Genomic DNA, 111928 nt, shown 5'->3' with positions numbered 1-111928 from the left:
ATGTGATCAACAATACCTTTGCCAAAAAGGCGATTGAAAAAGGGGCCGATGGGCTGATCGCGGTTGCCGCTGGTGCCGGGGGCCATGCGGGCGAGCAATCTCCCTTTGCCTTGATCCGCGAAATTCGCAGTTGGTTTGACGGGCCGCTGGCGCTCTCAGGGGCGATTGCTAGCGGTGAGGCGCTTTTGGCGGCGCGCGCACTTGGGGCGGATTTTGGCTATGCCGGCTCCCCCTTTATTGCCACCCACGAGGCAAACGCACAGGCCGGTTACAAACAGATGATCGTTGATAGCGGCGCCGAGGATATTGTATACTCATCATTGTTTACAGGTGTTTGGGGTAACTACCTGAAGAAATCCGTCACTCAGGCGGGGCTGGACCCTGATAATCTGCCGCAAGCGGATTCCTCCTCAATGAATTTTGGCAGCGGATCGTCAAAACCCAAAGCCTGGAAGGAAATCTGGGGATCAGGCCAGGGTATTGGTGACGTCAAATCCATCTGCTCTGCACAAGAGCTGATCGACCGTATCGCAGATGAATACCAGCGCGCAGGCCGCGCCTTAGCGCAAGAATTTGGCGCCTGAAGATGGCTGAACTGCTGATTGTGCGTCATGGTCAGGCCTCTTTTGGGGCCGACAATTATGACCGGCTGAGCGATCTGGGTCGGCAGCAGGCGCGTGCTCTGGGGCAAACGCTGCGCGCGCTGAACTGGGTGCCGGATCGCATGATCTGCGGCAGCCTAGAGCGGCAAAAGCAGACTCTCACTGATCTTGGATTTGACCAAGGATTTGAACAGCATACCGGCTGGAACGAATATGATTTCCACGATCTGCTGCACAGCCGGTTTGGCGGAGAGGCCCCGCGAGATGTGATCACCGATCGCAAAACCCACTTTCGCGCCCTGCGTGAAACCCTTGCAGAGTGGCAGGACGGCGGTATTTCCCAGGCGCAAGAGAGCTGGAGCCATTTTTGCCAGCGCGTCGAACAGGCGCGCCAGCATGCAGTGCAGACCCAGGCTAAGCGGGTGCTTGTGGTCAGTTCCGGCGGGGTGATTGCCAGGTTGGTTGCTGCCAGCCTGCAGCTGCCCAATGATCAGATGATTGCGCTAAACCTGCAGATCAAGAACAGTTCAACCAGTCGTTTCGTGTTCTCGAAAGAGAAATTTTTCCTACATGAATTCAATTCTGTGCCGCACTTTCATAACACGGAACGTGCCGCACTTATGACCTACAGCTGACAGGAGCAGAGGATGAGCACAAATACCCAGACCCTCGACCAAGAGGCGGTTGGCACCTATCTGCGCGACCATTTGCCGGGCTTTGACAGCGATTTTGAGGTCCAGAAGTTTGAAACCGGGCAATCTAATCCAACCTTCCTGCTGAAGACGACGGCGGGCAACTATGTGCTGCGGCGCAAACCTCCGGGGATGCTGCTGAAATCAGCACATGCGGTGGACCGTGAATTTCGGGTGCAAAAGGCCCTTTCCGAGACCGAGGTTCCCGTCGCTAAAATGCACCTGCTCTGCGAAGATGACACGGTGATCGGATCCTCTTTTTATGTGATGGATCATGTCGTTGGACGCAATATCACCAATCCGGTCATGCCGGATCTCGACCCTGCGGCCCGCCGGGATGTGATACAGGAGATGAACCGGGTACTGGCCTGTCTGCATCAGGTTGATATCGACGCTGTCGGCCTGTCGGATTTTGGCCCTCCAGGCAATTACTTTGAACGTCAGCTGGGCCGCTGGACGAAGCAATACCGCGCCTCGGAAATCGAAGTGATTCCCGAAATGAACGAGCTGATCGCAGCGTTAGAAAGCGCTATGCCTGCGGATGATGGTCAACGTGGATTGGTGCATGGCGACTATCGGATCGACAATATGATCTTTGCCGCAGATGGGCCTGACTGCCGGGCGGTCCTGGATTGGGAGCTTTCGACAATTGGCCATCCCTATGCCGATCTGGCCGGGGTGATCATGCAGTGGCAAATGCCGCCAGGCGACGAGGGCAGGGGCCTTGCGGGGATTGATCGTGCTGCGCTTGGCCTGCCCTCGGATCACGCCTTTGTTGACAGCTATTGTCAACGGCGCGGGCTAGATGGCATTGATGGTTTTGGCTTCTATCTCTCTTTCAGCTTTTTCCGCATGGGGGCAATTTTGCAAGGCGTGCTGAAACGTGCCATGGATGGCAATGCCTCCAACCCGGAACGCGCGATAAAGCTGGGCGGGTTTGTCTCTCGCTTTGCCCGTAGCGGATTGGATGCGCTCAACAAAAACCTCTGAGGCTGAGAAGCGCTACCCGGCTCCTTGGGTGCGATTTTCTTTACACTCTTTGACTAAACCCTACGTGCCGCGCAAATTTATGCGTGGTTCTACGTAGCTCTTTGCCCTCGACCGATTGGGCCTGGGCTGTGCAATATGTCCCCCAAAGGCCTTTGCCAAGCGCGGGCCTTTATCCAACGAAGGAGGCCCGGAATGGCAGAAGAGGACACCCTTAGTATCCGTGAACATGGTGACGGGATTGTTGAGCTGCAGTTGGGGCGCAGCCCGGTCAATGCGCTGAGCGCTGAATTTCTAATGGAATTTGGCACATTGATCACCCGGCTTGGCACCGACGATGCGGTGCGCGCAATCATTATATCCAGCCCTTTCAAGGTGTTTTCTGCAGGCCTTGACCTGAAGGAGGCACAGGATTTCGATCTTGATCAGCAACACGCCATTGTGCGTGGCCTGAACGAGGGCTTTCTGGCCCTTTACGCCTGTCCCAAACCGGTGGTCGCTTGCGTCGGCGGCGCTGCGATTGCAGGAGGATTGTTCTTTGTGCTGGCCAGTGATCGCAGGGTCGCCATGACAAAGTCCTCATTTGGCCTGGCAGAGGTTCGCGTCGGTGCCGATTTTCCGGTTGGCCCGCTTGAAATCGCCAAGGCAACGCTGGATGCCGATACGCTGCGCCGCTTGATGCTAACGGGCCAGCCCATTGGCCCAATCGCCGCGCGCAATTTTGGCTTTATCGACATTGTCGCAGAAGATCGCGAAGACCTGATGGGCTATTCCCTCGCCGAGGCACGCAAACTCGCCGAACTTCCTTCGATTGCCTATGCCTCCATCAAGCAACAGCTAAGAGGTGACACAATCGCGCGGATCAGAGCGGCGATAGAGGCTGGCGGCAATGCGCCCGAGGGCGGCTGGTTCAACAGCCAGACCAAAGCTGCGATGCAGAGCATGATAGATCGCGGGTAACAGCGCGGCGCGGACAAACGCGCCCGGTTGAAAATAGAAAGGTGTAGGCAATGGATCAGACCCGGCTGGAAAACATTAGGCTTTGGCAGCAGCGCTATGTAGATGAAAGAAAATATGCCGGTAGTGCCCTGTTGATAAAACAGGCGGGCGCCGAATGCTACTTCCATGCGGCCGGGCGGCGCAATGTCGAAGAGAACCTCGACTTCACTCGCGATACGCTGGCGCGGATCTATTCGATGACCAAGCCAGTGACCTCTGTTGCGCTGATGATCCTGGCAGAAAAGGGGCTGTTTCATCTGGATGCGCCTGTGTCGGACTTCATCCCGGAATTTGCCGAGATGCAGGCGCTTATCCCTGGCGCCACCTCGATTGACCAGACAGAGCCAGCCCGTACACCAACCCTGCATGAATTGCTCACCCATACCTCTGGCCTTAGCTATCCCTTCAATCCCGGTGTTCTTTCGCAGGCGATGGATCGCGAACAGCTGATGTTCAAGCCAAACCAAGGCGATCTGGGCAAGATGGTTGCGCATCTGGCCAGCTACCCCTTGGCGTTTCAACCCGGCACGCGATGGGAATATTCCGTTTCCATTGATGTGCTTGGACGGGTGATTGAGGTGGTTTCAGGCCAGAGCCTGGGCGATTTTTTCGCCGCAGAAATTTTCGCCCCCTTAGGCATGGGAGAGACCACTTTCAGGGTGCCACGCACAGCGGGGAACCGGTTTGCCTCTCTCTATACGCCGCTGTCTGGCGATGCCATGGCGCTGAATGCTGCCGAGCCCGGCGGCGAGCGGCTACGGCTTACCGATCTACACGGGGGCTCTCCGTTTGAAACGGCTGACATGATGTCCGGTGGCGGCGGTTTGGTTGGCACAATTGACGATTACATGCGCTTTACAGAGATGCTACGCGAAAAAGGACGGGCAAAGGACGGCTATATCCTGTCGCCAAAAACCATTGAATTCATGATGAAAAACCACCTTCCAGGTGATATTGCCTCGATGGGACCGCAAAGCTTTGCTGAACAGCCGATGGATGGCATGGGCTTTGGTCTGGGCGGGGCTGTGGTGCTTGACCCGGCGCGGGCGCGCTGCCCCGGATCTGTTGGGGATTTCAGCTGGGGTGGCATGGCCTCGACCTTCTTTTGGGTCGACCCCAAGCAGGACCTCTCAGTTGTTTTCTTTACCCAGCTTGCGCCCTCCAGCTCTTATCCGGCGCGGGCGGAACTGAAAGCGCTGGTTCACGGCACGCTGACCGATTAACCTGTGGCAGTAACGCCAATATCCGCTTTAGAAAGATGCGCCAAATGACTGATGCCGGGACTGTTCTTCTCAACCTGCTTGATCTGGAAGAGCTGGATACAAATCTCTATCGGGGCATTGGATCTGGTGGCGAAACCCCAATGCGGATCTATGGCGGACAGGTTATCGCCCAGGCCCTGGCAGCGGCCTATGCGAGCGTGCCAGAACGGCTGTGCCATTCACTGCACGGCTATTTCATCCGTCCGGGCGACCCCAGCAAGCCGGTGATCTATGACGTGGATCCCTCCAGGGATGGCGGCAGTTTTACCACACGCCGCGTGACGGCCATTCAGAATGGTCGTCAGATTCTTAACCTCGCGGCCTCTTTCCATCGCGTCGAAGAGGGCTGGGCACATCAGCATGAAATGCCAGATATCCCGCCACCGGAGGGGCTGTTGTCGCGGGATGAATTGCACCAGAAAAATGCCCATCGCATTGACAAAGAAAACCGCGCCGACTTTATCCGCCAGCGGCCGTTTGAAATTCGCGACATCGAACCCCGAGATCCGCTTAATCCTGGTATTAGCAGTGATATCAACCATATGTGGATCAGAATGGAGGCCGCCAAAGGGGCAGGGCCGCAGTTGCAACATGTGCTGATGGCCTATGCGTCCGATTTTGGTTTACTGGGATCAGCGCTGCGGCCGCATGGGCTGACCTGGCATAAACCCGAAGCCATGACGGCCAGTCTGGATCACGCCATGTGGTTTCACGCGCCGGTGCAGTTCGATGAATGGCATCTCTATACCATGGATTCGCCATTTGCCGGTGGCGGCCGCGGCTTTAACCGCGGCTCTATCTACACTCGGGATGGAAAATTGGTGGCCAGTGTTGCCCAGGAAGGCCTGATGCGACCCATCACCAGTTGATACCTTATCGGCCGGAAAACCGGTCGCGCAGCTTTTGCATGCCGGTGATCCAGCGGCCATAGTTCGCTGTTTTTGCCTGCATGTAATCTTTGACCTGTGGATGCGGAAGCACCAGGAACTCATTGTTTTCAATCGCGTTAACACAAAAATCAGCAACGATTTCAGGTTCTAGCATACCGTCGACACTGGCAACGCTTCCTTCAAATCCCTTGGTCATCTGCGAGCGCACCGCCTGCGGGCACAGAACCGAAACTCCCAGGCCCTGGTCGCCATAGGTGATGGCCAGCCATTCCGCAAAGCCAACCGCAGCGTGTTTTGTTACGCCATAGGGCGCAGCGCCAATCTGGTTTAGCAAACCCGCCGCCGAGGCAGTGTTCAACATATGGCCACCACCGCGTATCATCATCCGGGGTACCAGGTGACGCGCGGCCCAGACATGGGACATCACATTGATATCCCATATCTTTTGCCATTCCTCATTGGCAACTTCAAAGCCACCCATGGTCAGAATGCCCGCGTTGGAACAGAATAGATCAATCGGCGCAATGGTGTCTTCGACCGTTTCTATCAGGTCCTTGATGCTGGATTCATCACGCACATCCACCGCAAAGGCGGTACCTCCGGTCTGCGCTGCAACATCCTGGGCACCTTCGCGGTCGATATCAGCGCAGATGACATGCGAAGCACCAAGAGTGGCAAACCTCTGCACCAGCGCCTTGCCAATGCCCTGAGCGGCACCGGTCACAACAATACAACTGCCCTTGATATCCATTTCGATCGCCTTGTCCCTGGTTTTATGCAAGAAAGGCTATCGCGCAAAATACACTCTGCCAATCCTGTGTGACGGAACGGAATGTGATAATTTACCATAATACTGATTATGCGACTATTCGATATGGACAAGTTTGCGATTTCGTTACGGTTGTGGTGAACCCTGTTTAGCGCGTTCGCAAATGACGGGTCAAGCCCCTTAGCTCTTTTTGCGCGAAACCCAATCAGCAACGCCCGGCATCGTCTTGCGAGCAAAGGCAAAACTTACCGATGCAAGAACGCTCCACTTGTACCAATCCGGCACACCCTGAAGCGCCGCAAAACCGTCTGCCACGGCATCGCCAGCGCCAAGGAATGCCAGCACCAGAGGCACAGTCAAAACGGCTGTCCAGTATTCATCAAGCCAACTGTTGCGAGCGTTCTCAGCCGCCATGGCCTCCCATGCGCCATCTTGTTGCGCCCGCGACTGCGTGGCGGTAGTCTGGGCCTCAATTTTCGCCACCTTTAAGCGGCTGCGCGCTTCTACAATTTTGCTCCCAATCCCAAGCAGTTCTGCAATCCATTTCATCTGAAAACCTCCCGTTCCATATTGGATATTTTGACGCCATGGCGTCCAATTTCTTCGCCGTGCTCAACTACCTTGTTGGCCACCTTGTCCAAGGTCGCGATCAGCCTGCGCGTAAAGAACCAAATGACAGCGCCAGCACCGCCGCCCATGATCCAATTTGATAAATACATATGATCCAATGGTTTAACGCCCAATCATGCGAAACAGACCGTACCCGGCCATGAGTACCAAGCCAATTTGCAGCGGCTTGGTGAAGCGAAACCCGCCGCCGTCGTAATCAAACAGCGTCCCATGACCGGGCAATTGACCGGCCACCATACCCGCAACCCAGCTGCCGCCCTCATCGCGGGCGGTGGCCGCAGGTTCTGGGGCGTCCGAGCCAAGGCCCAGAGTTTCTTTTGCGCTTTCCCAATAGCTCATTTCTTTGACGCCATCTGATAGGCTGCATAGACCACCAGCGCCCCGACACCGACCGGCACTGCAATGCGCAAACCGTCTTCAAGTCCTTCGCTAATGTTGCGGGCCGCAACAAAGCTCCCAGCCCCTGCGCCTGCGCCCATCACAGCGACACCGACACCGGCCCCGCCTGCAAACCATGCCCAAACCGGAATTGCGGCCAATGGTAGTACCATTTTATTATCTCCTAGGTGATTGTTTCTGATCTTGTTCTAAGGGTATTCCATCGCCTTAAAACCTTGCTGTAATAGCCATCATTTTCGGCATTTTTTCCGCCGCCCATGAATTTATCGGCGCCACCCGGTCCACCGTTATAGGCCCGAATGTACCACTCCCAAGAGCGCCCGTTTCGGATCGTGTGCAGATATTCCATGTAGGCAGTGCCGAAATAAATTGACCCCTCGGCAGTCATGAGGTTGGCCATTGTCGGTTGGATCCGGCCATAGCCTAAGCGGTCATGCAAATCTCTGCCGGTGGACGGCATAACCTGCATGAGACCCCGCGCCCCGGCGCTGCTAATTGCGCGCACCTTCCCGCGGCTTTCCTGCCACATGATCGCGGCCGCCAATTCAGGCTCTGTTGCCGCATAGCTAGAAACCCACGTCCAATTCTCGCGCAGTAAATTTTCTTCCAGCGTACCCGGTGTTGAAACCGAAAAACCCACAGGCTGAACGGTGGGGCCAGAGCCGCCCTGCCCCATGACAGCCCCGTAGGCGTATTCTGGCGGCAAATACTGATCCAAGTACCCAGATTGCCAAGCATACCACCCAGCGCCGCCCAGTGCCGCCAGAATGGCCAGCCTAGACATCTTCGGCGCTCACGTAAGGCAGGTCAAACGCTTCAAAATTGACTTGCAGACTCCCGCCGTGGAGGCGCGCGACAAGGATGGGCCGCCCTGGCTCCAATGTGACGGTGGTCATTCGGTCTTGATAAGCCAGAAGCTTGCCAGCATCTTCCAGCGCGGCAAAGTCCGGCAGGCTGATAATGCGCAGTTCGCCACCGATTGAAAAATGCTCGATCCCGTCAACAAAACTTGGCTTGATGTTGCGTATCAGCTCGCTTGCTGAAAATGCCCCAAGGTCCGCCTCATCAAGGGAAATAACCTTGCAAGCCACCGACATTTCCAAGTCAATCGAAGTTGGAACTGTTTCAGTGAAAAACAGCGTCGCGCGGTAAAATTCAGTTAGGCCAAGGCTAGAACCGTCGACACTTTCAACCCCTGCCAACGAACGGATTGTGGGAAAGTAGCGGCGGGATGCAATGCTATGATTTCCCGTAAAGTTTACGGGCGCGTCTTGTACGATCGTTGCGCTGCCAGTCCGAGAAAAAGGGTTTTTGAGTTCAATATATTCACCCTCACAGGCAACGCATTGACCCTCCCGCAAATAGATATCCTCTCCATTCATACGGACAAAAACGCCGGGGAACTGCCCCCCGAGGTATCCAATTGTTTCAGATTTCGCGAGCCGCTTTGTCTCAAACGATGTAAGCACCATATTGCGGGGCGTTTTCATTGTTTATTCCTTGTGATGAGGTAGAGGGCACCAAGCCCAAAAATGACCATAAAAGCCGAAATTGCCTGCACCATGTCAGTAGTAGTTGAAGCTTTAACATCCCCAACGATTTCAAGCGCTTGCTCAACGGCGCTGCTGCTGTCGTTGGTCAACTGCTCGGCCAAATCAAAGGTTCTATTTGTGGACATATCCACAAAGTCGATCACGTATTTCCCCGCGTCCATTTGCTCCTTAAGCATCCGAACCCCGGTGTCCAGCATGTGATAATTTGCGCCTTCAAGCCGGATCTGTTGATTGTCTGCCAAGGTCATGATTTCAGAGCCAAGCGTAAGCAATTCAGACAGTTGGACGCTGCTGTTTGTCATCATGACCTCAAAGGCCGCTTTATGGCCTTCAATGGTTTTCATCATCACCTGATCGGACGGATCAACAATAATGCTATCCAGAATTTGGGTTCCTGAACCGTTGGTGGCGCTTAGGTCCATCGCGTAGTTGTTTGTCTCGGTCGAAGTTGCAGAACTGGCCTTGCTACCCATGAAACACACCCATGGGAACACCGTCAGCGTCGATGGCTGAAAGTGCATTCTCTGCCCCTAAAATTCGGGCATAGGTGCGGATCTGGTCAGCATGAACGCGCAATGGGCTGCTGATGCATTGAGCCGCGCCAAAAAGGCCACGAATTGCCATTGCGCCAAGGCCAGTCAGCCACGACCGCGCCACGTAGATAACCACCATTCCATCATCGTCGGGGCCGATCACGGCATAGGCTGCTAGTTCTCCAGTGTCGCGGTTTTCAATGCTAATGGTTGCCGTATCCGGGCGGGCCCCGACTTCAAGAGCTAGGGCAAGTTCAGCAGCATCTGCAATCTGGCCATGAAAGCGCTCTGGCAGTGGTGCAAGCGATGTTGAGAAGCGGGAATTTGTCAACGCCTTCATTTGAAAACCTTCTCAAAAGCCCATTTCGCCAGCACTGCCACCAGAACACCTTGGATGACTTGCCCGCCAAGATTTGCGATTGGGTTAGAGTTGGCCGCCGCGCCACCGTCTCCGGTGATTTTATCGCCAAAATCCACTGTAAAATCTCCTGCATCAATAAGGTTGTCACCGGTGTCTGCCGCCGATGAGGGGCTGAGCGTTAAGCTAAGAGGGGGTGCAGCCATGACTATTTCCCGGCGATGATAAGAACGGCGACAAGGGCCGCAGCCCCAAGCGCCCAGTATTTCGTCAACTCGACATTATCGCCGCGCTGCCAAGCTGATTTTGCGAGCATATCGGCTGTTTCTGCGTCCCGTTCGTCGCGGCGCAATTCAAACCAGCCGCGCTTGGCGTCAACAATGTGATCCGAGGTGTCGGAAAGATCCTCAGTGACCCCTTCCACACGGTCAGCCACACCGGCCAGCCCGTCAAAGAAGCCCCAGACCTTTTTCCAGCCGTCACCCGCATAGTTCGTGTCGTCAGGATGCCCGACGTCTCCGGTTGCCTCTGTCGCCATGTCTCACCTTGAATTCAGTTTTGCCCCGCGCAGTCGCTGCGCAGGGCTAGGGGATTTAGCCTTGGGTGGCGTAAGCGCCCACTTGATCAACAATCACATTCAGCTCGTTGGCCGCGTCCATATCCACGACAATGCGAATATCGGCGTTGCGCTTGCGCTGGTCGCTCCGTTCCAGCGACTTCAAAGCTTTGGTGATCTCATTGGACCGCATGAAGTCAAAAACGATCCCATTGCCCAGGGCGGTTGTGTCTGCGCCGTAAAGCAGGTTGAAAGCTTCGATTTGGTAGTTGCGAGCGTCGAAAATCTCGACGTCATCAACCACGAATTTGGCGCTCTTGATGCCCTCGCCCAAGACGTAGATTGCGCCGATATCAGAGTGGATCGGCAGGCCGGAAATGGTATATTCACCAGCCGACGCAGGGGAATGCCGATTTGATTTAATCGTGCGCAGGTGGGTCACATGGCGGCGTGTTGAGGTGTATTCGGCCATACCCGCAAGCTGCATGTTGCCATCGTTCCAATCAGAAGTCAGATCGACAAGAATGCGGACGGAGCGCAGATTGCTGGTTCCCAGAGCGTAGACGTCTTCCACCCGCTTATCGTCAAACTGATGTGGCCCGCCGAAGTGCATCCACCACACGCCGTCCGCGACGTTGTAGCCATCCTTGGCGTTGAACTTGATCCAGTCTGCCATGCTCAAATTTTGTTCAACCACGCCGTCAATCTCTAGGCGGACACGCGTGATATATTTGGACAGATTGGCGGTGTTAACGATGTGCCGGCCATCGCGCTGAAACGTCTCCCCGGCAATCGCAACCGAAGACCAGATCGAAAACTGAAGCACCTGATAGGTATAGGCGCCAGTCTTTAGGTCCATGGTTGCGGTGCCGTCCGCGTAGGCGGGCGAGGTGGTGAAGACGTTGCGCACTTTGGCGATTGCCGTTGTGGTCTGCGCCTTCTGCGCCAGCTCCTTGCCGACACCTGCTGTTTTGATACGACGCATGAGCTTAGCCCACCAGCGCGTTGTATGTGGGGTTGCGGCGCAGCACGTTGTCCAGTGCGAGGCCTGCTGCAACGCCAAGTGCCATTGTCAGGAACAGTTTTGTGTTTGCCTTCATGTCATTTTCCTTAAATTTCAGGGTCTGCAATCCGATTTTTCGGCTTTGCCTATCGCGCTCCCTTTAAACACGAAATAACTCATCCAAGTAATTGAATTTATGCGCATATTAGCGCGCATATGCGCTCATAAATATTGAGCATATGCGCGTATTTTGCTACATTTCACCCGCGTCTAATGTAAGGAAAAGCAAAATGTTACCATCCTTTGAACAAGCGTATTTCGTGAATGGGCCGCGCCTGAAGACCGTGGAAACAATAATTCAAGTATCACGCGCCCACTTCAATCGGTGGTCACGAGGGGCGACCCGGTGCCCCCTGCATCGCCGCCAATCAGTTGATCGCTTTTTTGGTCAATCCGTTGATTGGGAACAGTACGACCGCGAATGCAACGCGATATCTCGCCTTAAACCACACCAGAGCGCCAAAGAGGCCGCACAGATGCCCACTACAGCCCGCCCGCTGCCCACCCCTGCCGAAACCGCAAAGGAGCGCCCCACCCCTCCCTTGCCGTCCGAGGAGCTAAACGCCTTTGAAGAAGTATATGGAAAATTCTAATGTATGATGTCGCCTTGGAAGCGCTGGAAGCCGCCACGCTGAACACCCCGCCGTCACAGGTCGCAAACCTTCCCGCGCCGATTGCAGAACGGCCCACCGATGCAGCTCCCCAAGAACTTTCAGAGGTGACGGACCCGCCCCGCGACCTCATGACGCCAACTGAGTTTGGCGCGATGTGGAAAATGGCGCACCACATGGGGGGAGCGCTCATTTCCAAGCGCATCAACGCGCGCGTCGAACTGGCAGAAGCTGCATCAAATGAAATTGGCGACGAGGCTTGTGCGGCTTGTTACGAACTGGCCGAACAATACGCCCCTTGGATGCTGGATAAAGCCAAAGGCACCATCGGCAAAATCATGGCCGTTGGAATGCATGGCTATATGTGCTTGCAGATGGTCCGCGAGGCACAATCCGCCCCGCCTGCCCAGCAAACCGAATTCAACACCCAGAGGGCAGAAGCATGATCAAACCAGCTTATGAGTTCCCCGCAGACGTCCCAACAAAGCCGTTTTTTGAAGAAGTGACTGCCGTTTATGGCGGGCGCGGATCTGGGAAGACGACCAAAGCCAAGGGCCTGATCGTTGAACAGAAACCCCCGCAGGTGATTTGGATCGACCCGACGTTACCGGCTGCAACCACATATGCCAGCCTGCGGGCCGATATTGAGGGCGGAACGCGGCTGATCCAAGTTGGCGCACCCGATCCCGAGATTGCCATTAAGACGCTACATATCGCGTTTGGTCTAAGCTCAAAGGAACGTCCGCTTTACGTCGTTTGTGACGAGGCCGCGACCTACCTTCGCTCGCAAAATGAAATGATGATGCGGATTTTCAATATGGGCCGCCATGCGGGGATGGGCATCATGCTTTTGACCCAGCGCCCAAGCGGCGTTCATCCGAACTATCGCGAACAATCCGCAAAGACTTTCTGGGGCCGCCTCAGTGGCTCAAACGATATTTCGCTGGCCGCCTCCCTGATCGGTCAAAAAAAGGCGCAGACGCGCCGCAACGCGCCCGTTGGCGACTTCTTAGAGGACTAATGCCATGAACTCACACCTGCAGAAATTTGATCATTACAGCCTGTTCCCCCTGGACGAATGGCGCTGGCCGAACTTCTCCCCGCTTGAAATGGCCTGTCGTGGTAGCGGGGCGCTTATGGTCGATTTTGACGCCATGGACTGCCTGCAAGCCTTGCGTGACGACCTCGGCAAGCCGATCTATCTCAACAGCGCCTATCGCTCGCCGGAACACAATAGGCGCGTTGGCGGGGCGGAACAGTCCCAGCACCTGCGCGCCCGTGCCTACGATATCAACTTGCGGAACCATGACCCTCGCCAACTTGAGGCCGCCGCGCAAAAAGCCGGATTCAGCAGTTTCGGCACCTATCCCAAGCAAAACTTTCTCCATATCGACACGCGGGAACAACCGGCGCGATGGGGTGAACCATTCCCGGCAGCGCCACCACAAGAAGCGCAAGCGACCCGCCAGCCCAAAGCCAGCCGCCCCAGTCTGCCGCGCTCTCGCCGTGATCGCTGGGGGCGTATCCGCAGCCGGTAATTCCACAACCTCCGAAAGCCTCCCCCTCCCCCATGTCATTGTGCGGGAGGGGTTTTTGTAACGTTCCTCCCCCGTTCTACCCCCCTCAAGCGACAATAAAGCCCCCGTAAAACAACCGTTTCACGAGGGCGCATTGTGTGGATAAAATCAGAGGTTTAGCGGAGGTGTCCCCAGCAAGGGGGAGAGGGCCTTACATCAACCCACCAACCCCCAGCAATACCGCCAGCCAGCGCGCCCGCCCAGCTATCCACCAAGCACCACCCAAGGCAATCAGGAACCAGCGCCAGCCAAGCAGGCTTTGCAACAGCACAGCCCCCGCCATCAGTACCAAATGCGTTTCCGTCAAAATTTCAAACCTTCCTAATTTCTAAGCTGGCCCGAAGGGCCTCTATCCCACCACATAGCCAAGTTGGGCTAGGTCTGCGGTTTTCATCCCTGCGGTGATTTGGCTAACGGTCGCGCTGACCCCATTGCGTGACAGGACCGAAATCGCGTCAAACTTCCCTATAGGGGTCAGGGTGTCCGTTCTGGCGCGTGGCCTGCGCTCTGGCACTTTATCCCCTTCACGCCGACTAGGCGTGTCCTCATCCCCTTCTGTTCTATCTGTTCTTTCTGTTGGGGCCGCATAACTTGCGGGGGTTTGTGACATAACTTGCGGGGGTTTAGTGCAAGACTTGCGGGGGTTTTGGTTTTTCGCTTGGTCTGTTTCCCCCGCATGTGTTGCGGGGGTTTCTTTGCGCAGCTGCCCGCTCCACGCTGGCAGGCAAAACCCGTAAACAGTTGTGCGACCTCTCCCGCCCGAGAGGTAGGCTAAGGGCAAAATCATTTGGCGGTCTCGCAGGGCCTTCAAGTGCTTATCTAACGTCCTCTCAGACTGGATACCGGTCTTTTCCATTATATGCGCCCGACCGGGCCGAGATTGCCCGCTGTCGCCGTTGCAGCAGTCTAGCAGCGCGCCAAGGACGTTTAGCTCATATCCCTTTACGCCTTGAGAAACCGCATAGGCTTTCATCTCGCGCTGATACATTGGGCCGAAGGCTTTTTTATTGCTTGTCATTGCCCGCCCCCTGCCCCTCGCATTCAATCAGGCCTTGGGCGCGCATGGCGTCAATCTGGCCCTGAATGCCAGCCAAGGAGCGATTCAAAGCTTTCGCAATGAAACGGCGCGAATGGCCTTTGGACAGGAGGACGAGAATAGCAATTCTCTCATTTTCGGTGATTTTTTTGCCGCGCATAGTTGAGCCTTTAAGTCCGGCAAACCTTACCTTGAAATAAGAACGCTTAACCTATAGCTTACACACAAGCCGAGAGGGTTGCCCTCTGAGCCTTGTATCGGTTGTGGTAAATTGCTGCAAAGGTAGGGCAACGCCTCTCGGTCATTTTCACCTTTATTATCAGCAACTTAATATCCCCAGACCATACTACTGATTATGAGTTTTATGTTGTGTAGCGAGGCACATTCTATACTGGGTTGCGAAATTTCCCCTATCTTGCTGGAAAGCAAGGAGAATGAAAGATGGCGCATAGAGAGCTAAACCTGCGTGAACGGCGTGCGATTGAGGATATGTTGAATGCCGCGATCCCTGTGCGAGAGATCGCGGCGGAGATCGGCAGGCATGTCTCGACGATCTACCGAGACATCAAACGCAACGGCCACATCATTCGCGCAGGCCCCGCGGCCTGGTGTTCCCGCCAGATCGGTCCATCCATGAACGGCCTGACTACGTTGATACCCGCGAGACGTTTGGCGAATGGGAGGGTGATCTGATGATCTTTGAGCGCGCTCAGGGCAAGATGAATGTCGCCTCACTGGTCGAGCGAAAAACCCGCTTTGCCGTTCTGTTCCGCAACAACGACCGCAGCACAACGCACCTGATGAATCGGTTGATGGGCGTGATGGAACCCCTGCCCCAGCCAGCCCGTAAATCGATCACCTTTGATCGCGGGATTGAGTTTAGGAACTGGCGCAGGCTCAAACCTGGGATCGGAACGGAGGCGTGGTTCTGTGATCCGCAAGCACCGTGGCAAAAGGGATCCATCGAGAACCTGAACAAGCGCGCACGCCGATATCTGCCCCGAGACACCCAGCTCGCGGCGCTCTCAAATCGCAATATGAAGGCGATTTGCGACCGCCTGAACGGAACGCCCAGAAAGTGTCTCGGTTGGAGAACCCCGACCGAGGCGTTCAGAGAAGAGATGTTGAAACTGAGATAGCGGAAACCGTCGCAACGACCCTTGAGCCATCAAACACTACTACTCAGCAGCGACCACCTGCACAGAAATGCCTAGTCTTGCAACGTCTCGCGCAACTTCTGATACGCGCAGTTTTGCGACAAGAACACTTCTCCGGTCAGGTCCTGCAGAAAGTGACTGCGCTGCAACCGGTCCATCACCGGCCCCTTGACCTCTGACAGGTGCAAGCTCACCCCCATATCCGCCAGCTGATGGTTGATCGCCTCTAGCGACTCCAGCGCGCTGAGATCGATTTCATTCACCGCTGAACACATCAGGACCAGATGTTTGACCGCGCCATCACCGCGATGAACCCGATCCAGGATCAGGTCTTCCATCCGCCGCGCATTGGCAAAGTACAGGCTTTCATCAATCCGGAGCGTGACGATTTTAGGATCCGTGACAACGCTGTGACGTTCAATATTGCGAAAATGTTCACTGCCCGGCACCTGTCCGACCTCGGCCACATGTGGCCGGGATGTTTTCCACAAAAACAGGCAGATCGAGGTGATCACCCCGGCACCGACGCCAATTTCCACCCCAGCCAGTAGCGTCAGCAGTATGGTGGCAAAGACAGCTGCAAAATCGGCGCGCGAATAGCGCCAGGCGGTGTTCAGGATCGACAAATCCACCAGCGACAGAACTGCCACGATAATTGTTGCAGAAAGCGTGGCCTTTGGCAGAAAATACATAAATGGCGTCAGGTAGATAGCGGCAAAAGTCAATCCAACTGCTGTCAAGGCACCCGCCGCCGGCGTGCGCGCCCCGGCATCAAAGTTTACCACCGAGCGGGCAAATCCCCCGGTCACCGCATAGCCCCCCGACAGGCCCGAGGCAATATTCGCAGCCCCCAGCGCGTTGAGTTCTTGATTTGGGTCGATCCGCTGGCGACGCTTGGCCGCCAGGGTCTGCGCCACCGACACGCTTTCAACATAGCCAATAATGGTGATCAAAATAGCTGGTGTAATCAGCGCCTTAACCAGTTCGGCATCCATGGCTGGCACGCCAATGGGCGGCAAGCCGGTTGGCACCTGACCGACAACTGCAACGCCCTGATCCGCAAGGCCCAGCCCCCAGGACAGCAAGATTGTGCCCACCACAGCAAAGACCGGCCCAATACGCACGATGGTGCCCGAAAGCTGCTGTGACAGGCCAAACTGGTTCTGCAGCAGCGCCGGAACCCCGCGCCGCAACCAGAACAAAAACCCCAGAACCGCCAATCCCAACACGGCGGTAACGGGATTGATCTGCCCAATCCCCTGCCCCAATGACAGCAGGATTTCCGGCAGGTTGTGACCGCTGGCAGGAATACCAAGAATATGCTTGGCCTGACTGATCGCAATCAGAATACCAGAGGCGCTGATAAAGCCTGCGATCACCGGATGCGACAGCAGGTTGGCGATAAAGCCAAGCTTCAGCCCGCCCATCAGCAATAGCAATGCCCCCGACATCAAGGCCAGCACCGCCGAGGCTGCCACATAGTCCGCGACCTGCGTCAGGCCAAGCGGCGCCAGCGCCGAGGCCGACATCAGGGACACCACCGCAACCGGCCCCACCGCCAGTACCCGCGATGTCCCCCAAAGCGCATAGGCCACCAGCGGCAATATCGAAGCATATAACCCAACCTCGGCGGGCAACCCCGCAAGCAAGGCATAGGCCAGCGATTGCGGGATCAGCATGATGGTCACGATCACCGCCGCTGTCAGATCGCCGCCAAGATCCTGTCGACTGTATGTCCGCCCCCAGCTCAGAACCGGAAAGATCTTTTCCATCAGGGGTTTTGACGGTTGGGTTTTCATTGTCGCGATCTTTCTTGATTTCCGTGGAACAGATCTGGGAGCGATACTACATTTACACATTCATTTATCTATATGTATTATTCCTGCTGTAAACCCCTTGCCTGCGTCTTGTGGAAAATAGGTCTTTTCTTTCGGATCTGGCCCGGTTAAGATATTGTAAATGCGCATAAATGCGCAGGCTGACGTCCAAATTTGACAGTTTCCTTTGCGTGTTTACACGCGCATTTTCGCAAAATGGTCCGTGCAGAAATGCAGCCCGCTATCGCGAGCGCTTGGATTACCCTTGCCCCCATTGCAAGAATGCAAGCCGAACCACGTTCTGTGATGAAAAATTGCGCCTTGCGTAATCTCATAGCTACCACCGAAAAATCCGTTCCGCGCTAGTCCTGCTGCAATGGCCCTCTCTGCGGGTTAACCTTTCCCATGCGGGCATCGGCGCAGACAGGTACGGCCAGCCCCTGCATGCATCGCAAAAACGCTGCTGCCGTGCCGCAGTTCTTGCCCCGCGACGTTTATAGTTTTGGATCCGATTCTTGGTGGGATTGCTTCACCCGCAACCTGCTGCGCTTTGTAAGACTGCGTGTATCGGCGCGAAGAAACGTCAAATTGCAATAACGCAAAATGGTCTTGCATAAACGCATGTAAAGCTGTTGAAATGGCGAGGGAAGGCATCCCTCCCTCGCCAAAATCTTATACTGCAAAAGGCACTGCGATGTCGGTCTCAGGCCAATATTTTGCCTAGAAAAACGCCTGCAGACCGGTCTGTGCCCGCCCCAGGATCAACGCATGTACGTCGTGGGTGCCCTCATAGGTGTTAACGGTTTCAAGGTTCACCATGTGACGAATGACGTTGAATTCCAGGCTAATTCCGTTGCCGCCATGCATGTCACGGGCATGGCGGGCAATCTCCAGCGCCTTGCCGCAGTTGTTGCGCTTGACGATTGAAATCATCTCTGGGGCTGCGTTCGCCTCATCCATCAGGCGACCAACCCGCAACGAGGCCTGCAACCCAAGGGTGATTTCCGTCTGCATATTGGCAAGTTTCAGCTGGAAAAGCTGAGTGTTGGCCAGCGGGCGGTCAAACTGCTTCCGGTCCAGCCCATATTGCCGCGCCGCGTGCCAGCAGGCCTCGGCGGCGCCCATGGCCCCCCAGCTGATGCCATAACGGGCCCGGTTCAAACAGCCAAACGGCCCTTTCAACCCCTGCACATGTGGCAATAGGGCCTCATCGCCGACTTCAACGCCATCCATGACGATTTCACCGGTGATCGAGGCGCGCAGGCTGGCCTTGTTCTGAATTTTTGGCGCCGAAAGACCCTTCATGCCTTTTTCCAGCACAAAGCCGCGGATCTTGCCGCCATGTTCTTCGGATTTGGCCCAGACAACAAAGACATCGGCAATCGGCGCGTTGGAAATCCACATCTTGGAGCCGGTCAGCTTATAGCCGGTTGCGGTCTTTTCCGCCCGTGTTTTCATGCCAGCCGGATCAGACCCGGCATCAGGTTCTGTCAGACCAAAACAGCCAATCCATTCGCCCGAGGCCAGCTTTGGTAGGTATTTCTGCCGCTGCTCTTCGCTGCCGTAGGCATAGATCGGATACATCACAAGTGAGCTTTGGACGGACATCATTGAACGATATCCGCTGTCTACCCGCTCTACCTCGCGTGCGACCAGCCCATAGGACACATAGCCGCCGCCCAAGCCGCCGTATTCTTCGGGGATGGTGGTGCCAAGCAGGCCCATATCACCCATTTCACGAAAGATTGCCGGATCGGTCTCTTCGTTTTCATAGGCAGCTGTCACCCGTGGCTGCAGCTTTTCCTGTGCATAGGCCCGCGCCGAGGCCATTATCATGCGTTCATCTTCGCTCAGCTGATCATCCATCCGCAGCGGATCTTCCCAGGTGAAACGCCCCAGATCGGGGGCATCCTTGGCGCGCAGCTGTGGTTTATCGGTCATGAGGTGGCCCTTTGCAAAATCTGTGAGTATTGCGCAAACATTAACAGGCGGGAGCGCTGAAAAACAGCGAGACTTTGGCAATCAAACATGACAAAAGCGCATACATGCAATTGCCCAGACGATTCCTGCCCTCTATCGCCGCCCTGCGCGCACTGGAAGCCCTGGACAGGCTTGGCAGCGCCTCGGCAGCGGCTGAAGAACTCTGCCTGACACAAGGGGCAGTAAGTCGGCAATTACAATCACTTGAGGCCCAGTTGGGTGTCACTTTGGTGCAGCGGGATCGCAAGAAACTGCAGTTGACCGCCGAGGCTGCGACCTACGCACAAGAGGTGCGCCAGGCGCTGCATCAGATCACCCAATCAACCCTGCGGGTGCAGATGGCACCGATGGCCGGCAGCTTGAACCTGGCGATTTTGCCGGCCTTCGGTATGCGGTGGTTGATGCCACGCCTGCCAGAATTTGCCCGCCGACATCCCGATGTCACCATCAATATGACCACCCGGCTAGAGAGCTTTAGCTTTGCTAGTGAACCATTTGACGCAGCTATACATTTTGGCGATGCCAAATGGCCCGGAACGTCGTCTCTCTTGCTAAAGCATGAACATCTGATCCCGGTCTGCAGCCCTGAACTGGTCGAGATCGGCCGCTACCTTCCGGCGAAACAGATCATCGAAATGCCGCTGCTGCATATTCAGACCCGGCCCAATGCCTGGCGCGATTGGTGCGAAATGCAGGGGGTATCGACCCTGCCCGAGGATCTGGGTGGGACGATCTATGATCAATTCTCAACGATCACTCAGGCGGCGCTGCATGGGCTAGGGGTGGCCCTGATGCCCGATTACCTGGTCGAACAGGAAATCGCGACCGGGCGTTTGACCGCGCTACAACCGCAGCCAAGCGAGGCAAATGGTGCCTATTACCTGGTTTGGCCACAAAGCAAATCGCGCGACCCCGCCTTGCAGAGCTTTCGCACCTGGCTTGAGGGGCAAGCCCAGCCCGAAGACCCCCTGCCCCGATAGTGAAAAACTAACAAAAACGGGCCCTTAGAAAGAGCCCGTTCCATAGACCTACCGCTGGGATACGCCCTGCGGTCTAGCCCAGAGCATAGCCGGCACCGCGTACTGTGCGCACCGGATCACTACCGCCATGCTGGGTCAGCGCTTTGCGCAGGCGGCCGATATGCACGTCAACCGTGCGGGTATCAACGTAGATGTCGCGGCCCCAGACACGATCCAGCAACTGTTCGCGGCTCCAGACCCGGCCCGGCTTTTCCATAAAGGTGGAAAGCAGGCGAAACTCGGTTGGCCCCAGCTTTAGCGCGTTTTCAGACCGGCTGACCTTGTGCGTTTCGGCATCCAGCACGATGTCGTCGAATTCCAGGCGCATCCCCACGGTTGACGGGCGGACCCGGCGCAGCTGTGTACGCACCCGTGCCATCAGTTCGATGACAGAATAGGGTTTTACCACATAATCATCGGCGCCGGTTTCCAACCCGCGTACCTTGTCGACCTCTTCTGATCGGGCCGACAGCATGATGATAGGAATATTGCGGGTCTCGGGGCGGGTTTTCAGCCGTCTGCAGACCTCAATCCCGCTGAGATTTGGCATCATCCAATCCAGCACGATGATGTCGGGCATGTCTTCTTCGACGAGCAGTAGCCCCTCTTCGCCGTTTTCGGCACGGCTGACGCGAAAGCCATCGGCCTCCAGATTATAGGCAAGCACCTCGCGCTGCGCCAGTTCATCTTCGATGATCAGAACGGTAGGCTGATCGGCAGTCATCTCTTAAAACTCCTGCGGCGCGGTAGAGGTGGTATCCGCCTTGGGCCGATCCTCCTCGGGGCGGTTGCCGGTAACCAGATAGATCAGCTCTTCCGCGATAGAGGTCACATGATCGCCCATGCGTTCGATATTTTTGGCAATGAAATGCAGGTGCATACAAGAGGTGATATTGCGCGGATCTTCCATCATATGGGTCAGGAATTCCCGAAACAGCGCATTATACATCTGGTCGACCTCGCGGTCACGGGTGATCACATCAGCCGCGAGTTCGATATCGCGCTGGATATAGGCATCGAGCGCGTCTTTCAGCATCAGCTCAACCTCGCGCGCCATTCGCCGCAGCGCTGCGGCATTGTCCGAAATATCCTGCCCCTGGATCAAAACACCAGTCCGTTTGGAGATGTTTTTCGCATAATCGCCAATACGTTCCAGGTTGCCGGCGATTTTCATCACCGACAGAACCACCCGCAGATCCACTGCCGCCGGGGCGCGGATGGCGATCACACGGGCGGCATTTTCATTGATCAGCTCTTCCAGCCCATCAATCGCCTTGTCGCTGTTGCGTACCTGCTGCGCCAACTCCTCGTCGCGGGTTTCCAGCGCGCGGGCGCAGTCAACGATGGCGACCTCGACAAGGCCGCCCATCTTCATGATCTGTGCCTGAATGGCTTCGAGGTCCCGATCAAAGGCGGAGGCAATATGTTGTTCTACCATGATAATTTCCTTTGTGGGCGCTAGCCGATACGGCCAGTGATATAGCTTTCGGTACGCGGATCTTCCGGGTTGGTAAAGATCTGGCCAGTGGGGCCAAACTCGACCAGATTCCCCAGATGGAAAAACGCGGTCTTCTGGCTGACCCGTGCAGCCTGCTGCATCGAATGGGTCACGATAACAACAGAGTAATTGGCCCGCAGCTCGTCGATCAGCTCTTCTACCTGGGCCGTCGCAATGGGATCGAGGGCAGAGCATGGCTCATCCATCAGCAGCACTTCGGGTTCGGTAGCGATGGCGCGGGCAATGCACAGTCGCTGTTGCTGGCCCCCAGAAAGTCCGGTACCCGGTGCATCCAGCCGATCTTTCACCTCTTCCCAGATGGCCGCACGGCGCAGGGATTTTTCAACGATTTCATCCATTTCGGCCTTATTACGCGACAGCCCATGGATCCGCGGTCCATAAGAGACATTATCGTAGATCGATTTCGGGAACGGGTTAGGTTTTTGAAACACCATCCCAACCTTCGCGCGCAATTGCACTGGATCGACACGTTTGTCGTAGATGTCCTCGCCATCCAGCAGAATGTCGCCGCGCACGCGGCAAACATCGATTGTATCGTTCATCCGGTTGATACACCGCAGGAAAGTCGACTTACCGCACCCCGATGGCCCGATAAAGGCCGTGACAGTATTGGCGTCAATTTCGACATTCACATCTTTGATCGCATGGCTGTCGCCATAATAGACATTGACGTCCCGCGCGGTGATCTTGGTGGTCGTTGTGTCCAAGTTTTTATCCAACATATTCATGGTGTTCATAGCCTCACCTCCGGTTACCAGCGGCGTTCAAAGCGGCGACGCAACACAACGGCCACCGTGTTCATGGTTACAAGAAAGAGCAATAGGATAATGATGCCGCCCCAGGCACGTTCATAAAAGGCGGGATCCGCCCGTTTAGCCCATTCATAGATCTGGGCCGGCATGGCGGAATTTGGCGATAGCAGCCCTTCACCCAGGGTTTCCGGCGCGTTGGAGGCGATAAAGCCAACCATACCGATCAGCAGCAGCGGCGCGGTTTCCCCCAACGCCTGGGCCAGGCCAATGATGGTACCGGTCAGGATGCCCGGTGCGGCCAGCGGCAGCACATGGTGAAACACTGACTGCATCTTCGAGGCACCAACCCCCAGCGCTGCGTCGCGGATCGACGGAGGCACCGCCTTCAGGGCCGCGCGGGTCGAAATGATGATGGTTGGCAGCGTCATCAGCGTCAGCACCAGCCCCCCCACCAGCGGAGCCGACATCGGCAGGTGCATATAGTTAATAAAGACTGCCAGACCAAGGATCCCGTAGACGATTGAGGGCACCGCCGCCAGATTGGCGATATTGACCTCAATAATGTCGGTAATCCAATTCTTTGGCGCGAACTCTTCAAGATAGATCGAGGCGGCGACGCCAATCGGCAGCGCCAGGGCCAATACGACCAGCATCATAAAGAACGATCCCAGCATAGAGACCCCCATGCCAGCGGCTTCGGGGCGCTGGTCAGAGGCATCGCCCCCCAGAATGAAGTCCAGATTGAAGGATTTTTCAATCACCCCGGCCGCTACCAGAGCATCCACTACATCAAGCTGCGCTACTGAAATATTCTTATCGTTTTCAATGCTGTCGCGGCTAACACGCCCCTTCAGATAGCCATCAACCCGGCTCTGCGCCAAAAAGCGGAACTCAACCGTTTCGCCGATCTGTTGCGGGTTGGCCAAGACATAGGCACGCAGCTGCGCCACCGCGCTTTTCGACAAGAGCCCGGCCAGCTGTTTCGACTTGAGCGAGGTAGAAACGCCGTGTTCTTCGATGGCCGCGCTCATTGCGCCCTTCACCAGTGGCGCATAGCCAAAGGTGCTGACCCGTTTGATATCTTCGATATTGCGCGCGCCGGTTTTGTCCAGCTTGCTTTCCAGTAGCGCGACGTCCAGTGTCACGAAAGTCTGTTGAAAGGCACCGGTGCCGCGCCCAAAGATTGTTACCACCAGAACCAGCAGCATCAGCAGTCCCACCGAGATGGCGGCGATGCCGTAGGCCTTGAAACGCCGCTCGTTCGCGTTACGCTTTTTGGTGCGATCCGAAAGGGTTAGCAGCGATGTTTGAACCGAGGCTGGCGGTGTTGAAGAGGGGCTAAAATCGGTCATTAGTCATACTGCTCCCGATATTTGCGCACAATATAGAGCGCCAGAACATTGAGGCCCAGGGTAAGGACAAAGAGAGAAAGCCCGAGGGCAAAGGCCACCAGCGTTTCCGGGCTGGCGAAATCGGTATCGCCAGTCAACTGGCTGACCACGCGGGTGGTGATTGTTGTCATGGAGTCAAACGGATTAGCCGAAAACTTGGCAATCGCCCCGGCCCCCATCACCACGATCATCGTTTCGCCAATGGCGCGTGACGCCGCCAGCAGGATGGCCCCCACAATGCCCGGCAGGGCAGCCGGCAGAACCACCTGGCGTATGGTTTCCGATTTGGTTGCCCCCAGCCCCAAAGAGCCATCCCGCAGCGTTTGTGGCACCGCGTTGATGATATCGTCCGACAGCGAAGAGACAAAGGGGATCAACATGATGCCCATCACCAAACCGGCGGTCAGCACCGAGGTGGCGCCGCTCATCCAGGTAAGCCCCAGCAGCCCCTCTTCGCCTTGGCCAAAGAGTTTGAGCAGCAGAGGTCCAACCGTCAGCAGGGCAAACAGACCATAAACAATTGTCGGGATCCCTGCGAGAATTTCCAGCAGGGGTTTGGCAAAGGACCGCACCGCAGACCCCGCATATTCCGACAGGTAGATCGCCGCGAACAACCCCACAGGCACCGCCACCAAAAGAGCAATCGCCGAGATATACAGCGTGCCCCAAAGCAGTGGCAGCATCGACAATTCGCTATCACCGCGGAAATTCGGTGCCCAGGTCTTGCCAAAGAAAAAGTCGCGCCAGGTGTGCAGGCCAAAGAAATTGATGGTTTCAAACAGCATCGAAAAGACGATGCCCACCGTTGTCAGGATCGCAAGAGAGGCCGCCAGTACCAGCAGGGCCAGAATGCCGCGCTCAACCACGTTTCGCGCGCGAAACGTCTTGTTGGTATTGCGCAGCGACAGGGCCAGTCCGCCAAGCGCCAGCATCAGGCAGACCAGCGTCATGGCCCGCTTGCCGGTGCTGGACAACTGACGATACTGCTGCGCAGCAGCCAGCACTTCGGGGCGCACATCCGAGCCAAGCGCGACACCGACCGTGCCTAGGGCTGCACGGACATCAGTGGCTTCAGTATTCAAAGCAAATGATTGTTTTTCTTCAAAAATACCCTGTACCACGGCCTCATCCAGGCCATCAGAAAGTCGGCGCACATCGCCCATAACAAGGCCGATGCTAGTATTTTCAGCGATCACCTCAGATGGCAGACTGGCGGAAACGCGGGTCTCAATCACCATGGGCTGGACCAGCAGCCAGATCGCCAGGGTCATGAGCGCCGGAATGGCAATGCTCATGGCGACATTGGCGCCATAGTAGACGGGCAATGAGTGCAAATCGCGCGGGTTGCCATTGGCAGAGGCCAGGGCACGACGGCGCCCCCCAAAAAAGCCGCAGGCGGTAAGCGCGAGCAGAATAACGATAAGCCAGAATGTTGGCATCAAAAACTCCGGGGTGACAGCAGCAGGTTTTGGCGGTTGGTCTGGTTTAAACAGGCTCTGGGACGGAAAGAGCCGCCCCAGAGTATAACAAGATGTGCGGCGATCAGGAATTGCCGCCCATGGTGGCTTCGTCAGCAACCGCTTCCTGAGTCTGGCTCAGCTCTGGGTCAGCAACCAGGCCATATTCGGACAGCGGACCATCGGGGCCGGCCACCTCGTCTGCGACGAAGAATTCAGCATATTCCTTCAGGCCTGGGATCACGCCGATGTGGGCCTTCTTGACGTAGAAGAACAAGGGGCGCGAGACGGGGTATTCGCCGGTTGCGATGCTCTCGGTCGTGGGAACGACGCCGGACATTGTGGCAACCTGCAGCTTGTCAGTGTTGTTTTCATAGAAAGCCAGACCAAAGACACCAATGCCATTGGCGTTGCTCTCGATGCGGGCCAGGGTTTCAGTGTAGTCGCCATCGATGTCGACAGACACGCCATCTGTGCGCAGCGAGATACAGGCCTTCTCGGCGGCTTTTTTCTGTGCCTTGGCGCTGTCACCTGTTGCACCGGCCAGGATGTGTTCAAAAGCGCCGGTGGCTTCACAGCCGGCCAGGATTACTTTGTCTTCAAACACTTCGCGGGTGCCGTGCTTGGTGCCGGGGATGAAGGCCTGGATCGGTTGCGCCGGGAAGGCAGGGTTCACGTCAGCCCAGGTCTTGTTTGGGTTGGCAACCATCTTGCCGTCCACCATGATTTCGTCGGACAGGGCCAGAAACCAATCAGTAGGGGTGAATTCAAAGGCGTTGCCGTTGATGTCGCTGGCAAAAACGATGCCGTCATAGCCGATGCGCACTTCGATGATATCGGTGACACCAGCTTCGGCGCAGGCCTTGATCTCTTTTTCCTTGATGCGACGCGATGCGTTGGCAATGTCGATGGTGTTTTCGCCAACACCTTCGCAGAAGCGTTTGAGCCCTGCGGAAGAGCCACCCGATTCCACAACAGGTGTCGGGAAGTCAAAGTTTTCGCCAAAGGCTTCGGCAACGATAGAGGCATAGGGCAGAACGGTCGAAGAGCCGGCAACCTGGACCTGGTCACGCGCAGTGGCTGCGGTGGCCGTAGCGGCAGCGATGGTCAGGGCGGAAGCGGTCAGTTTCACAAAGGACATGCGTGTCTCCATGAGAGAGATTAAGATGTGTGACCATCTTCGTGATGATCATGCGCCCCTCCTAAAAGGTCGGCATGTGGCTTTTGTGACACCCGTGTAACAGGCATATGACAAGATCGAAAATAGGCCGGAAATTGTCACAAAAGCCGCCATCACGTTAATCTTTTATCGCCTTCGCCAGAAGATGGCCGCGATTTCACCTCCCGCCGCTGGGCGTCGCGCGCCCAAATGAGCCACCATATTGTGACAGTGGCTGTTTTGACCGTGGCTATTCCGACAGTGGCAAGGTCACGGAAAAGCAGCTACCGGTCCCCGGCTCGCTTTCCACCCGAAGCCGCCCCCGGTGGCGATTGACGATATGTTTGACGATGGCAAGGCCAAGGCCCGTTCCGCCCAGCTCGCGCGAGCGGTGATTGTCAGCCCGGTAAAACCGTTCAGTCAGGCGCGGCAGATGAATGGGGTCGATCCCGGCGCCATTGTCCATCACCCGCACCCGCACTGCAGCACAGCGCAGCGAGGGATCGCGCTCTAGCAATTCCAGAGTAACCTCGACCCGATCACCGCCGTATTTGATGGCATTCTCAATCAGGTTGATAAAGACCTGCAACAACTGGTCCGCATCTCCCGTGACCATTACCGGGTCACTGGGCGGGGCAAAAAGCAGGCGGGTCTCGCCGGCATCAGCCAGCGGCTGCACCGTTTTCAGGGTTGATGTCAGATGCCCCACAAGATCCAGCTGTTCTTTGGGGCGAATGCGCTCTTTGCTTTCGACCCGGTTCAACGACAACAGATCCCCCACCAACCGGTTCATCCGGCTGGCCTCTCCTTCCATGATCGACAGAAACCTATCCCGGGCGCCGGGATCGTCGCGGGCGGCCCCGCGCAGGGTTTCGATAAAGCCCATCAGCGCGGTCAGCGGCGTGCGCAGTTCATGGCTGACATTGGCGACAAAGTCGCGCCGCATCTGGCCGGCCTGCTCGCGTTCGCTCACATCGGTAAAGGTGATCAGCACTGCCCCGCCCTCGACCGCGCCGATGCCACCGACATAGCGCAGGGTCACATCAAAACTGGTGTCCTGCGCGCCGTCGTTTGACAGATGCTTGGCGCAGCGGCTGGCGCGATCCTCCAGGCATCTTTCGATGGCCCCGGTAACGCTGGGCTGGCGCAGGATGGTGGCAAAATGACGCCCTAGGATCTGTTGCCCCAACAAATCAAGGGCCAGCTGGTTGGCCGCGATAAAACGCTCCGTCTGATCCACCAACACAGAAGGCAGCGGGAATGCGTCCAGAAAACCTGCGATCACCTCTTGTTTCATTGCGCTCTCCAATTGGGTGGGCATGGGCTATCAGGCAAATGTAACGAAGAGGTGGCGGCCCACTCGCCCGGTGGGGGACAAAGGACAACATCCGCTAACACCGCCCAGCCCTCTCCTGCCCACCCAAATTTTCGATCCGGGCTTAAATCGCGCGCAGCTCGTTGCGAAAACGGCGCATGTTGTCCTGGTAATGCAGCGCACTCTGCGTCAATGTCTGGGCCTGCGCTTCAGACAGCTCACGCACCACCTTGCCAGGTGCCCCCATCACGAGGGAGTTGTCAGGAATGACCTTGTTTTCAGTGATCAAGGCCCCGGCCCCGATCAGGCAGTTTTTGCCAATCTTGGCACCATTCAAAATGGTGGCCCCCATGCCGATCAGACTGTTTTCACCGATGGTACAGCCGTGCAGCATGACCTTGTGACCAATGGTGCAGTTCTTGCCCACAGTCAGCGGAAAACCGGCATCGACGTGCATCACCACGTTTTCCTGCACATTGGCCCCTCCGCAGATGCGAATTTCTTCGTGGTCGGCGCGAATGGTGGCGCCAAACCAGACAGAAGCCGCGGCTTCCAGCACCACCTGGCCAATCAGATTGGCATCCGGTGCCACCCAGGTATCCGCATGCAGCTGCGGCTGATGCATACCCAAAGCATAAAGTGTCATGACATCTCCTCAAATTCTGTTTGCAGCGTCCGCACGTGATCCACCAGCAGTGGCTGTTGAATGCGGCGCAGTCGGGTGGCTGAAATGATGGTCTTCAGCGCCTCTTCGGTAGCATCTAGGTCATCGTTGACCAGCACATGATCATAGCTGCCCCAATGGCTGATCTCGTCCCAGCTCTTTTCCATCCGTCGCTTGATGGTGTCCAGATCATCCTGTCCACGGCTTTCCAACCGGCGGCGCAATTCGGTGATCGAAGGCGGCAGCAGAAAGATCGACAGCGTATGCTGGCCAAGTTCAGAATTGCGGATCTGCTGCGCCCCCTGCCAGTCGATGTCGAACAGCACATCCTGGCCATCGTCGATCGCCGCGCGCACCGGACCCTTGGGCGAGCCGTAGAAATTGCCAAAGACATGCGCATGCTCCAGCATTTCGCCCTCGGTGACAGCGGATTTGAAATCATCCACCGAAACGAAGTGATAGTCCTGCCCGTCCACCTCTCCCGCGCGCGGGTCGCGGGTGGTTGCAGAGACGGAAAAGCGAATGCTGTCATCCCAGCTGCGCAGCCGCTTGGCGAGAGTGGATTTGCCCGCGCCGGATGGCGAGGACAGGATGATCAATAGGCCACGGCGGTTTGCCATCTCGTCTGTTCCTTCGGAGTTATTCAATATTTTGCACCTGCTCGCGCATCTGGTCGATCACTGCTTTCAACTCTAGACCAACCGAGGTCAAGTCACTGTTCAGCGCTTTTGAACACAGGGTATTGGCCTCACGATTGAATTCCTGCATCAGGAAATCAAGCTTGCGCCCCACCGCACCGCCTGTGGTCAACAGGGCCTCGGTGGCCAGAATATGCGCGCCAAGCCGGTCGATTTCTTCGGTGATATCGGATTTCACCGCAAGCATCGCCAGTTCCAGCGCCACCCGGTTGGCATCTACCCCCTCGGCATTCTCCAGCACCTTGGCCAGATTGGTCTTGAGATTTTGGGCCACCAGTGGCCTGCGCGCCGCTGCCAGCTCGGCGGCCAAGTCCGTCAGGCGTCGCAGTTCTGCCAGCTGATCCTGCAAAACCTGCGCCAAGGCTGCCCCTTCTGCTTCACGCATTTGAACGAATTGCGCCAAAATGCTTTCGAATTCATTACGCATCGCGGCGACCAGCGGCGCGGGGTCATCTTCGCGCAGGTTGGTTTCCAGCACGCCGCGAATAGACAGCAGATCCGCACCAGAGGTCACCGACAGATCCACCCCTGCCGCCTGCGCGGTTTCCTCGGCTTCGGCCAGGGCGGCAAGGACGGATTGCAACAGCGGCTTGTTCAGCACCAGGCTGGTGGCCCCCGCTTCTGAGCGGTTGATCCGCAGGCCCAGCGTCACGTTGCCCCGCGCCAGTTCTGCGCTACAGCGCTTGCGCAAATGCGCCTCTAGCCCGATCAGCCAGTCAGGCACCCGCAGACGCAGGTCCAAGCCTTTCGCGTTGACCGAACGGATTTCCCAACTCCAACTATGGGTGTCAAGCGCGCCCTGCCCCGAGGCAAACCCCGTCATGCTGCGAATAGTCATCTATATGGCCCTTTCTGGCGTGTCTTCTGGCAAAAAGCATCAGTTCCAACAGTGCGTCTGGGGTAGCGTTTGACGCATAAGGATAGGCCTGTCACCGAAAGGCGTTAACCATTGCTTTAAATTTTAGTCCAAATTTGAATAATATTGTGGCATGTTAACTGCAAGGTAACCATCCTGACGCTACAAATAAGGCAGTCGAGAGACTCGTGCAGCGTGTTTGATGGCGGATGGACCGAACAACGTAAGGAAAGCACATGTTTTTTGGCGGTAGCAAAAATTCAGAGCAGGATAAGGGGCACGACAAGGTGGTTCCTATGAAAAATTTCCGTAACAGCGTTTCGGTCTCTCCGATGCGGCAGGCCGAGGCCTACTGGACAGCACTGCAGCGTGGCGATGACATTCCAAACCGGTCGCAGATTGATCCGCGCGGGCTGGAAAACATTCTGTCGCAGACCTTTATTCTTGAACGGGTTGCACCGGGCGTTGCCCGTTTTCGTCTGGCTGGACAAAAGGTCAACGAGATGGCCGGCATGGAGGTGCGTGGCATGCCGATCACCGCCTTTTTCACCCCGGATGCACGTAAACAGATGAGCGCCGCTCTGGAGCATATGTTCGAAGCCCCCGCGATCGTCGAAATCGAGATGCAGACCGAAGGATCGCGCCTGCGCGGCCGTCGCGAAGCCCGCATGTTGCTTCTGCCACTGCGTAGTGATCTGGGCGATGTCAGTCGGGCGCTTGGGGTCTTTGTTTCCGAGGGTAATCCATCCAAGACTTCGCAGCGTTTCAGCATCTCTTCGATCGAGATGCGCGCCGTCGCCAAAAAGTCGAGTGATGCTGAGTTCAAATCCAAACCCCGCGATGCCGCAGATGCAAACAGCGCCAATCCCGATTTTGCAGAGCTGCAGTCGCGAATGCAGCCAGAGACCTCTATCTTGCAGGAAGCCCGTGATCTGGCCGACCGCAAACCCCTGAAGCCGGTGCGCGACACCGCCCGTGCTGATGCAAAAAGTAAATCCAAAGCGCCGCATCTACGCCTGGTTTCCAGCCGAAATGAGCCGGCCGTTTAGTAAAATTTTAGTCTATTTCTAGTCTATTTGGTCGTAGTCTAGTTACCAGCGCCCCGCGGAAGAATTCCCGGGGCGTTTCCCATTTTCCGGGGACCGATCCTTTGCTCGTGCCCGCCACAAATAGGCCCGCCCCAATTGGGACGGGCCTATTTTTATCTCGTTGCCACAGCCAGGCTGGGGATACGCTCTTGCGGCCAGGCCTAGCTGGCCTCGGCTTTGCGAGCCTGCTGGCTGCGCAGCTCTGACAGTTCTTTGGCAACCAAAAAGGCCAGTTCCAGAGATTGGCTGGCGTTTAGGCGCGGATCACAGGCGGTATGATATCGATCGCTCAGATTCTCGTCGGTCACAGCCCGCACGCCGCCGGTGCATTCCGTGACATCCTGCCCGGTCATTTCAAAGTGAACGCCCCCCGGAATGGTGCCTTCGGAACTGTGGACAGCGAAGAAATCCTGAACTTCGCGCAGCACGCTTTCAAAGGGCCGGGTTTTATACCCGGTAGAGGATTTGATGGTATTGCCATGCATCGGATCACAGACCCAGGTGACATTGGCCCCTTCTTCCTGCACTGCTTTGACCAGACGCGGCAGGTGCTCTGCCACCTTACCGGCGCCAAAGCGGGCGATCAGCGTCAGGCGACCTTCCTCATTTTCCGGGTTCAGCTTGGCCATCAACACCTTGAGATCCTCGGCCGTGGTGGTCGGGCCGCATTTCAGGCCAATGGGATTCAACACGCCACGACAGAATTCCACATGGGCGCCATCAGGCTGGCGGGTGCGATCACCGATCCACAGCATGTGGCCAGACCCAGCGAGCCATTTGCCAGAGGTCGAATCCAGACGGGTCAGCGCCTCTTCGTATTCCAGCAGCAGGCCTTCGTGGCTGGTGTAGAATTCAACCGACTGCAACGCATGCGAGGCATCGTTGTTGACCCCGGCGGCGCGCATGAAATCGAGCGTATCAGTGATCCGGTTGGCCATTTCACGATAGCTTTGCGCTTTCTCCCCCTCGGTAAAGCCCAGGGTCCAGGCGTGCACCTGATTAACATCCGCGTAGCCGCCGGTCGAAAAGGCGCGCAGCAGGTTCAGGGTTGCGGCGGCCTGGGTATAGGCCTGCAGCATCCGCTTGGGGTCTGGAATACGCGAGCCTTCGGTGAAGGCAAGATCATTGATGATGTCGCCGCGGTAGCTGGGCAGTTCGACCCCATCCAAAGTTTCAGTTGGCGCACTGCGCGGCTTGGCAAATTGCCCCGCCATACGGCCCACTTTCACCACTGGCACCTTGGCACCATAGGTCAGAACCATGGCCATCTGCAGCATCACCTTAAAGGTGTCGCGGATGGCGTCCGCGCTGAACTGCTCAAAGCTCTCGGCGCAGTCGCCGCCCTGCAACAAAAACGCCTCGCCACGCCCGGCAGCCGCCAGGTGTTGTTTCAAACGGCGCGCTTCGCCGGCAAAGACCAGGGGCGGATAGTTGGAAAGCTGCGCCTCTACGGCCCCGAGGGCCGCGGCATCGGTATAGTCGGGCATCTGCACGCGTGCTTTGTTGCGCCAGGCCGCTTTTTGCCACTCACTCATAGCTTTTCTCCGCATAAGACGTCATATTGATAGGACGGAAGCCACCTATACAAAAACCAACCCACTCTGACCAGTTTAGATTTGCGCCTCTTGACCCCGACGCAAAGCTGTGAGCACGGTTTTCTGGTCTCACGCGGGGCCGACTTTCTATAGTCTCTCCCGGTGCATTCACTTTTTGCCAAGGATGTGCCCAATGCAAGCCAACAAAAAAAAGACAGAGATCCCCAAGGCTATAGCCCCTAAACGTCACTACGTATTTGTTTTACTTGATAGATTTTCAATGCTCTCTTTTGCGTCGGCATTGGAATGTCTACGCATTGCCAACCGTATGGTCGGCTATGACGCCTATAGCTGGACCCTGATGAGTGAAGGTGGCGGAGACGTGACCTGCTCTGCCGGAACGACCTTCACGTCAGAGGGAGATTTGGACGAGTTGCAGCGCGACGACACGATTATGGTCTGTGGCGGCGTGAATGTTCAGGCAGCGACCTCCAAGAAGCTGCTGGCCTGGCTGCGCCGCGAGGCCCGCAAAGGGGTCAGGGTTGGCGGATTGTGCACCGCGTCCTATGTGATGGCCAAGGCCGGTCTGTTGGATGGCAAGCGGGCGACGATTCACTGGGAAAACATCGACAGCTTTGCCGAAGAGTTTGAGGAAGTCACCCTGACGAAATCTGTTTTTGTCATTGATAACAATAGAATGTCTACTGCTGGGGGCACATCCTCTATTGATTTGATGTTGAAGATCCTTGCCAATGACCTAAGTGAAGAACTGGCCAATGCGGTGGCGGATCAGCTGATCTATTCCTCGATCCGCACCGATCAGGATACCCAGCGCCTGTCGATCCCAACGCGTATCGGGGTGCGCCATCCGAAACTCTCGCTGGTGATCCAAAAGATGGAAGCCAATATTGAAGACCCCATCAGCCCTTCGGTCCTGGCACAGGATGTAGGCATGTCGACACGGCAACTTGAACGTCTGTTTCGCCGCTACCTGAACCGCAGCCCCAAACGCTATTATATGGAACTGCGGCTGCAGAAGGCGCGCAATCTTCTGATGCAAACGGATATGAGCGTGATCAATGTGGCCCTGGCCTGCGGCTTTGCTTCGCCCTCGCATTTTTCCAAGTGTTACCGTTCACATTATGAAACCACCCCCTACCGCGAACGCGGCAGCAAATCAGGCAAGCCTTGATTCTGTTGCCTTGCACGGCCCTGACTGGGCGTAGATGCCGTTAGATAGAGCGTGATATTGCTGTGAATTTGGGCCGCTGTATCAGCAGGCCCAAATTTTTTGTCCACTTTTTTCCGCCCCATCATCGGGCGCTGAAACGGGCCGATCTGGCCACGCCTGCATAGAAAATCACCGCCGCCGCGTCGCCGGGCCTGCAAAAACACTCTAAGCTTCAAGTAGTTGATCCGATCACATGGCGCACAAACTACACCGGGAATGTCCACCGCTTTTCACAGCCTGCGCCCCAGGATGCGCCCGCCGCGCTGCCACGCCAAGGGCCGAAGCGAGATTGAGTTCTTTCCCTCTTGGCATGAAGCCTGTAAAGCATCCGCCGCATCAGGCCTACCATCGTGGTTGGCCCAGGAAGACGCACAGGTGGCCCTGGGGAGGGGCACCCTGGTTAAGGGGACTTTTCTTTTCAAATCGCCTTGCCTAGGGTTTGGTATGAACACATGTGTTCCAATAAACGGGAGATTTCAGATGAAAAAACTATTGATGGCTACGACGGCCCTCGCGCTGACTGCTGGCACCGCTTTCGCGGGGAGCCACGGCAAGGAAGTCAAGCTCGGCGTTTTGCTTGGCTTTACTGGCCCCATTGAATCGCTGGCCCCAGCCATGGCCGCAGGCGCTGAACTGGCGATGGAAGAAGTGACCAAATCCGGCAAGCTGCTGGACAGTGCCACCGTCACCTCCGTGCGCGCCGACACCGGCTGCATCGATAATGGCCTGGCCGTGGCAAATGGCGAAAAGCTGATCGCCGAAGGCGTCATGGGTATTGTTGGCGGTGACTGCTCTGGGGTGACCGGCGCGATCCTGCAAAACGTCGCCATTCCAAACGGCATGGTCATGGTCTCTCCCTCTGCGACCTCGCCCGGCCTGTCCGCTATGGAAGACAATGGCCTGTTTTTCCGCACCTCTCCGTCTGATTCCCGTGAAGGCCAGATCATGGCTGACATCCTGCAAGAGCGCGATGTGAAGTCCATTGCTTTGACCTATACCAACAACGACTTTGGTAAGGGCCTGGCAGATGCAATCCAGACCTCGTTTGAAAAAATCGGTGGCGAAGTGACCATCGTTGCAGCCCATGAAGACGGCAAAGGCGACTATTCTGCTGAAGTTGCTTCGCTGGCCTCGGCTGGCGGCGATATTCTGGTTGTCGCCGGGTATCTGGACCAGGGTGGACTTGGCATCATTCAGTCTTCGCTGGATTCCGGTGCCTTTGACACCTTTGGCCTGCCTGGCGGCATGATCGGCGATAGCCTGCCCAAGAACGTCGGCCCCGATCTGGACGGCTCTTTTGGTCAGATTGCTGGCTCTGACAGCGAAGGCGCCGGCATCTTTGCCGAGATGTCAAAAGCTGCTGGCTTTGATGGCACCTCCGCCTATGCCTCTGAATCCTATGATGCGGCGGCGCTGATCCTGCTGGCGATGCAGGCGGCAAATTCCACCGATCCGGCTGCATATGGCGCCAAGATCATGGATGTTGCCAATGCACCGGGTGAAGAGATCAACCCAGGTGATCTGGGCAAGGCACTGGAACTGATTGCTGCTGGCAAAGACGTTAATTTCCAGGGTGCCACCGGCGTTGAGCTGATCGGCCCCGGTGAGAGCGCTGGTTCTTACCGCGAAATCCTTGTCAAGGACGGCCAGAACACCACTGTGAAGTTCCGCTAAGCTTAGCTGGCAGATCAACACGCAACGAACAGCCCGGGTTTTGCCCGGGCTGTTCCAAATTCAGTACCCGCAAACAAACTGCGGCAGGGGATAAATGATATGATCGTCGTCGAGGATTTGCACAAGCACTTCGGCGGATTCCATGCGGTTGACGGCGCTTCGCTCGAAATCGCCAAGGGCTCCATCACCGGTTTAATCGGGCCAAACGGCGCGGGAAAGACCACTCTTTTCAATGTAATCGCTGGGGTTCTTGAACCCACCTCCGGGCGCGTCACCATGGATGGCGAGGATATCACCGGCCTGCCGCCGCATGAGCTATTTCACAAGGGGCTGCTGCGCACCTTTCAGATCGCGCATGAGTTTTCCTCTATGACTTGCCGCGAAAATCTGATGATGGTGCCCGGCGCACAATCGGGTGAAAGCCTCTGGAACACCTGGTTTGGCCGCAAACGCATCGCCGAAGAGGAACGCGCCCTTCGCGCCAAGGCTGATGAGGTGCTCGAGTTTCTGACCATCAGCCATATCGCCGACCTGCGAGCTGGTGAGGTTTCTGGCGGTCAGAAGAAACTGCTGGAACTGGGCCGCACCATGATGGTGGACGCCAAGATCGTGTTTCTGGATGAGGTGGGCGCCGGGGTGAACCGAACGCTGCTTTATACCATTGCCGATGCCATCAAGCGGCTCAACGAAGAGCGCGGCTATACCTTTGTGGTGATCGAGCATGACATGGAGTTCATTGACCGGCTTTGTGATCCGGTGATCTGCATGGCCGCGGGACACAAGCTGGCCGAAGGGTCGCTGGCTGAGATCAAGGCAAATGAGCAAGTTATCGAGGCCTATCTGGGCACAGGCCTGAAAAACAAAGACAAACTGGAGAAGACCTGATGGGCGAGACGCTGGACCTGGGGAGGCGGCGCACCAGAGGGGGCGCTGCCCCCGCCGCTGTGCGGCCCCCCCGAGGTATTTTAGGTAAGATGAAGGCAGGAGGCGCGCATGTCTGAACCCTTTTTGATTGGTGATGGCATGACAGGTGGATACGGCAAAGGGCCAGATATCCTGCATGACTGCACCATCGCTGTGAACCCCGGCGAGATCGCGGTGATTGTGGGCCCCAATGGGGCTGGAAAATCCACTGCGATGAAAGCGGTTTTTGGCATGCTGTCACTCAACGCCGGGGCTGTGCGGCTGGGCGGTGAGGATATTACCCGCCTGAGCCCGCAAGACCGGGTTGTGAAGGGTATGGGGTTTGTGCCGCAGACCAGCAATATCTTCACCTCGATGACGGTAGAAGAGAACCTAGAGATGGGGGCCTTCATCCGCACCGATGATATCACCGAGACAATGGAGCAGGTTTACAACCTGTTCCCGATCCTGCGCGACAAGCGCAGCCAGCCTGCCGGTGAGCTATCCGGTGGCCAGCGACAGCAGGTTGCCGTAGGGCGGGCGCTGATGACCAAGCCCAAAGTTCTGATGCTGGATGAACCCACGGCAGGCGTGTCGCCCATCGTGATGGATGAGCTGTTTGACCGCATCATCGAGGTGGCCCGCACTGGTCTGCCGATCCTGATGGTAGAACAGAACGCCAAGCAAGCGCTTGAGATCGCAGACAAAGGCTATGTTCTGGTACAGGGCCGCAATGCCTTTTCCGGCACCGGGCAAGAGCTTTTGGCTGATCCCGAAGTCCGCAAATCTTTTTTGGGGGGCTGAGCCATGGATTTCCTCAATGCCATTGTGGCACTTACCAATTTTGTAATGATCCCGGCCGTGGCCTATGGCTCTCAACTGGCGCTGGGCGCGCTGGGTGTGACACTGATCTACAGCATCCTGCGGTTTTCCAACTTTGCCCATGGCGACACCATGGCCTTTGGCACCATGATTACCATTCTGGTGACTTGGGATTTCCAGTCCAGGGGCATTGGTTTTGGTCCGCTTCCCACCGCCCTGCTTGCCCTGCCTTTGGGGATCGTGGCGACTATGGCGCTGATGCTGATTACTGATCGCACGGTTTATCGGTTCTACCGCGCGCAAAAGGCGAAACCGGTTGTTTTTGTCATGGTCTCGCTTGGTGTGATGTTCATGATGAACGGGCTTGTGCGCTTAATCATTGGCACCGAAGATCAGCGGTTCACCGATGGTGAGCGTTTCATCATCAAGGCGCGGGTCTTCAAGGAAATGACGGGCCTGCGCGAAGGGCTGGCGATCAAGACCACCCAAGGCATCACCGTGGTGACGGCGATTGTGGTTGTCGCGCTGCTGTTCTGGTTCCTCAACAAGACCCGCACCGGGAAATCCATGCGCGCCTATTCGGATAACGAAGATCTCGCACTGCTATCGGGGATCAACCCTGAACGCGTCGTGATGTACACTTGGCTGATCGTGGCCACATTGGCGACCATCGCCGGGGTGCTTTATGGATTGGACAAAAGCTTCAAACCCTTCACCTATTTCCAGCTGCTGCTGCCGATCTTTGCCGCGGCGATTGTTGGCGGGCTGGGCAGCCCTCAGGGTGCTATTGCAGGCGGCTTTATTATCGCCTTTTCCGAGGTGACGATCACCTATGCTTGGAAAAAGGTGCTGGGCTATCTTATGCCTGAAAACATGGGGCCAGATGGCTTGGTGCAACTGCTTAGCACCGATTATAAATTTGCGGTCTCTTTTGCGATCCTGATCATCGTTCTACTGTTCAAGCCAACCGGGCTCTTCAAGGGGAAATCGGTATGACTGATACCATAAAACATAGCCTGATGTTTGCCGCTGTCGCGCTCTTGTTCCTACTTGAAGGCCTCACTGATTGGAGCTTCTTCTCAGGATCCTGGAACTCATCCCTGGTGATCCTCAACATGGGGCTGATTTCGGCCATCATGGCGCTGGGGGTAAACCTGCAGTGGGGCTTTGCCGGATTGTTCAACGTCGGCGTCATGGGCTTTACCGCGCTGGGCGGTCTGGCGGTGGTCCTGACTGCAACCCCGCCAACCCCTGGCGCCTGGAGCGCAGGCGGGCCGGGTATCATCATGGCCATGGTCATGGGCGCGCTGACCGTGGTTGCGGCGGTTGCAGCGACCCGTTTCCTGCCCCGCGGCGGGCTGCGAGCACTGCTGATCCTGTTGATCCTGGCTGTGGGTTTTGTCATATACCGCGCCCTATTTGACCCCTCGGTCGAAGCGATCGAGGCGATCAACCCAGCCTTGGAAGGCAATATTGGTGGCCTCGGCTGGCCAGTGATCCTGTCCTGGCCAGTGGGTGGCTTGCTGGCTGCCGGGGCGGCCTGGCTCATTGGCAAAACCGCGCTTGGGCTGCGCTCTGACTATCTGGCGATCGCCACCCTTGGCATTGCCGAGATCATCATTGCCGTCCTCAAGAACGAAGATTGGCTATCACGCGGGGTGAAAAACGTCGTGGGCCTGCCGCGTCCGGTTCCGTTTGAGGTCGATCTGCAAAATGACCCGGCCTATGTCGAATGGTTCGCGGGCTTTGGCCTTGATCCCGTGCTTGGCTCGACGCTCTATGTCAAGCTGGGCTACACGCTCCTCTTTACTCTCGTGCTTCTGGTGCTGCTGTGGATGTCGCAGATGGCCCTCAAAAGCCCCTGGGGCCGGATGATGCGCGCCATCCGCGACAATGAGGTCGCAGCCCGTGCCATGGGCAAGAATGTCACCAAACGGCATTTGCAGATCTTTGTGCTCGGCTCGGCAATCTGCGGCATTGCTGGCGCGATGATGACCACCCTGGATGGGCAGCTAACGCTAGGAACCTATAATCCCCTGCGCTTTACCTTCCTGATCTGGGTGATGGTGATCGTTGGCGGCTCCGGCAACAACTTTGGCGCAGTCCTGGGCGGCTTCTTGATCTGGTTCCTGTGGATCAAGGTAGAACCGATGAGCCTGGAATTGATCACCCTGCTGACCTCGGGCCTGGGCGAAGACAGTGGCCTACGCGCTCATCTGATGGAAAACGCAGCCCATATGCGGCTGCTTACCATGGGGTTGATCCTGCTCTTGGTCCTACGGTTCAGCCCGCGTGGATTGATACCGGAAAAATAACAAACAAGGGCCGCTGCCTCGGTGGCGGCCCTTGGACAGGTCCAGATTTCATTTGGCTAAAAATATCCCCGCCGAAGGCGGACCCCATAGAGGCCTGGCAACGCCAGGCCTCTATTTCCTTCTAGAACATGTTGCGCAAAACTGGCGACCCGTTTTGCGCATCTAAAACATTCGAAATCAAGCTTTAGCGGCCCTTAAACAACCCTCCCAGAATACCGCGCACCAGACGCCGCCCTGTTGTGCCTTTCAGCTCTTTGATCACCGCCTCTGACATGGCAGAGGCAAAGCTGTCTTTGGGGCGATAGCTGCGGGCGCTGGAACGCGGGATCCGGGTGCCAGAATAGCGCCGGGCGGCGCTGAATTCGCGGGCCATCGGCTCTGGTGACTCTTCTACGGCTTGCTCTGCAACTGCCGCTTGTTCCGCCGCCTTGGCACTGCGCTGCATCAGGATTTCATAGGCAGAATGCCGGTCAAGCGGCTTGTCGTATTTCCCCGCCATGTCAGACCCCTGCAGGAAAGCGGCGCGTTCTACCAGGTTGATCGGACCTAACTGACTGCTGGGCGGGCGGATCAGGGTGCGTTCAACGATCCCAGGCACACCCTTCTTTTGCAGCATAGAGGTCACGGCCTCGCCGACGCCGACCTCGCGAATGGCCTCCATCGTGGAAAATCGCGGGTTTTCGCGGTAGGTTTCCGCCGCCAGTTTCAGGTTCTTCCGGTCGCGCGCGGTAAAGGCGCGCAGTGCGTGCTGAATGCGATTGCCCAGCTGGCCAAGAATGTCCTCGGGCACATCGGCAGGATTCTGGGTGATGAAATAGATCCCAACCCCCTTGGAGCGGATCAGCCTGGCGACCTGCTCGACCTTGTCCACCAGTGCCTTTGGCGCGTCATCAAACAGCAGATGCGCCTCATCAAAAAAGAACACTAGGCGCGGTTTTTCCGGATCCCCCACCTCTGGCAATTCTTCGAACAGCTCGCTCAACAGCCAGAGCAGAAAGGTCGCATAAAGCTTGGGCGAAGCCATCAATTTATCGGCAGCGAGAATATTGACCATCCCGCGCCCGGTGCCGTCCTGTCGCATCAGGTCGCTTAGTTCCAGGGCAGGTTCGCCAAAGAGATCGGCGCCGCCCTGGTTTTCCAGTACCAGCAAGCGGCGCTGAATGGCCCCGATCGAGGCGGGCGAGACATTGCCATAGCGCAGCGACAGCTCCCCCCGGTGTTCTCCGACCCAAACCAAGAGCGCCTGCAGATCCTTCAGATCCAGCAGTGGCAACGCCTGTTCATCGGCCAGCCGAAAGGCGATGTTCAAAATGCCCTCCTGTGCCTCACTCAGCTCCAGCAGCTGCGCCAACAGCAGCGGCCCCATATCCGCCAAGGTGGTGCGCACCGGATGGCCCTGCTCGCCAAAAAGATCCCAAAAGGTAACCGGGCAGCTGTGATAGTGATAAGATTGCAAGCCAATCGTTTCAGCCCGCCCCACAAAGGCATCGTGCAATTTGTGGTCGGGCGTACCGGGTTTGGCCAGGCCGGACAGGTCACCTTTTACATCCGCCAGGATTACCGGCACCCCGGCATTGGAAAAGCTCTCTGCAAGGATCTGCAGGGTGACGGTTTTCCCGGTACCGGTGGCCCCGGCAATCAGCCCATGCCGGTTGGCATATTTAAAATGCATCTCTTGGGGCGCGCCATAGTCTTCACCGCCGCCGCCGATAAAAAGTTTGTCAGTCATATTCATCCTTTAGCTGCCTTGACATGGCTTTAGCCTCTTTTGCGGAATCTGTTGATTTCCGACGTAAAACAGGCATGTGTCCCAGGTAACCCCCTTGAACATCGATTATTAACTTTTACATGGGATATATGTCTTGCCCACCCTGTCTTTCGAGATAGCTGGGCATTTCCTCCCTGTCAGACTGGCCGTGCCATAGGCACGGCCCTTTTTTTTGCGCGCCTGCCCCTGCCTCATTATCGGGCAAGGCCCGTCCGACGGCCGCGAAATGTGCGCGTAAAACGCTCAAACCCAACTAAAGCGACCAAGCGGTGGATTTTTTTCTTATTGCATGTTGACCCAGCCACAGGCCTTTCGTAACGTCCTATCCAATAACTAAGTCGGCCAGTCCGACGGGGAGTAAGACCAAAAAAGGAGGCCGGAGAGCTTCCTTTTTTGCTGTTTGTTCAAGCCCTTCACTTGTTACTAAACTTACAGGTAATTCCCCGCTTATTCTGTGCGCGGGCAGGGATTGTGGCCTGACACCCCTGCTGCAACATGGTAAAGCCATTGCAAACGACCTGTGATAAATGAGGCATGCATGATCAAGTCCCTTACGCCGATGACCCTGGCCGCCCTAATGGCGGTGGCGAGCCCAGTTTTCGCCCAGGAAAGCAGTGAAACAACACCAGAAGCCCCAGCCACCGAATCGTCGGCGGATCAGGTCCTGGATCTTGGCCAGCCTGTTGATGATGGCACTCCCAAGCTTGGTGATCGCTACGCCAAGGAAACCCATGGCGATTGGGATCTGGCCTGCGTCAAAACCGAAGAAGAAACAGACCCCTGTTCCTTGCTGCAGATCCTGACCGATCCAAACGGAAACCCAATGGCCGAGGTGTCCCTGTTCCGCATCGACCAGCCAGGTGGCCAGGCCGTTGCCGGGGCCACCATCATCGTGCCGCTGGAAACCCTGTTGCCCGCCGCCCTGACCCTTTCGGTCGATGGCGCGCCCGGCAAGCGCTACAACTACTCTTTCTGTAATCCGCTGGGCTGCGTGGCGCAGATCGGCCTGACACAGGCAGATATCGACACTTTCAAACGCGGCAGCGAGGCAGTTTTGTCCCTGCGCCCTGCCCCAGCCCCCGATCAGCTGGTTGAAATGAAAATGTCGCTCAAGGGCTTTACCGCCGGATTTGATGTTGTTGACGTGGTCACGCAGTAACAGCCTGATCTAAAACAAACCCACCCTCGGCAGCACCCGCCCTATCTGGGGCTGCCGTGCAGAGAAAAAGCCACCATCGGGTTTCCCCTTTGGTGGCTTTCATTTTTCAAGGCAAGCTGGCAAGCCCCCCATGCACCCCTGGAGAGAGCGTGGCGCGTTCATTTGCAGTCACGCGACGGGCTCTCCCTATTTGATTTTGCATATTTCAGCGGCGCAAAACCGCGCGCCACGTTGATGCAACATGTTTTAGACTGCGTGTCAAACCCGCCCCAGGGCCAGCACCGCGTTCAACCCACCAAAGGCAAAGGCATTGGACAGGGCCACCTCTATCCGCGCATCGCGGGCGGTATTGGGCACCACATCCAGGGCGCATTCCGGGTCCGGCTCTTCGTAGCCGATCGTCGGGGCGATCACCCCTTCTTTCAGGGCCATGATACAGGCCAGCAACTCGACCGCTCCGGTGCCGCCGATCAGATGTCCATGCATGGATTTTGTCGAAGAGATCATCAAGCGATCCGCATGGGGGCCAAAGACATCGGCAACGGCGGCACATTCGGTTTTGTCATTGGCAACGGTACCGGTGCCATGGGCATTGATGTAGCCGACCTGTTCAGGGTTGATGCCGCCATCTTTCAATGCCCCGGCAATCGCCCGCGCCGCCCCCTGCTTGCTGGGCATCACAATGTCAGAGGCATCGGAAGACATTGCAAAGCCAAGCACTTCGCAGAGGATCTCTGCGCCACGCGCGCGGGCATGATCGTAGTCTTCAAACACAAAAATACCGGCTCCTTCGCCCTGTACCATACCATTTCGGTTGGCACTAAAGGGGCGACAGGCCTCTTTCGACATCACCCGCAGGCCTTCCCATGCCTTGACGCCGCCAAAGCACAGCATGGATTCCGATCCGCCGGTCACCATTGCCGGGCTCATGCCCGAGCGCACCATTTGAAAGGCCTGCGCCATGGCGTGGTTCGAAGAGGCACAGGCGGTGGAAACGGTGAAACTGGGACCTTTGAGGTTGAACTCCATCGAGACATGGCTGGCGGCAGCATTGTTCATCAGCTTGGGCACCACAAAGGGATGCACCCGGTTCTTACCGTCTTCATAGACCGAGCGATAATTGTCATCCCAGGTCGAGACCCCGCCACCCGCAGTGCCCAGCACAACGCCGGATTTGGCCGAAAGCTCGCCATGGAATTCCAGGCCCGATTGGGCAATCGCCTCTTTGGCAGCAATCAGGGTGAACTGGGTAAACCGGTCATAGAGGCTCATCTGTTGGCGATTGAACCGGCCCTCGGCTTCAAACCCGTGCACCTGGCCGCCGATGCGAATGGCCAACCGTTCGACATCGCGAAACTCTAGCGGGCCAATGCCACAGCGGCCTGCGTGCATTGCCTCAAAGGTGGCAGCAACCGAATGGCCCAGGGCATTGATCGTCCCTGCCCCGGTAATGACAACGCGCTTCATGGATCTATCCCTTAATGTTCAGGCGCTTATATCACGGTTTCTGTGACACCAGCTTGTCAATCCCGGCAATGATTGCTGCAACGTTCGAGATGTCAAAATCGCTCTCATCCGGGGTATTGGCATTGAAGGGGATAGAGATATCAAATTCTTCCTCAATGGCGAAAATGCACTCTACCAGGCCCATGCTGTCGATCCCAAGATCGTCCAAGGTGCTGGTGAGGGTTACATCCGATGGCGCCAATAGCGCTTGTTCCGCAACAATTGCGATGACCTTGTCTCGAGTGCTCATTCCGGCCCCCTGATCTGTGATGTCCTTGCAGATGTAGCGGCTAATACCCTATTTGAAAACAGCCTTTTTCAGGTTTTCGATATCGCGCATCAAACGTGGCAAACGCCGCTGTGCCTTGTAGATTTCGGTATGGGTTTCCATCTTTACCGCCGGATAGCCCATGACCACGCGGCCCGCAGGCACGTTAGAGATGATCTTGGTCGCGCCCCCTGCAATCACCCCGTCGCCAATAAAGATATTGTCGGCAGCGCCACATTGGCCGCCCAGCACAACATTGTTGCCAATGTTCACCGAACCCGAAATCCCGCATTGGCCACAGAGCAAGCAATCACGTCCAATCCGGGTGTTGTGCCCCACATGCACCTGATTGTCCAATTTGCTGCCGCTGCCAATTTCCGTGTCGCGAATGGTGCCATTGTCGATGGTGCAATTGGCGCCCAGCTCCACGTCATCGCCAATGCTGACCGCGCCCAAAGAATGAATGCGCATCCAGCTCTGGGCTTGCACCGCGCCCTGATCTCCGACAGTTTTGCGGACATTTTCAACGCCTGAAACCTCGGGCGTGACATAGGAAAAACCGTCGCTGCCAATCCGGGCACCAGGCTGGGCGCGAAACCGGGCACCAATGCGGGCGCGGGCACCAATGGAAACCATCTCACGCAGCTGCGCCTGCGCACCGATCTCGACCTCTGCCCCGATGTAGCAATGCGGCCCGATCACCGATCCGGCACCGATCTTGGCACCAGCAGCAATGATGCTCAGCGGTCCGACCGACACATCGTCCCCCAGCACCGCAGTTGCATGCACAACAGCCGTGGGGTGAATGCCCGTTTCAAAGCCCTGCCCACGGTCCAGCAGGGTCGAAACCCCGCCAAGCGCCATGCGGGGGCGCGGCGCAAAGATTGCCGCCTTCAGCCCCAGCGCCTGCCAATCGGCCCCCTGCCACAGCAGCGCCACCTGGGCGCTGCCCTGCGGCAGGTTTTCACCATATTTGGCAGAGGTCGCCATCGCCAGATCCTGCGGACCTGCATCCTGCGGCTCGGCCGCGCGGATGATCACAAGATCCAGATCCCCTTCGGCGGGCAGATCAAGAGAGCGAGCAATCTCGCGAACTGTATACATGTTGAGGGCCCTTTCCAGGCGTCACGCAGTAAAACCGGCCCCCAATTTAACCCTGGACGTCTGGCAGCGCCACCCCGGCCTGCTCCAATGCGGCCCAGACCTTGGCATCACGCCCATAGACATCCCGGCGGAACTCGGCCCGGCCTTTGTTGGACACATATGCGGTTCGATAGATAATGTGAACAGGCACCTTTTGCTCCAGCTCAACCTTGGTTTCCTTACCGGATCTCAGGATCCGGTTGAAAAAGGCAGCTGGGTCTTCGGTTTGCCGCGACAACAAGGCATAGGCAAATTCAAAGGGCTGGGCCAGGCGGATACAGCCATGCGAAAAGGCGCGCACTTCCCGTTTGAACAGGCCTTTTTGCGGGGTGTCGTGCAGGTAGATGTTGTATTTGTTTGGGAACATGAACTTGACGAGGCCAAGCGCATTGCTGCGGCTGGGCGGCTGGCGCATCGCATAGGGAAAATTGCGCGCGGTAAACTGCGAGAAATCGGTATTGGCGCGGCTGACCACGCGACCGCGGTTATCTGTGATCTGGATATGACCCACCGCATTGGGGTTATTGCGCAGCTTGGGCAGGTATTCCTTGGTGATGATCGAGCGCGGCACATACCAGCTGGGATTGATCACCATATGTTCCATCATATCCGAAAACTCGGGCGAGCGGCGATCCGATTGATTGCGGCCAATAACGGAACGGGTTTCAAAGGTCACATCGCCATTATCAACAATCTTGGCGGTGAAATCGGTCTGGTTGACCAGCACATGGCGATCGCCGCGATCTGGCGACAGCCAGCGCTCGCGCTCCATCGCGATGATCACCGATTTCAGACGATCCCGCACCGGGCGATTGATCTCTTTCAAGGTGCCCGCACCGACGATGCCGTCCTCTTCCAGCCCGTGGTCCGACTGGAACTTCTGTACCGCGCGCTCGATGTCCTGATCATAGCTGGCGGTGGCGCTGCGCTCCATGTAGCCAAGGGCAATCAGACGATTACGCAGGGCAATCACCTGCGGCCCCCGATCACCGGGTTCCAGCTTGCTGCCAGGTACCGTTGGGCCCCAGCCGCCCGCTGCCATCAATTGTTCCAGCCGCAGCTTTTCACGCATCAGGGCGCGGTACTGCGAAGAGGTCGGCACCAAATTGCGCAGATAGGCAAAGGGCTGTGCTGCACGCAGACCATTGAGCGCGGCGACACCGTCATGGCTTCGCCGGGTGCGGACCATGCCATCATCAATCGACGAGGGGTTTAGCATACCGGTCTGCAGCATCGCGGCATAGGTGACAAAGGCGGTGCTCAGCGCTGCTTCGACCTGACCAAAGTCACGGGCAGTGCGGGCGCTGCGCATCTGCTCAACCAGAGATGCCACTGTCGAGGATTGATCCGGCAAACCATGGCTGGTGGCATCTTCCAGCGCTCGCAACAGAGCGGCGCGGCGCAGGGCTGCGCCCTCATCCGCCCCCGTCCAAAGCGGTGCATAGGTCGTATCACGATAAAACTGCGCAACCGCGTCGTTAACCGAGGCCTGCTCGGCAACGGCCTGACGAAAGGCGGTCGACTGCGCCGCAACCGATGAGCCGAACCCAAGGCTGCCGATCCCGCTCAAAGCCAGAGCAAAAAGCCCGTATTTCAACCGGGCAGAACGGCTCGGGGTGTGCAGTTTAGTCATAATATTTGGTCCTCAACAGCGATGCGCAACAATTATCAGGGCAGCTACATGAAATTTTGGTGAAAGGCAGGGGCGAAAGTCCATTCACATTTGCGAAACCATGATGTGACAGTCTCAGACTGGTGCGATGCAGACGCATAAACAGCTTAATCGACCTGTCTCTTAGGGGAAAAATTAACCAATCGTCCCCCTTTGCGCAATTTTTTGCCGATATAATGCGGCAATCATATTTGATGCGAAACGGAACTTGGTAAATCTTCCGCCCTGTGGCATACAACCCACAGAAAAACTTAGCAGGTCCGTAACATCGGACATAGGCAGGACTAAACTCGTTCGGGATGGCGTAGTTACACATGGCAGAAATCACTAAGACGGGCATGACCCGGCGGGCACTGTTGGGCGCGTTTGCGGCAACAGCAGTAGCAGCAACCCCTACTTTTTCCAAAGCAGCAGGCTTTCTGCGTGGCGGCGGCGATATTCGCCGCATCCGAATGTTCTCTGGCCGCACGGGCGAACGTGTAGACATGGTCTATTGGATCGATGGCAACTATATCAAAGACGCCGTAAAAGAGATTAACCATTTCATGCGTGACTGGCGCACAGATGAAATCAAACCCATCGATCTGCGCACCATTGACATCATGGCCGCCTCTCACAACCTGTTGGATGTAGACGAGCCCTATATGATGCTGTCGGGATACCGCAGCCCAAAAACCAACGCGATGCTGCGCAGTCGGTCCCGCGGCGTTGCAAAGAACTCGCTGCATATGCGCGGTCAAGCCGCCGATCTGCGTCTTGCGTCGCGCTCTGTCGGGCAAATGGCAAATGCCGCAAAGGCCTGTCGCGCCGGTGGCGTTGGCAAATACCGCGGCTCTAACTTTGTTCACATGGACTGCGGCGATGTGCGCAGCTGGAACGGCTAAGCCCGCCCCTGCGCTTGTGCCTCTTCGGGCGCATGAATATCTCTTCCTGTGACTGGTCATCCCAACCCGTTTGAAATGAGGCAAGGTCCATTGCATATGCAATTGGGCCTTTTTCTTTCGCCAACTTCCAGCCGCAAAAATCCAGACCAAAGCCCGCGGAACATGGCTCCAGCCGCCAGATTGTCTGCGTGTTTTTTCCAAAAGGACGAAGTTTTTCCCATTGCGGTGCATTAGCTTGGCCGCTATACCCGCCCTACCAAAAGCACCTGTAGCTCAGCTGGATAGAGCGCTGCCCTCCGAAGGCAGAGGCCAGAGGTTCGAATCCTCTCAGGTGCACCATTTTTCCAATGACTTAGCCGATCCAAATCTCCGCAGTTTTTGTTACATGTAACAGAAACTCCGCGAAGGCCTAGATAATCGGTCTTTCTTATTCCACCGGTTCAGCGGAAATGCTGGTGCGGTAGCCGCTGCTGTCCAGCGTGTGAACCGCTCGAGTGATCAGCCAAGCCTCATCGACATAAGACCGGAAATGGCGCGGGATCAATCGAGCCTCGGCCTTGGCATCGGGGTTGCCCTTCATGTTGATTGAGAGAGACCGCCCTGCGCGTCGAATCCGGCTCAACTCGGATGCTGCGGCCTGCAGGGCTGCAGCCTTGTTTGGGTAGCGACGTTTCAAACGTTTCACCGGCTCCCCCTCGCCCGCCTTGCACTCTTGCTGCTTGCCTTTGCCAAGATCCTGATAGGAGGCAATCACGGCGCCGGATTTGGCACGCAGGCTATTGCGGTAGTTCCAGCTGCTCACCTGGCCAAGATTGATTTTCAGCTCCGGCATAGGCTGCCCTGATGCTGTGAGGCTTTCACCACGTTTGGCCATGATCAGACGCCCGTTGCCCGGCTTGGCAATGGCGTCGTGTTCTCTGGCAATACGGGAAAGCATATTGATATCGCTCTCGTCGATCTGGTCGATGTGCGGCAGGGCCACCTTTAGGAGGCTTTGAGATACAGAGGACTGTAGGCCGTGTTCTACAGCCACCTTTTTCACCAAGTCGCCAATCGGGGTGCCTGCGGGCCAGCTGCGCTTTTTCTGATCAGTGAGGGCGGTTTTCCCGCTGGTGGTTTCACCATTGATAGAAGCGGATCCAGAAATAATCACCTGATCAGGTGGCCCCTGTATCTCGAAGCCATCCACGATAAAGAGGCCCATAAACTGCAGCTGCATTGGGTATCCAAGCCAGACCTTGATTTCAGCGCCCTGGCGCGGCTCCTGCAGCCGCTCAAACAGGCCTGTATCGCTTAGGGTCATAGTCACCTGATCTGATTGGACCCCGGCCCCATCAGTTACCGTCAGGCGCGACATGCGCGGTGCCAGAGACTTGCTGATGTTCTTGCCATCCACCTCGACCCGAAACATGGGCAGAAAATCGATTAGTCCCATAGGCTCACGCTTTCGGATTCTTTTGTTTCCTCAAACACCGGCAGCAAAACGACAGTGCCAACCGGCAGGACCGGCCCCAGATCTGCCAGACCCCGGTTTGCCTCGAGCACTTGCTCGAGAGCACCCGTCACGCTGTTTTCATAGTGGCGCCAAACAATCTCATCGACCGTATCGCCCTCTTTAGAATGGTAGGAGGCTGCGGAGTCCGCCATCGTATCTCCTGACGTTAATTGTGAAGTCCTGCCGCAGCGGTGCGCCCCGGTCGGCAAAGGTGCGCTGCCCTTCGCTCACCCGCTCAATCACCCAGATGCCCAGCACCTTGCCCGTGCCCGCGATCAGCGGCAGAGGCAGGCCCAGAGAGGCAGCCCGGCGCATTTTGTCGACCTGCCCCAGCCCGCCCTTGTAGTGGGGATAAATGATGCCCTGCAGCGTGATCGTATCCCCACCCAGGCCGGTGAACTGCAGAGCGTCGTGCTTGCCGATCCGCTCGATTGCAGCCCAACGGTATTCAGTCGAGCGAAAGAGGCGCTGATAGGCCGCGTTGTCGATACTGAACTGATAAAGCCCTAGTTGCATCATTCTGCCAGCCATCATGCGCCCTCATATTGTCCGTAGCCGTGAGGTTCATCGAACAGCGCCCCGGATTGCGCCGCCCTGCCCCGCCGCTCGATTTCCTCGGCGATCTGGGCCACGGAAAACTGCGCCGCCACGATCTGAATATGCTGTACCACTTGGGAAGGCTGCCCCGCCGCGGCTGTCTGGCCCTGCCCCTCTGGCCTGGTCTCGACACTCGGGCGCTGGATCTGCTCAAAAACTGGCGCGGCTGCAGCCTGTGCCCGGCTCATGGCATTGCGCAACCCACCGCCAAGCGCCGCCATCATGGGCCTGGCCCGTTCCGCCATCCGTGACAGACGTTCCGTCGCGCCCGCATGGGCCACGTAGGCACCTTTTGAGTTCCAAATGGTTTCTGGCCCGTTCTCACCTACCCGGCGAAAACCTCTGCCAATGTCGCCCCCCAGGAATGACCCGGAAATATGCCTTGGGCTTCCCCGGCCGGGCGCGATCTCTGGCTCGTCTTCCTCACCACCGAACCACCCACCAATGCTTGAACCAATCCCCTTGATGCCATCAACCGCGCCAGAGCCCTTGTCTCGCAGCCAGGTCAACCCATCGAGAACGGGCTGCAGCTTGCCCATCAGCCAGTCAAACTTTTCACCCATCCAATCCAAGACGGCTTTGAGAGAGGTTTTCACGCCCTCCCATGCCGCTGTGATCGTATCGGTTGCGCCCAGCGCATCGGTCACCGGCTTGATCACATTCTCCCAGGTGGCTTTGAACACAGCGCCGACCCCATCCCACAGAGTAGAATAGAAGGTTTTCACGCCGCCCCAAGATTTGGTGAGCCCACCGGCAACTGCATCCCAGTCACCGCGCCATACACCGCCAACAAATTCGCCGATTCCTTGGAAGGTCTCTTTCACCCCTCCCCAAAGCTCGCCAAACCAAGGCCCCACGGTTTCCCAGTTCTGATAAATCAACACGGCAGCACCCGCGATGGCAGCAACAGCCAGACCGATGGGATTAGCCACCAGAGCGGCACCAATCAACTTTACACCCGAGATAACAGCGGGAAAGGCACCGCTCAGGGCGAACAGGGATAGGCCCAGCCGCCCAACTGACATGGCAAACCCCAATACCGAACCAATAGTTTTGGCAGCCAGAACGCCGCCAATGACGATACCAAAATTCTCCCAGCCACCAACCATGTCGGCCACCGTGGCAATCACCCCACCGATCTCGCTGGACACTCGCGCCATGCCCTCGACAATTTGGCCGACCACGGGCAAAGCCGCCTCTATTTTGGTGGCTGCGGTTTCAGCAAAGGCGGCAACGTCTTCGCGGTTGGCAACAGCCCAGGCGCTGAATTGCTTCATGGACCGGGTGACAACCGGCATCAGCTCTGTGCCAATGGTGTTTTTCAGCCCTTTGATAACCAACTGTGCGTCAAGCTGTGCGTCGGCAAAGGCCTCCGCATCCCGCGCAGCCTCTTCGCTCAATACATAGCCGGTGCGGCGCGCATCGTCGCGCAACTGCTGCAGTGCATCCGAACCGTTCCCAAGCATGTTGACCATGCCAATTCCCGACCGGCTGAACAATCCGGCTGCAATGGCGGCACGCTCGGCAGGGTTTTCAATGTCCCGCATCTTGTCGGCAATCGCGGCCAGGGCCTCTTCTGGCCCCAGTTTGACAAGATCTTTGGCACTCAGCCCCAGCTGGTCCAAGACTTTCTTGGCAGCACCGGTGCCCTTAGCGGCCTCCCCAAGGCGCTTTTGCATTGCAGTGAGGGAGCTATCGAAGGTCTCTACCGAAATGCCCGACCGTTCGGCGGCATAGCGATGCTCTTGCAAGGCCTCGATACCAATGCCCAGTTTGCCCGCTGTCTTGGCAACCTGATCGCCATAGGATGCGGTAGAACTGGCCAGCGCAAACACGCCAGCACCAGCCGCACCAATGCCCAGCGCCATGCGCCGACCAAGCCGCCCGATATTTGCAGACATCTTGCCAAAGGACTCGCCGACGCGCTTGCTATCCCGCATCGCGCGTTCCCAGCGCCGCTGCTTTTTGGCAAGCTGCTCGAGCGTGCGCTCAAGGTCTTCATATTCACGGTCCAGAGCCTCGACAGATTTCCCCTGTTTCCGCAGGTCTGCCCTCTGGCGTGTCAGCTCCTTTTGACGCGCCTTTACCGATCTGATGCTATCCCCGATATTCTCGAAGCCAGAGCGGATCAGGCCGACATTCTTCTTGAACGATTTATCGAGAACGCCGCCAATCGAGATTTTGGCGCTAAGATTTTGCTTTCTCATTGAGACCCTCTAGCCACCAAAGAAACCGGCTTACAGGCATTCCGGTGATTGCGGCCTCAGACCAGCCGGTAAAGCGGGCCAGGATCAAAACCCCGTCCCGCGCCACCTTCGGCGTCAGCCATTCAAAAAACCCAGCGCCTCCTGCAGGCGAGAGTAGTCACGCATTTTGGCGTTTTGGATGGTCTCAGGTGGCACCTCGGCCAGATTGGCTATCAGGGTCACCTCGGACATTGCTGCGCCTTTGCCACCGGCTTCAGCTGCCAGCATGTCGCTAACTGCGGGCTCGCGCAGGGTCAGGCCCATGCGCTTGCCACCATCCGCCAGGACGCCTCGCACAAGCGCCACGTTCATCGATCCATCAGGATTTTCTGTCAGATAGTCTGGAAGCTTATTCTCATTGCTCATGGGTCTCTCCTTAGATGCCCAGCGCGGCGCGCTGTTCGGCGAGGTGATCCACGCCCCCAACCATCCGCACCATGTTGATAACGTCGATTTCAGTGATCACCTGACCGTCGATGGTTTCCTTGAAATATTCGACTGACAGGTTGGTGGTGAGCGAGGCGCTTTGCCCCGGCGACCAGGTGCCCCGGTCATTCTGCAGGATCTTCGCCCGCATATTGTGGATCACGGGCGTTACCTTGCCGTCCTCGCTTTCCAGAGCCCCGCGCGCGGTGAATTGGATCAGCCTGCCAGGGCCAATCCCCCAGAGAGCCAGCACATCGGCACTGTAATTTTTCAGCACAAAGGAGCTGGTCATTTTCTCTTGGCCCATGTCGATATCAATGGGGGCATTCATGCCGCCTGCCCGCCACTCTTCTGCGGCGACCGATGGGCTACAGGGCGTGTAGTCCCCCAGCTCGCCCGCATAGCCGCGACCATCAACAAACAGATTGAAGTTTTTCAGGATGTTGCGAATAGCCATTATGCCAGCGCCTCCGAGATGTAATCGTTGACCAGGTGCGAGCGGAACGTCACACGCTCAGCCGGGTAAGGCGGGGTGAAGTCAAAGTTGAACCACACCTGCCCATTCTGAATGCTGGCCGCCGTGTTCAAATCTGGATCCGCCCAGCATTTACCGCCCAGCAAGGCCCCCTGGGCCACCAGCAAAGCAATAAAGCCGTTCACCCCTTCGACCACATCCTCGATGTAAGTTTTGGTGATGGCCCGATCCACGGCCCAGAGGTGCGCCCGCTGGATGCTTTCATTCAGCACATCAGCGGTGCGGCGCACGCACAAAAACTGCCATTTGGCGTCAGCTGTGGGCACCTGATTGCCCCAGAGGCGAAACCCCTCTTGGCGAATGATGGTTGTGACGGCATTGGCGTTGAGCAGATTGGCGCGGCTGGACTGATCGCCCAGCTTAAAGTCAACCGGGCGGGAGGTTCCGACAATGCCAAAGATGCCCTGATTGGAGGGGGAAACCCAAAACCCAATATCGTTGTCGGTTCGGGCGATCACCCCCGCGACCCGGGCCGATGCAGGCTCATCTACAATATCGCCAGCGCTATTCATCACCTTGACCCAAGGGTCAACAACATAGACCCGGCCAGAGGTGCCCCAATCGCCCGCATATGTCTGCGCAGCTGCATCTGTGGTGTTCGGACCATCTGCAACGATCACCGCGCCGATACGGTCGGCAATGCCTTCAAGCTCCGCCACAACAGGATTTGCAAGATCACCGGGCCGCTGATGGGTCCAGCCTGGAGCACAAAGGATGCGCGGGGCATGGCCAACAACGCTTTCTGCTCCGACCAAGGCATGCAGACCTTCGAATTGACCGGTTCCAGCATTTACGCCGCCAATCACGTTTGCCAGCGTCGTGGCCTCATCCGCGCCTTCATCAACGCGCACGACGATCACAACCGCGCCGATCTGGTCAAAAATACCGTCAAGCGCCGCTGGCAAAGTGCCGCCGCCCGTGCCGTCTTCCGTAGCATCCAGCAAGGCAGCCTCGCGGCGACTGCCAGCTACCATAACAGGCGTGTTCAAAGGAAAGGCGTTGTCGTCAGCCCCTGGGGCCGTCCCGACAACGCCAATGATACCGGTCGAAATGGTGCGAATTGGGCGCGGGCCCGCATCAATCTCGAGCACCTCGACGCCATGGAGAAAACCAGCCATTCTGTCCTCACTGAAACATTCATATTGCAGTGAGTATGTGAGCTTTCGGAGCTTTTCCCCTCTGGCTGATTTTCCCTTATCTACACAGCTTGCAGAGCCGTCACCGCCTCTTGCATGCGATCTTTTGCGCTCTGTACAATCGCGTCATAGTCGATAGCCAGGGGCGCTCCGGCCAATTCGTCATCAACTACCCGGCGCAGCCCAGTGACGCGGCTGATAATTGCCTCATAGTGCGCAGCATTCGCACCGATCTTTGCTGCTGTTTCGGAAACGGTCTCGCCGACAATATCTGCCTCCCCTTGCAGCAATGCCGTTTGCTCCTGTGTCCCGCCACCTGCAAGAACCGCCCGGGCGGCAGCGGCCTTTGAGGGCCAGCTTGCACGCTCATATTCGGAGACAACACCAGTGATCTGTGCCAAAAATTCGTCAACCCAAACCGCCAGGCCGCGCCGCGCCGCTTCCAGATTTTGATAAGTTGGCAAGTCTGGTGGCGCAAGCAAAGCGTTCGCGGGCAACGCGCCCAGCTCATCGACAATGAATGAGGAACCATCAGCACCCCAGATTTGCGTGCCCCGGTGATCTTCTACCAGTTCCCAAGCATCACCGGTGAAACAACGCGTGTAGCCCTCTTGCGGCACGGGAGGCTGTACCTCGGTAGCATTTGCTGGCACCAACGGCAGCTGATCAATAGGATCGAGCACGGCCTCTTGCTCTCCAAGAAATTCGGCGGTGACGGGGCTGAAATGGTAAATCTTTGGCATGGTAGTCCCCTTCAATATTTAATGCAGATCATCGCTGCGAGGTTGCGGGGGCGGGTCTCGGTCCCGCCTGTTGAACCCGTTTCATTATTCAAGGCGGTAACTGTGGAGCCTTCAGAACTGTTTGTGGTGTAATTCGACAGGTTGCCCCCGCTGCCCAACGCGCCGGTTTGACCGTGTTGGTGCGCTTTAAGCATATCGCCCTGCGCGCTCCCCAGCGCTCGCCCGGCATCAACCCCCCGGCCATGGTCCCAACCGCGAATGAATTCACCGCGATAATCTGGCAAGTTGAAGGTAGTTGCCCCGTCGCCATTACCGTGACGCGTTCCAATAGCATCAAACAGGCTGCTGTAACTGGTGCGCGAGATAGCTGCGCCGTTGCATTCAAGCCAACCAGCGGGAGGGGTCGTCAAGTCGAACGGCGACAGCATCCCGCAATGGGTGCGCAGCGACACGCCACCAAAGAGAATATCGCCTTTGGTGATTGTTAGTTCATCGCCCCAAATCACAGGTTCATCGACACCCGCGCCACCATTCTTGGCCACTTTCAGAGAAAGATTGCCGTTTGCAGAATCCAGATTGCCCCCAATATAAAAAGCGGTTCCGTCATGCGTGAACACGTTGTCGCCCGCCGACCTGTGCCCAAAGCGTATTTGCACATTGCCGCCGCCGTCGTTACTGGTGATCCGGTTCACACCCGTTTCCCAGGCGATCTCATTCCCCTCAATGTAGGCTGCCGCTGTACCGATCTTTTGATCAACCAGCATCTGCAGAATTGTAGCGGCAGTAAACTGTCCCGCATCAAGCTTGCCTGCCACTTGCCCAACCAGTGCGGCGAGTTCGTTATCGTTGTCGCCGATGGCGTCTGCCAGCTCTTTCAGCGTATCCATCGCGGCGGGCGCGCCGTCCAGCAGGGCATTAATGTGCTCGGCAATCGCAGCGGCCAAATGCTGCGCCAGCACCAGTTTACCCGCTTGCCCCGCCAGGGTCTGTGCTTCATTTGCAGCGTCGCCAGCATGGAAGGCAGTATATCCTTCAATTTCCAGCGGCGTGTCACAGTACCAGGCACCAGAGTCACGACTGAAACCAAACTCCGCATTCCAATCCCACGCGCTGCCATCGGCCAATCGCGGTGCCAGGATCAGCCTGTTTCCAGCGGCGGCCCAGCTAACATTCACCCGTTTTTCGCCGCCAAGGTTGATAAGCTCACTGCTTTGATCATTGCGGTAAAAGCTCTGTGCCTGGATGCCATCGAGCAGATCGGCGTCCAGACCAGATCCGGCACCATCAACGCCTTTCAACATGGCCAAAATTGCCTGCGCCGTTAGCGCTTCAATCTGGGCTTTCAACCAGAGCGTTCGGTTTGCCAACTGAGCATGAGGAACATTGGTGTGCCCCTTACCTGCGTCCAAATCGGGAGGTCCGGCATGCACTGGGTCGGTTTCCTCGATCTGATAAACCTCACCTTCCCAGGTGCTTTGTTCCTGCAGTCCTGCCATTACGCGACTCCATGTGTGAATTGCCCGTCGTGCGTGATCTGGGCGTTGTAAAGATTGAGCGCCTGATCATAAAACAGGCCCTTGAGATGACACCGCGCCGGGGCCGTATTCTGCAGGATCTCACGAACCTGGGCGGCCTGTGCGACTGTGATTGGGCGGCTTAGATAGACCCTGTATTCGGCCCAGTGGTCAGGGGGCGCATAGGTGCGAGACCCATCATGGGTGAACTGCGCGTCGTAAAAATCCCAGCCAAAGCGCTCGACGATCACAGCATCACCATACCCCGCCGCCGCAACTGCCTCTTTGACCGCCCCAATCGTTCCCTTTTTCTGGTGTACGGAGAAGGATTGCGAAATCGCCGCGCGCTTGGCACCCTCTGACCAGCCTGGGTCCCACTCATCGACGGAAAAGGCACCGGCCAACCAGGGCAAGAGAGATATCGGGCACGTCGCAGGGTCCCAGATCTCGCGCAAGGGAACCTGCGGCGTGAAGGCCTCCTGCAGAACCGCCTCAAAAGCCAACTCTGCAGGCGTTGCATTGTGGGGTAGCAAGGTCTCAGACATTGACGCCCCCCAGCTCAACAGTAATTCCGGCGCAGTATGCGGCCTGGCCATCATCTGCGACAACATCCGCCACAGGCGAGGCGAGCGTCACCTTTTGCACGCCCGGCTGATGTAGCGCCGCATAGAGCCCAGACAGGGTGACGTCTCGCCCCAGCCGGTGCTGTGCGTTCACATAGACGCTGACAGCAGCCTCTGCGGTATCTCGCACAACGCCACTGTCTGGCCCGGGGTAGACCGTCAGCGATGCGTCGATAGCATAGGCAACGATTTCCGCGCCCTGCACAGTCACCTGATCACAAAGCGGGCGTACCTCATCAGCATTAAGCACGGCGGCAACGGCAGAAATCAGTTCAGGCCCCGCCGATCCATCGCCCGTCCGAGAAAGAACCGTGATCAGAACCTCACCAGGCGCAGGGCTTTGCACGCTCGCGTCGGCAACGTCAGGATCTGCGCTCAGCGCGTGGAAGATATAAGCGCCAATCGGCCCGGCTGTGCTTAGCCCCTCAAAGGCCAGCAACATGCGGCGGCGCAGGTCTGTGTCGCTTTCCAAAGTCGGCGCTATCGGAGGCAGCGCCGCTGGGTCACCCGGGTCCAGCGTCAAACGAGCAACCCCGTACCGCACCGCGATCTGGTCAAGATCCGTGCCGGTCGAATAGGCAGGCATAACGGCCCGCGCCGCATCATTGACCCGCTGCAGGGTCAAAACCTTGAAATACGCCGCCAGCTCTAAGAGCTTGAAAGCCGGGTCACTCTCGAGCAGCGCATCAAAGGCGGGAGCACGGGCGCGCAGGTCAGCAAGCATTTCTGCAAGCGTCGCCTCATAGTCCAATGCCTGCACCGCATCTGGCGCAGGCAGTTGCGAAAGATCAATTGCGGAAAATCCACCAGCCATCAGCGCACCTCAATTCCATCTAGTCTGATCTCGCGCCCATCCGGCAAATAGGTGCCTTCCAGAGCAATCACGACACCGCCAGGCACCGGCATTTCAACTGCAATGCTGTCCAGCTGCAGCCGGGGCTCCCATGTCTCGATGGCCTCATAGGTGGCCGCCATCATGTCCAACCGGGTCGCATCATTCATTGGGGCATCAACCAGCCGATAGAGGCGGCTGCCATAGTCCCGGCGCATGACGCGGGAACCAATGGGCGTGGTCAGGATATCCCGCACTGACTGGCGCAGGTGGCCCATTCCCGACAGGCTTTTTCCGGTTGAGGCGTCAATACCATTCATGTGGTGACAATGGCCCTCAATGGTGCTGCAGAACCTCTGGCAGTTTTCCTAGCCGCCTGCGGAGACATCACCGGAACCGCTGGCCACATGCCCGCATGAGGCCGCATCACCCTCTCTGCAGATGGCAATACCCTCGGCAAACACAGTGCCACTGGCAGCGGCCATGACCGGGCCAGCATGCGCGCCAGCGCCGTGCGGAGTAACGGCGCACCCCAACACTGCAACCGGGGCGCCGTTGACCCGAACCGATGGCGCCAGGGCTTCGGAGATTGGACCACCTGCCGCATCCAAAGATATGCGAGAGACCCCGGGCATCAGTTTAGATCAATCTTGGGCGCTTTGATCCGAATACCGCTGGCATCGATCTCAAGAGAAGACGGCCCGACTTGGATCTTGAACAAGCCTTCGGTTGCTGCCGCGCCGGGGTTGCCCTGGCTAAAGACAGAACCAATGATCACCCCTTGAGCTGTATCGCCGGATTCAGAAAGCACAAGCACCTGCTCCCCCACCGACACTGGCGCCCAAATAGAGATTGCTGCGGCGCGTTCCGCCAGCCAGGGCAGCCAATCGCTTTCGCTATCGCCGCCAAAGCTCACCTTGGCGCGGGCTGTTCCTGCGTCGACTGCCGTGACCCTGCCAAACTTGACAATGCCCTCGCGCGATCGCTCGTTTTCTGCTGCTGTGTAGCTCATAGATCGCCTGCCAAATTATCGGAATAGTTCTGTTCGTTGCCAGGGCCGATATCTGGCGCATATCCAACTGAAACCGTTTGAGGCGTGACGCCTTCGCCCTCCCAGACGTTTGCGCCCAGGTCAATTTTCTGGTCCCATTCAACTGCCCAGACCTCGAACTTATCGAAAGCTGGGTCAAAGGCGTCGGGACCAATGACGGTCACCTGCGCGGGACTGACACGGTGCCCCCACCGGTTCTGGTGAACCAACACCCCCAGCGCCCCTGCCAGCTGACGGATCTCGCGCTTTACGTTTTCCTGGGCAAAAGAGAACACCACCCGCGCCGCCCATTTGGTGACCACCGGCAGTTGTTCGGTGCCCGGATCATCGTCGGGAGAACCTTCCATATCCAGCAACTCGAGCAAAACAGCAGGCACCGACAAATCAGTGCGGGCCGCGTCATAGTCCTCGACGGTTTGCAGGTCGGGGAATTGCCCCCTGATCGCATCCAGAATGGAGTCGTGCAGTGCCGAAAGATCAACATTGTCTGCCATGCTTTACGCGCTCCCCACGCCGTAGATGGTGCGGGCGCGCACCTCTGCCAAAAAGATCTTGAAAAACACCTCTTCGATCTCATCGAAAACCTCGTCTTCGATAAACCTCTGAGCTTCGTCCTCGATGGGGGCACGCTCTTCGCGGATGGGCCAAGCCTTGCCCGAAACCCGCCGCATGACAGTTCTGCGGCCCTTTGCATTCTTGGCAACAAATGCCCCGGCAAAGTCATGGCCACCAAAAGAGGCACCACCAGCTGTCTGCGCGGCTCTGCCTTTGAAAGCTGACACTCTCATGTCGTTGAGGCCAAACCACATCTTGACGTCACCCAAGCCCTTGCCACGTTTAAACCGGAACCCCTGCAAGCGCTTGCGCAGCTCGCCAGCGGTGCGCAGCTGCAGTTTGGTGCGCAACCCCTTACGCGCCCGGGTCTTCATGGTCTGAGCGGTGCGGCGCAGGGCGCGGGAATAGGCAAACTGCAGGTCTTTTTCGCTGGCGTCGAATTCGTCAGCGATCTGTTTCAACTCCTGCGCGTCAAAGTCAAAAGCCAGCATGGCAAGTCCCTAAACCTTGGCCAGGCTCAGGACCGCAAATCCTGTTCCGTCAAACTGTGGGCCGGTCAAAAGGTGGTAGACCTGCCCCTCTATCTCGACAGTATCCTTGGCGCGTAAATCAGCCACATCAACGGCTTTGCAGTTTAGCCGCGGCTGGCTGGCATCCGCCTCATATTCCCCGATCTGGGTGTTGAGGTAGGGCTCATCAAAAATGCCCGAAACGCCGCGCGCAACGCCCCCCTGCGGCGTGACCGTTGCCTCTATGGCAAAGTCATCAGCCTGCAGGAAGGCGTCTAGATTATCCCAGGCGGGGCTGGGCATCAGTTGCCGTTAGTGGCGGGATCTGGCTTTTTCGCGGCAGCCGTTTTCGCTGCCGGTTTGCCCGGTTCAATCTTGCCGCGTTGCAGAAGAGGCGCGGCCTCGGCGGCAGTCAGCATCAGCGCTTCTTTGTCGCTGGGTTTGCGAATTTTCTTGCCCCAAACAAAGGCACTTTTCACTTTGAATGGTTTGGTTTCTGGTGTTTTTTTCTCAGCCATTTCAGGTCCTCATATTGCGCAGTTTTTGACGAAAAGGGACGTGCTGCCTGACACGGCAGCACTGGTTTTCAGAGTGGCTTAGGAAGCGTCGGTGCCGTAGCACATGCCTGCAGCGTAGCGCAGAACAAAATCTACATCCTGCAGCGCGACAATCCGCAAGCGGCCACGGGTGCTGTGGCTGTAGGGGTCAACCGTCAGATCCAGACCACCCCACATGCCGATCAGCAGATTGCCAAAGTTGCCGTGGAACACATCGCCGTTTTGCACCTGGTTGGTGACCTCGCCGCGATAGCCGTTGACCGTGTTGTCGGTTTCCCAGATCGGCGCACCATTGGAACCCGCAAATTTTTGCGTGCTCTTGAAGTGGCCGCGCATGCCAGCATTTTGGACATAGGCCATCCGGTCAACATCGGCATTGTCAGAGGCAATGGCACTTTCCATTGCAATCACCTCAGCCCAAGTCGGCATGGCAGACCCGCCACCAGAAGCAGCGCCGCCAAAGTCGATCACATTCACCCCATTGGTGTTTGCAATCCCCAAGGGCTGGTCGCCAGTACCGGAGCCGTAGAACCCGGCCAGGTCAATCGTACCAGCCAAGGCACCAGCCAGATCGCTGCGCACAAGCGCTTCAATATCCATGCTGGACTGTTTCAGGGTCCGGCGCGTGATCTCGGAGTATGCGCCAACGGTTTTTGGCGAGAACTGTTTCTGACCAAGCCCAAGAATGCCTTCCTGCGCCTCATCATCTTCGCCGATCCAATAGCCCTGTGCGCCGCTTTCTTGTGTCGGAATATCAGGGTTGCCGGTAAGCCCCATCAAGGGAGTACCCAGCGATAGAAGGATCGCGCGATTGCGGAGCATCTGAATAAAACTCTGGGTCAACAGCGGGTTCGCAATGACATTGCCGCCAGTGTCTGCAGAAGTAGCGCCACCTGTGCCAGTATTGAGCGGCGCACGCACAAGTACATCCATGGGAACCATAATTCCCTGTGCGTCCCGCCCCATCGCCTCGGCAGCCGCATCCGACGCCTCAAACTCAAAGGATGCCGCCTCTTGGGCCGCCCGATCCGTTGGATTGGCCAAGGCACGAACAGCCCGCAGAAAAGAAAACTGATCTGCCTCTTGTTCGTTCAGGCCGATGCCAGAGCGCTCCGAGAGCTGGCGCTGATCATTGCCCCGTTGGTGCAGGTGATCGAGCAAACCACGGCGCATATCTTCCACACCCAGGCCGCCAGAAATCATTTCCTGGGCAAGATCTGCGGCGTCATACTCGCGGCCCAAATCGGTCAACTCACGAACACGCGATTGTTCCAGTTCGCGGCCACGGGCCAATGCAGCAGTCTCACCTGCGCCAGCCCGCTCAAGCATTTCAACAACTTCAACAATATTGCCGTCGTCATCCACTTTTGCCCGCACCAAGTTGCCGTCAGCATCGCGGGTGATGATAGTTTTCATCTCTTGCGTCCTCTGTCCTGTTTCAGCGGGCAAGCCATCCGCGCCCGTATCTTCCCCCACAGTTTGCCCTGCAGGCTGGCCGCCGCCCTCTGGCGGATTTTCCAGTTCGCGGCCCACGCCAACATTCTGGTCAGCGGGCACCGATACGATTGAAATCTCGTAGGGTTCCCATTCGGTCATGGTCACAAGGTTGGGCTGACCTTCTCGTACCTCTTCCTCGATTTTGCTCACGGTGTAGCCGACCGAAACATGTCGCCGAATGCCGTCTACAATGTCTTGAAAGATCTCTTGCGCGCGGGCGCTGTTACCGAACCGGACGAGCGCGCGGCCAACCTGTTCGTCGTCAACCCAGGCCTTTTCAACAACGCCAACCTGATCGTCCCAATCATGCCCCATCAGAAGCGCGCCACCGTCATTCAGGCGGCCCAGCTGTACAGATTTCTTCTTATGGGAAAGGACTTCCTCACCGAACCAACGCGAAACCGGAGTGGTGCTGGAAAAGGCCAGCTCTACCGTCCGCGCCTCAACATCGATAGCACCGACTTCGACAGTTCGGAGCAGGCCACGGTGTCCCCCAGACTGCTTTGTGTTGATCTGTTCTGCGGTGATACTGCGAGTAAGAGAGCGGCCAATCAGCTCTTTCGTAGTAGCCGTTTCCTTACTCTTCGTCGTCTGCACCGGGCGTTCCGGTTTGGGGGGTACTGCCTTGCTGGCCATTGCCCTGCCCTCCTTTTGATTTCGCTGTGATCAACGCAGTGATCGTTTCTTCGGGAATGCCTGCGGCGCGCATGTCACCAATGTCGGATGCGATCTCGTCATAGACTTCGCGCGGGTCTCGGCCCCGCTCGCGGATCACTTGGCCGCGCGACTTGATCAGATTGTCGATTGCCTCAACATCGGCTTTCACGTCTTTTGACGGGTCGATCCATTCCCAGCGTCGGGCCTGAAACTGAACTGCCATAAATTTTTGACGTTTGGCGGCAGGCAGAGGCGAGCCATTGTCTAAGGTGATGCGGCCAGCGATCAGTGAATAGGAAAGCCAGCGCTCGTAAACAGGGAACCCAAAGCTCTCGATCAGGGATTCCTGCAACTCTTTCCAGTGGTCTCGCTCCCCCAGCATCCCGTGACGAATGCTCGAAAAGTTCACCCCCTCGAGATCATTGGCCAAATCGCTGTAGGCCATACCAAGCCCGCTAGCGGCCCCCCGCAGCGAGTGCTTTGAGAACACGGCCATTTCACCATTGGGATACTGTGACTCATCGTTCTTGATGCGAGCGCCATTGGGCAAACTCTGGTAAACACCTGGTTCGCTTTCGATCTCGATATCTTCGGGATCAACATCGTCATCAAGATCTGGCCCGGCCCCCTCTTCCCACTCGATGAAGCCTTGACGGTTTGCGCCATCACGGGCCGCGATCAGTGCCGATTTTTCAAACTCGCCCAGCTGGTGCATGCGCCACAGCGCCGTGGCCATCCAGGGCAGCCCCCGTTTCTGCCCGATGAAATCCGCCTCAAACCAATGAACGATCTCATCGGCCGGCACTTTTAAAAAGCCGCGACCGCTATGGTGGTAGTCTGCCTCATTAGGGCTCAGCGTCGTAAAGTAATAGGCAACGGGGCGACCTAGTTTGCTGTACTCAATACCAGCGCGAATAAAGTGACCACCTGGCAGCTTGTCCTCATCCAGGTCCACCGGGCACCGCAGGGGGTCCAGTACCTGCAGCGAGAAACCCCAAGGCCCCGCATTACGGCCAACAACAAAGCGAACCATAAACTCGCCATCGGTGACACAGCCGTTGATCAGCTCCTTTTGGATCTGGCGAAAGGAGCGGCGACCGGTCACATCACAGTTCTTGGCTTTGCACCAGTCTTTCCAGGCCCGTTCAAGCGCCTTGTTCGCCCCTTGATCCAACTGACCTTGTTGATCGTCTTTAACCCTGGCTTGCAGAACCAATCCCTGTTGCCCCACAATATTGCGGCGCGCACTGCGCTGGAACGCTTTGCCATAGGGATTATTCGCTGTCTGCTCGCGCGATCTTGCCACCAAAACGCGCCAGTGACGGCGAATGATTTGATCCGCAGGCATGGGCGTGTTCGTCCAGCCCTTGGTAAATCTGTCTGTTTGACCCGCATCAAAGTTGCGAGCGCTCCCCATTCGGATTGGCCGCGATAACGTTGGAGGGGCTTTCCTGCGCGGGGTTTCTGCAGCAGGTGCTGAACGCGAAAACAACTTTCCAAACATCAGAACGACACCTTGTATCTGGGACCAAGCCCGCCGCCCCTACGCGCTCGTTTTTTTTGGCTCAACTCAGCTCGATACTTTGCCCGCAGCTTCATCAGTTCGTCCAAAGGCGTGCGCTGCAGCGAGCGGTTGTTGATCTGATAGCTCTGTTGGTCGATGGTCGCGCGGTTCTCGATCACCGCCTCGACTGCATCCAGCACCTTGCGCACATGGTCACGGCCATCAAAACCCTGCCCAAGCGCTGCCAGATCTGGGGCAATCCGCGTTTCGCCGGTCTCGACGGTGACAACATCCACCCCGTCACTCGCCCGCAGCTCAAAGCGGTAGTGTCCCGGCGCCCAGTCCTTGGTGACGCTCGCAGCTGCATGAAACAAATGATTGTCGCCATCATCCGTGCTGGCCAGATCGATCTGACCCGGGCCTCGCAGAATGAGGTCAACCGACCACTCGGGGGCCGGGTAAACCGGTAAAAATACAGTCGCCCGAAAGGTGACGCCTGCACCGATTTCGCCAGGAATTGCGCTCACGATATTGCCCTATTCAGATGCCGCGTCGTCGCCTCTTGCTCTTCGGCTTCCAAACGCGCTTTCCCGTAGCCTGCGGCTTTTGGGGCAGCGTGACCTCTGGCTCTTTTTCCTCCAACACGTCTGGTGGCACAGTTTCGACTGGGGCCTCGACCTCTTCGTCCTCTACTTCCAAGGCCTTCACCAGGCGGGCAATATTGGGGTTTAGGATCTTCAACGCCGCTAGGGCATAGACCCGGCAGTCAAAGGCCTCATTGCGCGGGCGCAGGCGGTGCCATTCCCGAATAGGAAAGCCCTTTAGGTATTTGGTCCGCAGGCTCTCAGCAGTGAACATATCGAACCAGTTCGGGTCACGATCCTTTGGGAAGTGGTTGTAGCCAGGCCCCGGCCCCGCAATCCGCGCCCTTTGCGCGACGACAACCTTGGCCTCGTCAACGCCGACAGAGAACAGTTGCACAGGACGTTTGCCGCGCTGGCGGATCTTGCTGGGTGCGCCCACAATTTGCCGCCCCCAGCCACCAACGCCCTTGATGGCAAAGACTTTGCGCCCCAACCGGGTGCGGGCATAATCATAGGCCGCCTGGGTATAGCCGCCGACGGTGCCCCCGGTATCCAGAGCAATGGCAGATATCCGCAATTCACTGCCGTTCTCATGGGTCCAGCTATCATCTAGTAATTCGTCCAGCTCATCCCAGACCTCAGACCGTAGCGGATCACCCCACAAAACATGGTAGCCAAGAGACCAGGACTCTTCCCCCAAGCCCCAGCCAACAACTTCCACCTCGAGCCGGTCGACCTGCATGTCGACGCCTGCAGTAATCACACCCACACCGCGCGGCGCCGGTGCGTTGAACTTCTCGGCCCGGGCCATCAAATCAGCCGCCTCGAGCTTGTCGCCCGCCTCTTCCCAAGTCTCTGCCAGCGAGACGTTTACAAAGGTCTGTAGATCGCCTGCCGCCTTCTTATCCAGAAAGCTCTGCACAATATCTTTCAGGCGGCGGAAACAACTGTAAAGCTCTGACAGGTGGTAAGAGGCATGGCCCCTAAAGGGCTTCTTGGCGATCCAGCCGCCACCCTGCTTTTCAGCATTTCGGATTGCCGCACAACGCTCGCCATCATTCCAGGCCGTTCCGCAACCGTCTGCCTCACAGAGATAGGTTGCGGTTTCCGGCAGGTGCTCCCCGTTCTCGTCTTTGTCCCAATCTACCTGCCCCCATTTGAGCTTTTGCAAATGGCCGCAATGCGGGCAGACAACGTGAAAATACCGCTGATCTCCCTGCTCGAAAGCGGTCTCGATATGGCTTTCGCCCTTGATTGTGGGGGTGCTGATCTCGAGCAAGAGCCGCTGATCGCCAAAGGTGGCGGCGCGCTGCCATAGCAGGCCAACCGGGTGACCCTCGCTGGTGCGGTCATAGCCGTCTGTTTCATCACAAACGATAAAGGGCGCCGACCGCCCCCGCATGGTTTTGGGCGAACCAGACCAGCTGAACATGAGGAACCCGCCCGGGTAACTCTTCATACGCTGGTTGTTGACCCCATCCCGACCGCGCGGCTTGGCCAGCACCTCTTGCAGGCCCTCGTTCGCCTCAACCATCGGATTGAATTTGGTCTCTAGCCAGGTGGTCAGATCCCCCTGGCTGGGCTGCATCATCATTTGGGAAACGGGGTTGAACCCGATCCGGTATGCCTGCGCCGCCAGAGCGGTTTGCGTCTTGCCAACCTGCGCGCCCCACATCAGCGAAATTCGCTCGCAGCGTGGGTTGGCAGTCATGTCGATAACTTCGCGCTGATAGGGCGCGTTATCAAACCGCATTGGACCCGGCACGGCATTGCCGACCGGGATTTTTACATTGGCCTCTGCCCACTCAGACGGCAGCAGGTTTGGGGGCGGTCGCAGATAATTGCGGGCCCGCCTAGATGACCGAACTACCGCGCTGGCATTGGAAAAGTCAGCCCGGGCGTTCACGCACTTTCCGCCCCCTCGCTTTCCTCATTGTCTTCAAGATCCAAATCGGATTCGTTGATCAGATCACTATCGGCCAGGGCCTCGAGCGCGTGATCAATTTCTTCCAGCAAAACTGCCTTGAGTGTTGTCTCATCGGTTTCACCCAGCAAACGGCTGGCCGCCCGGCTGGGCACCACATTGCGCAGGCCCGCGCGCACCTCACCAAAGGCTTTGACCATGGCCCGTTCAAGCTGCTCAACCGGCACGACCTCATCTTTGGATTTTGCAAGATCCAGTTCAGCCTGTTCGGTTTCGGCGGCCAACTTGCGCAACAGCAACTCGTCTTTGGTGGCGTGCGTGGTATGGCTGGACTCCGCTCTGATATCGTCCTCGCGCCAGTTTCGAACATCGGCGGTGTTGAATGTCCAAGCCCGCCCGCGCCCGCCCCGCTGCACAACGGGACAATCGCGTCGCACCCAGCTTTCAATAGTAGGAAGTGACACGCCGTTGATTTCGGCCAGTTCGGTGCGGTTTACTTCTCTGCCGCGTGATTTCTTTTTCTTTACAGTCACTTGAACCCCTGACCAATAACGCACCTCTGTTCTGCTCAAGAGGTAGCTTTTTTACATTTCCAATCTGGATCTGCGTTTTGTTTCAGATGGTTGCGCGATCTATATAAACAACAACCCCCTACCCCAGCGGCACGCACACATAAATTTCTGCGCATCTTACTACCCACAGGCCGTTACCCCCCGGGAAGGACCCGCGAAAACATACGGCGGGTGCCTGTCCAGGCGGCCAAACCGATCTGGCGCGGCGTCGGAGCCAGCCAGCCGACCAATGCGAGCAGTAGCAACCAGGCCGGTGGATCTTCGCGCACGATCAACGTCTCAACGCTTTCGCTGCGCACACCGGTCCTGCCTGTACTCTGCTCGATTGATCTGGCTTGGGAACGGGTAACGCGCTGATCTGAGAACACGGCATTGCCAACAGTCTGGGCATTGGTTCGGCCTGCCTGCACGTTGGCGGCGACATTCGGCCCGCCACCTGCAAGGCCTGCCAGTTTCCCGACAGGAGTGCCGCAAGAAACCAGCAGTAACAGCCCCAGTGAGCAGGCCCGCCAGTCCATCAGCTAAGGCCGTCCATGCACAGCGCGCGCTTGCTATCGGCACGCCGGTTTTCCAGCCCCCGAACACGCTTGCCGCCCGCTCGCACCCACCGGTGCAATTCACTGCAGGCCCGGCTGTATTGCCCAGCATTGGCGAGGCGCATCATGGTTGACCGACACACCGGGCCAGATCCCACATTGAAGGCCAGCTCAAGCATGGATGCCTGAACACCAGCCGGAATGTCGGGGTTTGTCATGCAGCGGCTAATCTCAGCATAAAACATATGCACATCAGCCTTTAAGCGGGCGACACAATCCGACATGCTGGCTTTTTCGCCCATCCTGACGCCGTGCGTGTCGCCAAAACAGATCGTCGGAACACCGACAATATCGCGATAGGCCTCAAGTCGGACGCCTTCCCATTTTGCAATGAAGGGCGTCGCCAAGGAAATCACCAAAGCGCCCGCACCCAGGCCCAGAGCCGCCCGTTTGCGCATCGCACCACTGGCATCACGCCGAAACACACCAAGCGCATTTGACAACCCAGCCTGGGCGACGAGGCGGGCCGGAATAGCCAAAGCATTCACCACGGCAGCCGCAGCTGCAAACATGACAGGATCCACGCCCAGCAACCCAGGCGACACCAGAGAGACAAAAACGGGAACAGAAGACAGCACGCATGCCAAAGCGATCAACCACACCGACCAAGACCCGGCTAGCACTGATTTCCAGTTGGGAAGTAGCTTCATTGTAAGCTCCTATTGTTTTTCGGGAAAATAGCTGGTCGGCGGCGAGCGGCGGTCCAGGCGCGCGCGGATATCAACCAGCGTTTCAAGAATGCGGTCTAGAGTGGCGTCCTGCGCGCTGATCCGCTGCTCAACTTGGCGCAGTCGGGGGCTGATGCGGTCGAGCTGATCCTCAAGGCGCTGAAAGTCATCCAGCGCAACGACCTGCCCCTCTAGACGGCTGATCGTCGCCTCTGTCACAGACATGCGCGTGTTGAACTGCCCCCATGCGAAGGCTAAGGAGGTGAGGATTGTCACCAGGCTAAGGATTGTGCCCAGCGAAATGTTCTTGGTGATTGTAGGCTGCGTCATGCAACTCTGACCTCTCCGCTAACTGGCGGCAGTCGTGCGCGCCCGTTGGTTTGAGGTCAAAATCGCAGCTATCTTGTAGCTCCGCCTCTGGCAGTTTTCTTAGGAAGCCCAGAATTACCGTTTCCGACCCGAAGCAGCCCCATGCTTGCATGGTCAGATCCAGGGGGTGTGCTTACAGGAAGGGCGGAGAGCGGGCTTTCGCTGCGCCTTGGATGAACGACGGCTAAGGTCACGTAGCGGTCCTTGGCACTGATGGCTTGTTTGCACTGATTGGCGCGGTTCGCTCAGGCCTGATCAAGAGGCGGCGTCTTCAGCAGACTGCCGACAACGAAAACCGGGAAAACATTGAACTCGATTCCACATTGGGGTGTAGTGTGGGTGTGATTACTCAGTCGAAAGCACCTTAAAACCATGGTAGATTTTTCAAAACTGTCTCGGCCAAATTCGAAGTCAGCACCAACCGACCCCATCGATATATTTAAGAAAACACCAAATACAGGCGGTGCTCCCAATGATCTTTGGAAGGGGCAGGCGGACGCCCTTGCGGCATGGAATGAAGCGCGCAAAGAAAAGGACAATCTGATAATTCTCAACACGGGCGCGGGGAAGTCCATTGTGGGGTTGATGGCAGCCCAGAGTCTGGTCAATGAAGGCGTGGAGAATGTTCTCTTTGTTTGCAGTACGATTGACCTCGTCGAACAGACTGCGCGCGAAGCTGAGAAACTTGGCCTAAGCTATACTACAAGGACTGGTGGCAGTTACTCCAACGATAAATTCGAAACAGGTAAGTCATTCTGCATAACGACCTACCAAGCGCTCTTTCTGTCGACCTCCCCCTTTAAGAAATTCCAGCTTGGTGGGATAATTTTTGACGATGCTCACGTATCGGAAAGACTGATCCGAGATAGTCTCACTGTGTCCGTTTCGGTCGCCGATCATGAAGACTTGTACAACCGATTAGTCGAAATCGTCCGACCAGAGTTCGAGAATATTAAGAAGGGGGACCATCTAAAGTTTGTTGTCGACGAGGCATCCGGCGGGACTACGTTATGTCCCCCTATGACAGCAGCAAGAAATTCCGGTGCAATCATCGATGCCTTCAAAGCCTACGATTATCGGAAGCACAAGGACCTCCTATTCCCTATGCTTCAACTCTTCGAGCACATTTCCTATTGCGCAGTGTATGTGTCCTCCCGTGAGGTTGAAATTTGTCCTCCATTCATTCCGAATGCTCACTTTGAGCATGTTCTGAGCTGCCCAAGGAGAATATATCTGTCCGCAACGTTGGACTATCCAACGGACTTCATAAGAGCATTTGGAACCCCCAAAGTTAACAGGATCGAGCCGAACAATGATGCTGGCAACGGGGAGAGGGTTATCATACTTGGCTCTTTGCTCAAGGATCCCGATGGGAAGATAGATTTAGCCAACCGCCTAAAGGCGGAGTCGAAAGTTCTCGTTTCTGTACCCAGCTACAGAAAGGCAGGGGTATGGAAGGAAGTGTGCAAGCCGCCCTCGGCGGACGACTTTTCAGAAGCTTTGAATGATTTCCGCGTCAGTGACACTGGGGCATTCTGCTTGGTGTCTAGGGTCGACGGAATAGACCTTCCGCAAAACACATGTAGAGTTATGATCATCGATGGAAGCCCAAGTGGCTCCAATTCTCAAGAACGCTATCAAGTCGAAGCTCTGCAGATGTTGAGCCAGAACGCTACCAAAACGTCAACTCGTTTGACGCAGCTTCTGGGTAGAATTAACCGAGGACGAAGCGATTACGGTGCGTTTATCATATACGGCCATGACCTGAATACGTGGTGCAAGAACGATAGAAATATTGCTCTACTCCCGGCGTTAATTCGAAAGCAGTTCCTGTTGGGAGCAAGTTTGCAAGAGCAGATAGGTGAGAGCAACAACGAGCAACTGGTTGAATTGTTGAATAACATTCTTGGAAATGGCGAAAGTAAGGTTCGCGACAAAGAATGGCTGAAATTTTACGGCGAAACTATCGATGGCTTGGAGGTAGATGAAGACTCGATAAATTTGGTGCGGGAGCGTGAGGAGAAGTTGGCAAGTGGCGCGTCGGCTGAAAGTGAGTTCATGAGCTACCTTTGGCATGGGGATGGTCAAAGGGCTCGACAATCTCTCATGTCAGTTGTCGACAATATCGCACCCGTCGACTCAAAGCTCGCAGGTTGGTATGATCTTTGGCTTGGTATGACTTACGAAATGGATGGAGATTTGGGGTCCGCCTCGACGCATTACTCACGGGCCAGATCAAGGCTTACGCCAAGGCTCAATGTTCCTCTCATTAGTAAATTCGATACCGAGCAGGGAGAACTGGACACCGAGAACCCTGTGCAACGGAAGTTGGCGGATTTGAACATGAAGGCCGGGAACCCGTTCTCGAAGTACGCGGCCTCGCTTAGACGTAGTATCTCAATCGTTGGAAACCACTCAAAGTCGTCCAATGAGAGGGAAGAAGCTTGCCGCATCATTGGTGAACTCCTCGGTTTTGAAACGGCTAGACCTGACAATGTTTTCAAGAAGGGGCCAGACGTCGTCTGGAGCTCAGAGGAGACCAAGGAGCTTATCGCGTTCGAGCTGAAGACCCAAAAAAAAGAAGGTGATACGACATACAAGAAAGATGCGGTCGGGCAATCTCTTAATCATATTGAATGGCTGCAAGAGCATTATGATGGATACGGCTTCAGCGGAGTGATCGTGTTAGGCCCTCTGGGTGTCGTGAGCGGCAACGCCTCTCCGGGCGATCATCTGTTCCTAGCCTCACCAGATGAGTTCTGCGAGGTATGCAATGGCTTTGTGGCACGTATCGACGATTTGGTTGGCAGGACGCAGCTTGAACGTTGGCACATGCTGAAGGAGCTCGGCATGCTTCCGGAGTATCAGATTGGCGGTTTGTCGACTGCGTTCTCGCGCAGACTACTCAAGTCTTTGATGTGAAAATCTCGTCAGTGTAGTTGGCAAAAGGTGAAGGACCACATTCGAAAGGTCCTTCACTGTCCGGTCTCAGCAGCTCGGTACTCGCCGCTGATCTTTGCCTGACGACCAATTCTGCACGATGCCATGGATGACCGCTTCGGGGTGCTGCGCCGTAGCGACGGGTGACGCGTCGAACGGCAGGTCTGGGCCGACTAGACTCTTACATAGCGTTTTGTGGCCAAGAGGACTGGCGTGCTATACTGTTACAAGTGGGCCAATCGGCTATTTTTCTGGGAGGATAAAATGAAGCATTTGATAATCGCTGCTACGGCAGGACTTCTGATTACCGGGACTGCGTCCGCCGACTCTCACCGGAGCCCTGCGCCCGAAGGTGCCAGCGCGTACATTGTTTCGCCGACGGATGGATCCACGGTGTCAAATCCGGTTACTATCGTTTTTGGATTGGAGGGTATGGGCGTCGCCCCGGCCGGAACAGACGTGGACAACACCGGCCACCATCATCTTCTGATCGACGCCGACCCAAGTACGCTGGACATGGATTCCGGACTGCCCGCAACGGACAAGATCGTCCATTTCGGGGGTGGCCAGACACAGGTGACCAAAGATCTGCCTGCAGGCACGCATACGCTGCAACTGTTGCTTGGCGATTGGAGCCACGTTCCACACAACCCGCCTGTGATGAGCGAGGTTATTACAATCACGGTGAACTAAACCGGCTTCGCCACAGCAGCCTACAGCTCAGAGGATGAAGCGGAGTAGTCCGCTTCATCCTGCACGCGACCAGTTCGCGTTGGGCTTAAGTTCGCATCCGCAGCAAACGGCGGCAATGCGGGCTGCGACCGCAGCATCTCGCCCCGTCGGTCAACGGCAGCAAAGGGCCGGAACCGTCGTTGCGGTGCTGGACGATCTTCCCCGGCGCGCCGCATCGCCGCATGTCAGCTGTGAGCCCATAGTTACACCGATTACGATTGACACCGGACAGCTATAGCGGCTGTGCTGTTTCACTTTCGAGGTCAGCGATGCTCCTATTAAGGGTACCGATAAAGTCACTCCTAGGAATCCTATGCTCACAGTTTTCCTGTTGTCGAAAATCACCGACCTGATGGGAGTAATGCCCAGGACTAAGCGGGTTAACGCGCCAGCCTTCAATAAGGCTAAAACCATAAGATAGGTGGAAACTGGAGCCTTCGGCAGTCACTTGTAGACAGCCAGTGTATTGATCACTGAAATCGAACGGGAGATGGATTGTTTCCAGATCTTTCAAATTTGATGCCCTATCTATCCAATATTGCAGTAGTGATACCACAGCCTGCCGAATGGCAACTTCATCAACTCGGATCTGTCGCTCTTCTAAAGCAAGAACAAAGTAGTAGGTGTCGGCGCAAACGCTGACACCGAGCAAAGGGATTTTTAGGAACAAGTCCTTGTGGCCACCCTGTCCCAGCCTTACCTCAACACTCAAGTCCATTTTGCGCTCCCCCTTTGGTTTTGCCGGAGCTTCCCACTCTGGGAAAAATTTGCTTGAATAACCATCAGCCTGTAACTTAGTCAATGTTCGAGTAAGCGGCAGCAAAGTCCGGCATAGCGGTTCTTCGGCCTTCAGAAATGCTGCGCGATGTAAGAACCTCCCTCCTATTCTGGACTTACCTCTTCAGCCTTCATGGCCGCCCAAGCCTCATCTCCCAGAGCGGCCCGCAACACCGCATCCACCTCCGGAAGGTACGACACCCACATGGGTGCACCGTCCATCGTGGCATTCGGTGGGTTCCCCTCCAGCTCACATAGGGAGCGAGCTGCGCGTTCTCGGGGTGGCCTCGTTTTAGGCATACACTTGCTCCTATTCCGGATCAAAACCGATAAGCCATTCTTCCACTAGTGGGGAGATTTATGCTCCTTTTTCACCGTAGCGCAAGTCCGCCCTCACTCCGCCCAGTCTTGACCGCACCACCGTCAATCTGGCGCCCCCTGTGCAGCTCATAGGTAGTATTGTTGCAGGCGGATTTGTTAGCTAAGTCTCTGCTGCCAATAACTTGCAACATCCAGCAAGCTCTTTACCGTCTTCTGCTCAACCCCCATCTCGTTTGCAATCTCCGCTTGGGTGGCGCCAGCATCGCTCAGGCGCGAAGCATGGTCTGCGGCGTAGGCTTTACGCAGGGCGAAACAGGAAGGCAGCTCGACAATGCAATTGCCGTGGCTGAAACTGAGGCGCGTGGCGGCCTCTAAGCCGATCATAGAAGCGATACGGTGCTCTGCGGTCATATCGGTTGGGACATATAGCGAGCGGCGCCAACGGCGCTTTCCGCTGGCGCGCGTGCCTTCCACCAGCCGCACTGCATCACCGCGCCCGATCACCTCGGCAATCTCTTCGACGCTTTCCGGCAGCGGCACCCTTTGCCCCCTTCCCTCTGCAAACTCCGCCAGAGGGAAGCGCACCACATCCGGCAGGGCAAGCTGCTGGGCCATTGCCTTCGGCGCTGGGCGATCAGACTGCGACCGCCCAACGCGTCCCGCACGCTCGAGAAGTCCGCGCAGTTCGCGGATCTCGGCTTGCAACTCTGCCTCTTTCCCGCCCAGCGCGCCCTGCTCTTCATCAAGGGGCAACCCCTGCTCGATGCCCATGGTTTAGCTCTTTGCCTTGGTGATTTTGATTTCACGCCCCTGCGCGGCAAGGATCGCCTTTTTCAGCTTGAACACCTCGGTCTCGTGACCCTTGCGATCCTCAACCACGGTGATGCCCAGCGCGTTGTCGACATAGACAAAGTCCGCACGGTAGACCCGCTGCTGTTTTCCCCCATCTGTCATAATGGGGCCGTCCCGCCCCACCAGGCCGATATCTACCTGGCGCTGCAGCCCACAGATCTCGCCTGCCGCCTGCATCAGCTTCAACTCTTCCCAGCGCTGGGCCTCTGTCTTGCTGTCATGGGTGATGCCGTCTGCCGTGGTGGTGCGTATGGTGCCCCGTACCCGTCTGCGGTCTTCTCCCTGCCCTGTATCGGAGCGCTGGGCCTCTTGGTATTCTTTTGCTGTCATTCGTTCTGTCATGGTTCAGCTCATCCCCAGCGCTTCTTTGTACATTTCGAGCACCGCCTCTTCCTCGGCGATATCGTCTTGGTCGCGCTTGCGCAGGGCGATCACCTTGCGGATCACCTTTGTGTCGTAGCCGCGGGACTTTGCCTCTGCCATGACCTCTTTCTGCTGTTCTGCGATATCCTTCTTTTCAGCGTCTAGGCGTTCAAAGCGCTCAATGAACTGACGCAATTCAGTTGCCGTCACCCGGTAGCTTGCATCTGCTGCCTTATCAAAATCTTGGTCTGCCTTCATAGGCGGCTTACCCTGGCTTTGCCGCTGCTTGTCATGAGCCCCCTTTAGGGCTTTCGCAGCAATGTCATCAGAGGCAGCTGCGAGGGCTTCCACCAGCGCGGCCTTGTCGGCGTCTTTGGAAAGATCACTTTGCAGGGCAATAGCTGCGCGGATCGTATCAATCGTGGCGACTTCCCGTTTCCCGATATGATCAGCTGCAGACACAATCCCCTGTTCTTCCATGCGCTCAACCAGGCGGGCGGCCTTGTTGTAGCCGATAGCAAGGTGCTTCTGAACAAACGAGGTGCTGGCCTTGCCCTCCTTCACAACCAGCGCAGCAGCACGGAAGTAGAGGGCGTCACCTTCGGATTTTAGCGGTTCTTGTGGGTTATCAAGCATGAGGTTTTCTCCTGAGCAAAGCTGAAAGTCAGAGGCGCGTGGCCATCCCGTATTTTTCAGAAGTCTTGTTGAACTTGGTGGTGATCGCAGTCTCGAGATCCACGCCCAGCGCATCGGCCAGGCACATGACCCAGAACGCAGTGCGGCCAGCGTGCTTTCGGATCTTCTGATCCGTACTATCCGCACGCACTTCGCCTCGATCTTCCTGCAGTCGATCTGCGACAAAACCCGATAGGTTTCCCACGGCAGCATCCAGCATCAAGGCCAACTCTTCTACTGGCGTCGGAGGGCCTGCCTGATGTGCCCAATCATTGTCAGCCCAGACGCGAAAATGAAAATCCATCTCGATAGCCAGCAGGTCCAGCGCGATCACGGTATCGCCCATCTCGTCGGCTACGTCCTGCATAGAGAGTGTGTTGCCTGCGATACCACGCTGCGCGCGGGCCAACTTCTTGAGGGCGCCCATCAGCTCCCCAGCCTCGTCTGCCACTTCAAGCGCGCGGAAACCAAGATCTGCCTTGTCGTTGCCCGGCCACTCGGCCTGGCGGGAGATGTTGGCGGCGCGCAGATTGGAAAAATCAATCTTCATGTTCGTTTCCTTTCCTGATGGGCTTTGAGCTTTTGGCCCGCGAGTTTGAGCGCGCGGGCGATATCGGCAGCATGCGGGTTTTCTTTTGGAGCGCGTCGGGCCAGCTGGGCCTGCGCCGCATATGCGCCCCGGATCTCATCAAGGCTGTTCAACCTGATCGTGCGGGGCATTGTGCAGATCCGGCCTTTCTGGGGGGCCCGAACCATGCAGTCGCCTAGCTCTAGGTCCACGGTGACCACCACATTGCCAAAGCGGGTGCCGTGCAGATCTGGGTTTGCGTGTTGGGCGCTCATACGTTGATCCCCGCCGCGCGACACTGCGCTACCGAAACCAGACCGGCTGTGATGCACTCCCCTGCCTGGCTGACCTTAATGGTGCGGGCCCATGGCTTGCGGGCTTGGATATCCTTGGCGCGCTCTTCCAGCACCTTCTGCGGATCCACGAATGCAACCGGCTTGGTCACATGCTGGCGCCAACGCTTTTCCTCGATCCAGTTCTCGGAATATTTGATGTAGCGCGGCTGGTTGCCCTGCTGCTCGACGGCATAGGCCTTGGCCCCTGCCAGGATCGCGGCGGGGTCGACGCCCTCACCCAGCGCCTTGCGCAGTGCATCCTCGGTTTTCTCTGCATCGCCCATCCTGGGGAAGGCATCAGCGAACTGATCAAAGAAACCAGAAAAATCAAAATCTAGTTGTTGTGTGTGGTCGGCGTCAGCCGGACACAAGGTTCTATTATGGTTCAAAGGATGGTTTGGGTGCATCTCCTGCACGGGTGGGGGTGCATTTCCTGCACCAGTCGGATGCAGCTCCTGCACCCGTGCATTTAATGCGCCCGCTATATGTTGTGGTACGGGTGCATTTGCTGCACGGGTCTGTGGGAGGCCTGAAACCGTGTTTAGATTGATCCGGTATTCGACTGTGAAGCCGTTCTTACACTTGCGCTGCCCGACTTCGGAGACGATCCCCGCCTCAACCAGATCGGCAATATTGGTCTGCACAGTGCGCTTGCTTTTCATTTCCAGATCGAGCGCCATGTTACCCTTGCTGACCCAGATCCCTGAGCCGTCATCGCTGGCAGCGTCGGCCATATAAAGCAAGATTGCCTTCTTGGTGGGCGAACCCACTACGCGGCGCTTGATCAGTGCATGTATCTCGATGCTCATGCCCCTGCCCTCCGTTGAATGAGTGGCAGTGACGGGAGAACCCGCCTCTGGCGCCTGCCTGCGCCCCGGTGATTGCACTTACCGGCCCATGAAAGGTCATGCCGTCCGCGCCGGACCCGGTATGCAGTGCAGTTTTGTTGTTCCGCTGTCCCGTGATGTTCAGCGTGAAAGAATTCCGGCGCGTGTTCGGAAATGGAAAAAGAGCCAGAGGCGCGCGATTGAGAATCACGAAACCCTGCAATCCTTGAAAACCGTGGGATGCGCGGCAGGTTTGCAGACCTACCGCGCGCATTCATCCCACACATCAACGGAGAAAATGCAGGATGAAAACTGTAGTCCGGTCGCGCAATGCGGCCAGTTTGAATGCCGATCATTTGCGCCCCCTGCCAAAGGAGGCTCGAGCCCAATGAACGCACCATTTGCAAACACGATAGATCGCCTGGCGGCTGTGGTCGCTGAGAAGTGGTATGCGGCTCTTGGTGCGGCTGGCCTGGTCGCTGGCGTATGGACCATGCTCATTGGTAGCCCCCACGACGATCTGCTGATCGGCTCGATTTCCGCTGCCATGATCGGCATCGGTTTCGGCGAAGCGGAAACGCACACCTTCCGGCAGCGAATATACTCCTTCGGCGTGGTCGAAATCCCGTTCAGAAAGTTCACTTTCGCCGGAGTTATCCTTTATTTTTCTGGCTGCTGTGGTGTGGTCTTCGCCGCCCTGCGCGGGCTGCAACTCTACCTCGGCACCGATTGACCGCATAAAGGCATCAAATGCCTGCTTATCCAGAGGCCCGCTCATATGCGGGCCCCGATCTGAACCCGGCTTGATTTTTCGCAACCTATAGGTGATACTTTTCTGATTGTAACAATCGATAAGATACAGGCAGCACTTGGCACGCGCGACCTGATGCCACCTTTCGTCAGCCCCCAAAAAGAGGCCGAACAAAATGAGCGAACCACAGCTGATGCAGTATATCGAATGCAACGTGGAACTAACTTGCCCAGGTCCGTCAGAGAACGTAGCGCGAGGTTGGACTGCTGCGGCATTGAGAAAGATTGCCAGCAAACTAGAGCGCGGCGAATACCAAGATGGACATCACGAAGTGACTGGCCGCATCGGAAAAAAGATTGGGGAGGTCTATTTCGATTTCTCAGAAGGCGATTATTTTGAGGATTCAGATACTTAGTAAGACCATCGCGGGCCGCACCTCGCACGCGCGACCCGCTACACCCCTTGCTACGCAAACAATTAAGGAGCGATTTTGCTTTGGCATACTTTTGGACCAACCGATCCACGATTGATTTTGATGGGGAGACGGTTTCGTGAACCGAACCTTCAAACCCATTTTTGCAAATTTGACCTACCGTGATGCCGCTGGGGCAGAAACTGATCGGGCGGTCACCTTCCTTTTTAAAGAAACCTGGGGCGGGAAGGTCTACCTGCATGGCTGGTGCAATTTGCACAATGACGCCCGCACATTTCGCCTTGATAGGATCGCCTGCTTGACTTCGGAGGACGGACAAGCGCTCGAGTCCGATACGTTGCTCAAAGAACTTGAGACCGGCAATATCGACGACATTCCTGATGAGTTTTGGGAATCTGACGAGCCAGACAATTTTGAAGTTGGTGAACTTGCCTCCGACAAGGAGGAAGAAAACCCACTCATCAAAAAAGTGGTTGAATTCTATTGGGGAATAGCCGTTTTGCACTCTGGCTTCATTTGGTATGCGTCTGGCCTTGGCTGGGCAGTTGTCGTTCTGGGCGGATACGGCGTTCTGGGCGCTCTCGTTGCGAGCTGGTGGAAGAAACGTAGCAAAAGTAGTTGAACCACCCATCATGCCGCCCGTCCCAACGTTTCGCCAAAGAAGGCAGCTGCGTCTGGGTCAGTTAGTATGACCAGCAACGTAATATGGCTGGCTGGGGCGGTTACCGCGCCCCACCAGTTCAGCGCGGTTTGAAAGCTCACGTCGCAGAACAGCGCCACTTCGCGCGGGCTGTTGAACCGGGCACGGAAATAGGCCGACCATAGATCCGGCGCATTAGCCTTTAGGGCATAGGGGTCAAACATATTTGACCAAGACTTTTGCCCAGCGCGCGGCACATCCTGCGAGCATGGCATATCATTGTTCACAATCAGGGTCAGACGGGGGCGGCTCATGCTGCACCCTCCGACTGTGCGGCAGCGAGCGGTGGGTTTTCGGCCATATAGGCGCGCAGCCGCTCGGCCACATCCAACGTACAGCTTTTGCCATTTTTCAGGCGGTGATAAAGTCGACTATTCCCAACACCTCGGCTGGTAACCGTCGCCGGAGCGATCCCCCTCAAAGAGGCAAAAGTCTCGATCTCCGAAATCAGGTGTGCAGTAATCATGACGCCATATAGGGATTATTATCCCCAAATAGCAAGGGACAATCGTCTCCTATTCTTGACAGCCAATAGGGAATATTGTCACCCTATGCCTTTGACATTCAGAGAAGCGCTCAACGGAGCAATGGCCGCATCAGGACTTTCGATGCGAAAACTAGCCGAAAAGGCTGGTGTTTCTTACGAGCAGCTGAAGAAGATCAATCAGGGAAAGACGCAAAGCACCAATGCAGAAGATGCTCTACGGCTTGCCGCCGCTACAGGCGTTTCACTTGAAAGTTTCATGGCAGGCGACTTCCAAGTAGCCCCAACCATCGCAATCGCTGGTAAAGTCGGTGCTGGTGCCCAGGTTCCCCTGTTTGACGTCTATGAAAAAGGCGACGGCCCCCAGGTCGAATGCCCGCCCGGACTATCCCCTCATGGCATTGTCGCGGTAGAGGTCGAGGGCGACAGCATGGAACCTGTCTATTCTGCCGGGGATCTGCTGTTTTACACCCGCAACGGCCATGACGCCGTGCCGTCGGATGACATTGGTCACCGCTGCGTCTGCGAAGATGAGGACGGCATGGGCTGGGTCAAGCAGATCAAGCCCGGTGACGAACCGGGGCTATTTCACCTGATTTCCCTGAACCCCGGCGCGAACAATATATGGAACGTCCGGCTCAAGTGGGCGGCAAAGGTTCGGCTCCACTGGCCCGCCGAACTCGCTAGAAAAACCAACTAAAAGATGCTGCGGGCGGGAAGTTGCCGTTCGCCGCGCGTCGGCCGAATGACCAGGAAGCGCACGAAGTGGACCGTGTGCCGAGGAGCGAACTGTGCCGTGAGCACAGATGAGCAACGGCACTTTACGAAAATTACGGGAGAAGGAAGGCGGGATGAATGCCTGCCTGCACCACTGAGCCTACAATACCGTGAAGCATCCCCTATATCTATGCCTCGGGCACCGAATTCAGGATGATTATTGATGAGTGATGACCATGACGACAGCCAAGGCGACGGTGAAAGCCCACCGAAGAAGAAAGGCGTCGATCTTGCCGCTTTGAGCGAAAAATTGAAGGCTCAGGGGGATGGTGGCGGTGAAAGGGGGCGGGCTCTGAAGAAAGCCATGGAAGGCGTGAGGCGGCAGATCGAACCGCTTGGCCATTTGCAAGAGCAAATGAAGCATCTCCAAGGGCTTTCGGGGCATGAGGGTGTCGCGGCGAATCTGGCTGAGGACGCGAAACGCGACTCTGCCATCCAGGAACAGATGGAGAAGGCACTTGCGCCCTATCGCGGCCTTCAAGATCGTATGAAAAACCTAGGGCTCTCCGCCGGGGAAGATTCCGCCATTGGCCGTGTTGCCAAGCAGATTGCAGACCAGCAGCGAACGATTGAGGCAATGCGTCCGCATATCCCCGAAGACATTGCGAAGCCGGAGCCGGCGCGACAGCCTAACATCGATCAGTTCAAGATTCCGCGGAACCCGATCTTTGAGACCAATGAGCGCCTCGAACGTATCGAAAAACGGTTTGAGCAGATGCAGGGCATCGCCACAGATGCAGCGCAGATCGCCAATGGCCTGCAAGGTGCCGCTGCCGAGTTCCTTCAGAAGTTCGAGAAGGCCGCTGCGGATAATGACCGTACTGCGGGGCGGGCTATCTTGATCGGTGTTTTCGCTGTGATAATTGCCATTGCAATGCCAGCGGTCCAGATCGTCTATTCTGAGTACCGGCGTACGCCCGACAACGGCCCGGAGGTTCAGTCTGCCCTTGAGGACGTGCAGGCTGGGGTAGCCGGTTTGCGCGATGCCCAGGCTGAAACGTCGGTGCAGCTAGGAGGGATCATTAATGCATCGAATGACGAGACTGTGACGATCCTCCGAGAAATCCGCGACCTGCTGTCGAAACGTTCTGCGCCGGTAGGGACGGTGCTTGAAGAGGTTCCGCAGTAGGCAAGCTACCGTCGCCACGCTGGAATGAAGACCGCTTTGACGAATGACAGCGAGGAGCCGAAACCGCTCATGGCGCATGTCCTTCGCGAAGGTCGGCTCAGGGCCGCTAGTCAGGTCCCGCCGCCCGCTGGACCTGACATTGCAATGGTCGCTATCTGCGCGTTGCTGCTTCCCGCTATGATTGACAGCAACCCACCCAAGCTGCTGAAGGCCCGAGGCGGTCGGCTACTGAACGGTAGACCATCCCCCTATTTCACAACGTTTCGCAACATGAACGTTGTGCTCAAATCAAAATATGGGGACAATTTTCCCCTAAACATATTGACAGGGATTTTTGTCCCCTTTATCAATCATCACATCAACCGATGGAGGATTGAATGAACGACATTACCAAAACGGCCCGCCAGATCGTCAGCTCGCCCGAGGATCACCTGCACGACACCAGCCTGTTTTCTGCAGCTTGGGCCACTATGAAGGCCGCGCGCGGCCAGGGATTTGACCCGCTGCGCCTGCACCCTCAGCACCTGATCGGGCAGCCTACGCCAGCACCTGAACCTATTGACCAGACCCTGAACCGGGTTGGCGAGACTGTGCGCAGCTATGCCGCCAAACAGGGCTACCGGGTTCAGCGCCGCCATGCCGCGTGATCTATCGAGCCGCCGTGCCCGGATGAATTTCACAACGCGGTGCAAGCAAAGCCCCTGGGCCTGCCAGCGGGCACCCCCGCAGCCCCCATAGGCAAACCGGACAGCGCCAGGAGGACGGCGACAGTCCAGCCTTTCAGAATTCCGCGCCCTCATCCCGACTGCGCGGAGTGGCGCGGGCGGCTCAGTCCTCCTCCAAAGTTCACCGCCCGCGCACCATCCCCACCGAGGTCACACCATGCCCGCACACACATTGGCCGCAGACACGGCGGAAATCACCGCCCAGCAGGGCCTTTGCAAAATTCTGCGGTTTCAGGATCTCGGCGGCACACTGACCCCGCCCAGTGATGATCCGCAGGACTGGTGGGAACCCGAAAACCTGACCCACCGCGCCGAATTGCACAGCATCAAGGCAAGCGCCTACAACTTCTTTGATGCCATCACCGCCTGGACCGCAGCCGCCCATAAGGCTGGTGGCCGCAACCGCCGCGCCACCGATGGCAGGCCGGATTGCCCCTACAACGGCCAAGGCCCCGCGCCGAGCACCACCGACACACCCGCAGCGTGAGCGCTGCACAGGGGCGCGGCACTAAAAGCCCATCACTCACGGACAACCGCCGCGCCCCAACTGATCAACAGGAGGCACCCATGCAGCAGATCACCCAGGAAAAGGCTCCCATGAGCGCCGCGATGCTCGCCCATGACGTGGCTTTTCAGCGCTACGCCGCAACCCGCAACGGTCTGCATGGCGAGCAGTTCAGCCCGACTGCAGCCACTGAACATTTGCGCACCGTCTGCCAAATCAAAAGCCGCAAGGAACTGGCCACAAATGCCAAGGCCTTCCAACGCTTTCAGCGCCTGCACACTGATTTCGAAATCAGCGCCGGTCGCCTCCCCACCCCACGCTGAACGGAATTGACCATGAAGCAATTGAAAGTTCTGATTGGATGCGAGACCAGCGGCGTCGTGAGGGAGGCATTTCTCGCCCTTGGGCACGATGCCTGGTCTTGCGACCTGCTCCCATCTGACACGCCCACCAACCGCCACATTCAAGGCGACATTCTCGACGTGATGCAGGGGGATTGGGACCTGATGGCCGTCATGCACCCGCCTTGCACCCGGCTCTGCAATAGCGGAGTCCGGTGGCTCTCCAAGGCTCCTACGGGCCGCAGCCTGCAGGACATGTGGTCCGAATTGGATGATGGCGCCGCGCTATTCTCTGCTGTCTGGAACGTGCCTCACATTCCCTGTGTCGCAGTTGAAAACCCGGTCATGCATAAACATGCAAAAGAGCGGATCCAGAACTATCATCCCCCGGCTCAGACAGTGCAGCCGTGGCAATTTGCGACCGATCCCAATGGCCCTGACAATGAGCGCAAGAGAACCTGTTTCTGGCTGCGCAACCTGCCGCCTTTGGCAGCTACCGGCACTCTCGACGGCAGCACCGCCCGCGACAGCGTTCACAAGGCGAGCCCGGGCGCCGAACGCTGGAAGATGCGCAGCAAGTTCTTTCCTGGCATCGCTGCAGCAATGGCAGGCCAGTGGGGCAGTCACGCCTCTCGAATGGAGCGGGTGGCATGAGTACGCTGCACCTCCCCTTGAAGGGCATTTACTTTGACCAAATCAAGCGCGGTGAGAAGGTTGAGGAATACCGGGAAGCCAACAACTACTGGGCAAAGCGCCTAGAGGGCCGGTCATACTTCAATATCGAGCTGACCAAGGGCTACCCGCCCAAAGCAGACACGAGCCGCCGCATATCGCGCCCTTGGCTTGGCTATCGCAAAACCACCATCACGCACCCGCATTTCGGCCCCGATCCGGTCGAGGTCTATGCGATCCGCGTCAACTGAATCCAACCAACCCCGGAGGCCCCATGACCGCGCCACGCTTCAATGATCGGATATTAACGGACGGGTTCCCAGAAGGCTGGCATGTGCAGGATCGGCTGGACAGCAACGAAGCTCTGTTGATCCGAAAGTCCGATTTCGCGTTCGGCGGATTGGTCTGCATCTGCACCCGCCCTCGCGCCATGCCGACCGATGAATGGCTCACCACGGCACAGATCATAGCCCGCAGCTTTGACGCAGAAAACGAGAAACACATCAACACATCAGCCCCCACCGCCCCGAAACCTACAGAGGCTGACATGACTTGGAAAACACCGCCAAAGGTCGAAGGTGAAATTGATATCGCTGCAGCCGTCCAGCGTGCCAACGGGAAACATCCGGCACCGACGAAACCGTATCCTAACCCCCACCCGAAGGAACCCAAATGCAAAAAATTGATCTGATCCCCGAAGCCGAAAACGAAAACGAAAACGAAACCGCGTTTTGCCCCGAAAAAATGAAGGCTGCCGAAGTGGATGCTGCGGCTCTCTCTTGGGCCGTGCGAGACCGCCTCGGTCCACTTGCTTCCCTCTTGGCGGATGGGCGCGGTATTGGCTTAATGGTCAGGGGTGAAGATGCGTCAGTGATCGGCATCGCTGACACCAACTACCTCGAAGAACTTACTCCCTCTTACGACACCAAAGCCGTGCAAGATATGCTCGATGCCGTAGACGCCGATATGAGCGGCAAAAAGCTGACCGAAGATCAACGAGAACTGCAAAAGGCCGCAACGGCAGCGGGAGCATATGCGGCTGCTGCATACGAAGCGCACGTTCCCAAAGGCGGCGGCGAATGCCACGCGCTAACGCGGTCCTTCTTGCTGGCCCTGATCGACCCTACCCACGCCGATCTTGATTACCTTCGTGCTGACCCAGCGTCTGGTGCGGCGGTGCGCAAGTCTGCCCAGACCTATACCTCCCCAGGAGAGACCCATGACCAGTGAAAGACCGATCATCGTTATCGCAGACAGCGCCCTATTTGAACTTGGCGTTAGCCTTGGATTTGGGGCGGTAATTGGGGGGCTCTTGGCGGTCGCTCTATTCCAGTCCGCTGGCTTTCTCTTCAACAAGGCTTTGGCAAGGTTTCGCTAACCCCCACCGCCCCGGCCGTAGGAGGGCCTCCCCATTCACCCGAAACGAAGCCACGCCAGCAGGAGAAACATATGCGCCCAGATCTAGCCACCCTTGATGCTGCCGCAAGCGAACTGGGCGTGCCGAAAGGCTCCCTCAAATCCGCCGCGGAACAGCACGGCTTCCTTGTACGCATGGGCCGAGCCATCCGCATTGACCGCAACGATTTTTCGAAGTTGATTATAGCATGCCGAGACCAAGCAAGGGCGCACGCCTCCACAAATTCAATCATCGCCCGTACTGGTACATCCGGGATACCGGACAGCCAGACCGGTCAACGGGCTGTGCAAGCCGCCTCGAAGCTGAAAAAGCGCTCGCCGCCTACATCGCCACCAAAGGCCGGGAAGGTTCTGCAAATGAGCCGGCCAACATAACCTGCGGTGAGGTACTGGCAATCTACGCGGAAGAATATGCCCCAACAGTGGCAGCGCCTGAGCGCATCGGCTACGCGTTGGATGCCTTGCTCCCCTTCTGGTCTGAACTTAAACTTAGCCATGTGAAGGGTCAGACCTGCCGTCGCTACGCCAAGACCCGCAAAAAGGTCATTGCCCGGGACCCGGAAACGAAAGAGCCCAGCGCCTTCGCAGCAGTGTCGCCGGGCACAGTGCGCCGAGAACTGGGCGTTCTGCAGAGAGCCATCAATTACGGACACGCTGAAGGCTACATCACATCAGCCCCCTCTGTGACGCTGCCAGACAAGCCGGACTCAACCGAGCGCTGGCTGACGCGCGATGAAGCGGCGAATCTGCTTTGGACGGCTTACAAGGGGCACAAGGCCAGCCACCTCGCCCGATTTATCTTGATTGCACTTTACACCGGCACCAGAAAGGATGCGATCCTTCGCATGGGCTTTAAGCCCAATACTGTTGGAGGCTGGTTTGATCTTAAGCGAGGCATCATGTTTCGCCGAAGTGACGCTGAGCGCCAAACTAAGAAGCGACGCACCCCGGCACGCATTCCTCGCCAACTGGCTGCACACCTACGCCGCTGGCAGGCCGATGGCGCAATCTGGGCGGTGGAATATCAAGGCGCCAGGGTTGGAGACGTAAAGCGCGCGTTCTCGAAGGCAGTAAAGGATTCCGGCGTGACCCCTTGCACGCCTCATACGTTGAAGCACACCGCAATCACCTGGGCCTTGCAAAATGGCGCGACCATCTGGGATGCGGCTGGCTTCTTTGCCACCAGCGCCGAGACCATAGAAAAGGTATACGGTCACCACTCCCCGAGCTTCCAGGAGTCTGCCCTGCGAGCGGTTGAGCGCCGTTAGGTTTCTGTTACGCGTAACAGTTACGGCACTTATGAAGGGTGATGAACCCTGAACAAATTAGGGGTATTTCAGGAAATAAAGGTGAACAAACCCTATGGCGCTGCCCTCCGAAGGCAGAGGCCAGAGGTTCGAATCCTCTCAGGTGCACCAGAATTCATAAGGCTCGATGCATTTTGCATCGGGCCTTTTCACATTTATCACGCCCAGTCAGCAACTTCGGTGATGCGCCCTCCAGGCCTGTTGCCCGGTGCTTCGCCATCCTGCACTTTATCTGCGCGACTGGTGCCGGGAAAATTTCTGGACTATTGGCCATCACCTTCCGTTAAGATAGGAAGGCAAGGGACGTGGCCTTGGGAAAGGCCCACCCTAGGGCTGTATATGCCGCAAGGCCGAATAGGCTTGCACCGGATTAGCATAGCCTTTTAGCATGATCGGGGCCAGTTCAATAAATTGAAGGTCGCCCTGTAACTGACTGGCTTTCATCGTTTCCTGATCAACCAGAACCTGTTCTGGTGCTGCTTTACTGCAGAGCCGAGCCGAAAGGTTGACCGTTGATCCCAATACTGTGAAATCCATCCGGTTGCGCGCGCCAATCGCGCCCTTGACGACCTCTCCGGAGGCCACACCAATGCCCACATGCAGGTTGTATTCTGGATATTCCTCTAGCAGGCTCGTCATTGCCTCGGTGATCTCGACACCGCAGGTGACAGCCCGCAGTTCTTTATCCGTGCCTTCAAAGATCGCCACCAAGGCATCGCCGATAAACTTGTCGATGTCGCCGTGATGCCGGGTCACGATCACTGTCTGCACCTCAAAATAGCAGTTCAGAGCCTCGATCACCACCTCTGGCGCGACACGTTCCGAAAACTCTGTATAGCCCCGAATATCGGTAAAGATCACCGAAACACTGCTGCGTTCTCCACCGCGCGATATGCCGGCCTGATCGGCCTTGCGGATCGCTGAGATTGTGCCCTCGGACACAAATTTCATCAGCTCCAGCCGCTGGCCCAGTTGGCTAATCATCTGGTTGAAACGTCTCGCCAAATCGGCGATTTCATCGCCGGTTCGAATGTTTTCGACGCGAGCGGTAAAGTCCCCCTGGCGCACCCGTTCAGCCACCTGGCCAATAGACAGGACTGGCTGCGTCAGTTGCCGGGCAAAGATCATCGCGCCCAGGCTGGCAATGGCAAAACCAACCAGCCCAATCACCAGGATCTGGCGCGTGATGGCATTGCTGACCGCATAGGCGCTGGCTTCGCTTAGCTCTGTAATAACAGCCCATGGGAACCAATCCGGAAAGGCGTAGGCCCCCAGCATCGCGCTGCCATCCGGGCGGGTATAGGGCTCCAGCGCATCAGCCCTGGCCCCGGCAACAATCAGCGGCAGGGCCGAGCTTACAATACTGCGATCGGTCAACAGTTCAACCTGGTCGCCCAAAACCTGGCGCCCTGCATGATCAATCACCGTGATCTCTCCACGCTGGGCAAAAGGGTGGCGTTTCACCATTTCCCCCAACACAGAGAGATCGATTTTGGCGGCCATGGTCACCTGCCGCCCGGCAATTGTGCTGGTCAACGGCAGCGCCAGTGTCGCCAGCCAATCGCCCGTCTCGCTGAGCTGTGCAATCAGCGGGCGGCCAAATTGACCGGTGCCCTCAATGGCACTGATAAGATCGGCCGACGTGGTAAGTGTCTCGATCGGATCCAGGCCATTTTGCACCAACCTATTGGAAAATCTTTCATTGGTTACCAGGATGGGCAGATCCGACCCCTGCACCGAGAGCTGCAGCGCAACCATCTGCGGCAGCTCTTCCAGCCCCAGCGTCAGCAGCGAGATCTTTTGCGGCACCCCAAGCGCGTCACTGTCGATACCATTGCGGATCACCATGAGCGGTGTAAGCCATTGCCCGCGAAAGGTGCTGTCAAATTCTGTCCGCAGCTGGGCGGCAACGGTTGTCAGCTCTTCATTGGCGGCGCTTTTCAGTTCATCCCGCGTCAGGCGTGTTAGATTATGCGCGACCAAAACCATAGGTGCCACAGCCAGAAGGCTGGCAAAAACAAAAAATTTCAGGCGCAGGGGAAACTTCATCGCCTTCCCCTACTCTCGTGCTATTGCGGTTATCGTCGCCGTATCTGTTGCGGTACCACAGATCAAACCGCTGGTATCACGTGCGACCACCTGCACCTTGTAGGTACCGGGGGCGGAATATCGGTGACGCACAATTGCACCCGAGGCTTCGCTGCCATCGCCGAACATCCAGTTCAGATGAACGCCTTGCCCATCGGGATCTTTGCTCGCGCTGGCGTCAAAGCGCACCACATCATGGCTGGCCCCGACCATGACCTGTCTGTCAGGGCCCGCGTCCACCTGCGGCGGCGCATTCACCAGAATACGGGCACTGTCCGTCCCTGTCGCACAGGCCGGTGCCCCACTGTCATCCGTGACTGTCAGGCGAACGCTGGTATCCATGGCAGCGGGGAAACTGCGCTCGACCCGTGCGCCTTCCAGTACAACCCCATCCGCAAATTCCCAGATCCATTTCGTCAGGCTCCCGTCCAGATCGCCGGATGCGCCTGCGTCAAACACAACGGTGTCTTGCGCACAGACCAGCCTGTCGGGGCCGGCAAGGGCGCTTGGCGCGGCATTCACCCGGACATAGGTTGCTTCACTATTGCGACTGTTCGCCAACCCGCGCCCATCATCCAGAGTGACCACAACCGGATATAGACCCGGCTGTGCAAAGGGATGCGAGAGACTGTTGCCCTTTGCGGTGGTCCCATCGCCCAGATCCCATGCAACCTGCGTGCCTGCATCTGCGGCAACGGTCCAGTCAAGATCAACCTTGGGACAAACGATGCCGCGCCGCGACAATCCGGCCAGCGGCGGCCGATTGACCGTTACCTCTTGGGTCGTGGTCGCCCGACTGTTCGCTACCGCAGCGTCGTCTGTGGCGCTAAGCGTCACGGTATAGCGCCCCGGCTCGGCAAAGCTGTGCGCGGCCAAGACGCCGCTTGCGGACTGACCATCGCCAAAATCCCAATCAAAGGCGGTCACCGCACCGTCGCTGTCGCTGCTCTTGTCGGCCTCAAAAACCACCGCTTGACCTACGGCCACGACAGAGGGGCCAGTGATCACCGGCTGAGGCGCGGCATTGACAGTGACCTTTCGGCGCGCCTCTAGCGTACCACACTCGGCACTGCCCCCGCTCAGCTCTGCTGACAGGGTCACCAGATAGGTCCCCGGCTTGGCATAGCTGTGCGTGACCTCCTCGCCAGAGCCCTGGCTCCCATCGCCAAAATCCCACTGAAAACGTTCTGGCACCGACTGGCCAAGCCGCGAAAGACCGGCGCGAAAGCCCGCCTCTACTACAGCGGCCACCCGATCCGGGCCAAGAACCTGCAGGCCCGGGGCTTCGATGACGGTGACCGCAGCCGTATCGATATCAAGCGGGCTGCACCTGCCAAGCGCCTCCCCCGTGATGGTCAGGGTCACGGTATAGTCCCCTGCTGTGTCAAACAGATACTCTGGCGATTCACCGCTGGCTGTACCGCCTTCACCAAATGTCCAGGCGTAGGCATTTACCGCCCCATCCGCGTCGGAAGAGCCTGCCCCATCAAAGCGCACCTTGCTGTTGGTGCAGACGGTCCTGTCTGGCCCAGCATCTGCAATTGGGCCTTTACGGACAATTGCCGCGATCCGGTCAAGGCTGCTGCCGCGATCACTCCCCGTTTCATTGTTGACCGTAAGAGTAACGGGATAGACCCCGGGCTGCTCGTAGGTCTTGGTCGGGTTGATCAGTTCTGATCTGGAGCCATCGCCAAAATCCCAGGAATAGCGCAGCAGCCCGCCGTCCGGATCCAGACTGTCAGAGGCATCAAACAGGATTGGCTCGCCCGAGCAGACATCACGATTGCCGCCGGCATTGGCAACAGGTCTGGCGGTGATGGTCACCGAGGTTGCATCAATTGCCCGTGCATTTGACAGGCCGGTGCCATCGTCAACCTGCAGGGTGATCGGGTAGACCCCCGCACCGGGAAACACATGCAAGACCTCCAGCCCAACAGCAGGCGCGGAGCCATCGCCAAAATCCCAGCGGTAGATCAGCGCGTCACCATCGCTATCAGCAGAGCCGACTGCGCTTAGCCGGACATGCAGATCATCGCTGATGATTGCCGGTCCGGCCTCGGCCACCGGTTGGCTGTTTACCCGAATGGTCAGGCTATCGGTTGCAGTACTATTCGCCACCCCACTGTCGTCCGTCACAAAGAGCTGTGCCGACCAGACGCCTGGATTCACATAGGCCCGCTCCACCACGGGGGCCTCCAGTGGGGCGCCAAGATCATCAAATTCCCAGCGAAACCCTTGAATGCGCCCATCCGCATCAAAGGACTGGGAGGCATCAAATATAACTGTATCATCAGGCGCGATCAGCATATCGGCCCCGGCGACCGCAACCGGTGCCCTGTTGACGGTGATCAACGCTTCGCTTTCGTCCGAGGCTGCGCCACCCTGAAAATTGTCATGCACCGTCAGCCCGATGCGATGCAGTCCCGGCTCAGATATACTCTGCGCAACCCGCAGGCCGCGGGCCTGGCGGCCATCGGGAAACGCCCAGACATATTGTGAAATATCGCCATCCGGATCCACACTGGCGTGGGCGCTAAGAACGAATTCCTCCCCCGGGGCAACCGTCTGCGGCGGGCCGGCATCGGCAATTGGGCTGGCATTGATGGTGACTGTCATGGTGTCGCGATGCCGGTTCAGCGGCGCGCCGCTGTCGTCGCGCACAAGCAAGGCGACCTCAAAAACACCGGGACGGAGATAGGCATGATCAACAGTTGCGCCCTGCCCCGTGGTGCCGTCGCCAAAATCCCAATCATAAGAGGTGATCTGCCCCTCGGCATCCCATGAGCCGCGACCATCAAAGCGCACCTCGCTGGCGGTCACATATTGGTCTGGCCCGGCATCAGCCACCGGGGCGGCATCCACGGTGACGTTTCGCGTCAGCCGCTGCAGCGCCGAGGCCGTGCCGCTGTCATCCAGCACGGTCAGCGTCACCGGGAAAACCCCAGGCTGGCTCCAGGCATAGTTCACCCTGGGGCCCTCCGCGACGACGCCGTCGCCAAAATCCCATTGATAGCTCAGGATTGCGCCATCACCGTCGGTAGAGGCACTGGCATCCAGTGTCGCAACCTCGGCCACCGAAATGGGGCGCTCCGGGATGGTAAACTGCGGCTCTGGCGGCGCATTCACCACCACCTGCATCCGATCCACCCTGCTGTCATTGGCAACACCGCTCCCATCGATCACGCGCAGGGCAACATCATATTTACCTTCCTTTTCAAACACATGATCAACCGTTTCACCGCTTAGCCGTGTGCCATCGCCCATGTCCCACTGATAGGCCGAAATCCCGCCATCAATGTCATAGCTGGCACCACCATTGAAACGCACCGATTGCCCAACAATGGCCGATTGATTGCGGCCCGCTTCGGCGATGGGCCGGGCATTGACGATCACAAGCCTGGTGGACAGGCCAAAATTGCAGGGATGGGCACTGTCGTCTTCGACGCGCAGCACCACACGGTATTGGCCTGGCGCCGCATAGGATTTTTGCGTTTGAGCCGCATTGGACTGGCTTCCATCACCAAAGGTCCAGTGGAACCGGGTAATCGGCGAGTCCGAGGCCTGCGATCCGGAGGCGTCAAAATCCAGCATCTGCCCCGGCGCGACAACAACCTCTGCTCCGGCCTTTGCGATGGGGGCGCTTCGGATGTGCACCGGGATCTTGACCTCGGCCCCGCGACCAGGACGCACCCCCTGTTCCAGCACGCGCAGGCGAGCGGTATAATGCCCCTCTTGATCATAGCGGTGGGCAATGACGGCGGCGTCACTCTTGGTGCCGTCACCAAAATCCCAGTCATAGGCAAGAGGCCTGCGCCCAAAGGACGGGTCGCCATCAAAGGCAACGCTACGGCAATCCGCCAGCGGGCGGCCCGTCGCAATGGCACTGGGGCGGGCCGGCGTCGGGGCCCGCCGGGGCGGCATTTGCAAAGGCACGGGGTTGCCCTCGGCATCAAACACCGCCAGCGTCACATCGTTAGGCGTTTCAAAGCCGCCCACCAGGCTCAGCGCGAGATTGTCGCCCTCCAGCGGAACCTGATCCGAGGTCCAGAAATCCTGGCCTGACACCCGTACCGGAACATCGACATAATCCGTGGTCAGCGCCAGGGTGCCCCTGGCTGCATCAAAACTCTGGATCTGGTGGGGGCCTGTGCTGTCCGGCTGCAGCCAGATCTGGGTTGCAGGTTGCCCTTTCCACCAGCGCACGGTGGGGCGAAAGGCAAACATATCCGCCCCCTCTACCGGTTTGTTGCGGTCTCGCGCCAGGCTGACAGCAACCGAAAACCCATTGCCGTCATCGCCGCCGTTGCCCTGAATATCAAGACGGAAATAGGCGCGCTGGCCGATCACTTCCCCCTGTTTCGCCTGCAATGCAGACAGGCTCACCCAGCTTTTGTCCGTTGACCTGTCGTTGCCAAAACTCACGTCTTTCAACAAGGTTCCGGGGCCGGTGATTGGTTCAACCCGTCTTTGCTGCGGCACGCGCGCGCCATCCGGCTCCGGCGCAGGGCGATCAGCCGCACTATAGGCCCCCGCGCCACCAAAAATCCGAAAGGTGGTCAGCGCATTGCCAGTGCCGCCATAGGTGAAATCGCCAAAGCCAGACACTTCCGGGTCAAAAATCCGCAGGTAAAAGCGATCGCGCAGATCCGCAGGCACACTGACAAATATCTGTTCACGGTGGTCGACATCCCCTTCACGGGTCGGCGCCAAAACGCCATAGACCACCAGCAGGCCTTCCTTTGTCTCTGTTTCCTGAGACATGGCTCCATTCGTAAACATCCCGGCCAGCACCAGTACAGTCACCACTGCCAAACGAAAAATCATCCTCATAGCTGTCATCCTTTCACGGCATAGGTTTCGGCCTGGGGTCAATATCTTTCTTGATTACTTGATCGCTGTATTTCCGGCGTAATCCTCGATGATCAGTTCAATCACCCTGAGGGCCCCGTCCTGCGGCGGCAAAGTTGTGCGGCAAAGCCCGCTGGCGGAATCGCAGCGCATAAATCCCTCGATTTCGGTACCGCCAACAGCCACGATAAAGGGCGCAGCCTGGCGCAAGCCGCTGGCATCCTTGGCGGCAACCTTCAGTTCTATCGGACCCTTCACACCCTGTGGGCGGCTGAAATCAATTGCCAGAATTTCAGGCGGTGCGAGGTCCAGAACGCTTTGAAACTGTTTCACATTCACATTGCCCACCGCATCGCTTGCGGCCAGTTCAAAAATGTTCAGACCTGGCTGCAATACCAGATCCAGCGCGAACCGCCCGGATGTCATCGTGACCGGACTGCCGTTCAACTCCAGCGCGGTAGCATCCCCGGCAAAGCCGGAAAGGTCCATCTCAGCCTCAGAGGTGGCGCGCGGCGGCGGCAGGTCCAGGTCAATCTCTGGCGCGGTCTGATCGCGCAGCACGGTGAACTTCAGCCGCCCCTCGACAGCGCCCTTCGGCCCCAGAACCTCTATCTGATAGCTGCGCTCTGCGGGCCTGGCAGGAACAGTGAAACGCAAGCCACCGCTGTCGGTGACGCGGGTCTGTACAACGATCTCTCCCTGTGCATCCCGGACGCGCGCGAGGGCGTCAGGTTCTGCCGTTGTTTGGGCAAAAACAGACAGATCCGCCGACCGGGTTGCCAGAGTATCGCCGCGCCGCGGCTGCGTCGGGTCCAGCGTGATCTTGATCGAGGCGGCGGGGCGGAAAGTCACGGTTTGGCTGCGGGTGCTGGTATTGCCAGCTGGATCCGTCGCCACCACCGATATTGTGTTAGGCCCCTCTTTCAGCGCAAGACGGGTGGCAAAGCTGCCGTCGCCCGCCCTGTCCAAAGCAGCGCCATTCAGCGTTAACAGCGCATCCGTCTCGGTCGCGCCCAGAACCTCTACAAACGGCCTGGCCACGATGACAGCAGGCCCCGGTGACAGCAGGGTCAGGAAGGGCGGGTTCTTGTCATGACGCACGGTGAAATCCTGCGCCTTGCTCCATTGCCCCGGCAGGCCCAGCTGATCAAGCGCGGCGACCCGCCAATGATAACGGGCCGGCGGCAGGGGCGCGTCAAAGCGGGTCTCTCGGATGCCCCACTCTGAAATCTGCATATGATTGAATCCGGGATCGCTGGCAATCTCTAGCCAATAGGCCTCTGCCTGATCAAAGGCCTGCCAAGTCACCCCAGAAACCTTGGTATAGATGATACCGCCCATAGGCGGCGCGAGCAGCACCGGGCTGACAAGGACATCTGCCTTTTCAATCCCCTGTCCCCCAAGCACCGCGCCCTCGTTTTCGCCCAGCAGGATGCTTTCACCATTGCGGGTGATTTCGATACGGCTGTCGTCGTAGTTTACAAACCGCGCCCCTGATGGGTCATTCTTGACCCAGAAATCCCCCGATCCGGAATTGGTTTGAACCCCTGGAACCTCAATCTCGAAAGAGGTCTTTTCTGACAGCTGGTTGAGCAGAGCATAGAAATCACCATTCACAAGCGATACCTTGGTGACTTCGCCCCCGGTCAGCGGATCCGATCGCATGCGTTGGATCGTGGCATTGGAATTCGGGTTCAGCCGCAGTCTGCTCAGATCCCGAAAGGTTATCTGGGTGGTACTGTTTGACAGCGTGCGCATGCGTTCAAACTCGACAAGGATGTCGTTCACCTTTCGGCCCGACCACCCCAACTGCACCGGAGTTCGCCCCTCCACGGTCCCCTGGACATCCGAGACCAATGCCTCGGCAGCCTTGTCACGCTGGGCGAGCGCTATTTCCAGCGCCTCGACAGCAAAGTCGGTGGCAATCGTGGCAAAGCTTACCACCTTGCGCCAAGAGCCCGTCTGACGCTGGGCAACAGCAGCGTCGCGGTTTTCAATGGCGCTGCCAATTTGACGCGGTGCAAAGATCCCGGCGCCCTCGGAGGTGGCTTTTTGAATGGCTGCAAGGGAGGTCGTCAGAGCTGCATCAGCGGCCTGCACCTGCTGCACCGGCAGTTTTAGGGTCATCCCCGGAACCAGATCGGCAACAGAGGCGATATCGTTGATCTCAAGAACAGTTGGCCACAGATCCGGGTCGTTCAGATACTGGCCAACCACACCACGAATACTGTCCCCCTCAGCCAATCGGACGATCTGCATCGGCGCGTCCAACCCACGCGGTTCAGCGGCCAAGGTCAACGTAGAACAGAGAGTCAGCCCTACCACCACGGCTGCAAAATGCAGTCGAACATTTATTGAAGCACTGGGTACATTAAACTTCATGCAGCATCCTCAAAACCGGGTCTGTCGAAGTTTTCAAAACTAGTTAATTTTTACATATCTTTCCTGATTAGCCCCTTTTCAGCAAGGAAAAATCGAGAGCGGGCAGCTAAATAGCCACCGCTGACCCCTTGTTACTGCCGCGCAATTCAACCGCAGGTAGGCCGGAGCAGGAAATGACCCCACCTGCCACCAGATTTGGCTGGGTTGAAATATTCCACTTGGCCTACGCCCCGACGGCGGGCAGACAAGAGGTCGGAATTCAGCCCCCCACCACCAAAGGGGCCGATCAGGAAAAAGAGGGCTCTCTCTTCTGCATCATAGCCGAGACCACCTCGGAAAATTCCGGCGATTTCAGCTGCGCGACAAACAGATCGGCCTCTTGCGCCATATGCGCGGCGACCTGGTCACGCTGGTGACGGATCAGCGACTTTGACAGCTTCATCGCCTCTGGCGCAGAGCGCGCCACATGTTTCGCCAGGGCTGCGACCTCTTCTGTCAGTGTTGCATCCGAAAAGACCCGCGAAATCAGGCCATAATCATGTGCTTCAGCCGCGCTAAGACTACGGCCTGCCAGCAGTATATCATTGGCCACCGCCATACCAACCGAGGCCGCAAGCAGCATCGAAGAGGCCGCCTCTGGCACCAGCGCCAGTTTGACAAAAGGCGCGGTAAAGGTGGCACTTTCAGCCGCATACACCAGATCGCAATGCAGCAGCATGGTCAGGCCAATGCCTATCGCCGGGCCATTGACGGCGGCGATCACCGGTTTTGAACAGGTCGAAATCGCCGCTAGAAACTGGGCCACGGGAGGCTGCTCGGCTGAATGATCAGCCATAGAGAAATCCTGCAAATCATTGCCTGCGGTGAAATAGTCTTCGGACCCGGTGATGACAAAAGCGCGCTGATCGGGTGCGGCCTCATAGGCGCGCAGCGCCGCTGCCATTGCGCCATACATCTCTTGCGTGATCGCATTGCGCTTGGCTGGCCGGTTGATGGTCAGCGTGGTGACCTTATCCAGGGTTTGCAGGGTAATTGTCTCGCTCATCATATCCGCCCGATGTGTTTAGGTTTCGCCAGAAGCCATTCACCACCCCCGCACCCAGAGAGTTGCGCACCGCCCCTTATATCTTTGCCTACAAAACAAAGCAGCCGCTGTCACAGGTTACCCTGTGTCACAGCGGCTGCTGCCGTTACGCAAAGCAAGCCACCCCCTGCGGCGGCGTCGCTGTGCTATCTCAGATCAACCGTCGCGGCCTCAGGGGCGTTGCTGGCCGTCGCCAAAGACAAAATACTTAAAGCTGGTCAGCTGTTCGCTGCCCACCGGCCCACGCGCATGCATTTTGCCGGTGGCAATGCCGATCTCAGCCCCCATGCCAAATTCGCCGCCATCGGCAAACTGGGTTGAGGCATTGTGCATCACCACTGCAGAATCAATTGCCGTCATAAAGCGCGCAGCGGCCTGGTGATCCTCGGCGACGATGGCATCCGTATGACCCGAGGAATGGGCCTGAACAAATGTGATCGCCTCTTGCAGGTCTTCAACGATTTTCACCGAAATGATGTTGCTCAGGTATTCCGTATCCCAGTCTTCATCTGTGGCGGGCGTCATATTGGCCAGGATCTGTTGTGCGGCCGCATCGCCGCGCAGCTCGCAATCGCCCAGCTCTTGCGCCAGCTTCGGCAGGACCTGATCGGCAATCTTGCGGTCGATCACCACACATTCCGTAGCACCACAAATCCCGGTGCGACGCATCTTGGCGTTTTGCACAATGCCAACCGCCTTGGTAATCTCGGCGCTTTCGTGAATATAGCTGTGGTTGTTGCCATCCAGATGCAGCAGCGTTGGCACACGCGCCTCTGCCTGTACCAAAGAGACCAGACCACGCCCACCACGGGGAATCACGAGGTCGACGCTCTCGGTACTGTGCAACAGCAGTTTGACGGCCTCACGGTCGCGGGTATCCACCAGTTGCACCGCATCTTCCGGCAGGCCCGCAACCTTGAGGCCACGCGCCAGACAGGCCACGATCACCCGCGAGGAATGCAGACTTTCAGAGCCACCGCGCAGGATCACCGCATTGCCGGATTTCATGCACAGCGCCCCGGCATCTGATCCAACGTTGGGACGCGATTCGTAGATCATCGCAATCACGCCAATCGGTACGCTTCTGCGCTCGATCTTCAACCCATTGGGACGTTCAAATGTTGCAAGACACCGGCCCAGCGGATCCGACTGGTCGGCAATGGCCTCTACCGCCGCCGCCATATCCGCCACCCGATCCGCCGTCAGGGTCAGCCGGTCGATAAAAGCCGCATCTTTGCCGCTGCCCCGGATACTGTCGAGATCCTGCGCATTGGCGGCCAGAATTGCGTCGCTGCTCTCGCGCAGCGCTTTGGCGGATTCGCGCAGCGCAAGGTTGCGCTGCTCGGCTGTGGCCAGGGCCAGGGCCTGCGCCGCCGCCCGTGCCCGCTGGCCAAGGGTATCAACCAGGGCCTTGATCTGCGGCTTATCTGTTTCAGTAGTCATCGTATTCATGGTAAATCCTGTCTGGCGCGCCAAGCGCGCCCGCATCATTTCAATTCGGCGGCGCGGCGATAGGCGGCCTGCACGGTGTTTTCAAACAGCGCATGCAATTGGCCATCTCGGCGCAGCTCATCCAGCCCGGCTTGGGTTGTGCCGTTTTTACTGGTGACCGAGTTGCGCAGTTCTTCAAGCGAGGCGTCCGACTGACGCGCGGTTTCCACCGTTCCAGTGATGGTGTCAAAAACCAAGGCACGCGCAGTGTCTTCGTCAAAGCCCAGCCCCATGGCTGCCGCGACATAGCTACGCATCATTTCAAACACATAGCCCGGCCCGCTGCCGCTCACCGCGGTCAGCCGGTCGATCTCATCTTCATTGGCCAGTGGGACGCAGCGGCCCGTCTCGGCGATAAAGGCGCTGACCTGTTCAACCTGCTCTGCGCTGCAGGATGCATTGGCATAAAGCCCCGAAACCCCAAGCCCGACCATCGCAGCCAGGTTCGGCATAATCCGGATGATCGCCGCCTCACCGGTGATCTCCGTCAGACTGTCCAGACTATAGCCCGCCGCGATCGACACAAAACAACCGCCGGGTTTCAGCGCATGGGTGTAGGCGGGCAGCAGATCTTTGATCATTTGCGGCTTGATGGCGATCACAACAACATCAAATGCACCCGAGGGCAGATCTGTCGTTTTTGTGACATGACGCACACCCTCTGGCAGGTCAGCTGCAGCGGGGTCGGCGACGGTGAATTCATGCTCATCGCGTCGGACCCACTGGCGCAACATCGCCCCGCCCATCTTGCCGCAGCCAATCAAAAGTATCTTCATCGTCGCTTTCCTTTCTCTTACCCAGACCCGCAGGCGCTGCCTGTTGCCCGGCCTGAAACGGGGGCCGAATCTGGTGGTGTTTCCCGTCGGCACCAGGGGGGTAAACCACCCCACCGCGGACGCTGCATTGCAGCAACCTATTTGCATTCATGTGCGGTCTACGTGTTATACAGACACCATCACTGAATGAGGTCTAGCTATCTGGCTACGCGACAAGACGCAAACAGGTAGTATTTTACCCTCTAAATACAGACAGATACCGGAGATACTGATGCCAAAGAAGAAAAAAATCGTTGTCAAGATCGGGTCCAGCCTACTTGCCAATAGCGAAAAGCTGACCCTTCGATATGCCTTTATGAACGGGTTGATGAGCGATCTGGCACAGCTGCAAAAAGAGGGTCACGACATTATTTTAACCTCCTCTGGCTCGGTCGCTCTGGGGTTGAACATGATTGATAAGCGGCCCGAAGATGCAGGCATTTTGGACAAGCAAGCGGCCGCCGCATGCGGGCAGCCACTGCTGATGAATGCCTATCGCCAGGTAGCATCCGAACACGATATGGACGTCGCGCAGATGCTTGTTACAGTCGACGACATGGAAGATAGACGCCGTTTTTTGAACATCAAAAACACCATGTACAGATTGTTCGAAAACGACATCGTGCCGATCCTGAATGAGAATGATTCCATCGCAACACGCGATTTGCGGGTGGGTGACAATGACCGTTTGTCGGCCAAAATCGCCCAGATGGTCGAAGCAGATGCTCTGATCATCCTGACCAGTGTTGACGGCCTTTATGACATTGATCCCTCGGATCCAAACGCCGAGTTCATCGCGGAAATCGAGGACGTCAGCGAACACTTGGAATCCACCACCAGCATCAGTGCCCTGGGCAGCGGTGGGATGCTGACAAAGATGCATGCGGCGAATATGGCCCAGAACGCCGGCGTCGAAACCATCATCGCCGAAGGCATCATCGAACGCCCGGTTTCCTCGGTCTTGAAAAACGAACGCCGCTTTACCCGCTGTCTGGTCACGGGCGAGACGGCATCGCCATTGAAGGTGTGGCTCAGCAACCGCTTGCAGGTTTCCGGCACACTGGTGGTGGGCAACGATGTCGCGGCGGCACTTGCTACTGGTGATTGCGGCGTTAGCCGGGGCGATGTGATTTCGATCCAGGGTGATTTCACCAAGGGCGATGTGTTGCACGTCTATAACGAAGACGGAGAAGAAGTCGCACGCGGGCTGACAAACTTCTCTTCGGAAGAAACCATGCTGATGGCACGCCATCTTGATATGCCCGTCGAAGACGTGATTGGCTACAAGACCAAAAGCGATGTCATTGCGATCGAGAACATACTGATCCTGAAGGACAATCACCTACAGCTTGATGCGCCAGAGCATGATCAGAAAGTCGTTATTCCGGCATAACGGCCGGGCCAGATCCTGCCTGTTTGTTCCGCGAATAAGCGGGCTCATTCGGCCCATACAGTTACATCAACAATATGGGGGCCGCAGTTTCTGCGGCCCCCTTTCTTTGTACGCCCTTGGTACGTCGCCCGCAGGCTCAGTCGCAGTTTATCACGAACACCCCGAGGTGGATCCGCAGGTATTGCATTTCATGCAGGTTCCATTGCGCACCAATGTGTAATTGCCGCATTCGCCGCAGGCTTCGCCCTCATACCCCTGCATCTTTGCCTTGACCCGAGCATCCATCCCGGTTGCTGCTGACGGCGAAGCTTGGGGAACCAGCGCTTGCAGATCGGCCACCGGATCGCTGCCTGTCTTGGCTGCATCCAACAGGCTGGAGCTGGCTTGCCCGCCCTGCAATACCACCAGATCTTGCGGCAGACGCTTGCGCAGATAGCCGGTGGAAGAGATCTGCTTCAAAACCTCCAACGAGCGGCTTGCAGCACTTTCGCTGAGTTCAGACAGGTTGGAAACGCCTTCTTCCTCGCCGCGACCAATATCATCAAAGGCAGGCCCCTGCGGTTTGACATGGGCAAGATCTGTCCGGTCCAGATAGCTGACGGCCAATTCGCGGAACACATAGTCCAGGATCGAGGTGGCATTCTTGATGGAATCATTGCCCTGCACCATGCCGGCCGGTTCAAACTTGGTAAAGGTAAAGGCATCGACAAACTCTTCCAGCGGCACGCCATATTGCAGGCCAACCGACACTGCGATGGCAAAATTGTTCATCATCGCCCGGAAGCCCGCACCTTCCTTGTGCATGTCGATGAAGATCTCGCCTAGGGTGCCGCTTTCATATTCGCCGGTACGCAGATAGACTTTATGCCCGCCGACAACTGCCTTTTGCGTATAACCCTTGCGCCGCTGTGGCATCTTGGTGCGATGCGATTTGGCGATCTCTTTGATGATGATTTTCTCGACGATCTTTTCCGCCAGAACTGTGGCTTTTTCCTGCGGCTTGCCGCTCTCCAGCACCTCTGCGGCCTCGTCGTCGTCTTCGACCAGGGCGGCAGCCAGTGGCTGGCTCAGCTTGGACCCATCACGGTAGAGCGCATTCGCCTTGACCCCCAGCGACCAGCTGAGCTCATAGGCTTTCTGACATTCCTCGATGGCGGCATCATTTGGCATATTGATGGTTTTCGAAATCGCCCCGGAGATAAAGCTCTGGGCTGCGGCCATCATACGGATGTGGCTTTCAACACCAAGATAACGCTTACCTTTTTTGCCACAGGGGTTGGCACAGTCAAAGATATTGTAGTGCTCTTCCTTCAGGTGCGGCGCGCCTTCCAGGGTCATGGTGCCGCAGACATGATCATTGGCGACGTCGATATCAGCCTTGGTAAAGCCAAGGTGGCGCAGCAGATCAAAGGTTGGATCGTTCAGTTTCTTGGCAGGAATGCCCAGAACGCCGGTGCAGAAATCTTCGCCCAGGGTCCATTGGTTGAACACAAAGCGGATATCAAAAGCGGCCTCCAAGGCACTGTCAATCTTGGACAATTCATTGGGGCCAAAGCCGTGCCCGGTGAGCGAGGTATGATTGATGACCGGGGCATTGCCCAGGCTCGCATGACCCACCGCATATGACACGATCTCTTCGATCTCGGCCGAGCTGTAGCCCAGCCCTTCCAGCGCCGCAGGCACCGAGCGATTGATGATCTTGAAATAGCCGCCGCCGGCCAGTTTCTTGAACTTCACCAGCGCAAAGTCCGGTTCAATCCCAGTGGTGTCACAATCCATCACCAGCCCGATGGTGCCTGTGGGGGCAATCACTGTGGTCTGCGCATTGCGATAGCCGTGCTTTTCGCCCAGCTCCAGCGCTTCGTCCCAGGCCCCCATGGCCAGATCAGCCAGCCGCGCATCAGGGCAGTTGTCGATATCCAACGGCACCGGCGGCACCGACAGCCCCTCATAGCCGCTGATCTTGCCCATGGCGGCAGTGCGGTGATTGCGGATCACCTTGAGCATGGCATCGGCGTTGCGCGCATAGCCGGCAAAAGCGCCCAACTCGGCCGCCATCTCACCCGAGGTCGCATAGGCCACCCCGGTCATCAGCGCCGTCAAAGAGCCACAAAGCGCGCGGCCCTCTTCGCTGTCATAGCCATGCCCCATATTCATCAGCAACCCGCCGATATTGGCATAGCCCAGCCCCAGGGTGCGGAAGTCATACGACCGCTGGGCGATTTCCTTTGATGGGAACTGCGCCATGGTGACCGAAATTTCCAGTGTCACGGTCCACAACCGGCAAGCATGCATAAAGTCTTCTGCCTGGATTTTTCCATCCTTGTAAAAGGTCAGCAGATTCAAAGAGGCCAGATTGCAGGCGGTATCATCCAGGAACATGTATTCCGAACAAGGATTTGAACCACGAATCTCACCGTCTGCTGGGCAAGTGTGCCATTCATTGACGGTATCGTGGAACTGAATGCCCGGATCAGCACAGGCCCAGGCCGCATGGCCAACCTTTTCCCACAGATCGCGCGCCTTGACGGTCTTGGCGACCTTGCCATCGGTGCGGTTGATCAGTTGCCAGTCGGCGTCTTTTTCCACCGCGTGCAAAAAGGCATTGGTCACCCGGATCGAATTGTTGGAATTCTGCCCCGAGACAGAGCTATAGGCATCTGAATCCCAATCCGTGTCATAGATTGGGAATTCAATGCTGTCGTAGCCCTGTTTGGCATAGTCCAGGACGCGTTTGATATATGTCTCGGGGATTGCAACCTTCTTGGCCTCGCGCACCGCCTGTTTCAGCCCCGGATTGGCACCCGGGTCATAGGCCTCTGTTGCGGCGCCATCCCAGGACCGGATTGCTGCGAAGATACCGTTCAGCATCTTTTCGTGCATCTTGGAACCCGCAACAATAGAGGCCACCTTCTGCTCTTCGATCACCTTCCACTGGATGAAGTCTTCGATATCCGGGTGATCGGCATCCACGATCACCATCTTGGCGGCGCGCCGGGTTGTGCCCCCCGATTTGATCGCCCCTGCCGCCCGGTCGCCAATCTTGAGGAACCCCATCAAGCCAGACGAGCGCCCGCCGCCTGACAGCGGCTCTCCTTCGCCGCGCAGATGGCTGAAGTTGGTCCCCGTGCCCGAACCATATTTGAACAGCCGCGCCTCGCGCACCCAGAGATCCATAATGCCACCGTCATTGACCAGATCGTCCGAAACCGACTGGATGAAACAGGCGTGGGGCTGCGGGTGTTCATAAGAGCTGGTGGATTTGGTCAGCTTGCCCGTTTTGAAATCAACATAGTGGTGGCCCTGGGCCGGCCCGTCGATACCATAGGCCCAGTGCAGCCCGGTGTTGAACCACTGCGGGCTGTTGGGGGCTGCGCGCTGGCTGGCCAGCATGTAGCGCATCTCATCAAAGTATGAGCGGGCGTCTTCCTCGCTTGAGAAATAGCCGCCCTTCCAGCCCCAATAGGTCCAGGCGCCGGCCAGACGATCAAACACCTGCTTGGAAGAAATCTCGCCGCCGCAGGGCACATCCTTGCCCGCAGGCACAGAACGCCAAAGGAACTCCGGCACGCCTTTTTCCGAGACCTTCTTCAGGCGCTGTGGCACCCCGGCCTTGCGAAAGTATTTCTGTGCAATCACATCGCTGGCCACCTGGCTCCACTCGGCGGGAACTTCGATGTTCTCCAGCCGGAACACAATGGTGCCATCCGGGTTGCGGATCTCCGAGGTTGCCGAAATGAAATCCAGACTGGCGTAGGCGTCCTGCCCGGCCTTGGTAAACTTACGCTCGATCTTCATGCTCTGCCCCTTGTGCCTGTGCGACCTGATGCGCTTGCACCCCGGTCACATTTCTGCGCCGCATTGAATGCAGCATTCTTCATTTTGAAAGCACGAGCAAACCGGCACGCCTCTTGATGGGCTTGCTGTTTCAGAGACCTTCGCCGGCCATTTCGGTGGATGTAGCTTGTGTTTTCACATTGTCACAAAGCGGCAATATGTAACTAGATATTGTGGCCTTGTAGATGACTACTACAATTTGGCGTATTCCAGCCAAGAGGGTCAACGAATAATTTACCAATTTTTTGTCTTCTTTGCTGTTGACCTAGCAGAGACGAAACAGGCGAGGCCCTGTCTTGGTGATTCATCTGCCAATCCCCCCCCGATTTTGCTCAGACCGAGTTACCTTGATCATCCGAGAAATTCCGCGAAACAGCAAAGACTTGCCGCGTGAAGCCAAAAACTGATCGCCCCGATCGCCAACAATAGCCAAAAATTTGCGCACTCTTTGCCGCCCTGATGCGGCGTCGCACGGTGGGGGCGCAGTTGTTGCGCCGATGCCCCAAATCCCGCAACCCCTGCGCCTGATCTTCTACCAGCACGGGCAAAATTGGCAACAAGTTGCAACAACTCCGCGTCAATCCCTTAACGATGTCTTAACTAAAATTTTGCCCCCGGCGCGCAGACCGCACCACTAGAGTCTGTGATTCTATTGCCCTGCGCCACGGCCAACTGGCGAGCCATGCGAACAATCAGCAAAACAGGCGCGACAGTTCGGGGCTGAGCCCCCTATCGCGTCACAGCCAGGGTTGGTCTTAGTGGAGACGCAGAATTGCAGGATCTCATCCCGAATCCGCAGCGGGGCAATGTGCTGCAACGCTACCCAACAAAAGGGGGATGAAATGGCAAAGCAAAGCCTCGATCACGCGACCATGAACGACATAAGAAACCGCCCAATGACATAGTCGGATCAGCAGCTAATAATGTTGATGAATTCCGCAAGATCTGGTCTCTGGCGGGAGGCCAGGGATCCTGGCCTCTCGCGAGAACATCAAAGAAACATTGGGTTTTCTTTGAAAATGGTCGGGGCGGCGAGATTCGAACTCACGACCCCCTGTACCCAAAACAGGTGCGCTACCAGACTGCGCCACGCCCCGAACCGTGCGCTGTTCCTAACGCCAGTGAATGGATTTGAAAACCCCTAACAAGGCCAAATTGGGCCAGTTTTTGAAAAAACTTTGTGGCGCACCTCTGTACCCATAGAAATGCCATATCGCGCCGCCAAACCTGCGTTGATTTCCAGCACCGCAAAGACCTCATTCCCGCCGGGAAGCGGGGTTAGATCACCGGGAATCGCATTGGCCTGGATTCCAGTCACCAGGCCGGTTTGATCCAGAAAAATAATATCAAGCGGGATAAGGGTGTTTTTCATCCAAAAGGCAGCGCGCTGCGGCTTTGGATATACAAACAACATGCCAGCCCCACGGGGCAGCGACTCGCGAAACATCAAGCCCCGGGCGCGTTCCGCTTCGTCATCGGCGAGTTCTATATGAAAGGAGGTTTGTCCCCAGCTGCCGCGCAGCTCAATCCGATCTGGGCGACATGTCTCAGCCTGGGCGGAAAGGGGAAGACCGAGGCCAAGAATCAGGGCCAGGGTCGGTGCGACGAGAGAGGCTCTCAGTCGCGTCATCGGATCAGCCTGCCTGATCGCTGGAAGATATCGCAGCTTCCCAGGCGTGCACTTCGGCGGCCATCTGCCCCCGCTTGCCGTCGATCACCCGGATTGCCAGGGCTTCTCCGGGTTGCAGATCGGCCAAGCCCGACTGGCGCAACACTTCGACATGCAAAAAGATATCTTCGCTGCGGCCAAAGATATTGGCAAAGCCAAAGCCCTTGCCCTTATTAAACCATTTCACCCGTGCGGGTTCCAATGGTTTGGCCTGCAGGTCCGTCAGGTCCAGCTCGGCAAAATCGCTCAGCACTGGGGCTTCTTCTCGCTCAGGCGGGTGAATGGCCAGAACCTCAACCGCCTGAACACCGCGATCAGTGTGATGGGTGACGATTTCGATACGGGTTCCATCCGCAACCGAACTCTGTCCAAAATTACGAAGTACATTCACATGCAGCAAAATATCAGGGCCGCCCAGATCGGACACAACAAAACCAAACCCCTTGGTGGGGTCAAACCATTTAACAAGGCCTTGGATGTGCTGCAGGCTGCTCAGATCTTCTGCCACTTAACTTTTCCACTGCGTCTTTTTCATTTTCTTGACAGCGTGATGCGCGATTTCACCAACCAAGTTCAAGCAAAAATCCTCACAGTTGTCAGAAAAGTGCTATTTCTGGCGCCAAAAACTTAAGGATTAAGGCGTGAAACCGACCAATCGTCCTGTTCGCTGTCGCGCCGCCAGACAAAGCGATCGTGTAGGCGAAACGCCCCATCCGCCCAGAACTCAATCTCGACCGGGGTGATCCGGTAGCCCCCCCAAAAGGGCGGGCGCGGCGGATTCGGCCCCTTACTTGCTGTGACCTTGGCCACCTCGGCCATCAGGCTGGTGCGACTGTCCAGCGGCCGCGACTGTTTTGAGGCCCAGGCACCGAGACGGCTCTTGAGAGAGCGCGAAGCATAGTATTCATCCGCCTTTGGCCCCTCTTCCCGACTGATATCGCCACGCACCCGAATCTGTCGGCGCAGCGATTTCCAATGCATCACAAAGGCGGCCTTGCCAGCACTATCCAACTCCTGCGCCTTGGCGCTTTCATAGTTGGTATAAAAAACAAAAGCCGAGGCCTCGATCTCTTTCAGCAGGACCATGCGGGCATTGGGCAGACCGTTGGCATCCACCGTGGCCAGGGCGATGGCATTGGGATCATTTACTTCGGTTTTTTCGGCTTCCGCCAGCCAAGCGCGCGCAATGGCAAAGGGGTCATTTCCGGCAAACAGCCCTGAACGTTCACTCAACACAACCTCCTGTCTGAAACTTGCGCCACATTAGGCAGCCCCCCAAGGATCGGCAAGGGGCCTCGCGCAGAACCAGCCCTCGCGCATATGGGGCGGCTTGTACGATCATTCAAGGTCGCCCCTTGAAGCAGACGTCGCGGCATATTAAACGTCTTTAACTTCACGGATCACAGGCGGAGAACCTGAATGTCTAATCAACTGATGACCGGCAAGCGCGGTCTGATCATGGGCTTGGCCAATGACAAATCGATTGCCTGGGGGATCGCCAAGGCCTGTGCCGAGGCCGGTGCCGAGCTGGCCTTTTCGTACCAGGGGGATGCACTGAAAAAACGCGTCCTGCCACTGGCAGAGCAGCTAGGCAGCGATATCGTTCTGCCCTGCGATGTCTCGGATGAGGCCTCGATGGATGAATTGTTTGTCGCGCTAGAAGAAAAATGGGGCAAGCTGGACTTTGTCGTGCACGCCATTGGCTTTTCCGACAAGAGCGAGCTGCGTGGGCGCTATGTCGACACCAGCCGTGACAACTTCACCATGACCATGGATATTTCGGTCTATTCCTTCACCGCCATCGCGCGGCGGGCCGAAAAGATGATGGATGCGGGCGGCTCCATGCTGACCCTGACCTATTATGGCGCCGAGCAGGTGATGCCACACTATAATGTCATGGGCGTCGCCAAGGCCGCGCTAGAGGCCTCGGTTAAATATCTGGCCGAAGATCTGGGCAAGGATGGCATTCGCGTCAATGCGATTTCCGCCGGTCCGATCAAGACCCTTGCGGCCTCTGGTATTGGCGATTTCCGCTATATCATGAAATGGAACGAGTATAATTCACCGCTGCGCCGGAACGTGACCACCGGAGACGTGGGCAAGTCGGCACTCTACCTACTGTCTGATCTTGCCTCTGGCGTGACCGGTGAGAATCTGCACGTGGATGCGGGCTATCATGTGGTCGGCATGAAGGCCGTGGACGCCCCGGACATTGAGAAAGGCTGACCCCAGATGAGCACCAAGGACACAAGCCGCCTGCCCCATGAAAAAGGGTTTCATATCTCCTGGGACCAGATCCACCGTGACAGCCGGGCGCTGGCATGGCGGCTGGATGGTCAGGGACCCGATGATGGCCACTGGCGCGCCGTTGTGGCGATCACCCGTGGCGGCATGGCCCCAGCCATGATCGTTGCCCGAGAGTTGGACATTCGCACCGTCGACACGATCAGCGTGAAGTCCTATCACTCTGGCGGCGGCAAGGCCGACCAGCGCCGCGAGGCCGAGGTGCTGAAAAGCCCGGATGCGGACATGATGGGCGACGGCACCGGCATTCTGATTGTCGACGATCTGGTCGACTCTGGCAAAACCCTGGAACTGGTGCGCGACCTCTATCCCAAGGCGCATTTTGCCACCGTCTATGCCAAGCCCCAGGGCGAACCGCAGGTGGACACCTTCATCACCGGTGTGAGCCAGGATACATGGATCTTTTTCCCCTGGGATATGGCTCTGCAATATGTCGAACCCTATCGCGGCACTGACTGAAGCCTGCCTATAACAGCCGAAATCACCCAAACGCGCCCTCTTGTCCAGGGCGCGTTTTTCGTGCGCGTCGCACCCGATTGGCGCGCCCTGCCCCCTTGGCTCCGTCCTCGCGCGATTGAGGCAACGCTTGCTCGCGACAGGTCGGTTTGGATCCATGCGGATCCCCGCGCCCCGGCCATCTGATCTGTGACAAGTGATTGCCATCCCCCCGGCAAGCCCCTACCAATTCTGCAGCACATCACCACAAGATCAACAGGAGTGGGCATGATCACATCGCGCACAGAGGCAACATTTCTCTCTCCCATCGTCGAATCCCGTCGCTGGGTTGCCGGCGTCACCTTTCCGGATGACCGCCCGCTGTTGAATGTAAGCCAGGCCGCTCCGGCTGATCCGCCACCGCTGGGGCTGCGTCAGGCCCTGGCCGAGGCTGCGCTCCACCAGGATGACGCGCATCTCTATGGTCCTGTGCTGGGGCGTGACGGCCTGCGCAGCGCCCTGGCTGAACAAATGTCATCGCACTACGATGCCACGATTTCGCCCGACCAGATCGGCATCACCTCGGGGTGCAACCAGGCCTTTGCCGCCACCATTGCCGCGCTCTGCGGTGAAGGGGATGAAGTGATCATTCCAGTGCCCTGGTACTTCAACCACAAGATGTGGCTGGACCTGAGCGGCGTCACCGCCCGCCCGCTGCAGGTTGGCGATGACATGCTGCCCGATCCGGCCGCTGCCGAAGCCCTGATTACCCCCCGCACGAAAGCGATCCTGTTGGTGACACCCAACAACCCAACCGGGGCCGAATACCCCGAAGGCCTGCTGCGGGCTTATTTTGATTTGGCACAGTCGCGGGGGCTGGCGTTGATCGTGGATGAGACTTACCGCGATTTCGACAGCCGCTCTGGGCCGCCGCATGCACTGTTTCAGCAGACAGACTGGGATCAAACCCTGATCCACCTCTATTCCTTTTCCAAGGCCTATCGCCTGACCGGCCACCGGGTTGGTGCCATTGCCGCAGCACCGGCGCGGTTGTTCGAAATGGAAAAGTTTTTGGATACAGTAACCATCTGCCCTTCGCAGTTGGGGCAGATCGGGGCGCAATGGGGAATTCATAACCTTCAAAGCTGGCTCGCCGGGGAACGCGCCGAAATCCTGGACCGCAAGCAGGCAATTCTTGACGCTTTCCCGCTACTCGCCTCTCGCGGGTGGCGGCTGTTGGGATGCGGGGCCTATTTTGCCTATGTCGAACACCCCTTTGATCTGCCGGCGTCACAGATCGCCCAGAAACTGGTCACCGAGGCCTCTATCTTGATGCTGCCCGGCACCATGTTCATGCCCGAAGGCGACCAATCCGCCGAACGCCAGTTCCGGATCGCCTTTGCCAATGTCGATGCGGTCGGCATTCGTGAGCTCTTTTCCAGGCTGAGCCAGTTTCAGCCCTGACACCCGCCCTGATACCCGCCTGTGCCCCAAGCCCTTGCGATCAGGGGCGCAGCCCACCCGGCCCAATACGCGCCAAGACCCGACAAAGCCCCGTATTCAAGCCTTTGAGCGGGCAGAGGATCTTGCCCCGCTTGGGGCAGCAGCGTATGCAAGGCAGGAACATCTATTAAGCAGGGAGCCCCGGACACGACATCCCGGCACCTCCCCCCGAAAGCGAAGTTAAAGAGGGCAGCATGGCCACAGGCATTAAGAAACTATCCAATACCTTTGTTTGGATCCTCATGGGGCTCCTGATCATCGGCCTTGCCGGCTTTGGTGCGGTGAATTTCAACAGCTCTATGTCTTCGGTGGCCCAGGTCGGCGACGAAGAGGTCACCGTTGATGCCTACCTGCGGGAATTGCAGCGCGAACAGCGTGCTCTGCAGGCGCAGGGCGGTCAGTCGCTTACCATTGCCCAAATGGCCGCCTTTGGTCTGGACCGGGTGGTTCTGCAGCGTCTGATCTCGATCGCTGCCATCGACAACGAGGTAAAGAACCTTGGCATTTCCATTGGCGACGAAAACCTGCGCAAGGAACTGGCCGAGATCCCAGCCTTTCAGGCTGCCAGCGGCAAGTTCGACCGGCAAGCCTACAGTTTTGCCTTGCAGAACGTCAATCTGAACGAAAAGAACTTTGAGGCAGATCTGCGCCGCGAATCTGCCCGCACCCTGGTGCAGGGGGCCATCGTGGTTGGCGCCAAGATGCCCAAGACGCTTACCGATACCCTGACCAACTATATCGGTGCCCGCCGCAGCTTTTCCTATGTTCAGCTATCTGCCGATCAGGTTGCCCTAACCCAGGTGATGCCCACCGATGCAGAGCTGCAATCCTACTATGATGACAACCAGGGCAGCTTTACCCTGCCCGAAACCAAGCGCATCACCTATGCGCGTCTCAGCCCCGAAATGATCATGGATAGCGTCGAGGTCGACGAGGTTGCCCTGCGCAAGCTCTATGACGAGCGGGCAGACGAGTATCAGGTGCCGGAAC

The 111928-nt window shown here is 57.3% G+C and carries 115 protein-coding genes, 2 tRNA genes and 2 pseudogenes (2 of these 119 running past the window's edge); 42 read left to right on the top strand and 77 right to left on the bottom strand.

What is annotated here, in order from left to right:
- From LRK71_RS08595 to LRK71_RS08570, 6 genes are all read left to right on the top strand, one after another.
- Positions 1-584: the 3' portion of an NAD(P)H-dependent flavin oxidoreductase gene (locus LRK71_RS08595; protein WP_232402637.1), read on the top strand. The gene continues 412 nt to the left of window position 1, outside the view; the window shows 584 of its 996 coding nt (coding positions 413-996); its start codon lies off the left edge, out of view; the stop codon is at positions 582-584.
- Between the two features lie 2 nt (positions 585-586).
- Positions 587-1237 (top strand): histidine phosphatase family protein, encoded by a 651-nt coding sequence (locus tag LRK71_RS08590; RefSeq protein ID WP_232402635.1) that lies wholly within the window; start codon positions 587-589, stop codon positions 1235-1237.
- Between the two features lie 12 nt (positions 1238-1249).
- Positions 1250-2284 carry a phosphotransferase family protein gene (locus LRK71_RS08585; RefSeq protein ID WP_232402633.1) on the top strand — a complete coding sequence of 345 codons (1035 nt, stop codon included), beginning with the start codon at positions 1250-1252 and terminating at the stop codon, positions 2282-2284.
- A gap of 192 nt (positions 2285-2476) precedes the next feature.
- Entirely contained in the window at positions 2477-3241 is a 765-nt protein-coding gene (locus LRK71_RS08580) for an enoyl-CoA hydratase/isomerase family protein (protein ID WP_232402632.1), read from the top strand.
- A 50-nt stretch (positions 3242-3291) separates the two neighbouring features.
- Entirely contained in the window at positions 3292-4503 is a 1212-nt protein-coding gene (locus LRK71_RS08575) for a serine hydrolase domain-containing protein (protein ID WP_232402630.1), read from the top strand.
- A gap of 44 nt (positions 4504-4547) precedes the next feature.
- Positions 4548-5411, top strand: coding sequence for an acyl-CoA thioesterase (locus LRK71_RS08570; RefSeq protein WP_232402628.1), 864 nt, complete (start codon positions 4548-4550; stop codon positions 5409-5411).
- Between the two features lie 4 nt (positions 5412-5415).
- Here LRK71_RS08570 and LRK71_RS08565 read toward each other — a convergent pair whose 3' ends face one another.
- The 11 genes from LRK71_RS08565 to LRK71_RS08515 all read right to left on the bottom strand — a co-directional run bounded on the left by LRK71_RS08565 (position 5416) and on the right by LRK71_RS08515 (position 11215).
- Entirely contained in the window at positions 5416-6183 is a 768-nt protein-coding gene (locus LRK71_RS08565) for an SDR family oxidoreductase (protein ID WP_232402617.1), read from the bottom strand.
- Positions 6184-6381: 198 nt separating this feature from the next.
- Complete coding sequence (locus tag LRK71_RS08560) at positions 6382-6750, bottom strand: hypothetical protein (RefSeq protein WP_232402615.1); 369 nt, start codon at positions 6748-6750, stop codon at positions 6382-6384.
- A 183-nt stretch (positions 6751-6933) separates the two neighbouring features.
- A complete protein-coding gene (locus LRK71_RS08555; protein WP_232402613.1) occupies positions 6934-7170 on the bottom strand; it encodes a hotdog family protein in 237 nt (78 codons plus the stop codon).
- On the bottom strand, positions 7167-7382 hold the full coding sequence (locus LRK71_RS08550) for a hypothetical protein (RefSeq protein ID WP_232402611.1): 216 nt from the start codon (positions 7380-7382) through the stop codon (positions 7167-7169). The genes LRK71_RS08555 and LRK71_RS08550 overlap by 4 nt, the downstream gene beginning before the upstream one ends.
- 11 nt (positions 7383-7393) lie before the next feature.
- Positions 7394-8014, bottom strand: a complete 621-nt coding sequence (locus LRK71_RS08545; protein WP_232402609.1) for a lytic transglycosylase domain-containing protein — start codon at positions 8012-8014, stop codon at positions 7394-7396.
- Positions 8007-8720: a hypothetical protein gene (locus tag LRK71_RS08540; protein ID WP_232402607.1), complete on the bottom strand. Its 714-nt coding sequence runs from the start codon at positions 8718-8720 to the stop codon at positions 8007-8009. The genes LRK71_RS08545 and LRK71_RS08540 overlap by 8 nt, the downstream gene beginning before the upstream one ends.
- Positions 8717-9256, bottom strand: a complete 540-nt coding sequence (locus LRK71_RS08535; RefSeq protein WP_232402606.1) for a hypothetical protein — start codon at positions 9254-9256, stop codon at positions 8717-8719. Before LRK71_RS08535 ends, LRK71_RS08540 begins: the two co-directional genes overlap by 4 nt.
- Entirely contained in the window at positions 9249-9656 is a 408-nt protein-coding gene (locus LRK71_RS08530) for a hypothetical protein (RefSeq protein WP_232402605.1), read from the bottom strand. The genes LRK71_RS08535 and LRK71_RS08530 overlap by 8 nt, the downstream gene beginning before the upstream one ends.
- On the bottom strand, positions 9653-9880 hold the full coding sequence (locus LRK71_RS08525; protein ID WP_232402604.1) for a hypothetical protein: 228 nt from the start codon (positions 9878-9880) through the stop codon (positions 9653-9655). Before LRK71_RS08525 ends, LRK71_RS08530 begins: the two co-directional genes overlap by 4 nt.
- A gap of 2 nt (positions 9881-9882) precedes the next feature.
- The gene (locus LRK71_RS08520) at positions 9883-10212 is read right to left on the bottom strand and encodes a hypothetical protein (RefSeq protein ID WP_232402603.1); all 330 of its coding nucleotides are present in this window, start codon (positions 10210-10212) and stop codon (positions 9883-9885) included.
- A 55-nt stretch (positions 10213-10267) separates the two neighbouring features.
- The gene (locus LRK71_RS08515; RefSeq protein WP_232402602.1) at positions 10268-11215 is read right to left on the bottom strand and encodes a hypothetical protein; all 948 of its coding nucleotides are present in this window, start codon (positions 11213-11215) and stop codon (positions 10268-10270) included.
- 670 nt (positions 11216-11885) lie between these two features.
- Here LRK71_RS08515 and LRK71_RS08510 point away from each other — a divergent pair.
- From LRK71_RS08510 to LRK71_RS08500, 3 genes are read left to right on the top strand one after another with little or no spacing between them, the layout of a single operon-like run.
- Positions 11886-12350, top strand: coding sequence for a hypothetical protein (locus LRK71_RS08510; protein WP_232402601.1), 465 nt, complete (start codon positions 11886-11888; stop codon positions 12348-12350).
- Entirely contained in the window at positions 12347-12925 is a 579-nt protein-coding gene (locus LRK71_RS08505; RefSeq protein ID WP_232402600.1) for an ATP-binding protein, read from the top strand. The genes LRK71_RS08510 and LRK71_RS08505 overlap by 4 nt, the downstream gene beginning before the upstream one ends.
- Before the next feature lie 4 nt (positions 12926-12929).
- Positions 12930-13442: a D-Ala-D-Ala carboxypeptidase family metallohydrolase gene (locus LRK71_RS08500; protein WP_232402598.1), complete on the top strand. Its 513-nt coding sequence runs from the start codon at positions 12930-12932 to the stop codon at positions 13440-13442.
- A gap of 190 nt (positions 13443-13632) precedes the next feature.
- On the opposite strand, the gene LRK71_RS08495 is transcribed toward LRK71_RS08500, so the two are convergent.
- A complete protein-coding gene (locus LRK71_RS08495; protein ID WP_232402595.1) occupies positions 13633-13788 on the bottom strand; it encodes a hypothetical protein in 156 nt (51 codons plus the stop codon).
- A gap of 697 nt (positions 13789-14485) precedes the next feature.
- Positions 14486-14677 carry a helix-turn-helix domain-containing protein gene (locus LRK71_RS08490; RefSeq protein WP_232402593.1) on the bottom strand — a complete coding sequence of 64 codons (192 nt, stop codon included), beginning with the start codon at positions 14675-14677 and terminating at the stop codon, positions 14486-14488.
- A gap of 281 nt (positions 14678-14958) precedes the next feature.
- Here LRK71_RS08490 and LRK71_RS08485 point away from each other — a divergent pair.
- A pseudogene (locus tag LRK71_RS08485) lies at positions 14959-15656 on the top strand (IS30 family transposase).
- A gap of 71 nt (positions 15657-15727) precedes the next feature.
- Here the strand turns inward: LRK71_RS08485 and LRK71_RS08480 are convergent.
- Together LRK71_RS08480 and LRK71_RS08475 are read right to left on the bottom strand one after the other, a co-directional pair.
- Positions 15728-17473, bottom strand: a complete 1746-nt coding sequence (locus tag LRK71_RS08480; RefSeq protein WP_232402591.1) for a SulP family inorganic anion transporter — start codon at positions 17471-17473, stop codon at positions 15728-15730.
- 738 nt (positions 17474-18211) lie between these two features.
- Positions 18212-19432: an acyl-CoA dehydrogenase gene (locus tag LRK71_RS08475; RefSeq protein ID WP_232402589.1), complete on the bottom strand. Its 1221-nt coding sequence runs from the start codon at positions 19430-19432 to the stop codon at positions 18212-18214.
- Between the two features lie 104 nt (positions 19433-19536).
- On the opposite strand from LRK71_RS08475, the gene LRK71_RS08470 reads away from it, so the two are divergent.
- Positions 19537-20451 (top strand): LysR family transcriptional regulator, encoded by a 915-nt coding sequence (locus tag LRK71_RS08470; protein WP_232402587.1) that lies wholly within the window; start codon positions 19537-19539, stop codon positions 20449-20451.
- A 73-nt stretch (positions 20452-20524) separates the two neighbouring features.
- Here the strand turns inward: LRK71_RS08470 and phoB are convergent, their stop codons facing one another.
- The 10 genes from phoB to LRK71_RS08420 form a co-directional block, all read right to left on the bottom strand.
- A complete protein-coding gene (phoB, locus tag LRK71_RS08465; RefSeq protein WP_232402585.1) occupies positions 20525-21214 on the bottom strand; it encodes a phosphate regulon transcriptional regulator PhoB in 690 nt (229 codons plus the stop codon).
- 3 nt (positions 21215-21217) lie between these two features.
- Positions 21218-21928, bottom strand: coding sequence for a phosphate signaling complex protein PhoU (phoU, locus tag LRK71_RS08460; RefSeq protein ID WP_232402583.1), 711 nt, complete (start codon positions 21926-21928; stop codon positions 21218-21220).
- A gap of 20 nt (positions 21929-21948) precedes the next feature.
- On the bottom strand, positions 21949-22746 hold the full coding sequence (gene pstB / locus LRK71_RS08455; RefSeq protein WP_232402580.1) for a phosphate ABC transporter ATP-binding protein PstB: 798 nt from the start codon (positions 22744-22746) through the stop codon (positions 21949-21951).
- 14 nt (positions 22747-22760) lie between these two features.
- Positions 22761-24113: a phosphate ABC transporter permease PstA gene (gene pstA, locus LRK71_RS08450; protein WP_232402578.1), complete on the bottom strand. Its 1353-nt coding sequence runs from the start codon at positions 24111-24113 to the stop codon at positions 22761-22763.
- Entirely contained in the window at positions 24113-25591 is a 1479-nt protein-coding gene (gene pstC / locus LRK71_RS08445; protein ID WP_232402577.1) for a phosphate ABC transporter permease subunit PstC, read from the bottom strand. Before pstC ends, pstA begins: the two co-directional genes overlap by 1 nt.
- A 103-nt stretch (positions 25592-25694) precedes the next feature.
- Entirely contained in the window at positions 25695-26750 is a 1056-nt protein-coding gene (locus LRK71_RS08440) for a substrate-binding domain-containing protein (RefSeq protein ID WP_232402576.1), read from the bottom strand.
- Between the two features lie 268 nt (positions 26751-27018).
- A complete protein-coding gene (locus LRK71_RS08435) occupies positions 27019-28065 on the bottom strand; it encodes an ATP-binding protein (RefSeq protein ID WP_232402575.1) in 1047 nt (348 codons plus the stop codon).
- 142 nt (positions 28066-28207) lie between these two features.
- Positions 28208-28729: a gamma carbonic anhydrase family protein gene (locus LRK71_RS08430; RefSeq protein WP_232402574.1), complete on the bottom strand. Its 522-nt coding sequence runs from the start codon at positions 28727-28729 to the stop codon at positions 28208-28210.
- Positions 28726-29367, bottom strand: a complete 642-nt coding sequence (gene gmk, locus LRK71_RS08425) for a guanylate kinase (RefSeq protein ID WP_232402573.1) — start codon at positions 29365-29367, stop codon at positions 28726-28728. The genes LRK71_RS08430 and gmk overlap by 4 nt, the downstream gene beginning before the upstream one ends.
- 19 nt (positions 29368-29386) lie before the next feature.
- Positions 29387-30283 carry a YicC/YloC family endoribonuclease gene (locus tag LRK71_RS08420; protein WP_232402572.1) on the bottom strand — a complete coding sequence of 299 codons (897 nt, stop codon included), beginning with the start codon at positions 30281-30283 and terminating at the stop codon, positions 29387-29389.
- Between the two features lie 254 nt (positions 30284-30537).
- On the opposite strand from LRK71_RS08420, the gene LRK71_RS08415 reads away from it, so the two are divergent.
- Entirely contained in the window at positions 30538-31350 is an 813-nt protein-coding gene (locus LRK71_RS08415; RefSeq protein ID WP_232402570.1) for a PAS domain-containing protein, read from the top strand.
- 200 nt (positions 31351-31550) lie between these two features.
- On the opposite strand, the gene LRK71_RS08410 is transcribed toward LRK71_RS08415, so the two are convergent.
- Positions 31551-32924, bottom strand: a complete 1374-nt coding sequence (locus LRK71_RS08410; RefSeq protein WP_232402568.1) for a class II 3-deoxy-7-phosphoheptulonate synthase — start codon at positions 32922-32924, stop codon at positions 31551-31553.
- 193 nt (positions 32925-33117) lie between these two features.
- Between LRK71_RS08410 and LRK71_RS08405 the strand changes: the two genes are divergently transcribed.
- The 6 genes from LRK71_RS08405 to LRK71_RS08380 all read left to right on the top strand — a co-directional run bounded on the left by LRK71_RS08405 (position 33118) and on the right by LRK71_RS08380 (position 39869).
- Positions 33118-34116, top strand: a complete 999-nt coding sequence (locus tag LRK71_RS08405; protein ID WP_232402566.1) for a GlxA family transcriptional regulator — start codon at positions 33118-33120, stop codon at positions 34114-34116.
- A gap of 519 nt (positions 34117-34635) precedes the next feature.
- Positions 34636-35829, top strand: coding sequence for an ABC transporter substrate-binding protein (locus LRK71_RS08400; RefSeq protein ID WP_232402565.1), 1194 nt, complete (start codon positions 34636-34638; stop codon positions 35827-35829).
- Positions 35830-35928: 99 nt separating this feature from the next.
- Positions 35929-36714 (top strand): ABC transporter ATP-binding protein, encoded by a 786-nt coding sequence (locus LRK71_RS08395; RefSeq protein ID WP_232402562.1) that lies wholly within the window; start codon positions 35929-35931, stop codon positions 36712-36714.
- Positions 36715-36822: 108 nt separating this feature from the next.
- Positions 36823-37536: an ABC transporter ATP-binding protein gene (locus LRK71_RS08390; protein WP_232402560.1), complete on the top strand. Its 714-nt coding sequence runs from the start codon at positions 36823-36825 to the stop codon at positions 37534-37536.
- Positions 37537-37539: 3 nt separating this feature from the next.
- On the top strand, positions 37540-38550 hold the full coding sequence (locus LRK71_RS08385) for a branched-chain amino acid ABC transporter permease (protein ID WP_232402559.1): 1011 nt from the start codon (positions 37540-37542) through the stop codon (positions 38548-38550).
- Positions 38547-39869 carry a branched-chain amino acid ABC transporter permease gene (locus LRK71_RS08380; protein WP_232402558.1) on the top strand — a complete coding sequence of 441 codons (1323 nt, stop codon included), beginning with the start codon at positions 38547-38549 and terminating at the stop codon, positions 39867-39869. Before LRK71_RS08385 ends, LRK71_RS08380 begins: the two co-directional genes overlap by 4 nt.
- Before the next feature lie 184 nt (positions 39870-40053).
- On the opposite strand, the gene LRK71_RS08375 is transcribed toward LRK71_RS08380, so the two are convergent.
- Positions 40054-41598 (bottom strand): helicase HerA-like domain-containing protein, encoded by a 1545-nt coding sequence (locus LRK71_RS08375; RefSeq protein ID WP_232402557.1) that lies wholly within the window; start codon positions 41596-41598, stop codon positions 40054-40056.
- 577 nt (positions 41599-42175) lie between these two features.
- Here LRK71_RS08375 and LRK71_RS08370 point away from each other — a divergent pair.
- Entirely contained in the window at positions 42176-42796 is a 621-nt protein-coding gene (locus LRK71_RS08370; RefSeq protein ID WP_232402556.1) for an invasion associated locus B family protein, read from the top strand.
- 258 nt (positions 42797-43054) lie between these two features.
- On the opposite strand, the gene LRK71_RS08365 is transcribed toward LRK71_RS08370, so the two are convergent.
- From LRK71_RS08365 to LRK71_RS08350, 4 genes are read right to left on the bottom strand one after another with little or no spacing between them, the layout of a single operon-like run.
- Positions 43055-44263: a beta-ketoacyl-[acyl-carrier-protein] synthase family protein gene (locus LRK71_RS08365; RefSeq protein WP_232402555.1), complete on the bottom strand. Its 1209-nt coding sequence runs from the start codon at positions 44261-44263 to the stop codon at positions 43055-43057.
- Between the two features lie 31 nt (positions 44264-44294).
- A complete protein-coding gene (locus tag LRK71_RS08360) occupies positions 44295-44552 on the bottom strand; it encodes an acyl carrier protein (protein WP_232402554.1) in 258 nt (85 codons plus the stop codon).
- Between the two features lie 48 nt (positions 44553-44600).
- Positions 44601-45674, bottom strand: coding sequence for a UDP-3-O-(3-hydroxymyristoyl)glucosamine N-acyltransferase (gene lpxD, locus LRK71_RS08355; RefSeq protein ID WP_232402553.1), 1074 nt, complete (start codon positions 45672-45674; stop codon positions 44601-44603).
- A 46-nt stretch (positions 45675-45720) separates the two neighbouring features.
- Positions 45721-47346, bottom strand: coding sequence for a L,D-transpeptidase family protein (locus LRK71_RS08350; protein ID WP_232402552.1), 1626 nt, complete (start codon positions 47344-47346; stop codon positions 45721-45723).
- A 353-nt stretch (positions 47347-47699) separates the two neighbouring features.
- Here LRK71_RS08350 and mepK point away from each other — a divergent pair, with 353 nt between their 5' ends.
- Both mepK and LRK71_RS08340 read left to right on the top strand, forming a co-directional pair.
- Positions 47700-48269: a peptidoglycan L,D-endopeptidase MepK gene (gene mepK / locus LRK71_RS08345; RefSeq protein ID WP_232402550.1), complete on the top strand. Its 570-nt coding sequence runs from the start codon at positions 47700-47702 to the stop codon at positions 48267-48269.
- 262 nt (positions 48270-48531) lie between these two features.
- Positions 48532-48608 (top strand) — tRNA-Arg (locus LRK71_RS08340).
- Between the two features lie 88 nt (positions 48609-48696).
- On the opposite strand, the gene LRK71_RS08335 is transcribed toward LRK71_RS08340, so the two are convergent.
- From LRK71_RS08335 to LRK71_RS08215, 26 genes are all read right to left on the bottom strand, one after another.
- Positions 48697-49704 carry a phage late control D family protein gene (locus LRK71_RS08335; RefSeq protein ID WP_232402548.1) on the bottom strand — a complete coding sequence of 336 codons (1008 nt, stop codon included), beginning with the start codon at positions 49702-49704 and terminating at the stop codon, positions 48697-48699.
- Complete coding sequence (locus tag LRK71_RS08330) at positions 49695-49916, bottom strand: tail protein X (RefSeq protein ID WP_232402547.1); 222 nt, start codon at positions 49914-49916, stop codon at positions 49695-49697. The genes LRK71_RS08335 and LRK71_RS08330 overlap by 10 nt, the downstream gene beginning before the upstream one ends.
- Positions 49885-50298, bottom strand: coding sequence for a phage tail protein (locus LRK71_RS08325; protein WP_232402545.1), 414 nt, complete (start codon positions 50296-50298; stop codon positions 49885-49887). Before LRK71_RS08325 ends, LRK71_RS08330 begins: the two co-directional genes overlap by 32 nt.
- The gene (locus LRK71_RS08320; RefSeq protein ID WP_232402542.1) at positions 50295-52568 is read right to left on the bottom strand and encodes a phage tail tape measure protein; all 2274 of its coding nucleotides are present in this window, start codon (positions 52566-52568) and stop codon (positions 50295-50297) included. Before LRK71_RS08320 ends, LRK71_RS08325 begins: the two co-directional genes overlap by 4 nt.
- 114 nt (positions 52569-52682) lie before the next feature.
- The gene (locus LRK71_RS08315; RefSeq protein WP_232402540.1) at positions 52683-52973 is read right to left on the bottom strand and encodes a phage tail assembly protein; all 291 of its coding nucleotides are present in this window, start codon (positions 52971-52973) and stop codon (positions 52683-52685) included.
- 10 nt (positions 52974-52983) lie between these two features.
- Entirely contained in the window at positions 52984-53490 is a 507-nt protein-coding gene (locus LRK71_RS08310; RefSeq protein ID WP_232402539.1) for a phage major tail tube protein, read from the bottom strand.
- A complete protein-coding gene (locus tag LRK71_RS08305) occupies positions 53490-54686 on the bottom strand; it encodes a phage tail sheath C-terminal domain-containing protein (RefSeq protein WP_232402537.1) in 1197 nt (398 codons plus the stop codon). The genes LRK71_RS08310 and LRK71_RS08305 overlap by 1 nt, the downstream gene beginning before the upstream one ends.
- Before the next feature lie 80 nt (positions 54687-54766).
- A complete protein-coding gene (locus tag LRK71_RS08300; protein WP_232402535.1) occupies positions 54767-55447 on the bottom strand; it encodes a hypothetical protein in 681 nt (226 codons plus the stop codon).
- Positions 55448-55458: 11 nt separating this feature from the next.
- A complete protein-coding gene (locus LRK71_RS08295) occupies positions 55459-56943 on the bottom strand; it encodes a phage tail protein (RefSeq protein ID WP_232402533.1) in 1485 nt (494 codons plus the stop codon).
- Positions 56943-57506 carry a phage tail protein I gene (locus tag LRK71_RS08290; protein WP_232402531.1) on the bottom strand — a complete coding sequence of 188 codons (564 nt, stop codon included), beginning with the start codon at positions 57504-57506 and terminating at the stop codon, positions 56943-56945. The genes LRK71_RS08295 and LRK71_RS08290 overlap by 1 nt, the downstream gene beginning before the upstream one ends.
- The gene (locus LRK71_RS08285) at positions 57499-58398 is read right to left on the bottom strand and encodes a baseplate assembly protein (protein ID WP_232402530.1); all 900 of its coding nucleotides are present in this window, start codon (positions 58396-58398) and stop codon (positions 57499-57501) included. Before LRK71_RS08285 ends, LRK71_RS08290 begins: the two co-directional genes overlap by 8 nt.
- Positions 58398-58736, bottom strand: a complete 339-nt coding sequence (locus LRK71_RS08280; RefSeq protein WP_232402529.1) for a GPW/gp25 family protein — start codon at positions 58734-58736, stop codon at positions 58398-58400. The genes LRK71_RS08285 and LRK71_RS08280 overlap by 1 nt, the downstream gene beginning before the upstream one ends.
- A gap of 48 nt (positions 58737-58784) precedes the next feature.
- Positions 58785-59051: a PAAR domain-containing protein gene (locus LRK71_RS20540; protein ID WP_408635986.1), complete on the bottom strand. Its 267-nt coding sequence runs from the start codon at positions 59049-59051 to the stop codon at positions 58785-58787.
- Positions 59051-59428 (bottom strand): phage baseplate assembly protein V, encoded by a 378-nt coding sequence (locus tag LRK71_RS08275; RefSeq protein WP_232402528.1) that lies wholly within the window; start codon positions 59426-59428, stop codon positions 59051-59053. The genes LRK71_RS20540 and LRK71_RS08275 overlap by 1 nt, the downstream gene beginning before the upstream one ends.
- On the bottom strand, positions 59425-59961 hold the full coding sequence (locus tag LRK71_RS08270) for a hypothetical protein (RefSeq protein WP_232402527.1): 537 nt from the start codon (positions 59959-59961) through the stop codon (positions 59425-59427). The genes LRK71_RS08275 and LRK71_RS08270 overlap by 4 nt, the downstream gene beginning before the upstream one ends.
- A gap of 3 nt (positions 59962-59964) precedes the next feature.
- The gene (locus tag LRK71_RS08265) at positions 59965-60513 is read right to left on the bottom strand and encodes a phage tail protein (protein WP_232402526.1); all 549 of its coding nucleotides are present in this window, start codon (positions 60511-60513) and stop codon (positions 59965-59967) included.
- A gap of 9 nt (positions 60514-60522) precedes the next feature.
- Positions 60523-60834, bottom strand: coding sequence for a head-tail joining protein (locus LRK71_RS08260; RefSeq protein WP_232402525.1), 312 nt, complete (start codon positions 60832-60834; stop codon positions 60523-60525).
- Complete coding sequence (locus LRK71_RS08255; RefSeq protein WP_232402524.1) at positions 60834-61049, bottom strand: hypothetical protein; 216 nt, start codon at positions 61047-61049, stop codon at positions 60834-60836. Before LRK71_RS08255 ends, LRK71_RS08260 begins: the two co-directional genes overlap by 1 nt.
- A gap of 78 nt (positions 61050-61127) precedes the next feature.
- On the bottom strand, positions 61128-63221 hold the full coding sequence (locus LRK71_RS08250; protein WP_232402523.1) for a phage major capsid protein: 2094 nt from the start codon (positions 63219-63221) through the stop codon (positions 61128-61130).
- Positions 63163-64659: a phage portal protein gene (locus tag LRK71_RS08245; protein ID WP_269751669.1), complete on the bottom strand. Its 1497-nt coding sequence runs from the start codon at positions 64657-64659 to the stop codon at positions 63163-63165. Before LRK71_RS08245 ends, LRK71_RS08250 begins: the two co-directional genes overlap by 59 nt.
- An 86-nt stretch (positions 64660-64745) precedes the next feature.
- The gene (locus LRK71_RS08240; protein WP_232402521.1) at positions 64746-65273 is read right to left on the bottom strand and encodes a hypothetical protein; all 528 of its coding nucleotides are present in this window, start codon (positions 65271-65273) and stop codon (positions 64746-64748) included.
- A 13-nt stretch (positions 65274-65286) separates the two neighbouring features.
- Positions 65287-67236: a phage terminase large subunit family protein gene (locus tag LRK71_RS08235; RefSeq protein ID WP_332460251.1), complete on the bottom strand. Its 1950-nt coding sequence runs from the start codon at positions 67234-67236 to the stop codon at positions 65287-65289.
- Entirely contained in the window at positions 67233-67787 is a 555-nt protein-coding gene (locus LRK71_RS08230) for a terminase small subunit (RefSeq protein WP_232402518.1), read from the bottom strand. Before LRK71_RS08230 ends, LRK71_RS08235 begins: the two co-directional genes overlap by 4 nt.
- 173 nt (positions 67788-67960) lie before the next feature.
- On the bottom strand, positions 67961-68344 hold the full coding sequence (locus tag LRK71_RS08225) for a bacteriophage spanin2 family protein (protein WP_232402517.1): 384 nt from the start codon (positions 68342-68344) through the stop codon (positions 67961-67963).
- Positions 68344-69072 carry a lysozyme gene (locus tag LRK71_RS08220; RefSeq protein WP_232402516.1) on the bottom strand — a complete coding sequence of 243 codons (729 nt, stop codon included), beginning with the start codon at positions 69070-69072 and terminating at the stop codon, positions 68344-68346. Before LRK71_RS08220 ends, LRK71_RS08225 begins: the two co-directional genes overlap by 1 nt.
- A gap of 9 nt (positions 69073-69081) precedes the next feature.
- On the bottom strand, positions 69082-69420 hold the full coding sequence (locus LRK71_RS08215; RefSeq protein ID WP_232402515.1) for a hypothetical protein: 339 nt from the start codon (positions 69418-69420) through the stop codon (positions 69082-69084).
- 411 nt (positions 69421-69831) lie between these two features.
- On the opposite strand from LRK71_RS08215, the gene LRK71_RS08210 reads away from it, so the two are divergent.
- Both LRK71_RS08210 and LRK71_RS08205 read left to right on the top strand, forming a co-directional pair.
- Positions 69832-72381 (top strand): DEAD/DEAH box helicase family protein, encoded by a 2550-nt coding sequence (locus tag LRK71_RS08210; protein WP_232402514.1) that lies wholly within the window; start codon positions 69832-69834, stop codon positions 72379-72381.
- Between the two features lie 282 nt (positions 72382-72663).
- Entirely contained in the window at positions 72664-73092 is a 429-nt protein-coding gene (locus LRK71_RS08205; protein ID WP_232402513.1) for a DUF4399 domain-containing protein, read from the top strand.
- A gap of 271 nt (positions 73093-73363) precedes the next feature.
- On the opposite strand, the gene LRK71_RS08200 is transcribed toward LRK71_RS08205, so the two are convergent.
- The 8 genes and pseudogenes from LRK71_RS08200 to LRK71_RS08165 all read right to left on the bottom strand — a co-directional run bounded on the left by LRK71_RS08200 (position 73364) and on the right by LRK71_RS08165 (position 77831).
- The gene (locus LRK71_RS08200; protein WP_232402512.1) at positions 73364-73849 is read right to left on the bottom strand and encodes a hypothetical protein; all 486 of its coding nucleotides are present in this window, start codon (positions 73847-73849) and stop codon (positions 73364-73366) included.
- Positions 73850-74385: 536 nt separating this feature from the next.
- Positions 74386-75000, bottom strand: coding sequence for a hypothetical protein (locus LRK71_RS08195; protein WP_232402510.1), 615 nt, complete (start codon positions 74998-75000; stop codon positions 74386-74388).
- Between the two features lie 3 nt (positions 75001-75003).
- On the bottom strand, positions 75004-75423 hold the full coding sequence (locus LRK71_RS08190; protein ID WP_232402508.1) for a DUF1064 domain-containing protein: 420 nt from the start codon (positions 75421-75423) through the stop codon (positions 75004-75006).
- Positions 75424-75426: 3 nt separating this feature from the next.
- Positions 75427-75702: a DUF2312 domain-containing protein gene (locus LRK71_RS08185; protein WP_232402743.1), complete on the bottom strand. Its 276-nt coding sequence runs from the start codon at positions 75700-75702 to the stop codon at positions 75427-75429.
- A 177-nt stretch (positions 75703-75879) separates the two neighbouring features.
- Positions 75880-76080 (bottom strand): annotated as a pseudogene (locus tag LRK71_RS08180) (DNA translocase FtsK); the annotation flags it as partial.
- 28 nt (positions 76081-76108) lie between these two features.
- Positions 76109-76669, bottom strand: a complete 561-nt coding sequence (locus LRK71_RS08175) for a MazG-like family protein (RefSeq protein ID WP_232402507.1) — start codon at positions 76667-76669, stop codon at positions 76109-76111.
- On the bottom strand, positions 76666-76962 hold the full coding sequence (locus LRK71_RS08170; protein ID WP_232402506.1) for a hypothetical protein: 297 nt from the start codon (positions 76960-76962) through the stop codon (positions 76666-76668). The genes LRK71_RS08175 and LRK71_RS08170 overlap by 4 nt, the downstream gene beginning before the upstream one ends.
- Positions 76959-77831 (bottom strand): helix-turn-helix domain-containing protein, encoded by an 873-nt coding sequence (locus LRK71_RS08165; protein WP_232402505.1) that lies wholly within the window; start codon positions 77829-77831, stop codon positions 76959-76961. The genes LRK71_RS08170 and LRK71_RS08165 overlap by 4 nt, the downstream gene beginning before the upstream one ends.
- A 28-nt stretch (positions 77832-77859) precedes the next feature.
- On the opposite strand from LRK71_RS08165, the gene LRK71_RS08160 reads away from it, so the two are divergent.
- From LRK71_RS08160 to LRK71_RS08150, 3 genes are all read left to right on the top strand, one after another.
- Entirely contained in the window at positions 77860-78582 is a 723-nt protein-coding gene (locus LRK71_RS08160) for a hypothetical protein (RefSeq protein ID WP_232402504.1), read from the top strand.
- Positions 78583-78775: 193 nt separating this feature from the next.
- Positions 78776-79015, top strand: a complete 240-nt coding sequence (locus LRK71_RS08155; protein ID WP_232402503.1) for a hypothetical protein — start codon at positions 78776-78778, stop codon at positions 79013-79015.
- Between the two features lie 136 nt (positions 79016-79151).
- Positions 79152-79655 (top strand): WYL domain-containing protein, encoded by a 504-nt coding sequence (locus LRK71_RS08150; protein ID WP_232402502.1) that lies wholly within the window; start codon positions 79152-79154, stop codon positions 79653-79655.
- Between the two features lie 8 nt (positions 79656-79663).
- Here LRK71_RS08150 and LRK71_RS08145 read toward each other — a convergent pair whose 3' ends face one another.
- Complete coding sequence (locus LRK71_RS08145; protein ID WP_232402501.1) at positions 79664-79987, bottom strand: hypothetical protein; 324 nt, start codon at positions 79985-79987, stop codon at positions 79664-79666.
- A gap of 297 nt (positions 79988-80284) precedes the next feature.
- On the opposite strand from LRK71_RS08145, the gene LRK71_RS08140 reads away from it, so the two are divergent.
- The 11 genes from LRK71_RS08140 (at position 80285) to LRK71_RS08090 (ending at position 87050) form a co-directional block, all read left to right on the top strand.
- A complete protein-coding gene (locus tag LRK71_RS08140; protein ID WP_232402499.1) occupies positions 80285-80917 on the top strand; it encodes an XRE family transcriptional regulator in 633 nt (210 codons plus the stop codon).
- 240 nt (positions 80918-81157) lie between these two features.
- Positions 81158-82123: a hypothetical protein gene (locus LRK71_RS08135; RefSeq protein WP_232402498.1), complete on the top strand. Its 966-nt coding sequence runs from the start codon at positions 81158-81160 to the stop codon at positions 82121-82123.
- Between the two features lie 377 nt (positions 82124-82500).
- Positions 82501-82770: a hypothetical protein gene (locus LRK71_RS08130; protein ID WP_232402497.1), complete on the top strand. Its 270-nt coding sequence runs from the start codon at positions 82501-82503 to the stop codon at positions 82768-82770.
- A 235-nt stretch (positions 82771-83005) separates the two neighbouring features.
- A complete protein-coding gene (locus LRK71_RS08125; protein ID WP_232402496.1) occupies positions 83006-83335 on the top strand; it encodes a hypothetical protein in 330 nt (109 codons plus the stop codon).
- Positions 83336-83415: 80 nt separating this feature from the next.
- Positions 83416-83676 (top strand): hypothetical protein, encoded by a 261-nt coding sequence (locus LRK71_RS08120; protein ID WP_232402495.1) that lies wholly within the window; start codon positions 83416-83418, stop codon positions 83674-83676.
- Positions 83677-83688: 12 nt separating this feature from the next.
- Positions 83689-84348 carry a hypothetical protein gene (locus tag LRK71_RS08115; protein ID WP_232402494.1) on the top strand — a complete coding sequence of 220 codons (660 nt, stop codon included), beginning with the start codon at positions 83689-83691 and terminating at the stop codon, positions 84346-84348.
- Entirely contained in the window at positions 84345-84617 is a 273-nt protein-coding gene (locus LRK71_RS08110) for an ASCH domain-containing protein (RefSeq protein ID WP_232402493.1), read from the top strand. The genes LRK71_RS08115 and LRK71_RS08110 overlap by 4 nt, the downstream gene beginning before the upstream one ends.
- Before the next feature lie 23 nt (positions 84618-84640).
- Complete coding sequence (locus tag LRK71_RS08105; protein ID WP_232402491.1) at positions 84641-85057, top strand: hypothetical protein; 417 nt, start codon at positions 84641-84643, stop codon at positions 85055-85057.
- Positions 85039-85596: a hypothetical protein gene (locus LRK71_RS08100; protein ID WP_232402490.1), complete on the top strand. Its 558-nt coding sequence runs from the start codon at positions 85039-85041 to the stop codon at positions 85594-85596. Before LRK71_RS08105 ends, LRK71_RS08100 begins: the two co-directional genes overlap by 19 nt.
- Entirely contained in the window at positions 85586-85744 is a 159-nt protein-coding gene (locus LRK71_RS08095) for a hypothetical protein (RefSeq protein WP_232402489.1), read from the top strand. Before LRK71_RS08100 ends, LRK71_RS08095 begins: the two co-directional genes overlap by 11 nt.
- A gap of 226 nt (positions 85745-85970) precedes the next feature.
- Entirely contained in the window at positions 85971-87050 is a 1080-nt protein-coding gene (locus tag LRK71_RS08090; protein ID WP_232402488.1) for a tyrosine-type recombinase/integrase, read from the top strand.
- 366 nt (positions 87051-87416) lie between these two features.
- Here LRK71_RS08090 and LRK71_RS08085 read toward each other — a convergent pair whose 3' ends face one another.
- From LRK71_RS08085 to proC, 6 genes are all read right to left on the bottom strand, one after another.
- Positions 87417-89138 carry an adenylate/guanylate cyclase domain-containing protein gene (locus LRK71_RS08085; protein WP_232402487.1) on the bottom strand — a complete coding sequence of 574 codons (1722 nt, stop codon included), beginning with the start codon at positions 89136-89138 and terminating at the stop codon, positions 87417-87419.
- A gap of 9 nt (positions 89139-89147) precedes the next feature.
- Positions 89148-94007 (bottom strand): PKD domain-containing protein, encoded by a 4860-nt coding sequence (locus LRK71_RS08080; RefSeq protein WP_232402486.1) that lies wholly within the window; start codon positions 94005-94007, stop codon positions 89148-89150.
- 54 nt (positions 94008-94061) lie between these two features.
- Entirely contained in the window at positions 94062-96407 is a 2346-nt protein-coding gene (locus LRK71_RS08075; RefSeq protein WP_232402484.1) for a FecR domain-containing protein, read from the bottom strand.
- 286 nt (positions 96408-96693) lie between these two features.
- Complete coding sequence (locus LRK71_RS08070) at positions 96694-97452, bottom strand: enoyl-CoA hydratase-related protein (protein ID WP_232402482.1); 759 nt, start codon at positions 97450-97452, stop codon at positions 96694-96696.
- A 210-nt stretch (positions 97453-97662) separates the two neighbouring features.
- On the bottom strand, positions 97663-98943 hold the full coding sequence (locus LRK71_RS08065; protein WP_232402479.1) for a glutamate-5-semialdehyde dehydrogenase: 1281 nt from the start codon (positions 98941-98943) through the stop codon (positions 97663-97665).
- Between the two features lie 35 nt (positions 98944-98978).
- Entirely contained in the window at positions 98979-99758 is a 780-nt protein-coding gene (proC, locus tag LRK71_RS08060) for a pyrroline-5-carboxylate reductase (protein WP_232402477.1), read from the bottom strand.
- A gap of 271 nt (positions 99759-100029) precedes the next feature.
- Between proC and proB the strand changes: the two genes are divergently transcribed.
- On the top strand, positions 100030-101190 hold the full coding sequence (proB, locus tag LRK71_RS08055; RefSeq protein ID WP_232402476.1) for a glutamate 5-kinase: 1161 nt from the start codon (positions 100030-100032) through the stop codon (positions 101188-101190).
- Positions 101191-101340: 150 nt separating this feature from the next.
- Here the strand turns inward: proB and LRK71_RS08050 are convergent, their stop codons facing one another.
- The 5 genes from LRK71_RS08050 to pdxH form a co-directional block, all read right to left on the bottom strand.
- A complete protein-coding gene (locus LRK71_RS08050) occupies positions 101341-104988 on the bottom strand; it encodes a vitamin B12-dependent ribonucleotide reductase (RefSeq protein WP_232402475.1) in 3648 nt (1215 codons plus the stop codon).
- Between the two features lie 1059 nt (positions 104989-106047).
- Positions 106048-106124 (bottom strand) — tRNA-Pro (locus LRK71_RS08045).
- 44 nt (positions 106125-106168) lie between these two features.
- Complete coding sequence (locus LRK71_RS08040; RefSeq protein ID WP_232402474.1) at positions 106169-106657, bottom strand: DUF192 domain-containing protein; 489 nt, start codon at positions 106655-106657, stop codon at positions 106169-106171.
- A gap of 4 nt (positions 106658-106661) precedes the next feature.
- Complete coding sequence (locus LRK71_RS08035) at positions 106662-107204, bottom strand: cold-shock protein (protein WP_232402473.1); 543 nt, start codon at positions 107202-107204, stop codon at positions 106662-106664.
- A gap of 119 nt (positions 107205-107323) precedes the next feature.
- A complete protein-coding gene (gene pdxH / locus LRK71_RS08030) occupies positions 107324-107929 on the bottom strand; it encodes a pyridoxamine 5'-phosphate oxidase (RefSeq protein ID WP_232402472.1) in 606 nt (201 codons plus the stop codon).
- A 186-nt stretch (positions 107930-108115) separates the two neighbouring features.
- On the opposite strand from pdxH, the gene fabI reads away from it, so the two are divergent.
- The 4 genes from fabI to LRK71_RS08010 form a co-directional block, all read left to right on the top strand.
- Positions 108116-108922 (top strand): enoyl-ACP reductase FabI, encoded by an 807-nt coding sequence (gene fabI / locus LRK71_RS08025; RefSeq protein ID WP_232402471.1) that lies wholly within the window; start codon positions 108116-108118, stop codon positions 108920-108922.
- Positions 108923-108928: 6 nt separating this feature from the next.
- Positions 108929-109459 (top strand): xanthine phosphoribosyltransferase, encoded by a 531-nt coding sequence (gene gpt, locus LRK71_RS08020; RefSeq protein ID WP_232402470.1) that lies wholly within the window; start codon positions 108929-108931, stop codon positions 109457-109459.
- A gap of 264 nt (positions 109460-109723) precedes the next feature.
- The gene (locus LRK71_RS08015; protein ID WP_232402468.1) at positions 109724-110899 is read left to right on the top strand and encodes an aminotransferase; all 1176 of its coding nucleotides are present in this window, start codon (positions 109724-109726) and stop codon (positions 110897-110899) included.
- Between the two features lie 233 nt (positions 110900-111132).
- Positions 111133-111928: the 5' portion of a peptidylprolyl isomerase gene (locus LRK71_RS08010; RefSeq protein ID WP_232402467.1), read on the top strand. 1046 nt of this gene lie beyond the right edge of the window; the window shows 796 of its 1842 coding nt (coding positions 1-796); the start codon lies at positions 111133-111135; the stop codon falls past the right edge of the window.

Source organism: Pseudophaeobacter flagellatus, from assembly GCF_021228235.1.
Classification (GTDB): Bacteria; Pseudomonadota; Alphaproteobacteria; order Rhodobacterales; family Rhodobacteraceae; genus Pseudophaeobacter; species Pseudophaeobacter flagellatus.
The sequence above is the reverse complement of the archived record's forward strand: the minus strand, read 5'-3'. Positions and strand labels throughout refer to the sequence as shown.

What these genes read in the sequence shown, in the direction of transcription:
- LRK71_RS08430 (WP_232402574.1), bottom strand. Translation starts at nt 28,729, where the DNA reads ATGACACTTTATGCTTTGGGTATGCATCAGCCGCAGCTGCATGCGGAT.
- LRK71_RS08480 (WP_232402591.1), bottom strand. Translation starts at nt 17,473, where the DNA reads ATGAAAACCCAACCGTCAAAACCCCTGATGGAAAAGATCTTTCCGGTT.
- LRK71_RS08285 (WP_232402530.1), bottom strand. Translation starts at nt 58,398, where the DNA reads ATGGCTGGTGGATTTTCCGCAATTGATCTTTCGCAACTGCCTGCGCCA.
- LRK71_RS08520 (WP_232402603.1), bottom strand. Translation starts at nt 10,212, where the DNA reads ATGGCGACAGAGGCAACCGGAGACGTCGGGCATCCTGACGACACGAAC.
- LRK71_RS08090 (WP_232402488.1), top strand. Translation starts at nt 85,971, where the DNA reads ATGCCGAGACCAAGCAAGGGCGCACGCCTCCACAAATTCAATCATCGC.
- LRK71_RS08330 (WP_232402547.1), bottom strand. Translation starts at nt 49,916, where the DNA reads ATGGCGGACTCCGCAGCCTCCTACCATTCTAAAGAGGGCGATACGGTC.
- LRK71_RS08155 (WP_232402503.1), top strand. Translation starts at nt 78,776, where the DNA reads ATGAGCGAACCACAGCTGATGCAGTATATCGAATGCAACGTGGAACTA.
- LRK71_RS08100 (WP_232402490.1), top strand. Translation starts at nt 85,039, where the DNA reads ATGCAAAAAATTGATCTGATCCCCGAAGCCGAAAACGAAAACGAAAAC.
- pstC (WP_232402577.1), bottom strand. Translation starts at nt 25,591, where the DNA reads ATGCCAACATTCTGGCTTATCGTTATTCTGCTCGCGCTTACCGCCTGC.
- LRK71_RS08165 (WP_232402505.1), bottom strand. Translation starts at nt 77,831, where the DNA reads ATGAGCATCGAGATACATGCACTGATCAAGCGCCGCGTAGTGGGTTCG.
- LRK71_RS08545 (WP_232402609.1), bottom strand. Translation starts at nt 8,014, where the DNA reads ATGTCTAGGCTGGCCATTCTGGCGGCACTGGGCGGCGCTGGGTGGTAT.
- LRK71_RS08580 (WP_232402632.1), top strand. Translation starts at nt 2,477, where the DNA reads ATGGCAGAAGAGGACACCCTTAGTATCCGTGAACATGGTGACGGGATT.
- LRK71_RS08265 (WP_232402526.1), bottom strand. Translation starts at nt 60,513, where the DNA reads ATGCTGGCTTTTGACTTTGACGCGCAGGAGTTGAAACAGATCGCTGAC.
- LRK71_RS08205 (WP_232402513.1), top strand. Translation starts at nt 72,664, where the DNA reads ATGAAGCATTTGATAATCGCTGCTACGGCAGGACTTCTGATTACCGGG.
- LRK71_RS08195 (WP_232402510.1), bottom strand. Translation starts at nt 75,000, where the DNA reads ATGGGCATCGAGCAGGGGTTGCCCCTTGATGAAGAGCAGGGCGCGCTG.
- LRK71_RS08570 (WP_232402628.1), top strand. Translation starts at nt 4,548, where the DNA reads ATGACTGATGCCGGGACTGTTCTTCTCAACCTGCTTGATCTGGAAGAG.
- LRK71_RS08320 (WP_232402542.1), bottom strand. Translation starts at nt 52,568, where the DNA reads ATGAGAAAGCAAAATCTTAGCGCCAAAATCTCGATTGGCGGCGTTCTC.
- LRK71_RS08220 (WP_232402516.1), bottom strand. Translation starts at nt 69,072, where the DNA reads ATGAAGCTACTTCCCAACTGGAAATCAGTGCTAGCCGGGTCTTGGTCG.
- LRK71_RS08405 (WP_232402566.1), top strand. Translation starts at nt 33,118, where the DNA reads ATGCAAGCCAACAAAAAAAAGACAGAGATCCCCAAGGCTATAGCCCCT.
- LRK71_RS08535 (WP_232402606.1), bottom strand. Translation starts at nt 9,256, where the DNA reads ATGGGTAGCAAGGCCAGTTCTGCAACTTCGACCGAGACAAACAACTAC.
- LRK71_RS08575 (WP_232402630.1), top strand. Translation starts at nt 3,292, where the DNA reads ATGGATCAGACCCGGCTGGAAAACATTAGGCTTTGGCAGCAGCGCTAT.
- LRK71_RS08395 (WP_232402562.1), top strand. Translation starts at nt 35,929, where the DNA reads ATGATCGTCGTCGAGGATTTGCACAAGCACTTCGGCGGATTCCATGCG.
- proC (WP_232402477.1), bottom strand. Translation starts at nt 99,758, where the DNA reads ATGAAGATACTTTTGATTGGCTGCGGCAAGATGGGCGGGGCGATGTTG.
- phoU (WP_232402583.1), bottom strand. Translation starts at nt 21,928, where the DNA reads ATGGTAGAACAACATATTGCCTCCGCCTTTGATCGGGACCTCGAAGCC.
- LRK71_RS08085 (WP_232402487.1), bottom strand. Translation starts at nt 89,138, where the DNA reads ATGAAGTTTCCCCTGCGCCTGAAATTTTTTGTTTTTGCCAGCCTTCTG.
- LRK71_RS08325 (WP_232402545.1), bottom strand. Translation starts at nt 50,298, where the DNA reads ATGATGGCTGGCAGAATGATGCAACTAGGGCTTTATCAGTTCAGTATC.
- LRK71_RS08290 (WP_232402531.1), bottom strand. Translation starts at nt 57,506, where the DNA reads ATGTCTGAGACCTTGCTACCCCACAATGCAACGCCTGCAGAGTTGGCT.
- LRK71_RS08515 (WP_232402602.1), bottom strand. Translation starts at nt 11,215, where the DNA reads ATGCGTCGTATCAAAACAGCAGGTGTCGGCAAGGAGCTGGCGCAGAAG.
- LRK71_RS08190 (WP_232402508.1), bottom strand. Translation starts at nt 75,423, where the DNA reads ATGACAGAACGAATGACAGCAAAAGAATACCAAGAGGCCCAGCGCTCC.
- LRK71_RS08565 (WP_232402617.1), bottom strand. Translation starts at nt 6,183, where the DNA reads ATGGATATCAAGGGCAGTTGTATTGTTGTGACCGGTGCCGCTCAGGGC.
- LRK71_RS08365 (WP_232402555.1), bottom strand. Translation starts at nt 44,263, where the DNA reads ATGAAGCGCGTTGTCATTACCGGGGCAGGGACGATCAATGCCCTGGGC.
- LRK71_RS08280 (WP_232402529.1), bottom strand. Translation starts at nt 58,736, where the DNA reads ATGAATGGTATTGACGCCTCAACCGGAAAAAGCCTGTCGGGAATGGGC.
- LRK71_RS08510 (WP_232402601.1), top strand. Translation starts at nt 11,886, where the DNA reads ATGTATGATGTCGCCTTGGAAGCGCTGGAAGCCGCCACGCTGAACACC.
- LRK71_RS08075 (WP_232402484.1), bottom strand. Translation starts at nt 96,407, where the DNA reads ATGAAGTTTAATGTACCCAGTGCTTCAATAAATGTTCGACTGCATTTT.
- LRK71_RS08255 (WP_232402524.1), bottom strand. Translation starts at nt 61,049, where the DNA reads ATGGCTGAGAAAAAAACACCAGAAACCAAACCATTCAAAGTGAAAAGT.
- LRK71_RS08420 (WP_232402572.1), bottom strand. Translation starts at nt 30,283, where the DNA reads ATGACTATTCGCAGCATGACGGGGTTTGCCTCGGGGCAGGGCGCGCTT.
- LRK71_RS08505 (WP_232402600.1), top strand. Translation starts at nt 12,347, where the DNA reads ATGATCAAACCAGCTTATGAGTTCCCCGCAGACGTCCCAACAAAGCCG.
- LRK71_RS08435 (WP_232402575.1), bottom strand. Translation starts at nt 28,065, where the DNA reads ATGAAACAAGAGGTGATCGCAGGTTTTCTGGACGCATTCCCGCTGCCT.
- pstB (WP_232402580.1), bottom strand. Translation starts at nt 22,746, where the DNA reads ATGAACACCATGAATATGTTGGATAAAAACTTGGACACAACGACCACC.
- LRK71_RS08145 (WP_232402501.1), bottom strand. Translation starts at nt 79,987, where the DNA reads ATGAGCCGCCCCCGTCTGACCCTGATTGTGAACAATGATATGCCATGC.
- LRK71_RS08245 (WP_269751669.1), bottom strand. Translation starts at nt 64,659, where the DNA reads ATGGGGAGCGCTCGCAACTTTGATGCGGGTCAAACAGACAGATTTACC.
- LRK71_RS08415 (WP_232402570.1), top strand. Translation starts at nt 30,538, where the DNA reads ATGTTTTTTGGCGGTAGCAAAAATTCAGAGCAGGATAAGGGGCACGAC.
- LRK71_RS08125 (WP_232402496.1), top strand. Translation starts at nt 83,006, where the DNA reads ATGCCCGCACACACATTGGCCGCAGACACGGCGGAAATCACCGCCCAG.
- gmk (WP_232402573.1), bottom strand. Translation starts at nt 29,367, where the DNA reads ATGGCAAACCGCCGTGGCCTATTGATCATCCTGTCCTCGCCATCCGGC.
- LRK71_RS08115 (WP_232402494.1), top strand. Translation starts at nt 83,689, where the DNA reads ATGAAGCAATTGAAAGTTCTGATTGGATGCGAGACCAGCGGCGTCGTG.
- LRK71_RS08375 (WP_232402557.1), bottom strand. Translation starts at nt 41,598, where the DNA reads ATGACTGACAAACTTTTTATCGGCGGCGGCGGTGAAGACTATGGCGCG.
- LRK71_RS08390 (WP_232402560.1), top strand. Translation starts at nt 36,823, where the DNA reads ATGTCTGAACCCTTTTTGATTGGTGATGGCATGACAGGTGGATACGGC.
- LRK71_RS08440 (WP_232402576.1), bottom strand. Translation starts at nt 26,750, where the DNA reads ATGTCCTTTGTGAAACTGACCGCTTCCGCCCTGACCATCGCTGCCGCT.
- LRK71_RS08500 (WP_232402598.1), top strand. Translation starts at nt 12,930, where the DNA reads ATGAACTCACACCTGCAGAAATTTGATCATTACAGCCTGTTCCCCCTG.
- LRK71_RS08215 (WP_232402515.1), bottom strand. Translation starts at nt 69,420, where the DNA reads ATGACGCAGCCTACAATCACCAAGAACATTTCGCTGGGCACAATCCTT.
- LRK71_RS08470 (WP_232402587.1), top strand. Translation starts at nt 19,537, where the DNA reads ATGCAATTGCCCAGACGATTCCTGCCCTCTATCGCCGCCCTGCGCGCA.
- LRK71_RS08210 (WP_232402514.1), top strand. Translation starts at nt 69,832, where the DNA reads ATGGTAGATTTTTCAAAACTGTCTCGGCCAAATTCGAAGTCAGCACCA.
- LRK71_RS08110 (WP_232402493.1), top strand. Translation starts at nt 84,345, where the DNA reads ATGAGTACGCTGCACCTCCCCTTGAAGGGCATTTACTTTGACCAAATC.
- LRK71_RS08225 (WP_232402517.1), bottom strand. Translation starts at nt 68,344, where the DNA reads ATGGACTGGCGGGCCTGCTCACTGGGGCTGTTACTGCTGGTTTCTTGC.
- LRK71_RS08140 (WP_232402499.1), top strand. Translation starts at nt 80,285, where the DNA reads ATGCCTTTGACATTCAGAGAAGCGCTCAACGGAGCAATGGCCGCATCA.
- LRK71_RS08170 (WP_232402506.1), bottom strand. Translation starts at nt 76,962, where the DNA reads ATGAGCGCCCAACACGCAAACCCAGATCTGCACGGCACCCGCTTTGGC.
- LRK71_RS08555 (WP_232402613.1), bottom strand. Translation starts at nt 7,170, where the DNA reads ATGAGCTATTGGGAAAGCGCAAAAGAAACTCTGGGCCTTGGCTCGGAC.
- LRK71_RS08300 (WP_232402535.1), bottom strand. Translation starts at nt 55,447, where the DNA reads ATGCCAAAGATTTACCATTTCAGCCCCGTCACCGCCGAATTTCTTGGA.
- lpxD (WP_232402553.1), bottom strand. Translation starts at nt 45,674, where the DNA reads ATGTATACAGTTCGCGAGATTGCTCGCTCTCTTGATCTGCCCGCCGAA.
- LRK71_RS08350 (WP_232402552.1), bottom strand. Translation starts at nt 47,346, where the DNA reads ATGACTAAACTGCACACCCCGAGCCGTTCTGCCCGGTTGAAATACGGG.
- LRK71_RS08130 (WP_232402497.1), top strand. Translation starts at nt 82,501, where the DNA reads ATGAACGACATTACCAAAACGGCCCGCCAGATCGTCAGCTCGCCCGAG.
- LRK71_RS08590 (WP_232402635.1), top strand. Translation starts at nt 587, where the DNA reads ATGGCTGAACTGCTGATTGTGCGTCATGGTCAGGCCTCTTTTGGGGCC.
- pstA (WP_232402578.1), bottom strand. Translation starts at nt 24,113, where the DNA reads ATGACCGATTTTAGCCCCTCTTCAACACCGCCAGCCTCGGTTCAAACA.
- LRK71_RS08275 (WP_232402528.1), bottom strand. Translation starts at nt 59,428, where the DNA reads ATGAGCTACACAGCAGCAGAAAACGAGCGATCGCGCGAGGGCATTGTC.
- phoB (WP_232402585.1), bottom strand. Translation starts at nt 21,214, where the DNA reads ATGACTGCCGATCAGCCTACCGTTCTGATCATCGAAGATGAACTGGCG.
- LRK71_RS08335 (WP_232402548.1), bottom strand. Translation starts at nt 49,704, where the DNA reads ATGGGACTAATCGATTTTCTGCCCATGTTTCGGGTCGAGGTGGATGGC.
- LRK71_RS08475 (WP_232402589.1), bottom strand. Translation starts at nt 19,432, where the DNA reads ATGACCGATAAACCACAGCTGCGCGCCAAGGATGCCCCCGATCTGGGG.
- LRK71_RS08525 (WP_232402604.1), bottom strand. Translation starts at nt 9,880, where the DNA reads ATGGCTGCACCCCCTCTTAGCTTAACGCTCAGCCCCTCATCGGCGGCA.
- LRK71_RS08400 (WP_232402565.1), top strand. Translation starts at nt 34,636, where the DNA reads ATGAAAAAACTATTGATGGCTACGACGGCCCTCGCGCTGACTGCTGGC.
- LRK71_RS08080 (WP_232402486.1), bottom strand. Translation starts at nt 94,007, where the DNA reads ATGAGGATGATTTTTCGTTTGGCAGTGGTGACTGTACTGGTGCTGGCC.
- LRK71_RS08175 (WP_232402507.1), bottom strand. Translation starts at nt 76,669, where the DNA reads ATGAAGATTGATTTTTCCAATCTGCGCGCCGCCAACATCTCCCGCCAG.
- LRK71_RS08015 (WP_232402468.1), top strand. Translation starts at nt 109,724, where the DNA reads ATGATCACATCGCGCACAGAGGCAACATTTCTCTCTCCCATCGTCGAA.
- LRK71_RS20540 (WP_408635986.1), bottom strand. Translation starts at nt 59,051, where the DNA reads ATGCCCGGGGTCTCTCGCATATCTTTGGATGCGGCAGGTGGTCCAATC.
- LRK71_RS08270 (WP_232402527.1), bottom strand. Translation starts at nt 59,961, where the DNA reads ATGGCAGACAATGTTGATCTTTCGGCACTGCACGACTCCATTCTGGAT.
- LRK71_RS08585 (WP_232402633.1), top strand. Translation starts at nt 1,250, where the DNA reads ATGAGCACAAATACCCAGACCCTCGACCAAGAGGCGGTTGGCACCTAT.
- LRK71_RS08360 (WP_232402554.1), bottom strand. Translation starts at nt 44,552, where the DNA reads ATGAGCACTCGAGACAAGGTCATCGCAATTGTTGCGGAACAAGCGCTA.
- LRK71_RS08305 (WP_232402537.1), bottom strand. Translation starts at nt 54,686, where the DNA reads ATGGCTGGTTTTCTCCATGGCGTCGAGGTGCTCGAGATTGATGCGGGC.
- LRK71_RS08120 (WP_232402495.1), top strand. Translation starts at nt 83,416, where the DNA reads ATGCAGCAGATCACCCAGGAAAAGGCTCCCATGAGCGCCGCGATGCTC.
- LRK71_RS08050 (WP_232402475.1), bottom strand. Translation starts at nt 104,988, where the DNA reads ATGAAGATCGAGCGTAAGTTTACCAAGGCCGGGCAGGACGCCTACGCC.
- LRK71_RS08530 (WP_232402605.1), bottom strand. Translation starts at nt 9,656, where the DNA reads ATGAAGGCGTTGACAAATTCCCGCTTCTCAACATCGCTTGCACCACTG.
- LRK71_RS08070 (WP_232402482.1), bottom strand. Translation starts at nt 97,452, where the DNA reads ATGAGCGAGACAATTACCCTGCAAACCCTGGATAAGGTCACCACGCTG.
- LRK71_RS08560 (WP_232402615.1), bottom strand. Translation starts at nt 6,750, where the DNA reads ATGAAATGGATTGCAGAACTGCTTGGGATTGGGAGCAAAATTGTAGAA.
- LRK71_RS08315 (WP_232402540.1), bottom strand. Translation starts at nt 52,973, where the DNA reads ATGAGCAATGAGAATAAGCTTCCAGACTATCTGACAGAAAATCCTGAT.
- LRK71_RS08550 (WP_232402611.1), bottom strand. Translation starts at nt 7,382, where the DNA reads ATGGTACTACCATTGGCCGCAATTCCGGTTTGGGCATGGTTTGCAGGC.
- LRK71_RS08540 (WP_232402607.1), bottom strand. Translation starts at nt 8,720, where the DNA reads ATGAAAACGCCCCGCAATATGGTGCTTACATCGTTTGAGACAAAGCGG.
- LRK71_RS08385 (WP_232402559.1), top strand. Translation starts at nt 37,540, where the DNA reads ATGGATTTCCTCAATGCCATTGTGGCACTTACCAATTTTGTAATGATC.
- mepK (WP_232402550.1), top strand. Translation starts at nt 47,700, where the DNA reads ATGGCAGAAATCACTAAGACGGGCATGACCCGGCGGGCACTGTTGGGC.
- LRK71_RS08135 (WP_232402498.1), top strand. Translation starts at nt 81,158, where the DNA reads ATGAGTGATGACCATGACGACAGCCAAGGCGACGGTGAAAGCCCACCG.
- fabI (WP_232402471.1), top strand. Translation starts at nt 108,116, where the DNA reads ATGTCTAATCAACTGATGACCGGCAAGCGCGGTCTGATCATGGGCTTG.
- LRK71_RS08200 (WP_232402512.1), bottom strand. Translation starts at nt 73,849, where the DNA reads ATGGACTTGAGTGTTGAGGTAAGGCTGGGACAGGGTGGCCACAAGGAC.
- LRK71_RS08095 (WP_232402489.1), top strand. Translation starts at nt 85,586, where the DNA reads ATGACCAGTGAAAGACCGATCATCGTTATCGCAGACAGCGCCCTATTT.
- LRK71_RS08380 (WP_232402558.1), top strand. Translation starts at nt 38,547, where the DNA reads ATGACTGATACCATAAAACATAGCCTGATGTTTGCCGCTGTCGCGCTC.
- LRK71_RS08040 (WP_232402474.1), bottom strand. Translation starts at nt 106,657, where the DNA reads ATGACGCGACTGAGAGCCTCTCTCGTCGCACCGACCCTGGCCCTGATT.
- LRK71_RS08370 (WP_232402556.1), top strand. Translation starts at nt 42,176, where the DNA reads ATGATCAAGTCCCTTACGCCGATGACCCTGGCCGCCCTAATGGCGGTG.
- gpt (WP_232402470.1), top strand. Translation starts at nt 108,929, where the DNA reads ATGAGCACCAAGGACACAAGCCGCCTGCCCCATGAAAAAGGGTTTCAT.
- LRK71_RS08260 (WP_232402525.1), bottom strand. Translation starts at nt 60,834, where the DNA reads ATGCCCAGCCCCGCCTGGGATAATCTAGACGCCTTCCTGCAGGCTGAT.
- LRK71_RS08065 (WP_232402479.1), bottom strand. Translation starts at nt 98,943, where the DNA reads ATGAATACGATGACTACTGAAACAGATAAGCCGCAGATCAAGGCCCTG.
- LRK71_RS08295 (WP_232402533.1), bottom strand. Translation starts at nt 56,943, where the DNA reads ATGGCAGGACTGCAGGAACAAAGCACCTGGGAAGGTGAGGTTTATCAG.
- LRK71_RS08250 (WP_232402523.1), bottom strand. Translation starts at nt 63,221, where the DNA reads ATGGCCAGCAAGGCAGTACCCCCCAAACCGGAACGCCCGGTGCAGACG.
- LRK71_RS08490 (WP_232402593.1), bottom strand. Translation starts at nt 14,677, where the DNA reads ATGCGCGGCAAAAAAATCACCGAAAATGAGAGAATTGCTATTCTCGTC.
- LRK71_RS08185 (WP_232402743.1), bottom strand. Translation starts at nt 75,702, where the DNA reads ATGAAGGCAGACCAAGATTTTGATAAGGCAGCAGATGCAAGCTACCGG.
- LRK71_RS08410 (WP_232402568.1), bottom strand. Translation starts at nt 32,924, where the DNA reads ATGAGTGAGTGGCAAAAAGCGGCCTGGCGCAACAAAGCACGCGTGCAG.
- LRK71_RS08105 (WP_232402491.1), top strand. Translation starts at nt 84,641, where the DNA reads ATGACCGCGCCACGCTTCAATGATCGGATATTAACGGACGGGTTCCCA.
- proB (WP_232402476.1), top strand. Translation starts at nt 100,030, where the DNA reads ATGCCAAAGAAGAAAAAAATCGTTGTCAAGATCGGGTCCAGCCTACTT.
- LRK71_RS08310 (WP_232402539.1), bottom strand. Translation starts at nt 53,490, where the DNA reads ATGGCTATTCGCAACATCCTGAAAAACTTCAATCTGTTTGTTGATGGT.